Origin of the sequence: Pedobacter quisquiliarum (assembly GCF_014642175.1) — a bacterium.
Lineage (GTDB): Bacteria > Bacteroidota > Bacteroidia > Sphingobacteriales > Sphingobacteriaceae > Pedobacter > Pedobacter quisquiliarum.
Genome location: NZ_BMIL01000007.1, coordinates 173014 through 288356, shown reverse-complemented (window position 1 = coordinate 288356; position 115343 = coordinate 173014). Strand labels below are relative to the sequence as shown.

The following is a 115343-nucleotide window of genomic DNA, read 5'->3' as shown; positions in this document are numbered from 1 at the left end:
CATAAATTTTAATAAGCTATGAAATCACATGATCTTGAACGTAATACCATGACTAAGATCATGTTTGTTTCATCACTAAAACAAAATAAACAACGGATGAAAAACCTAGTAATAGCTTTTTTACTGGCACTTACCTGTGGAACTGTTTTTGGGCAGGACTTACCTGAAAAGCCGGCGAAATTGGTTAACGATTATACCGGAACCTTATCAGCATCGCAAGCGCAGCAGTTGGAAAACAAACTTGTTGCTTTTGATGATTCGACTTCTACACAGATCGCGATAGCAATTGTAAAAACAGTTGGCGATTACGACATAAATGAATATGCTTTACAACTGGGCCGCAAATGGGGTGTTGGTGGTGCCAACAAGAACAATGGGGTAATGATCGTTGTTGCCCTGGGCGACCGCAAGATCTCCATCCAGACTGGTTATGGTGTGGAAGGTGCCCTACCCGATATTTACACGAACCGCATCATTGAAACTGACATTAAACCGGCATTTAAGGCTGGAGATTATTACGCAGGGCTGGACGCCGGAACAAACTCCATTATCAAGGTTGTAAAAGGCGAATATAAGAGTGATGGTCCGCGTGCTAAAAAGCGCGATAATAGCAGTGCTGTGCCTATTCTGATCATTATTGTGGTGATCATTATACTGATCATCAAAAAAGGTGGCGGCAGAGGCGGCAGTCAGGTGATTGGCGGTCGTGGAGTAGCAGATGCACTCTTCTGGAGCATGCTTCTTGGTGGCGGCGGCGGTCGTAATAGCGGCGGTGGCTTTAGCGGTGGTGGATTTGGTGGCGGCAGCGGCGGAGGTGGCTTCGGCGGTTTCGGTGGTGGTAGTTTTGGCGGTGGCGGAAGCAGCGGCAGTTGGTAATTAGAATAATAAATGGAAATTAAGAAATGGGATAAGCTTTCCACAAGATATGTGGTTAGAGAGAAATGGGCTACGTTACGTGTCGACACCTGTAAACTACAGGACGGCGTTATCAAGGACGACTACTATGTGCTGGAATACCCGAACTGGGTGAATGCCGTAGCAATTACGAAAGAAAACAAGATGATTCTGGTGCGTCAGTACAGGCATGCGGCAGACATCATCTCCCTGGAAATACCAGGCGGCGTGATTGACGGTGATGAGGATCCGGCAGATGCCGTAAAAAGGGAACTACTGGAAGAAACCGGTTACACCTTCGACAGCATTGAATTGATTGCCACGCTGTATCCAAACCCAGCGACCTCTACAAACAAGACTTTTACCTACCTGCTGACAGGTGGCGTGAAAACACACGAACAAAGCCTGGACGAGCACGAGTTTTTAGCTGTTGAGGAGTATTCGATTGAGGAGGTTAAGCAAATGGTTTTAAACAACGAGATTGACCAGGCACTGCACACGGCAGGCATATTCTATGGCCTGGCGAAGCTGGAACAACTGAATTAGGTATGCTTATAAACAAGAAAGGCCCTGATGAACGTTCATCAGGGCCTTTCTTGTTTGAGATGCAGTTTAGCTCATCTTCAGTTTCTTCTGGATATCGTGTACATATCCTTTAAATTTCTTGTCTGTTTCTATCAGATCTTCTACCGTTTGGCAGGCATAGATTACGGTGGAGTGATCTCTTCCGCCGAAAAACGCGCCGATAGACTTCAGGGATGATTTAGTGTGGCTCTTAGACAGATACATGGAGATTTGACGGGCTTGTACGATCTCACGTTTACGTGTAGGCGACTTTACCATGTCTGCAGGTACTTCAAAGTACTCGCATACCAGTTTCTGAATGAACTCCATTGAAATCTCCTTAGAGGTGTGCTTAATGAAGTTCTTAAGCATTGTTTTAGCAAGTGCCAGGTCAATTTCCTTCTTGTTCATGGTGGATTGAGCCAGCAATGATACCATCGCACCTTCCAGCTCACGTATATTGTTATCAATGTTGTGTGCTACATACTCAATCACATCAGATGGCAGTTCAATACCATCAGCATACATCTTCTTCTTTAAGATGGCGATTCTGGTTTCCAGGTCTGGCACCTGAAGATCTGCAGAAAGGCCCCATTTGAAACGGCTTAACAAACGCTCTTCTAATCCGGATAAATCTTTAGGTGATTTATCTGAAGATAAGATAACCTGCTTGCCTGATTGATGCAGGTGATTGAAAATGTGGAAGAAGATATCCTGTGTCTTTTCCTTACCGGCAAAGTTGTGTACATCATCCATGATGATCACGTCCATGGCCTGGTAAAAGTTTACAAAGTCATTAATGGTGTTGTTCTTTAAGGAATCCACAAACTGCTGACAGAACTTCTCGCAAGAAACATAGATCACCAACTTGTCTGGCATAGTTCTCTTGATTTCGTTTCCGATAGCCTGTGCAAGGTGTGTTTTTCCAAGACCTACACCGCCATAGATCATAAGCGGGTTAAAAGAAGTACCACCTGGTTTTGCTGCAACAGCATACCCCGCAGAACGGGCTAATCTATTGCAATCTCCTTCAATGTAGTTTTCGAATGTGTAGTTAGAATTTAACTGTGGGTCAACATTCATTTTCTTCAAACCCGGTACGATAAAAGGGTTCTTGATGTCCTTGTTGATGGCTACAGGAATAGGCATCGATTGGATCTTCGCTTCGGCTCCATTACCGTTGGATGGCATGTTGGTAGTGTATGGATTACCAGTACTTGAGGACTTATCTACAACGATGTTATATTCTAGTCTTCCTTCATCCCCAAGTTGCTTTTTTACAGTCTTACGCAGTAACCCAACATAGTGCTCCTCCAGCCATTCATAGAAGAACAAACTAGGCACCTGGATGGTCAAAACTTTGCCTTCTAGCTTAAGGGCGGAGATCGGCTCGAACCAAGTCTTGAAACTTTGGGTCGGGATATTATCCTTAATGATTTGAAGACAGTTTTTCCACACTTCGGTACAAGTTTTTTCCATTGTTATTCTTAATTTGTTGGTTTACAGTGACGATAGGAGCTTAATGATCTGGCTCATTCGAGAGATCAAAAATTCAAAAAATTATCAACATAATGAACAGAAATTTCATTTAAATCGTAACTGCTTAAAACGTAGTCGCATAACTTGCTTAACTTGAACATTCAATGTGGATAACTCTAAAATCAACAAAATAATTGCGCGATTTCAGTTATTTTTAGTATTCTCCGAAAGCGTCACGTAAAACATCGGCAATCTCGCCCAAAGTGGCATATTCCTCCACTGAAGCTAGTATAAAGGGCATTAAGTTAGCATCAGTACGTGTTGCGGCCCTTAAATCATCCAGGGTTTTTTGCACATTTTCAGCATTTCGCTGCGTTTTCAACATTCTAAGCTGTTCCGTCTGGAAAGTACGTATAGACTCATCGATTTTCATCGTTTCTGTGATGGTTTCCTGCGCCTGACCGAACTTATTAACACCTACGATGATCCTGCTTCCGTTTTCCACTTCAAGCTGATGTTGATAACTTGCAGCAGCAATCTCGTTCTGGATGTAGCCATTTTCAATCGCTTCAACGGAACCACCCATTGCATCGATCTTTTCGATGTAAATCTGGGCCGCCTGCTCGATCTCATCGGTGAGTGCCTCTATAAAATAGGACCCTGCAAGGGGGTCTACGGTATCTGTTACACCGCTTTCAAAGGCAATGACCTGCTGGGTGCGCAGGGCGATCTTGGCAGCCGCTTCTGTGGGTAGTGACAGTGCTTCATCATAGCCATTGGTATGCAGCGACTGGGTGCCGCCCAGCACTGCCGCCATGGCCTGATTGGTGACCCTGATGACGTTGTTTAGGGGTTGTTGAGCGGTGAGTGTAGAGCCGCCGGTCTGGGTGTGAAAACGTAGCATCTGCGCCTTCTCGTCGGTGGCACCGAGGCCCTTCGTGATGCCCGCCCACATACGTCTTGCCGCCCTGAACTTGGCGATCTCCTCAAAGAAATTGTTGTGACAGTTAAAAAAGAAGGACAGTCGTTTTGCGAATATGTTAATATCCAAACCTTTCTCCAAAGCGGCGTTTAAGTAAGCTTTTCCGTTCGCCAAAGTGAAGGCCAATTCCTGTACTGCGGTAGAACCGGCTTCCCGGATGTGGTAGCCAGAGATGGAAATCGTGTTCCACTTCGGTACTTCCTTGCTGCAGTACTCAAAGATATCGGTGATGATGCGCATGGAGGCTTTTGGTGGATATATATAGGTGCCTCTTGCTGCATACTCTTTAAGGATGTCGTTTTGAATGGTACCTGAGATCTTCTTCAGGTCTGCCCCCTGCCGCTTCGCCAGTGCAATATACATCGCCAGCAAAATGGAAGCAGTTGCGTTGATTGTCATGGATGTGGTGATGTCTTCGAGCTTGATGCCGTCAAAGAGGATCTCCATGTCGCGCAGGGAGTCAATTGCAACACCAACCTTCCCCACTTCCCCTTCTGCCATCTCATGGTCTGAGTCGTAGCCAATCTGCGTTGGCAGATCGAACGCCACCGACAGCCCCATCGTTCCCTGGCTAAGGAGGTAATGGTAGCGCTCATTGGAGGCCTTTGCCGTAGAGAAGCCGGCGTACTGGCGCATGGTCCAGAGCCTGCCCCGGTACATGTCTTTCTGAATCCCCCGGGTAAAAGGGAATTCGCCAGGCTTTTCAGCTGTCCGTTCTACATCAGGGTATGTTTCTTTGATTTCTATACCAGAGCTGGTTACAAATTTCTTATCAGTCATGTGAATGAGGTCTATGGATACGGTATTTTGTTTAAGTACCGTAATAATTAAGGCTTTCGCTTCAACAAAAATGTACAAATTATTTATATTAATTATATTTGTTAATCCTAAATTGAAACAAGATGAGTACAGCAGTTGATACAGCATTTGCACCGGTTATTTTTACAGAAGGCGCAGTAAAAGAACTACTTAAGTTAAAAGACCAGCAGGAAATAGGTGAGAACTTTGGCTTACGTGTTGGCGTAGAAGGCGGAGGTTGTTCAGGTATGAGCTATGTTCTGGGCTTTGACCAGAAGAAAGAGGGCGACCAGGAATTTTTCATCAGCGGGATTAAGGTTTACATGCATAAAGCACACCAGATGTACCTTATGGGTATGCAGGTAGATTGGCAGGATGGTTTAAATTCAAGAGGTTTTACCTTCAGCAATCCGAACGCAGCAAGTTCATGCGGTTGCGGTACCAGCTTCTCCGTATAATAGTAGATATTCTTTGTAACATATCACAGGGTCCCGTTGTCTTAACAGCGGGACTTTTTTATGAAAGTTCCTTTTGGCTAACTACATACTTCAATGACTTATAAAGAAAACGTCCGTCTCGCGCTGCAGTCCATTAAAAGTAATCGCTTGCGAACCATGTTAACGGCATTGATCATTGCGATCGGCCTGATGGCCCTTGTAGGGATTTTAACGACCCTGGATGCAGTAAAAAAGAGCATGACAGACGCTTTCTCCAGTATGGGTGCAAACTCATTCACCATCCGTAATCGTGGCATTGGTATTCGTGTGGGCGGTTCAGGGCAGCGCCCGAAGCCTTTCCCGGTGATCCGTTATGAGGATGCCATCAAGTTCAAGGAGCAGCTGAATACCCCGGCGACGGTGGCGGTAAGCATCCGTGCTACTGGTGGCGCAACAGCGAAGTACGGCTCCGTGAAAACCAACCCCAACATCAGCGTTCAGGCACTGGACGAGAATGGCCTCGCCGCTCAAGGATTAGAGCTCGTTGAGGGCCGTAACCTGAACAAATCAGAAATCTTTACGGGGACAAACAACTGCATCATTGGAAACGAACTAAAGACGACCTTATTTAAAGATGAGTCGCCGATTGACAAGGTTATAAACGTTGGTAATTACCGCATGAAGATCATTGGCGTGCTTGATGCCAAAGGATCCAGCATGGGCAATAACAGCGACCGTACGGTGTATGTGCCACTGCTTAGGGGCAAGCAGATGATCACCAGCTCTGAGCCTTCCTACACCATAACGGTGATGGTGCCGAGCAATGATCTCATGGAAAACATTATTGGTGAAGCTACTGCCGAGTTTAGGAACATCCGAAAGTTAAAGATCAGACAGCCCAATAACTTTGAAATTACCAAGAGTGACGCGGTTGCACAGACGCTGTTCGAAAACCTGTCCTTCATTGCGATCGGTGGTGTTGCCATCGGGGCTATAACGCTTATTGGCGCTTCAATTGGCCTGATGAACATCATGCTCGTGTCGGTTACAGAGCGTACCCGCGAGATCGGCATCCGTAAAGCTATTGGTGCGAACCCGTCAACGATTAGAAAGCAGTTTCTGATTGAAGCGATTATGATTTGTTTATTCGGCGGTGCATTGGGGATACTTCTGGGTATCGGGCTCGGGAACGCAATATCCCTCGCCATGGGTGGAACGTTCATCATCCCCTGGAAATTTATATTTGGTGGCTTCGGACTCTGTGTATTCGTTGGTATCGTGTCTGGGTATTACCCGGCGAAGAAGGCCTCTAAACTGGATCCTGTAGAGGCATTACGTTACGAGTAATCGCACTTATGGTTAAAAAAAAAGGCTTGCTGATCTTTGATCAGCAAGCCTTTTTTGCTTTGTATAGTTGAACTACCTGCCCTGATACTGCGTATCGTAATAAGCCTGGTAATTTCCTGAGGTAACATCTTTCAACCACTCCTCATTCTCCAGGAACCAGTCCACAGTTTTCGCCAAACCTTCCTCGAACTGTAAGCTCGGTACCCAGTCCAGTTTCTGCTGTAGTTTAGTAGAGTCAATCGCATAACGAAGATCGTGTCCTGCGCGATCGGTTACGTAAGTGATCAGCTGCGCTGAAGTCCCTGCAGGTCTTCCAAGCTTCTCATCCATAATGCGACACAATAAGTTGATCAGATCAATGTTCTTCCATTCATTATGGCCACCGATGTTGTAGGTCTCTCCTGTTTTCGCTTTATGGAAAATCACGTCAATCGCACGTGCGTGATCCTCTACCCACAGCCAGTCGCGCACATTCTCCCCTTTTCCGTAAACCGGAACAGGCTGATTGTTCTTGATGTTGTTAATTGCTAAGGGAATCAGCTTTTCCGGGAAGTGGTGTGAACCGTAGTTGTTTGAGCAGTTCGAAATTACCACGTCCAAACCATAAGTATCGTGGTAAGAGCGTACGAAGTGATCTGAACTCGCCTTTGAAGCCGAGTACGGACTATGTGGATCATATGCCGTTGTTTCGGTAAACATGCCCGTTTCACCCAATGCACCATAAACCTCGTCGGTAGACACATGGTAGAAGCGTTTGCTGTCGTACTTGCCTTTCCAGTACGCCCTTGCAGCATTTAGAAGGTTTACCGTACCGATCACATTGGTCATCACAAATGCAGTTGGGTCTGCGATGGAACGATCCACGTGAGACTCAGCTGCCAGGTGAATCACGGCATCAAAATCCTCTGCTTCAAACAAAGCGTTCATTTCTGCGGCATCCGTAATGTCGGCTTTCACAAAGCGGTAGTTTGGCTTATCCTCTACGTCTTTGAGATTAGCAAGATTTCCAGCATAGGTTAGCTTATCCAGATTTACAATTTCGTATTCGGGATAGGTGTTCACGAATCTTCGTACAACATGTGAACCGATAAAACCGGCACCGCCGGTGATTAGGAATTTTTTCATGGGGTATTTTGTATTAAGCAGCATGCATCGCCTCAGGTTACAAACTTTCTGGTAAGCCAAGGGCTTCAGCAGTTTCTTCAAATCTGGGCGTATATGCCTTTTTGAGCAATTTATTTAGATTATCCTGCAGATCAAACTGCAAGTCTTCATGCAGCTTGAGGTATTTCTTGTATACAGAAAGTGTTGTACGTAGAAAGTACAACACCATCCGGTCATTATATTTACTTAAAGTTGCGTGCACACTTGGCGTCAAGGTTAATGGAATCTCATTCAGCAACTGCATACGGAGTTCAATTTCAGTATTCAGGTCTTTAGTAACCTTATAATGATGATTGATCCTGCCATTTAAGGTACGCAATACCGTCAGGGTGTCTTTCACATTGTACCTGTACGTTGATGTTAGTTCGTCAATCTGCGCTACGATCAGCTCTGAAAGCGCCATACGTCGGGCTTCCAGGTCTGAAGCATCCTCCAGCAACTTAAAGTGGAGGTGCTCGGTAAGGATCTTATCTTTTGCAATCAGCCGCAGCAGCAGCTTATCCTTCTCCTTAACGGGCAGGCCTGTGATCGCATATTTTAGATCCTTATGTTCGCCTAAGACCATTAAAACGGATTATCTTTCAAGTACTTCTCCCAGTTCCAGGCAGAACGCATCATTTCCTGAATGCCAAGTTCCGCTTTCCAGCCCAGTTCATTCGCCGCCTTATTTACGTCACCGTAAACTTGCTCGATATCCCCTTCCCGGCGTGGGCCGATCTGGTAGTTCAATTTCTCGCCGGTAGATTCTTCAAAAGCATTGATGATTTCCAATACCGAAGAGCCTTTCCCTGTACCCAGGTTGAACACCTCATAGTTAGTGCTTGCAGCTTTACTTTCCAGGCGTTTAATTGCAGCAACGTGTGCCTTCGCCAGATCTACCACATGGATATAATCCCTGATCGCACTGCCATCTGGCGTGTTGTAATCATTACCGTAAACCGTAATCGGGCCACGCTTACCAATCGCAGATTGCGTGATAAATGGCACCAGGTTTTGTGGTACACCAATGGGCAATTCGCCGATCAATGCAGATTCATGTGCGCCCACAGGATTGAAGTACCGCAGCGAGGTCACGAACAACTCCGGACTAACCGCACAGGCTTCAGTAAGCATTTCTTCCGCAATCTGCTTGGTATTTCCGTAAGGTGATTCTGCCTTTTTAACCGGTGCAGACTCTGTAACGGGCAGTTGATCTGGCTGACCATAAACTGTGCAGGATGAAGAAAACACGAAGTCTATCTTGCTGTTAAAAGCGTAAAGCACGTTCAGCAGTGAATAGAAGTTGTTTCTGTAATATTTTAAAGGCTGTTGAACCGACTCACCTACGGCTTTGAACGCAGCGAAATGAATCACACCGGTAATGTCTGTATTGTCAGCTACAAAAGCTTTGACTTTGGCTTCATCACAAAGATCCAGCTCAACAAACTCAGGCTTGATGCCCGTGATGGTTTCAAGCTGATTTAGGATTTTAGGGTTTGAATTGGAGAAATCATCCACGATGATGACCTCATATCCAGCATTGTATAGTTCGACTACAGTGTGCGAGCCAATAAAGCCCGTACCGCCAGTCACTAATATCTTCGCCATTCTTATTTATTATAGGTTGTAAAATCTTTATGGTCAACGTTTACCAAAGCTTCTTCAGGTAAGGACTTGAAGTACTCGTAAGTAATTTTCAACCCTTCTTCTCTGCTTACTTTTGGCTCCCAGCCCAGAATTGCTCTTGCCTTGGTAATATCCGGACGGCGTTGCTTTGGATCATCAACAGGCAGGTCTCTAAGTACCAGTTTCTGTGAAGTGCCGGTAAGTTTAATAATCTCTTCACCGAATTGTTTGATGGTAATTTCATCCGGGTTACCGATGTTCATTGGCTGCGCATAATCGCTGAACAGTAAACGGTAAATACCTTCGATCAGATCATCAACATAACAGAACGAGCGGGTTTGTGATCCATCTCCGAAAACGGTTAGATCTTCCCCTCTTAGCGCCTGACCAATAAATGCAGGCAACACACGTCCATCATTCAGTCGCATTCTAGGGCCGTAGGTATTGAAAATTCGAACGATTCTGGTTTCCACGCCGTGAAAAGTATGATATGCCATAGTCATGGCTTCCTGAAAACGCTTTGCTTCATCGTATACCCCTCTTGGGCCTACCGGGTTTACATTACCCCAGTACTCCTCTGGTTGTGGGTTTACACTTGGATCGCCATAAACCTCCGAAGTGGAAGCGATGATCATTCTTGCGCCTTTAGCTTTAGCAAGGCCAAGCAGGTTATGTGTACCTAAAGATCCTACCTTTAAGGTTTGGATCGGAATTTTCAAATAGTCAATAGGACTTGCTGGTGAGGCAAAATGGAGGATATAATCCAGTTCACCGGGCACATGTACGAACTTAGATACGTCGTGATGTGCAAACTCAAAGTTCTCTAATGGAAAAAGGTGTTCAATATTCTTTAAATCTCCGGTGATTAAATTATCCATGGCAATCACATGGAAATCTTCTTTAATAAACCTGTCGCACAAGTGCGAACCTAAGAAACCGGCGGCACCGGTGATTAATACTCTTTTGCGTTTCATTTATTTTGAGGTAAAAGTAAGGGCAGGGCTTGTACGATTGCAAAGCATACCGATGTCATTGAACTGGTTTTCTCTAAATTTGTTTCCCTTTAATATAATTCGGGTATCTTCGGCTAAGATAATAAATAAACACACAAAATGGTTTTCCTTTACAATATTGGTATTTTACTTTACGGATTGATTATCAGGCTCGTCGCGCCCTTTAACAGTAAAGCAAACCGATTTGTAAACGGCAGAAAACAGATCTTCAGGCAGATAGCAGCCCGCATAGATCCTTCAGAAAAACACATCTGGTTTCACTTTGCCTCACTCGGCGAATTTGAACAAGGCCGTCCGGTGTTGGAGAAAATAAAGGCAGAACACCCGGGTAAAAAGATCGTGGTCACCTTCTTCTCCCCTTCCGGTTATGAGATCCGCAAACATTATGCAGGTGCGGATGGCGTATTCTACCTCCCCTTAGATACCCGCCGCAATGCGGAAAGGTTCATTCAGGCCATCAATCCGGAAATTGCAATCTTCACCAAGTACGAATTCTGGCATCATTACTTCAGCGTTTTAGCGGAACATAAAACGCCCCTGTTCATCATCTCAGGAATCTTCCGACCAGAGCAAATCTTTTTCAAATTCTACGGCACCTTCAACAGGAATATTCTCAAGCATGTAACCTGGTTCTTTGTGCAGAACCAGCAGAGTGTAGATCTATTAAAGCAGCTAAAACACCATAATGCCAGCATCGCTGGAGACACCCGGTTTGACCGCGTAGCGGAAAATGCGGAGCATCCAACATTGCTTCCCCTGATCAGCAGTTTCGCAGCGCAGCATAAGGTATTCATCGCCGGAAGTACCTGGCCCGCAGATGAGCAGCTCCTTCAGGAACTCGCTACAGCAATAACAGACTGGAAATTCATCCTTGCGCCTCATGAAATTGGCGCGGAGCACATCAGGCAAATTGAACAACTATTCCCTACCGCCATACGGTATTCTGCACTAACCACAGAAAACGCGGCAGCGGCACGGATCCTCATCATTGACAACATCGGGATGTTATCTTTCTTATATCAGTATGGCCAGCTTGCCTACATTGGCGGTGGCTTTGGCGTAGGCATTCACAACACGCTGGAAGCAGCGGCCTTCGGCCTACCCGTAATTTTTGGTCCAAATTACCGCAAGTTTCAGGAAGCACATGACCTGCTGAAAATCGGCGCTGCAAAAAGTATTGAAGATGAAAAGTCGTTAGTTACTGCTTTCCAGCTGTTTAAAAACAACCAGAAAGCAGTGTCGCTTGCAAAAGAATACGTGGCAAGTCAGAAAGGGGCCACAGCAAGCATATATGAAAAAGTTAAGGCTTATCTAAATTAACCTTTAATCATCTGGACCATAGCCTGGATCCATTTCGGGTTGTCATTCAAGCTGGCCACCAACTGCACTTCCTCGCCACCAAGCTTCTTGAATTCTTCGCCATATTCTACGGTCACTTCATACAAAGTCTCCAGGCAGTCGGCCACAAAAGCAGGACAGAAAACCAGCAAGCGCTTGTTGCCTTTGGCAGCAAGATCCGTTAACACATCACTTGTATAAGGCTGCACCCAAGGTTCTTTACCCAGGCGACTCTGGAAACAAACAGAATATTTCTCTCTTGGAATGTTCAGCTCCGCAGCAATCAGTCTTGCCGTGTCATGGCTCTGTGCCGAATAACAGAATTGATTTACATCCGTCAGCTTAGAACAGCAATCCGCAGATTTCAAACAGTGTTTACCTGAATCATCACACTTGATCAACTGGCGTTCCGGCAAACCGTGAAAGCTGAATAAGACATGATCATAGGTCTCTGGCTGATATTTCTTTGCATTATCAGCAAAGGCCTCAATCATCAATTCATTATCATGGAAAGAGTTCACGAAGCTCACATTGGGGATGGTTGGCCATTTACCCACAATGCCCATCACTTTCTGAATCACAGATCCTGTACTCGCAGAAGCATACTGCGGAAATAAAGGTAATACCCGGATGCTATCCACCTGACCCGCGCGTAGCTTGGAAAGTGCCGTCTCAATAGATGGGCTCTGGTAGCGCATGGCTAGCTCTACCTGGTAATCCGGACCGAGCTGCTCGCGTACCAGCGCAAGCTGAACTTCGCTGAAGTACAATAACGGTGAGCCCTTTTCGTCCCAGATTTCTTTATAAAGTTTAGCCGTTTTCGGACTTCTAAAAGGAACAATAATACCCCGTACCAATAAATTACGATTGAAAGCCGGGATGTCAATCACACGTTCATCCATCAGAAATTCATCAAGATACTTACGTACATCCTTCACCTCCGGACTATCCGGCGTCCCTAAATTCACTAACAGTACACCCTTTTTTCCCATATTGTATTCAGGCTATATGAATGCCTGATTTGTATTGAATTAATATAATTGAATTTCTTCTTTCACTTGTTCCATCAACCACATCGGTGTTGATGTTGCGCCACAGATACCGACGCGATCATTCGGGCTGAACCAACTTTTATCCAACTCTGAAACCGCAGAAATAAAGTAGCACTGCTCATTGTGTTTCTTGCAAACATCAAAAAGCACTTTCCCATTGGATGACTTCTTTCCGGAAACAAAAATGATCTTATCATAGTCAACAACGAACTTAGCAAGATCATCATAACGGTTGGATACCTGTCTGCAGATGGTATCATTCGCTTTCACATCATAACCTTTGCTAATCAGGTGATCCTTTATCGCGTAAAACTTGTCCGTGCTTTTGGTCGTTTGGCTGTATAAGGTAAACTTCTGTGGCAAATTTAGCTGCTCCAGTTCGTTTACATCCTGAAACACCAAAGCTTCACCATTGGTTTGGCCCTGCAGGCCGATAACCTCCGCATGCCCATGTTTCCCGAAAATTACGATCTGTTCTTTTTCATCATGCGAATGCTTGATGCGATTTTGCAACTTCAGCACCACCGGGCAGGAAGCATCAATAAGGGTAAGCTTGTTTTCCAAAGCGATCTGATACGTCGCAGGTGCTTCCCCGTGTGCACGGATCAACACCTTCTCCTGATGGAGGTTTTTCAGATCTTCGTGATCAATGATACGAAGTCCCTTTTCCGTTAACCGTTTAACCTCTTCATCGTTGTGCACGATATCGCCAAGGCAGTAAAGGTATTCTTCCTGATCCAGAATATCTTCCGCCATATCAATGGCATAAACGACACCGAAGCAGAAGCCCGACGCCTTGTCAATGTTTACAGCTAAATTATAACTCATCCCAGGTTGAAAGTTTAAGCCCCAAATTTACATAAAAAGCCGCTACATTATCGCGTCTTCTGTTTACCAGAGGTCAATAATTGACTGCTTAAAGCTTTTATGTACACCACCAGGAGCATGATCATTTGCAATGGGTGTGTGATCACGGCATAAAACGGATTTTGCGCCGTCAGGAAGGCGATCATTACCCTGGATAGGAAAATAAGCCCGATGGGCAACACCAATACTTTGATATCAAAGACCAGAAATATGATCAGCGGCCCTACGACCACTAAGAAGACGTACAGAAAAGCCACGAACAGATTGCCATTAAAGTATAAACGAAGGCTATCGCCAGCTGTTGCCAGTGCTTCGGCATCGTTATTTTTCGGGCACTTGTAGATAAAGGTATTACCCAGAAGCACCTCCGCATTTTGCTGATCTAACTTAACCAACCTGAGCAGGTCGGCAGCGCCTTTAGCGGGATCCAAACGTTCCAGCCATTGATTCCGGAAACATAATTTCGCATCCAAAAGCAGGCAGTCCTTGTTTGAAGCCGATAGTACCGGCGTTTTAAACAAACGCACCAATCGTAGTGGAACCATGTTCAGCAGCATGAAGTCACTCAGCGGAAGCACCAATTGCTGACGCAGACTTTTAAGTACCGGCGTGGGCACAACACTGACAATGCCCATCTTGAAAACCCGGAGCCGGTAAATCATTGAATTGATCAACCCAGTATGTATATGTGTGTTGGAATCAAGCAACATCAGGTAATCTCCGGTCGCCTCTCGCGCTACCCAAGACAAATCCTGAAGATCCCCTTTTATCATCCGGAACCGATTATCGTAACTACAGAACTGCGCAACGGTTTCTTCGTCCTGCTTTTCCATCGCACTATAGAAAATGAACACCTGAAAGGAAGTAAAGTCCTGCGCTTTGATGGAGTCCAGCAAATTAAGCAAGTTGCTTTCTTCATTGCGAAGTGTAATCACGATGGATACCGAACTCGCAAAAGCCGGCCGGAAAGCGGATAGTTTCGGGTTGGAAAGAAAATTAAATAACGTAACGGTAAACCGAAGGATTAAAAAAACGAGTACCGTATACGTAAAGACGATCATATCAGCTCAAATAAACACCGTCTTCTTCATTGGGTACATCCATCACGACATCAACATGCTCCTTTAACACCGTTGCCATTTTCAGTCCAACGAAGTCCGTTGCAATAGGGAAAATTTTATGACTGCGGTCTACAAGCACCACTGTTCTGATCTTCTTATGTGGGGTATTCAGAAATACACCCAAACCATAAGCTAAAGTTCTGCCGCTGTTCAGCACGTCATCCACGATAATGATGACTTTGTTCTTCCATTTTGACTCATCTAAGTCGGTCGAAGCAACCAGCTTGCTGTTCTGCTTCTCCAGATCTATACGCAACAATAAAATATTAAGGCTGGATATCTCCTGAAGTTTACTTTGGAGTCTAAGCGCAACTTTGTAACCCCTGTCCCAAATCCCGGCAAGCACAATTTCTTTTTCGTTCAAGTTGTCTTCCAGTATCTGGTATGCTATCCTGTTAATCTTCTGCTGAATTTGCGTCTTGTCTAAGATAAGTAATGGAGAATCTGCCATAGAATGTATTTTACCCTGCAAAAAGAACAATTTTAATGGGTTTAATCAAATATCCTAAAATTTTTTACTTTCCCTGCAACGTTTTGACTGCAACTGCGTCTAATCCTTAAACATAGCAATCCTAAACATGAAAAAGTTTTACACCACCCCAGCGATTTTGTTCACGGCCACCCTGTTGTTTAGCAACAGTTTGTTTGCACAGGTTACCAAAAACATGACCGTAAACAACTTCAACAAAGTAAGCGTATCCAGCGGTATCGACCTGTACCTCACACAAGGGAACAGCGAGAGCGCGAAGGCGGTGGGTGACAAGGAGCTTGTGGACAGGCTTATTCTGGTAAAAGAAGGCAATAAGCTGAATATCAAATACAGAGATAACAACAGTTTGTCGGGTATGTTCAGGGGCGGTAAAAGCCTGAAAGTGTATTTAAACTTTAAAACCCTGGAGGAATTATCTGCAAGCGGCGGCAGCGATGTCTACGCGCAGCAAGCTATCAAAACAGATCGCATGGCATTGGCCACTTCAGGGGGTTCAGATGTTGAATTGAACATCATCTGCAAAGACATCACCATAAAGGCCAGCGGCGGTTCAGATGTTGATCTTAAAGGGTCTGCAACAAACATGGACATGCACATTAGCGGAGGCAGCGACGTAGACGCTGAAGCATTCAGTGTATTTTACGCCAAGGTACATGCAAGTGGCGGTTCAGATGCCGAAATCCGCGTCAACAAAGGATTAGAAGCAGATGCTTCCGGCGGAAGTGACATCAGATTCAGCGGAAACGCCTCGTATAAAAAGACATCATCTTCCAGAAGTGGAAGCGTAAAGAGAATAAATTAAGTTAGTTTGAGTTTTTAGTTAAATCCCGACTGGATGGATGTCCCGCCGGGATTTTTTATGCCCGCTTGTTTTTGTACGGGTAGTAAATAAAGTTTGCGCCTTCAGGTACAATTACAAAAACGCACATGAAGTCCTCTGTCTTTTTATAGCTCTTCAGGAAAAGCACCTTTTTTTCAGGGTTGATGATCCCTTTCTCCACAAACTCCTCCAATGTCGAAGCCTGAATGGTCCAGTTCGTATTCAACTCCTCCCGGTTCAAAATCACCTCACCAATACTTACGCTATGCTGATGCGCGATGAAAATGGGATGTGTAGAAATGCCTTCCATGATGATATCAATGGCAACCTCACGGATTGAATCCGCATATAGGTCCAGATCTTTTTCCAGGCTCACCAAGGGGCTCTCCTTCTTCTTATTTTTTTTATCGCCTTCCGGCTGCTGTGGTAATAACTCTTCTATATCCATTACGCGACTTTCAATTTAAGTAAAACAACGTTCTCCACATGTTGTGTGTGCGGAAACATATCTACTGGTTTTATGCGTACCACGTCATACTTCTCGTTCAATAACGCAATATCTCTCGCCTGTGTTGCCGCATTACAACTTACATAAACAATCTTCTCCGCTTCCATTTCCAGTAAACGTGCAACAACATCTGCATGCATCCCTGCACGTGGTGGATCTGTAATGACCACATCTGGCTTACCGTGACTTTCAATAAATGATGCGGTCAGAATGTCTTTCATATCACCTGCGTAGAAAATGGTGTTATCAATGCCATTCATTGCACTGTTGAACTTCGCATCTTCAATGGCAGTAGGCACATACTCAATACCAACAACCTGCCTTACGCTACCTGCAACAAAATTCGCAATGGTACCTGCACCGGTGTAAAGATCATAAACCAATTCATCACCTGTAAAACCTGCAAACTCCTTGGTAATCTGATACAACTCGTACGCCTGTGCAGAGTTTGTCTGATAAAACGACTTCGCACCGATCTTGAATTTCAAACCATTCATCTCTTCAAAGATGTGGTCGCGACCAGCATAGGTAATTACCTCCTGATCAAAGATGGTGTCGTTCTTCTTCTGATTGATGATGTAGAGTAAAGCGGTAATCTCCGGGAATTCGTGCTGTAGATAAGCCATCATCTCGTCAATCTGCGACTGCTCAATGTAAGCAAACACCACAACCACCATCACCTCTCCTGTTGAAGAAGTACGGATGATTAAGTTTCGCAGATTGCCGCTGTGGTTCCGAAGGTCATAAAAGGTCAATCCCATGCGCAAGGCATAACCCCTAACCTGGTTTCTCAATGTATTTGAAGGCTCAGCCTGCAGATAGCAATGCTGTATGTCTAGAATCTTATCAAAGCGCAATGGCACGTGGAAGCCCAGTGCGTTCATCTCCAGGTCCGTTGTATCGCTCATGTCGCCACGGTCCAACCAACGTTTATTCGAGAAAGTATATTCTAATTTATTGCGGTAATAGGTGTCTTCAGCAGAGCCAAGGATGGGCTCCATCATCGTGGTATCCACTTTCCCCAAGCGCTGCAAAGCGGCTTCTACACTCTTATATTTAAATTGTAGCTGTGCTTCATATTGCATGTGCTGCCATTTGCAACCACCACAAGTGCCAAAGTGCTGGCAAAAAGGATCTGTTCTTAATTCAGAACTGGTGTGTAAGGTTTCAATTACGGCTTCAGCGAAATTTTTCTTCTTTTTCAGTACGCGTACGTCAACAACATCGCCTGGAACGGCTTTCTCTACAAATACAACAAGTTCATCTGCTTTTGCAACGCCTTTACCTTCTTCGGCAATATCGATAATATGCAAGTCCTGAAGGATACTTACGGTACCGTCTTTTCTTTTTCTACTCATCAGAATGCAAATTTAGAATTTTTATGCATCAAGCAGGAAAAATTAAGGCAATACCAGCCCACGAAACGCTTGAACGTAACTTTTGGAATAAGAAATCAGGATGTCAAGCTTTTACTTGCCAAAAATACTAAGGAAAAAACCAAAGATTCCGCCGGCAAGGTTGAAGCTCATATCAAATTTCTCATCTACCAAAACTGAAAATTCTAAAACCTCTTTGCTCATGATAAACAGTGCTATGTTTTAAAGATAGCAGTTTTCATACCAAAAACCGAAACGGTCTATGTTAAGCTTTTGTAAAGTAAAAATTCGGATTTATGCCTGAAGATTATAAAGCGGCTTTAACCAGGAATGGAAGCAGATCTTTCTGGAAACTCACGAAGTTTTTGCGCACATCAGATTCACTCACAGAAGTAAAAGCAAATGAAAATACAATGCTTTTGCTTGCTTTTAGCAGAAATGCCAGGCCTTCCCGTCTGGACGGATTGTTCTTAAAATGATCCAGTTGCAGGTAAGCGGCAAGCAGTAAGGACTCCAGTTGATCGGAAAGATGTTTCAGAAACTCCTGTGAGTTCGCGTTCTCACGTACGAAATCCCAACCGATAAACTCGTTGCATACCGTGTAGGTAAGCCTGCAGGTTTTCATGACCAGCGCGGTAAGGTGCGCCTCCTCATTGCTGAACTGCGCTTTATTCCGCAAGATCTCCTTGAGGTTCATGTCCAGGTAGTCCATAAGAATGGCATCCAGAATCTGTTCCTTACTCTCAAAGTACTTATAGATTGTGGCCTTTGCGATACGCGCCTTCCTGGCAATTTCGTTTACACTGGTTTTATGATAGCCATATTTGCGAAATAAGTCCTTTGCGGCCCTAATTATGCTTTCTTTGATCTTTTCTGGTTCCATTTAATTAGTGACGCGTATTTGTTGACTGCCCTGAATACGGACGGTATAAGATTTTAAATAATGAACAGCAGGGGCTTTCTGCGGACTTCCATCCAGCAGTAGCCATTTGGCACCGGTACAGGGATCAGTAGCGGTTATGCCTCCGGCATCTGGTACAATTTTACACAAATTCTCCGGATTTACAGGACTACAGCGATCATAAGCTTTATAACCCGTTCCGGTTGAAACGATCAGCAGTCCTGCAACACCCACATCGGGCACTTCCAGGATGCCGTTCTTGGCGTTGTAGTTGAACAACTGAATTGTGGTTGTATAATTTACAGGAAGCTCCGGCACATATCCCTCCCCTTTCGAGCAGCTGAGCAGTACCAGGAGCATGAACCATATGTATTTAGGCTTCCACAAATTACTATATTAATGCACTTTTAAATTGCGACAGGAAGCGCGTGTCGTTTTCAGAGAACAAACGCAGATCCTTGATTTCGTATTTAAGGTTGGCAATACGCTCAATCCCCATTCCGAAGGCGAAACCACTATATTTCTTGCTGTCGATACCACAGTTCTCCAGCACATTCGGATCTACCATTCCGCAGCCCAGGATTTCCACCCAGCCGCTGTACTTACAAAGCTGGCAGCCGTCACCTTTACAGATGGTACAGCTGATGTCCATTTCTGCAGATGGCTCAGTGAACGGGAAATAAGATGGTCTGAAACGTACCTTGGTGCCTTCACCATACAATTCCTGTACAAAATAGAACAAGGTCTGCTTCAAGTCGGCAAATGAAACTTTCTCATCCACATACAAACCCTCGATCTGGTGGAAAAAGCAATGTGCACGTGCGGAAATGGCTTCATTACGATAAACACGGCCTGGCATCAGCGCGCGGAAGGGTGGTTTGCCATGCTCCATCATTCTTACCTGTACGGAAGAAGTATGTGTACGCAGCGCGATATCACCCTTTTCACCACCTTTTTTAATAAAAAAAGTATCCTGCATATCTCTAGCCGGATGTTCTTCCGGGAAGTTCAACGCAGAGAAGTTGTGCCAGTCGTCCTCAATCTCCGGACCCTCTGCCACAATGAAACCCAGCTTATTAAAGATTTCTACAATCTCCCGGCGTACCAGTGCAAGTGGATGCCGAGCACCCACTTCAAAACCTTCACCCGGCAGAGTCAGATCCATACCGGCATCCTTGCCACCTTGCGCTTGTCCGCCCTCTTCTTTTAAGCTTTGGTATTTTGCTTCCGCAAGTTGCTTGAATTCATTCAGCACCTTTCCCAGGGTTCTTTTCTCCTCTGGTGAAACGGCCTTAAACTCATCAAATATATCTTTGATAATACCCTTGGTGCCAAGGAATTTTATTCTGAATTGCTCCAGCTCATCTGCTTTCGTGGTGCTGAAAGCGTTGATTTCTGCTGTGTATTGTGTTATCTTCTCTTGTAACATGCCGCAAATATACTGCTTAAAATAGAATTAAATTACGCCAAGGCTTTTACCAACCTTTGTGAAAGCCTCAATCGCCTTGTCCAGATGGTGCTGCTCATGCGCAGCAGATAACTGTACACGAATCCTTGCTTTGCCTTGTGGTACCACCGGATAGTAGAACCCAATCACGTAGATACCTTCATCCAGCATCTTGGCCGCAAATTCCTGCGCCAGTTTAGCGTCGTATAACATCACCGGTACAATCGGGTGAATTCCTTCTTTAATGTCGAAGCCGGCTTCAGTCATTTTCTTACGGAAATACATGGTGTTGTACTCCAGCTTGTCGCGCAAAGCAGTTGTCTCATTCAACATATCCAATACGGCAACAGAAGCACCTGCAATACCTGGCGCTAAGGTGTTGGAGAAAAGATATGGTCTTGAGCGTTGACGCAGCATGTCAATAATTTCCTTACGACCAGCAGTAAAACCGCCTGAAGCACCACCTAATGCCTTACCCAAGGTTCCGGTAATGATGTCAATACGATCCATCACGTTGAAATGTTCGTGGGTACCACGACCGTTTTTACCCATAAAACCTGAGCAGTGCGACTCATCAATCATCACCAATGCCTGGTATTTATCTGCAAGATCACAGATCTTATCCAACTGCGCAATCGTACCATCCATAGAAAAGGCACCATCGGTAACAATGATGCGGTGTCTGCAACCTTCCGCCTGCTGAAGCTGGGTTTCCAGATCAGCCATATCGTTATGCTTGTAGCGGAAACGCTTTGCTTTACACAAGCGTACCCCATCAATAATAGAAGCATGGTTTAGTTCATCAGAGATGATGGCATCCTGATCATTAAACAGCGGTTCGAAAACCCCACCATTTGCATCAAAGGCAGCAGCATACAGAATGGTATCTTCTGCGCCAAGAAAGCTGGAAAGCTTTGCCTCAAGTTCTTTATGTACATCCTGCGTACCGCAAATAAACCTTACGGAAGACATGCCATAACCATATTTATCAAGCGCTTTTTTAGAAGCTTCAATAACCCTTGCGTCAGATGACAAACCAAGATAGTTGTTCGCACAGAAGTTGATCACTTCCTGGCCGGTACTCACCTTGATATCAGCACCCTGAGGACTGGTGATGATTCTTTCACGTTTGTATAATCCGTCTTTCTCTATTTGTTCTAGTTCTTGTTGAAGAACTGGTTGCAGTGTTTTGTACATAAATATCTATATTGATGTACCAAAGTTAGGTAATTCTCACCTTTGCTGCTAACCTTAATCATGATCACTTGTCAAACTTTCATAGGTAAGATGTTGTTAACGCATATCTTTACGGCATCAAACTGCGTCTCAAAACTTCTATGAACAAAATCTTTCTCGTCTTAATGTTAGGACTGCTATACGCTCAGCAGCTTACCGCACAACAAATCAAAATCAGCGGCACCATTAAAGATAATCAGGGCACACCTGTCTCCTTCGCCTCCGTTTACGTCAAAGAGACTAGTAAAGGCACATCCGCAAATATCGACGGCAATTACGTCATCATGGTTGATCCAGGGCAGCATACCCTGCTCTACAAGGCCATTGGCTTTAAGCCAACAGAGCGCCGGATTGATCCCGTGGCCGGACTGCGGCAAGATGTGGTGATGGAAACCGAGTCCTATACGCTGGAAGGGGTTACGATTACCGCGGATGCAGAAGACCCGGCATACGAAATCATCCGGCAGGCCATCAAACGTAGAAAAATACACCTGGAAGAAGTGGATGCCTACAGCTGCGATGTTTACATCAAAGGACTGCAGAAACTGGTTGGTGCCCCTAAGAAGTTCTTTGGCAGGGACATTCAGAAAACACTGGATCTGGATACCAACCGTAAAGGTATTTTGTACCTATCAGAATCACAGTCGACCTACAATTACCAGCAGCCGGACAAGATCCACGAAGAAATGATTTCCTCTAAGATCGCCGGCCGTAACAATGCGTTCAGTTTCAACAAAGCATCAGATCTGAACATCAACTTCTACAACAACATGTTGCTGGAAAACGTACTGAGCTCCAGAGGCTTCGTTTCGCCCCTGGCGGATAATGCACTGTTCTACTACAACTACAAATTCCTGGGCATGTCTAACAGCAACGGCGAAACCATCAACAAGATACAGGTTATCCCACGCCGGGAGCACGACCCGGTTTTCCGGGGCATCATGTATATCACCGATGATAGCTGGCGACTCTTGGGGGCTGAACTTTACCTGACTAAAAACACCGGCGTGAACCTGATCGATACGCTCAACATCAAACAGCAGTACATTAAGGTCGACAATGCCTATATGCCTTCAAACGTCAATTTTCAGTTCAACGGAAACGTGATGGGCTTTAAATTTGAAGGATACTACCTGGGCGTTTACACAAACTACAACCTGGAACCAAACTTTCCGAAGGGCTTTTTCACCGGAGAACTCCTGAAAGTACCCGCCACGGTCAACAAAAAAGATTCTACTTACTGGGCGAATAACCGGCCGATACCACTAACGCCTGAGGAGCGTGCAGACTACATCCGAAAAGATCGCATAGAACAGCTTAAAGTCTCCAAGCGCTATCTGGATTCCCTGGAGCGCAGTGTAAATAAGTTTTCCTTAAGCCGGCTGCTCCTTGCCGGACACAGCATTAATAACCGCTACGATAAGCGCTACCTGAAACTTGATCCGGTGCTGAAATCCATGTTCTACAACACGGTTGAAGGCTTCGGGATTAACTATGGCCTTACGTACCTGCAGGAACTCCAGGGCTACCGCTCCTACACCATCAGACCGGAGCTGCGATATGGCTTAGCCTCTAAAACTTTAACCGCGAACCTGAATGGTACTTACATATACAACCCTGCGAAAAAAGCAAGCATCAACTTTGGTGTGGGCTCAGGGGTGTACGACCTGAACCGCTATGGTACCATGACCATGCTCTCGAACTCACTGAACAACCTGCTGTTTGAAAGGAACTTCATGAAGCTTTACCGCAAGTCCTTTTTAAATGCCGGAACCTCAAAGGAACTCTTCACCGGATTACAGGGAAACATAAACCTTGAATATTCCGAAAACAGATTCCTGCAAAACAACACCCGTTTCCGCTTCTTTGAATACAGCGACCGTTCCTTTACCTCAAACAATCCTTTCAGCCCTGAGGTAGAAACACCCCTTTTCCCCGACTATAAAGCCCTAACGGCACAAGCCACGCTGACCTACAACATCGGCAGAAGGTTCATCACCCGCCCGGAAGGCAAGTTCTACCAGGAATCCAAGTATCCGGAAGTACAGCTTAGCTACAGAAGAGGGATAAAGAATGTCTTCGGCAGCGATGCGGATTACGACCTGCTGAACCTGGAGATCTCTCAGGAAAGGATCGGAGAAGGCCTATGGGGCTTTTCATCTTTCATGATCAGTGCCGGTAAATTCCTGAATGATAAAACCGTGTACTACCCGGACCGTAAACACTTCCGCGGAAATAACTCTTTAACCACCCTGCCAAACCTACGTAAGTTCCAGTTTTTGGATTTCTACGAGTACAGCACTGATCAGCAATACCTTGAAGCACACTTTGAACAGAACTTCGCCGGATTGATCATGAATAAACTGCCGGTCATCAGAAAGCTGAAGCTTGAAGAACTTGTGGGCGTAAACTTCCTCACCCAACCGGACAAGAAGAACTACAAGGAATATTACTTCGGCTTGCAGCGCTTAATTTTCCGTGCCACCTATGGTTTCGCATACGATGGCAACAAGAAGGTTCAACATGGCTTCCGCATTTCTTACGGCTTCTAAAAAGCCTTTAAATGCCTGAAGGTGGATTCGTTTTTGCCTGTGGTGCCTGCTGTCTGAGTACACCCGGTACCACAGGCAAGCTTTCATTTCCAGCTTCGCTTAAGGACTGCAGGGCAAAGAAGTAGTTATCCTTTGAGTACGGCAATTTGATGTTGGTATCTGCGGTAAAGAACTTTTTCTGCCATACCGCGCTTGATGTTTCACGCATCAAAACATAATAGCCCTTTACCTTGCCTGTTGCTGGTGCTTTCCAGGTTAAGGTGGTCGAATTTCCTAAACCAGCCATCACCATGTTCACTTCCTGCGGTACGCCAGGAGCCTTCGCCAGGTTGGCCAGATTACTCAGGTTCATGGCGGTATTCTTTCTTAGGTATTCAAAATCCATATACGCCACCAGATCCCCATAGGCAATGCCGTTCTCGGTACGAACATCCTGGTGCTGGTGGTAGAAATTCTCATTCATTTCCGTAATTCTTACCGCAGCATAACCCTGCTGCTGATACGGAGTTTGATCGCCACCGCGAAGAAAGCGATCCGGACGATAGATCATCATCACCTGGAGGTTATCTACATAGCGTTCGCCGGTTTCTTTCACATAGCGGGCTAGTTGTCTCGACGGACTTTCGTTCTCCAGCCCCATGGACCTGATGGATGCAGCCTTCTTCGCATCAAGTTCATACGCAGGAAGTCCTTCGCTGAAAACGCGCACCTGGGTATTGTTAATGATATTCGTTTCATTACTGTTATTGCTGCCCATGATGTCGTTATTCAACACCGCGGCAATTTCCCAGTTATCGCGCTTCGCGTTTCTGGCCATAAAGCCAGAACCCAGCAAGCCTTGCTCCTCGCCACATACGGCAACAAAAATGATGGTTGCCGGAAAGCCATGTTTACTCATGATTCGCGCACATTCAATTACCGCAGCGGTACCACTACCATCATCATTGGCGCCTGGCGCATCTCCAGTACGGTCCATCACACTCGTCCGCATGTTATCCATGTGCCCGCTGATGACGAAAATCCGCTTGTCGTTTGGATCCGTGCCTTTCAAAGTTGCGACCACGTTGGTCAACACCACAGGAACGTCGATTCGCCGGCCGTCAGGTTGGTAAGTCGACGTATCCAGCTTTGCCGTCATACGCCCGGAAGAGGTTTTTGCATAGGCATTAAACCGCGACAAGACCCACCTCCCGGCAGCACCTATGCCCCTTTTTTTATCGGTTAGTGAACTTAGCGTATTTCGCGTTCCAAAACTGACCAGCTTTTCGACATGTGCCTTCAGCGAGTCGGCAGAGACTTCAGTCACCATGCCGGCAATTTCAGGGTCCTTATTGATGATTACAGGTGATTGTGCAGCGGCAGATACGGCAATGCCGCAGCCGATGAAGAGGGTCAAGATCTTTTTCATAGGAATACTTTGCCTAAACTTAAAAATAAAATACCACCCTGAGGGTGGCATTTTAAATTAATCTATAAGAGGTGGTTGAGGTTGACAATGGTGTAATTTTTACACTAACTAAGATAGTGTATTCAGAACCAGAATGTCAAACTTTTTTCAGATTTAATTGAAAACTGTTATAAACACCTACAACGAAGGTTCACAGCAGCACAAGAAAGCGCCTGAAGCGGCGCGAAAGAGGGCGGGCATACAAGGCCTCCACAGGGTCCCCACAGGGGGCATACAGGGGGTTAACAGGGCCAACGTCTAGTGAACCCCCTGGAGCCCCCTTGCCGGAACCCAGCCCACTGCTTGTGATTCCGCTGATTGCAAGGCTACCATCGTCGGGTTCTTGGCTATAAATGCGCCACGGAATTGACATTGGTCAGCTATTTTATTACTTTTGCAACATTTTAACGCCGTTTGCAGCGGTATCAATTGACTATGACACAGTATCAAACCCTACTTTACTACTGCTATTCTCCAATAGCTGAGGCGGAGCAATTTGCCACCGACCATCTTGCATTTTGCAAATCACTTAACCTTACCGGAAGAATTATCGTCGCAGACGAAGGCCTGAACGGAACCGTTTCAGGTACAAAGGAATCCTGTGAGGCGTATATGGCTGCCATTCATGCAGATCCACGGTTTGCTAAAACGGAGTTTAAGATCGATGAAGTTGAAGAGCCATCATTTATGAAGATGCACTGCCGTTACAAGGCGGAGATTGTGCACTCCGGCTTGCGTGATAAAACCATTATCGACCCCAACAAGCAAACCGGAAAACACCTGGAGCCTGAAGACTTCAAAAAAATGATTCAGGAAGAAGATGTGGTGATCCTCGATGTGCGTTCCAACTACGAACACAACCTTGGACGTTTTAAAAATGCGATAACACTGGACATTGAGAATTTCAGGGATTTCCCAGAGAAAATCAATGAACTGGCACAGTACAAGGACAAGAAGGTCCTGACCTACTGTACCGGCGGCATCAAATGTGAAAAAGCCAGTGCATTGCTTTTACACCATGGCTTCAACGATGTTTATCAACTCCATGGCGGCATTATCAAATATGGTAAGGAAGCCAATGGTGAAGACTTTGAAGGTAAATGTTATGTGTTCGACAACCGTATTGCTGTTGATGTGAACACGGTTAATCCAACGGTCGTTTCAAAATGTTTCAATTGCGGAACGGTTACGCCAAAGATGATCAACTGTGCAAATCCGGAATGCAACGAACACATCACGCAGTGTGATGCCTGCGGCGAAAAGATGATGGGCTGCTGCAGTGAACCCTGCATGAGCAATCCACGCCGCCGCCAATACGATGGTACGGGTTATTATGTAAAAGTACCACAGCCTGTTAAAGTTCCCGTGAAATAATTACCTTCGTTACTGAAAATCTACAGTATGAAACGAAGTAACTTGTATACATTTCTGTTAACCCTCTTGGTTTGCTTTGCAGTACAGCTACAGGCTACCGCGCAGCAGGCCAAGCCTTTCTGGTCCGAAATCCAGGCTTTTCAAAAGCAGGACAGCATCGCCATGCCGCCCAGGAACGGCATTGTGTTCGTCGGCAGCTCCTCTGTGCGAATGTGGAAGGATGCAGAAGAAATCTTTAAAAAATACCAGGTCATTAATCGTGGTTTCGGTGGTTCCACTTTAGCGGACGCCATCCTGTACCAGGACGAACTTATATTACGCTATGAACCGCGGCAAGTCGTGATCTACACCGGCGAAAACGATGTAGCCTCGGGTGTTAGTTCCACGGAAACTTTCGAGCGTTTCAAAACATTGGTGACAAACATCAGGACGAAAATGCCTGAGGTTCCCTTAGTGTTCATGTCGATGAAGGAATCACCTTCACGCGTGCAATTTAGAGATACCCTGCTGAAGGCAAATGCAATGATCAAAGATTACATCTCGACCATGCCCAAAGCGGTATACCTGGATGTAAATGCGAAAATGCTGGACAAAGATGGCAATACACGTCCGGAACTATTCCGCGAAGATATGTTGCACATGAAGCAAGCAGGCTATGACATTTGGGAAAAGGCTCTACGCCCCCACCTCCTTAAGAAGTAATGTAACTAAAATACGTCTCTCCTGATTTATGAAAAGAGTTCCTTTCCTCTTACTGGCTTTAATTGCATGGACAATTACATCCAAAGCACAGGATCTTAAACAATATGCAAAAGGCATTTATGTCGACAAACAGGATACGATCGCTTACCGTGTGTTATTCCCGGAACAATTTGATCCTGCCAAGCGGTATCCGGTTGTATTCTTTTTACATGGCGGCGGTGAAAGAGGCAGCGACAATGAGGCGCAGCTTACCCATGGAGCAAAGCTGTTCCTGGAGCCTGGCATCAGAAAGGAATTCCCTGCCATCGTGATCTTCCCGCAATGCTCAAGAGACTCTTACTGGTCCAACACTATCGCTTCAACGGATTCCCTCGGTAAACGTCACTTTGTCTTTCAAAAAGGCGGCAAGCCGACCAAAGCCATGCGCGCGTTATTGGGTATGGTGGACAACTTTCTGGATAAACCCTATGCTGATAAAAAACAGGTATATATCGGCGGCCTTTCAATGGGTGGTATGGGCACCTATGAATTGCTACGCCGGAAGCCGCGGACCTTTGCAGCCGCATTTGCGATCTGCGGTGGCGACAACCTGGAGAATGTAAATAAGTACAAAAAAATACCTCTTTGGATATTCCATGGCGGTAAGGACGATGTGGTTAATCCTAAATTTTCCAAAGAAATTGCTGATCAGTTGAAGATCATTGGCCGGGAAGTGAAGTATTCACACTACCCTGAAGCCAACCATAACAGCTGGGATACGGCATTTGCAGAACCAACCCTTTTACCCTGGTTGTTCTCACACCGGAAATAAGGGGGCAGCGCATTGACATTGACACAAATCTTCCGCCGTAGATGCTTCCTAAGTTTTCTTGTGCTGGCTTCCCTCCTGTTCAGTAAGGTACATGGGGAAGACATCAAGCGAATTGGCGTTCCATATATACAGAACTATTCCAAGATCACCTATGCTTCAGGAAACCAGAACTGGTCTATCGCCCGGGATCCTTCCGGGGTGATGTACTTTGGAAACGGTGAAGGGCTGCTGAGCTACGATGGCAAATACTGGAAGCAGTACCAGATGCCCAACCGGCAGATTGTAAGGGCTGTTGCGGCGGACAATCGAGGTCGGATTTACGTGGGCAGCTATGCTGAATTTGGCTTTTGGAGCATCAAGGATAACAGGATGCAGTACACGTCACTCAAGGGTTTGCTACCAGGCAAGAACGCGCTAAACAGCGAGATCTGGAAGATTTACACTGCGGGTGATAAAACGATATTCCAGTCCTTTTCCGCCATATACATATATCAAAACAATAAGATTTCTGTTGTTCAAGCGCCAGGTTCTTTTTTGTTTCTTCATCAGGTTGGTGAGCGATATATTGCGGAGGTGCTTGGAAAAGGGCTGTTTGAGCTTAAAGGCAACCGCCTTGTTGCGCTGGCAGCTGATGGTGGCCAACCACCTTCGGACGTGCTCTCCATACTGCCTTTCAAGAACAATCAATTGTTAATCGGCACGCGCCGGGCTGGGCTCTATCTTTATGACGGGAACACTTACAAAGCATTCCAGACCCAAGCGGATGACTTCTTAAAAGCCTATCAACTTAACAACGGTACCAGAATCCTGAACAAGTACTTTGCTTACGGTACCATTTTGAATGGCCTGGTCATCATTGATGAAAACGGTGCTGTAATTCAGAAGATCAGCAAATCGAGTGGCTTGCAGAACAATACCGTACTCAGCATATTCACCGATCAGGAACAGAACCTCTGGGCCGGTTTGGATAACGGCATCGACCGCATTGAACTGAACTCACCGCTGAATTTCTATTTCGACAAAGCCGGACAGTTTGGAACGGTGTATTCAAGTCTCATCTATGAAGGTAATATCTATCTGGGTACAAACCAGGGTTTATTCTACAGTCGCTGGAAACCTGAAGGTGGCAATGCCTTCGATTTCAAGCTTATCCCAAACTCACAAGGTCAGGTCTGGTCGCTAAAGGTGATTGATGGGCAGTTGTTCTGCGGGCATAATGATGGAACCTTTCGGGTTACGAACGGGGAGCTAGCGCGTATTTCCGCGGCAAGTGGCGGCTGGACCATCACTTTATTAAAAAGCAATCCCGATTACCTGATTCAGGGTACATACAACGGATTGGTACTTTTCAAGAAAGATGCCGGAGGGATCTGGCGCTTTCACCATAAGATTGAAGGCTTCACAGAACCCTCCCGGTATGTGGAGCAGGACGCCAAAGGCGATATCTGGGTGAGTCACCCTTACAAAGGTTTATACCGGTTGACCTTGAGCGGCGACCTGCGGACGGTTAAAACCAGCACTGCATATGACGAGCGCAATGGCCTCCCAAACAACGTAAACATCAATGTTTTCCCATTTGAAAACAAACTGATATTCTCTTCGGATAAAGGCTTCTATCTTTATGACGAGGTGAGTAACCGCTTCAACCCGTACACTGCACTCAATAAAGAACTTGGCGCCTTCGCGGGGTCGAATAAGATCATTCCTGCAGGCAGACACCGATACTGGTTTATCAACCATGGGAAAACCGGCCTGGCAGACTTCAGCGTACCCGGACGATCAAAGATTGAATCGGACCGTTTCAGTGTGCTCGATGGACGCATGGTGCAGTACTATGAAAACATCAGTTCCATTAGCGAGGGCATTTACCTGATCAGCGTGGATGACGGCTTTGTGGTCTACAATGAGGCAAGCCTGTCGACCCGAAAAGAACTCAAGCAACTTCCAGCGGTATTGATTCGCGGGATTTATGACCTGACAGATACCTACAAGGTCATTGCAGAACATGGACATGCGGATCCGGACATTTCAATTGCCTACAGCAGGAACAACATCCGGATTTCTTATGCCCTGCCCTACTTTCGCGAGGCAAATGTGCGTTACCAGTACATGTTAGAAGGCTATTCCAAAGACTGGTCTGACTGGAGCACGGCACCGCAGAAAGATTTTACCAATCTGAGCTGGGGCAAATATCGCTTTCTGGTTCGTGCGGCTGTAGACGCCGACTCCAAAACGAAGGTGACGGTATTTGAATTTGAAGTCTCACCGCCTATCTATGCAACGAAGCTCGCCTACTTCATCTACTTAGTGCTGTTGATTGGACTAGCGTTTCTGTTTAAGCGCCTTTATGAACGGAAGCTCTTGAAAGATAAAGCACGCATCACAGCAAAGCTACAGGAGGAGAAGGATGCCTTTCTGAAAAAAGAAGCGGAGCACACGGAAAAGCAAATCATTAAACTGGAGCGTGAAAAGTTGCAGGCCGAGCTTGCAAGTAAGAACCGGGAGCTTGCGAATTCGGCCATGAGTCTGGTTTACAAGAATGAACTTCTGCAGAAGCTGAGCCAGGAGATTGCCAAGATGAAAGATGGGGCCGGCGCAGCGATCTCGGAAGACCAGCAGCGTAAAATTCAAAACATCATTACCGAGGGTATGAATGATGAGCGCGACTGGGTTTTATTTGAAAACAGCTTTAATGATGCGCATGACAGTTTCTTCAAAAAGCTTAAAGCGAAACATCCGGAACTTGTGCCAAATGACCTTAAGTTATGTGCCTTCTTGCACATGAACATGAGCAGTAAAGAGATGGCCTCACTGCTCAACATTTCATTACGTGGTGTGGAAATTCGTCGTTACAGGTTGCGCAAAAAGCTCAATATCCCACACGATATGAACCTCACCGAGTTCCTGATGAGCATTTAATACTACATCAACACTACATCAGGACCACACAAGCACTACACACAGACCCCCAGATTACTGCTTCACATTTCTTTTCACAATTCCCGCTAACACCATAACTTTCAGCAAGTTCAAGTGTTATAGAAGGAGTCAGCGCTCCCGCAAATTGCACATCCGCATCGTGATGTATTCATGTATAGGCGAATATTTTGGGATACTTCAAATTGTACCTGAGATTTAGCCTTCAATATTTCAAATATAAACGAGTATGAAAAGAATGTTTACAAGAATCTCTGTTCTGACTTTTCTTGGTTTACTTTTTATCAGCAATGCTTTTGCCCAGAATATAACAATTACGGGCGTTGTTACGGATGCAGCAGATCGCTCTGCAATTCCGGCAGTAAGCATACAGGTTAAAGGCACAACCTCAGGAACACAAACAGACGCAAGTGGAAGATATTCCATCAATGCACCAAGCAACAGCACCCTGCTATTTACCTACATCGGTTATACCACCAGAGAGGTGCCAGTCAATAATCAAACTTCCGTTAACATCGCACTACAATCCGACGTACAGAATCTGGAACAGGTGGTTGTGGTCGGATACGGTACACAACGGAAAATCGATGTAACCGGATCAGTAAGTACCGTAAAAGGTGAAGACATCACCAAGCAGGCTTCTGTAAACCCGGTTAGTTCTTTACAGGGCCGTGTGGCTGGTGTAAACATCACCAACAACGGTGCACCAGGTTCTTCTCCGCAAATCACCATTCGTGGTACCGGTACAATCTATGGTAATACCGGCGTATTGTATGTCGTAGACGGTGTGTGGTATGACGATATCAACTTCCTGAATCCTGCAGACATTGCAAACATCAGTATTCTGAAAGATGCATCCAGTCAGTCGATTTACGGTATCCGTGCAGCAAACGGTGTGGTTCTGGTAACCACGAACCGTGGTAAGCGTGGTGATGCTACGGTTAACTATAATGGTTATGTGGGTATACAAAGCGTAACCAATGCGGTGGATATGACCAATGCAACAGAATATGCGACTGCGGTTAATGAGCTTTATGGCTTACTGAACCAGGAGCCATTGTTCGCAAACACCAACCTTGGTGAGGGCACAAACTGGCGCGATGTTATCCTTAGAGATGCAATGGTGACCAATCACCAGATCTCTGTAAATGGTGGTGGTGAAAAATCAACTTACAATTTATCTCTGGGCTATCTGAACCAGGATGGTAACGTAGAGAACAACAACTACAAACGCTATACAGCAAGGTTATCAAGCGACTTCCAGATCTTCGAACCTTTGAAAGTTGGTTATAATGTAACCGGAAGCTCAAGTGCTTCAAAGGATGCACCTGGTTCTATTTTCCGTGGTTTGTATGCTGCATCTCCGGTAGTACCGGTTTTCAACGCTGATGGCTCTTATGGTGATCCCAACAGCTTCAATCTGGGTAATGGAAGTAACATGAACCCGCAAGCGACTTTAGACTTCTACAATCAAAGAACTGCCAGATATAAAGTTACCGGTAATGTGTTCGCTGAATTGAAGTTTCTAAAAGACTTTACGTTTAAAACGAGCTTCGGTGGCGACTTTGGCCAGGATGAAGTGCGTTCTTATACACCGAAATACTTCGCAACGACTGCACAGAACGCGACGATCAGCGTGTTGGGTGTAAATCGTGTGGAAACGCGTAACTGGATCATAGAAAACACCTTGTCTTACGATAAGAAAATTGAAGATCACAACTTCACCGTTTTACTTGGTCAGACTGCTCAACGCTTCAAGAGCTATTCTCTGAATGCATCTGCACAAAACGTACCTTTTAACAGCGATGCCGATTTATATTTAAGCCTTGGCGATGCGGCGAGCCGTGTAATCAATGATAGTGGCTCCCTGAATACGGCTGCTTCTTACTTCGGACGTGTTAACTATTCCTTCGCTAACAAATACCTGTTAAATGCTTCACTTAGAGCAGATGGTGCATCTCAATTCTTTGGCGGCGAAGATGTTTGGGGCTACTTCCCTTCAGTTGGCGCAGGCTGGGTAATCACCAACGAGGAATTCATGAAAGATCAGAAGATCTTTACCAATTTGAAACTTCGTGGTAGCTGGGGTAAAGTAGGTAACGCAGGTGTACCTATCAACCCGACAACACAACTTGTTTCTCAGGGTGCAGGATTAATTGCTTTCTTTGGTGGACTGCCTTATACAGGTGCCGGCATTACCACATTGGTACCGCCAGCAATTTTCTGGGAACGCAGTGCAGGAACAGACATTGGTTTGGAAATGGGCTTCATGAAAAACCGTCTGAATGTAGAATTGGATTACTACAACAAAACAACCGAGCAGGCCATTTTTGATATTCCAATTTTTGGATCATTGGGTACCTCAAACAGCAGATTGATCGGTAACCAGGCAGATTTCCGCAACCGTGGATTTGAATTCAGTGCAACCTGGTCTGATAAGACTGCTGGCGACCTGACCTATTCGATCAGTGCCAATCTTGGTATTAACAACAACAAAGTACTTAATGTAACAACAGGTAATAACCCGATCTATGCGGGTGGAACCGGACTGGTAAGTGGTGCTTTAGCGACCAGAACTGTTGCCGGAAGACCTATCGGTGAATTCTTTGGCTATCAGGTAGCGGGTATTTTCCAGTCTAATGAAGAAGCAGCAGCTTCTCCTCAGGCGGGAACAACTGCTGGTGACTTCAAATATGTAGATCAAAATGGTGACGGCTTAATTGATGGCAGAGACCGTATTGCTTTGGGTAATCCAAATCCTAAATACAACTATGGTGTAAACACCAATTTTGCTTACAGAAACTTCGATCTAACCATTGATGTTCAGGGTGTGGCTGGTGTAGACATCTATAATGCGAATCTGGGCTACCGTTTTGGTAACGAGAACTTCACTAAGGAGTTCTTTGATAACCGTTGGACCGGACCAGGTTCCACCAATACTTACCCTTCTGCGAAAATAGGTGGTGCAACCAACTATTTACCTAACGATTTCTATGTAGAAAGTGGCGCATACGTAAGGTTGAGAAATGTTCAACTGGGTTATTCCTTACCTACCGAATTGGTTAATAAGTGGAAGATGAGAAAGTTCAGGGTATTTGCAAATGCGCAGAATGCTTTAAACTTCTTCGGGTACCGCGGCTTCAGTCCTGAAGTTGGTGGATCACCAACCAATGCAGGTATTGATGCGAATGTTTATCCATTATTCGCGACCTACAATGTTGGTGTAAATGTTACATTTTAATTGATCAAACCATGAAAACCTTAAATAATACATTTCTTTTAAAAAGCCTGAGTGTGGCACTTTTATCTACCGCACTACTGGCTAGCTCTTGCAAAAAGAGTTTCCTGGATGTTGATCCTCAGGGGCAGCAGCCATCAGCGGAATTCTGGAAGTCGGCCGACGATGCCACCAAAGCTGTTAATGCGATTTATGCGAACCTACGCAAGTGGGAGAACGTGGCCTTTCCAGCATTAGTTATTGAAAGCGTTGGCTCAGATGAAGCAGATAAAGGTTCTACGCCTAATGATGCGACATTCTGGAATCTGTACGATACGTACACCGTAACTTCAACAGAAGGTTCTTTACAAAGCTTCTGGACAGGTCAATACCAAAACATCAATCTCGCGAATCAGGTGCTTACCAATATTCCGGCCATTGAGATGGATGAAAACCTTAAAGCAAGGTATCTGTCAGAAGCGAAATTCGTTCGTGCCTTATCATACTTCAGACTGGTACGTGCTTATGGCGACGTGCCTTTGAGGTTAACTATCCCTAAAGATGCTTCGGAGTACAATCTTCCACGTACACCTAAAGATCAGGTTTATGCGCAAATTGAGAAGGATCTTACAGAGGCTGCAACCGTATTGCCGCAAAATTATCCGGCTACGGATCTTGGTCGCGCTACCAAAGGTGCAGCAATGGGCTTGCATGCAAAGGTTGCCATGTATCAGAAAAAATGGAGCGATGTGCTTAGCCTGACCAATCAGGTGATGGGCCTTGGCTATTCGTTGTTCCCAGATTTTGAAAAAACGTTCCGTACGGAGAATGAAAACAACAGTGAGTCTGTATTTGAAATTCAGGCAGAATTGCTACCTGGAAACGCAGGTGCATCTAACTCGCAATACAGTCAGGTACAAGGTGTAGCTGGTGTACCCGGTGGTGGCTGGGGCTTTAACGTTCCTTCTGCTGCACTTGCCGCCGCATTCGAGCCAAATGATCCAAGAAGAGATGCAACAATCATCTTCAGAGGAGAAACTACCCCTCAGGGTGATGTAATTCCAACGACAACGCCAAACCCGATGTACAACCAGAAGTCGTACGTGCCATTCAATTTACGTGTATCAGGCTTTGGCGAAGGTGCACAGCAGAACATTCGCATATTACGCTATGCTGATATCCTGTTGATGAACGCGGAAGCGGCAAACGAACTCGGAGATGCTGGTCGCGCGCTGACTTCATTGAACCTTGTACGTGCAAGGGCCAGAGGAAACAACCCGGTAACTGTTTTAGCGCCGGTGACCACAACGGACCAGACTGCACTTCGTAACGCAATTTACAAAGAGCGTCAGGTTGAGCTTGCGATGGAAAGTGACCGCTATTTCGATGTTATCCGACAGGGCCGTGGACTTGAAGTATTTGGCCCTAAAGGCTGGAAAGCTGGTAAAAATGAGGTTTGGCCAGTACCCCAACCAGAGATTGATCTGAGTGGTGGACTATTGACACAGAACCCTGGATATTAATACACACAAATACCCTTATCTATATTTTAACTTAAAGGTTGCCGCATCAACGGCAACCTTTTTAAAATCAAGCCTATGTTAAAGATAAATCAAAAGCAACTGTTCATGATTGGCCTGGCCACATTGCTCTCGCTCGGTAGCATTGTCGCCTCCGCACAAAAGAAAACAGCAAACTACATAAAACCGGACCTGAAGATTAAGAGAGGATTAAGTGATGATCAGTTGCTTGATCTTGTACAGAAGCAAACTTTCCGTTATTTCTGGGACTTTGCACATCCGAAAAGTAGTATGGCCAGGGAACGTAGCAACCGCTCCTTTGATTATGGTGATGAGGTGGTAACCACCGGCGGTACCGGATTTGGTGTGATGGCGACCATTGTGGCTTCGGAACGTAAATTCATTACCCGCGAGCAGGCGGCTGCACACACCAAGAAGATTGTCGATTTTCTTTGGAAAGCCGATATGTTTCATGGTGCATTTCCGCACTGGCTGAATGGTGAAACCGGAAAAGTGATTCGCTTCAGTCCTAAAGATGATGGAGCGGATATCGTGGAAACGGCATTTCTATTTCAGGGGTTACTTACCGCTAAACAATACTATACGGCAGACAATGCAGTAGAACGTGATATTAGAAATAAGATCACCTGGATGTGGGAAGGCATTGAATGGGATTGGTTTACCCAAAATCAGAATGTGCTTTACTGGCACTGGAGTCCGAATAATGGCTGGAGCATGAACCACCAGATTAAAGGTTGGAATGAGTGCCTTATGACTTATGTACTTGCCGCAGCTTCACCAAAGAACAGCATCAGCCGCAGGGTATATGATGATGGCTTTACCAATAACAACACCTTCTACAACGGCAAGAAGTACTTTGATACCACCCTGCCATTGGGGTTTGAATATGGTGGACCATTGTTTTTCGCTCATTACTCTTTTCTTGGGCTGGATCCCCGAGGTTTGAACGATGGCAAAGCAGATTACTTTGAACAGAATAAAGCGCACACCTTGATCAACCGTGCTTATTGTATTGAAAATCCGAAGGGCTACAAAGGCTACTCCGCGAACAGCTGGGGCTTAACAGCAAGTGATAGCTGGCAAGGTTATGCAGCGCATTCCCCTACAGAAGATCTTGGCGTGATCACACCAACAGCTGCCCTATCTTCCTTCCCATATACCCCGGAATATTCCATGCAGGCCTTGAGACACTTTTACGAAAATAAAGGCGATCAGATCTGGACGGAATATGGCTTTGCAGATGCGTTCAGCGAACAGCACAACTGGGTGGCGAAGTCGCACCTGGCCATTGATCAGGGTCCGATCATCGTGATGATTGAAAATTACCGCAGCGGCTTGTTATGGAAATTGTTTATGAGCAACCCGGATGTAAAAGCAGGTTTAACGAAGCTAGGGTTCAAAAGCCCGGCCATAAATAAATAATATGTTAAAACGCGCAGCAATTCTGGCAACTTTGGTCCTGCTGACCGTACAACTGTTTGCGCAGCAGCAGCTGGCCTATTGCAACCTAATTAATCTGGATCAAGGTTATACGCCCATTTGGTCCAAGGGTATGGATAAGGAAAAGCCGTACTACTTCCGCATTGAAGCCTTGAATGAAAATGGTCAGTCGAAATTGTCGGACCTAATTAAAGCAGAATAAGCATTAAAGAATATGAATATGAAGAAATCAACTTACCTGATGATAGCTGGACTGCTGATCAGTAGCAGCAGCGGGTTTTCGCAGCAGCAGCCTGGGGCCGCTGCAAACCAGAAGATGAATACCTATATATCGACACTCATGTCTAAAATGACCGTTGAGGAAAAAATCGGGCAGCTGAATCTGGTAACTGGCGGTGAGGCCACGACCGGCTCCGCGGTAAGCTCCGATGTAGAAGGCAAAATACAACGTGGACAGGTGGGTGGCATTTTTAGCATGACCACCCCACAGCGGATTCGGAAGGCACAGGAGATTGCCGTAACCAAGAGCAGGTTAAAAATTCCATTGATCTTTGGTCAGGATGTGATCCATGGCTATAAGACCACCTTCCCTATCCCATTGGGCCTTGCTGCAACATGGGATCTGCCGTTAATACAGAAAACTGCACGAATTGCGGCGACAGAGGCAAGTGCGGATGGTTTGAACTGGACCTTTTCCCCGATGGTAGACATCTCCCGGGATCCACGTTGGGGGAGAATTTCCGAAGGTAGCGGTGAAGACACCTATCTGAGTTCGGAGATTGCAAAAGCCATGGTTAAGGGCTACCAGGGTGATGACCTGACGAAGTATAACACCATTATGGCTTGTGTAAAACACTTTGCCTTGTATGGTGCTGCAGAGTCTGGTCGTGATTACAACACAACCGACATGAGTTTACATCGCATGTACAATGAATATTTGCCACCTTATAAAGCGGCGATTGATGCAGGTGCAGGAAGTGTAATGACTTCTTTTAACGACATCAATGGTGTACCGGCTACTGCGAATAAATGGCTTATGACGGATTTGCTTCGTAAGCAATGGGGATTTAATGGCTTTGTGGTAACTGATTATACAGCTGTGTCTGAACTTATTGACCATGGCCTCGGTGACTTGCAACAAGTGTCTGCCTTATCTCTGAAAGCAGGAGTTGAGATGGATATGGTGAGTGAAGGTTTTCTGAATACGCTTGGAAAGTCTTTGAAAGAAGGTAAAGTTACCGAGGAGCAGATTAACAATGCCTGTAAGCTGGTCCTTGAAGCAAAATACAAACTTGGTCTTTTTGATGATCCATATCGCTACTGTAATGATGCACGTGCAAAAAAGGAGATTCTTACTCCTGCAAATCTGCAAGCGGCACGTGAAGTGGCTGGTCAAAGTTTTGTGTTGTTGAAAAATCAGAACAACTTGCTACCACTGAAGAAGTCGGGCACCATTGCTTTGGTTGGGCCACTAGCAAACACCAGAAGCAACATGCCAGGTACCTGGAGTGTAAATGCAGAATTAAACAACACACCTTCCCTTTTAGAGGGGTTAAAGACGGTTGTTGGGAATAATGTTAAGATCCTGCATAGTCTGGGTTCGAACCTATTGGAAGATCCGGCATATCAGGAAAGAGCAACCATGTTCGGTCGTGAAATTCCAAGGGATAACCGCAGCGAAGAAGTCATCATTCAGGAAGCTGTAGCCAATGCCATGAAAGCAGATGTGGTTGTTGCCGCGTTGGGAGAAAGTTCTGAAATGAGTGGAGAAAGTTCCAGTCGCACAGACCTGGAGATTCCGGACGTACAGCAACGCCTTTTAGCGGCCTTGTTAAAAACCGGAAAACCGGTTGTACTCGTGCTGTTTACCGGCCGCCCCTTAGCGTTGAAATGGGAGAGTGAAAATGTCCCTGCTATCCTGAACGTATGGTTTGGTGGTACGCAGGCCGCTGCTGCAACTGGTGATGTCTTGTTTGGTAACGTTAATCCTTCTGGAAAACTTACCGCAACATTCCCGCAAAATGTGGGTCAGGTTCCAATTTATTACAGTCATAAAAACACTGGTCGACCTTTGGAAGAAGGTAAATGGTTCTCGAAGTTCCGTTCCAACTATCTGGATGTGACCAATGAGCCACTTTATCCATTTGGATATGGCTTGAGCTATACGACTTTCAGCTATGGCGATATCAAGTTATCGGCACCTTCTTTTAAAGCAGGAGAATCCATTAGAGCGACGGTTACGGTAACAAACAACGGTAAGTATGAAGGCAAGGAAGTTGTTCAGCTTTATACACGCGACATGGTGGGAAGTATCACGCGTCCGGTGAAAGAGCTTAAGTCTTTTCAGAAGATTAGTTTGAAGCCGGGTGAAAGTCGCGAAGTAACCTTTACGATTAGTGCTGAAGACCTGAAATTCTACAATGCGGAGCTGCAATATGTAGCTGAGCCAGGTGACTTCAAGTTGTTTATCGGAACAAACTCCAGAGATTTAAAGTCAGCTGATTTCAAGCTGTTGTAACGCTAAGCAAAAAAAAAGCCGGCTTCCTTAGCGGAAGCCGGCTTTTTTATTGCTGGTATTTTAGTCAGCCATGTTGTGATAAACGGCTTGAACGTCATCATCTTCTTCAAGCTTATCAATTAACTTGAATACGTCCACTGTCTGCTCTTCCGAGATTGGCGTAGTGGAAAGTGCGATACGTTCTAATTTCGCGCTTTTCATTTCCACACCAAGGTCTTCAAGTGATTTTTGCATCTTTCCGAAGTCCTCAAATGCCGTTTGAACAACAGCGATATCATTTCCTTCTTCATCAGACTCCAGGTAAAGTTCCTCAAGACCTGAATCAATCAATTCAAATTCCAGTTCTTCCAGGTCGCGTTCGCCAGGTACGAATCTAAAGATCGACTTCCTGTTGAAGATAAAATCCAGGGAACCTGTTTTACCAAGTGTACCGCCAGTTTTATTGAAATAGCTGCGCACGTTTGCAACGGTTCTGTTGGTATTGTCTGTAGCCGTCTCAATCAGGATGGCTACACCATGCTGTGCATACCCCTCATAAACATGCTCCTCGTAACCGTTCTCGTCCTTGTTTGATGCACGTTTGATTGCGGCATCAACACGGTCTTTAGGCATGTTAACGGCCTTTGCGTTCTGGATGGCTGTACGTAAGCGGGAGTTGGTATCGGGACTTGGGCCGCCATCTTTGACAGCCATCACGATCTCTTTACCTATACGTGTAAACTGGACAGCCATTTTCGCCCAGCGTTTAAATTTTCTTTCTTTTCTGAATTCAAATGCTCTTCCCATTATATTTTGTTTAAGGCTTTACCTTATTTGTTTTTTAAGTTATCCAACATGTCTGTGGTCATTTTTGCAAGGTCGAACTGTGGCTTCCATGCCCAGTCTTTGGTTGCGAAAGCATCATCAATTGAGCTCGGCCAGCTGTTTGCAATAAGTTGTCTCGGATCGTTAGCGGTGTAGCTGAGTTGAAAATCCGGAATGTGCTTCTTGATTTCTGCTGCGAGGACTTCAGGTGTAAAACTAACACCTCCAAAGTTGTAGCTTGATCTTATGCTGATGTATTCTGAAGGCGCGTCCATCAATTCGATGGTACCCCGTATGGCATCATCCATATACATCATTGGCAGTTCTGTATCTGCATCCAGGAAAGATGCATAGCTGCTCTTCTTTAGCGCATCATGGAAAATGTGAATGGCATAGTCGGTGGTACCTCCTCCCGGCGCAGCTTTCCAGCTGATCAGTCCAGGATAGCGAATGCTTCTTACGTCGAGACCATATTTCTGATTGTAGTATTCGCACCATCTTTCGCCGGCAAGCTTACTAATACCATAGACGGTGTTTGGATCCATGACGCAGTACTGCGGGGTATTAACTTTGGGCGAGTTCGGGCCGAATACAGCGATGGAACTTGGCCAGTAAACTTTTGCCGTTTTGTAAACGAGTGCAAGTTCAAGCACATTCAGCAGGCCATTCATGTTCAGGTCCCAGGCCAGCTTCGGATTTTGTTCTCCGGTTGCCGACAGCAATGCTGCAAGGAGATAAACTTGAGTAGGCTTATACTTCTGAAATATGGTGTTGAGTGTTTCTCGTTCCAGTACATTTACGAACTCGAATGGACCTGAATTTTTGATGTCATAATCAGGGCGGCGGATGTCGCAAGCGACTACATAATCTTCGCCGTAAATTTTTCTAAGAGCGGTAACAAGTTCAGTACCTATCTGCCCGTTGGAGCCTAAAACAAGTATTTTCTCACGCATTAAATTAAAGTTTTGGCAAAGGTAAAAAAAGCAGGCATTTATACTAAATGAAAAGGCCGGGCATTTTATTATGCCCGGCCTTATTATTAAGAAGTTCTACTAGTAACCTGGATTTTGCACCAGATTGGTATTGGTTACCTGGTTGTTCGGAATTGGGAACAACAGGTATTTAGGATCGTCAACTTTCTTTTCTTGTGTAGGTGTTAAGAATTGGCCAAAGCGAATTAAGTCCTGGCGTCTCATACCTTCCCAGTAAAACTCACGTCCACGTTCATCTAGTAGGTTTGCTAAAGTTAAGCTCGCAAGTGGTGTAGCACCACGAACCGTACGAAGTCCGTTAACCAGGGTAAGTGCCGGTCCATTCTGGGATGTTCTTAACAGCGCTTCTGCTTTCATTAGAAGTACATCGGCATAGCGGAAATACACCCAGTCGTTTTCAGCAATACCGGTAGCCAGGTTGGTATAATCTACAGGATACTTGATTACGCGAATACCTGCAACTTCCAAGTGGTTTGGATCTCTTTCAATGATGCTCACTTCAGGTGTAAAGATCAGGTTATTGCCCCTACGATCTTTTAATATCGCACCCGTCTGATCGGTCTGCTGACCTACAAGGAATCCGGCCCTAACACCTGCCTGATTGGTTACGCCTGGATAAGCGACGCCACGGCGCTGATCATTTGCTTCAAACTTGTTGTAGAAGTCTGACAAGGTTGCGAAACCATTGTTGCCCCCTGGTCTTTGATTATAGTGCAGACCGGCAATCCAGGTACTGTTTACACCTCCGGCATCAGAACCGCCAAGGTTTTGAGCAGTAAAGATGTTTTCTTTTGAAAGGGCATCATTGTTCGGCGCAAAGTTGTCGAAGTAGTTGGCAGATAAGGTATACTTACCCGTGTTGATGATCTGATCAGCAAGGGTAATTACCTGGTTCATATCTGCAGCGTCGAAGGTTGGCGTTTGACGATTTAGAAAAGCACCTTTATTTAAGTAGCATTTCATCAGCAAGACGCGTGCGGCATCTTTGTTCGCCTGGTAATTCGGGCCGTTAGGTAGATCGGGTAAGATCGCGTTAAGCTCCGCAATGATGTAATCCAGCGCTTCTGGTGCCTGTCTTACTTTTGAAGGCTGTGTTACGTCTTCCCCAGGTTCGCGGTAGGGAACCTGGTTCCAGCCGTCTAAGATGGAGAATTGTGCCATGGCGCGCAGAAAACGTGCTTCTGCAGCCTGAACTGGTGTAGGGTTGAACTGGAAAAGGTTGGTGGTTACAAAACTCACACTGTTGAGGTCTCTGAATACGTTAGAGATCCTCGGGTGATCGGTAGCCCAACGGTGAAGGTGCAATGCTCTCCAGGCACCATTATCATCCCAGTCACCAGCCCTGGTTGGTGCAATGGCTTCATCTGTCGGGAACTCCTGCAGCGCCCACCAGCCGTATGTGCCCTGATATGGGCTTCGCATGGCGGTGTAACTTGCGTTTAGTAGTGCGGCAACGTTTCCGGAGGACACGCCGGTGTTACCGATCTGGCCATTTAGGTTTTCATCAAGCTTGGTACAACCTGTTGCAAATAGCGCTAATGCAACAAAAGCTGTTATATATTTCGTTCTCATATGCTGTTAAAATTATATTATAGTGAAAAGTTCAGTCCGAAGTTGAAGGTTCTTGCAGTTGGATAAGAAATGTACTCGATACCAGCTGAAGGTACGCCGTTTACACTTTTATCCACATTCACTTCCGGATCAAAGCCCTTGAATTTAGTGATTACAAAAAGGTTCTGTCCGTTAACAAATACGTTCAGCCCTTTGATGGATTTACCAATATTTCCGATTGTGTAGTTGATGGTTGCATTTGCAAGTTTCAGGTAATCACCTTTCTCAATGTAACGTGATGATGCCGCAATCGGGTTGGCAAGCGATTCCTGAATTGACGAATTCAGCAGATCACTGGCCACATTTTTACCAGTACCAAGGTTGGAGATTGGCAATACAGAGTTTGCAGTATTGTTGTAGATATCCTGACCCAGGGAACCGTTAAAGTTTGCAGTTAAAGAAACGTTTTTGTATCTGAAATTAGTGGTTAAGCCCAGGATTACTTTCGGGTTTGGATTACCTACGTAATAATAGGTAAAACCTTCATCTGTATAAGTTGAAAACCCATTCGCATCAAGACCATTGAATTGTCTGGTTAGCATTGCAAAAAGTGGCAGGCCGCTTTGAACAACTTCAACCGTTACATCACTTAGTCCTTGACCGCTTAATGCACCGGTGTTAATTCTACCGGTGATGTTGTCAACCTGATTTTTCAGGAAGGTTGCATTTCCACCTAGAGACCAGGAGATGTCTTCTCTTTCAATGATTGCACCGTTTAAAGCAAGTTCCACACCTTTGTTGGTGATTTCACCCGGTAAGTTCTGCCATGTGATGGCTACACCAGGGTTTGCTGGTACAAATGGGATTTGAGGGAAAAGTAGATCCGTGGTTACTTTCTTGAAGTAATCTACCGAACCCGATAGCTTATTGTTGAACAAGGTAAAGTCAGCACCAACGTTGATCTGCTTGTCAGATTGCCATTTTAGCTTTTTATTCTCGTTGTTAACACCAGTGAAAGATGGTGCACCATTGGCGAAGTTGATGTTGTAACGTTGTTGTGCAGAACCTGAAGGAAACTCCTGGTTACCGGTTAAGCCGTAACCTGCACGTACTTTCAATTGATTGATCCAGGCAACGTCAGTCAGGAAGCTTTCGTTCTTGATGTTCCATGCTGCAGAGAAAGATGGGAAGTAACCATAGCGGTTATCAGAGCCAAACTTGGTTGAACCATCCGCACGGAATGTTGCGGTTAACAGGTATTTATCTGCGTAGTTGAAAATCGCCCTTGCAAAATAAGATTGCAACTGGGTGGTTGGATCGTTAAATGAGCTAAGGGTTCTGTTCGCGGGAGCTGTCGCTTGCATGATGTCGGTATAATCTACATCGATGGCGCCAAAACCTCTGGCTGTGCTGGTGATACCTTTATTAATATAGTTGGTGTATTCATAACCTAAAACCGCGTTCAGGTTTAGTTTGCTTGCGATCTCCTTGTTAAAGTTTAAGGTATTTGTAAACTGCTGCGTAACGAGTTCGGAGTTTGCATAGCTACCGTATCCACCAAGGAAAGCACCATTGGCTTCAATGCCAGGTAGGTTTAAATAGCTACGTGTTGAAGCTCTTCTGATACCTGTACTATAGTTGATACTTGCAAGCATGCGGTATTCTAACCAGTCCGTAATTTTGTAGTAAGGTGATACACTACCCAGGATGGTCGAAACTTTAGATTTATCGCTTGATGCTTCAGACATTGCAAGTGGATTCACAATTGAAGAAAGCGGCTCAATGAATAATGATCCATCGGGATTGCGGAATGGTCTGGTTGGGTTCCAGGAAAGTGCCTGGCTGATTAAACTTCCACGGAAACCTGCATCTGTTGTAATCGGCGCAATGTTCTCCAGATATTGACTGGTGATTAAGCCGACATCTAGTCCAAGCTTTTTACTCTCCAGGAATTTGAAGTTACCGTTGAAGGAACCACTGTATTTGGTGAAGTCGGTTTTGCGGATGATACCTTGCTGATCCTGGTAGCCGAAGGATGCACGGTAGGTGTTATCCTGACTACCGCCGCTTAGGCCAATAGAATAATTCTGGTTGTAAGCGGTTCTGGTAATTTCGTCTATGGCATCAACGCTGCCACCGAAATCAAATTGCTCCACATCATAACGGGCAAGTGCCTGGCGATACTGATCACCATCAAGCACATCAATTTTGCGCGCCATGTTGCTTACACCAGCAGAAGCCGACACATCAATTTTAGTTGCGCCACTTTGACCGCGTTTTGTGGTGATGAGTACAACACCATAAGCAGCCCGGGATCCGTAGATTGCTGTAGCAGATGCATCTTTTAGCACTTCCATGCTCGCGATGTCGGCAGGGTTGATAAAGTTCAGCGGGTTACCACCTGGAGCATTACCAACACCCCCACTCGCCGAAGGACGGGCAGACCGGTTGTCTAATGCAACACCATCTACCACGTACAATGGCTGACCGGAACCGGTCATAGCGGTATTACCACGGATACGCACGGTAGTCGATCCACCAGGCTGACCGCTGTTGTTGATCATTTGCACACCGGCAACTTTACCCTGGATCAGTTGATCAGGTGCATTTAGTGGACCCTTGTTGAAGTCCTTAGCGCCTACAGTAGTTGCGGCACCGGTCAGGTCGCTCTTTCGAACCGAACCATACCCTACAACCGTAACCACGTCGAGATCTGTTGATCCGGCAAGTGCGACATTGATACTGGTTCTGCTGTTGATGGGTACCGTTTGTGTTTCAAGACCCACATAACTAAAGGCAAGTTGGGTGACTGTTGTGGGTACGGTAATGGCGAATCGGCCTTCAGCATCTGTGAGGACCTTTACGTTTGCGCCTACCGCTGATACCGTAGCGCCGGCGAGGGTGTTGTTTTCGTTATCTTTTACAGTACCGCGGATGAGCGTTTGGGCGAAGGCGGCTGCGTTGATAAAGACTAACAAAAAGCAGCAAAGGATAAGTTTGTTAAACTTAGAGAAACAAAAGGCATCATAGAAGATGCCTCCGTTTCCAGGAGGTAGAGCTCTGTTCATAGTTGTTATATTTGGTTGTTTAATAAAATTGCAAATGGTTGAATATTCATCACATAAGAGCAAAAGATGCTTAGAATTTTCAATTAACTTTATTGCAAGCAATATAGGGTTTAAAAGATATTTACAATATATTTTTGGCGGAATGACGAGGTATTTTCACATTAGTTTCTCGTATTTACACAGATTGTAAAAATATTGCTAGAATGTCTTGGAAAATTGATGCATTATTCCTTAGTTTTAAATAATGTTTAAGTAACAGATAATTGAATTTCTAACCCTTAATTTTTAGCATATGTAAAGAAGCCCTTTTCTAACCAAATTAATTCACCAACTAACCAAATATTGTATGTTTAAAAATTTACTAAGTTCTAAAAGAAAGATCTTTCTTTTACTTACCTGCATGCTCCTGTCTTTAGGGTTGCATGCACAAGTCAGAATCACCGGTAGAGTTACCAGCAGTGATGACCAGTCACCGATACCCGGTGCTTCCATTAAAATTAAAAATTCCGCACAAGGCACCATGACCGACGGGAATGGTGCTTTCGCTATTTCAGCAAGTCCTAGCGACGTCCTTGTAATTTCCTTTGTTGGTTATCAATCTACAGAAGTAACGGTAGGCTCGCGGACAACCGTTAACATTGCCCTGAAACAAGAGGACAATAACTTAAATGAAATTGTTGTAACTGGTTATACTAGTCAGCGTAAGAAGGATTTAACTGGCGCGGTTGCGGTAGTAGACGTAGCACAGCTAAAGTCTCAACCAGCAGCAAGTGCGGTTGAAGCTTTGCAGGGTAAGGCCCCAGGTGTTCAGATCGTTGTAGACGGTGCGCCAGGTTCTACACCTCAAATTCGTGTTCGTGGTGTAACTACAATTAACAACAACGATCCACTTTACGTAGTTGATGGTGTTCCTTATGAAGGTAAACTAAGCTGGTTGAACCAGAACGACATTGAAAGTATGCAGATTTTGAAAGATGCATCTGCGGCGTCAATCTACGGTTCACGTGCAAACAACGGGGTTGTGATCATCACTACCAGAAAAGGTATCCAAGGGCCGCCTAAAGTTACTTTAGACGCTTACTATGGTACGCAGACACCTCGGAAAAACACTTTCCCTGAGTTCCTGAGTCCGATTCAGTATGCACAGGCTTTCCCTAATGCAACCAACTACGGCACTGGTGCTACACCAGTGCTTCCGGAATATTTGCGTGCAGGTAATATCTTTGGCTTAAATGTTACGCCAGCAGATGCAGATCCTTCTAAGTATTTATATTCTAACGACCCGAACAGCTTCTATCAAATTACAAGAGCTAACCAACAGGGTACAAACTGGTTTGAAGAAATCACTGAAAATGCACCAACTCAAAATTATCAGGTGTCGGCTTCAGGTGGTGGCGAAAATTCAACATACAGCTTTTCAGCTGGATATCTTGACCAGAAAGGTATTATTAAATATACTGGCTTCAAGAGATACAACACCCGTGCCAACACAAGCGTTTCGGCACTTGACAAAAAGTTACGTTTTGGTGAAAACCTTTCTTATAGCTACTCTGAAGGATTCGGTTTCGGTGTAAATCCGAACGTTTCCGGAGATTACCAGGATGAAGGTAGTGCGATTGGATGGGCATACCGTATGCCGACCATCGTTCCGGTATATGACATCCAAGGCAATTTCGCAGGTAGTAAAGGTAGCGGTTTAGGTAATGCTGAAAACCCACTTGCTTTCTTATACCGTGGAAAAGACAACCTTAACAAAAGCAACTTCTTCTTTGGTAATGCCTTTGCAGAACTAGACATTGTTAAAGGTTTGACCTTGAGAACTAACTTTGGTTTACGCTATGAGAACTACAACAACATTAGCATGCGTTATCCAAACCCTGAATTCTCTGAAGGTAACAGCTCAAACAACTTGAGCGAAACGCAAGGATTCAATAGCGAGTGGACCTGGACAAACACCTTGACTTACAGAACTACATTTGCTGAGAAACACAATTTGACTTTATTAGCAGGTACTGAGGCAATCCAGAATAAAAGCCGCTCATTAACTGGTGGTCGTAACGACTTCTTCGTTCTAGGTGACATGGATTACTATTACCTGAATGTAGGTACAGCGAACATCAGCAACGGAAGTTCTGGTAGTGCAGGTTCCCTGTTCTCGCTATTCGCAAGAGCAGATTACTCGTTCAACGACCGTTACTTGGCAAGTGTTACCATTCGTAGAGATGGTTCATCCAACTTTGGTCCGGATAACAAATATGGTGCTTTCCCAGCTGGTAGTATCGCATGGAGGGTTTCAGAAGAAGACTTCCTAAAGAACAAAGTGAGCTGGTTAAATGACTTGAAATTCCGCGCAGGTTACGGTGGTACTGGTAACCAGAGAATTCCGGTTAACCAATACCTGAGCCGCTACCAACAAGGTCTGTTAACATCTGCTTACCCACTTCTTGGTGGAAACGGTGTTGTTACCGGTGTATGGCAGAATGCTTATGCTAACCCTGAAATCAAATGGGAATCTGTAACGTCATTAAACGTTGGTTTAGACTTTACCTTATTTTCTTCAGCAATTGATGGATCGGTTGACTGGTATAACAGAAAAACTAAAGACATGTTATTCCCGGTTCAGTTGCCTTCAACAGCAGTTGGTTTGGGTAACTCACCTTACCGAAATGTGGGTGATATGAGCAACAAAGGTGTGGAGGTTAACTTGAACTACCACTATGGTAGAAACAATGATAGTCCTTTCACTTTTGACCTTGGTGTAAACTTCTCTAAAAACGTAAACAAACTGGAAGAAATCGCACCTGGTGTTGATCAACTACAGTACGGTGCTTTCAGAAGCTTGCGTACCAGTATCCTGAAGAAAGGCGCACCATTCGGCTCTTTCTATGGTTATGAGCAAAGTGGTATTTTCCAAAGTGATGCAGATATCGCAGGAAGCCCTTCTTATCCTAATGCACGTGTTGGTGGTATGAAATTCAGAGACATCAATGGAGACGGTGCAATTACGCCTGAAGACAGAAAAATCATTGGTAACCCAAATCCAGATTTCTACTACTCGCTTAATCTAAATGCTTCATATAAGAACTTCGACGTATCAATGTTCTTCAACGGTGTACAAGGAAATGATCTTTATGATACCAATCGCTACTTTACTGACTTCCCTACTTTCCAGGGTGCAAAAAGTACACGTTTGTTAAACGCATGGACACCAACGAACACTGCAAGCAACATTCCATCTGTAACAGGTACTGCAGCTGAGATCGAATATGAATCTTCAAGCTACTACGTACAAGACGGAAGCTTCTTCCGCCTGAAAAACCTTCAGATCGGATATACCATTCCAGCAGAAAAAGTGTTTGGTTCTAAGTGGGGTATCAGCAAATTCAGAGTTTATGCTAGCACAACAAACGTATTTACAATCACAAACTACACTGGACTAGATCCGGAAGTTAGTGCTGAATCTGAGACTTACTCAGCGCTTGGTGTTGACCGCGGTATCTATCCAAACCCTCGTCAGTTTCTACTAGGTGTAAGTGTTGGCTTTTAACGATTTAATAAGACATTATGAAAAAGATTAATCATATTATATTTGGGATGATGCTTCTTTCAGCTGTAGGCTGTAAAAAGGATTTTCTCGAAAAACGTCCCCAAGGGGAACTTAGTCAAGAGCAATTGACAAATCAGAAAGGTGTAGAAGCAACGTTAACCGGCGCTTATGCATTGTTAAACGGAAATCTAAGTGGTACCTGGGGTAACTATGCTTCGGGACCAAGCCAATGGCTCTTAGGTGAAGTGACTTCGGACAATGCGCATAAAGGTAGTGATGCTGGTGATCAGCCAAACATGAACGCTTTGGAGCGCCACTCACCTACAAGCACTAACGACAACTTGTCTACTCTATGGACGCGCTGCTTCGAAGGTATTCAAAGATGTAACAGCACATTGCGTATTTTAGCAGCTTTACAAGCAAGCTCTGGAGAGAAATTTGCAGATAAACGTGCTGCGGAAATTCAGGCAGAAGCAAGGTTCCTACGTGGACACTACTACTTCTTTTTGGCAAGAGCATTTAAGAATGTTCCTTTAATTCTTGAAAACACAACTGATCCTGCTGTAGACAACACCGCAGATATCTACCCTGCAATTGTTGAAGATTTCACTTATGCGGTAGCGAATCTTAGTACAACTAAGCCGCTTGATCAAGTTGGTCGTGCAGATAAAATTGCTGCACAGGCATACTTAGGAAAGGTGTTGCTTTACCAGAAGAAATATGCTGAAGCATTAACGAACTTCACAGCGGTAATGGCAGCAAGACCTGCTATCACTACCCTGGATTACAAAGCGAATTTCGATATCACTCGTGAAAATGGTCCAGAGAGCATTTTTGCTGTACAACATGCCGTAGGAACAGATGGTAGCGGTGGTGATAACGGAAATGTTGGAGACATGCTTAACTATCCTTATGGTGGTAGCTCAAAAACCAGCTGCTGCGGATTCTTCCAGCCTTCGATTGACCTGGCAAATGCTTTCCGCGTAACTGCGACTGGTCTGCCGATGATTGATGGTAGCTACAGAACCAATCCATTTAAATCTGACTTCGGTTTGACTACTGCACAGAAAGCTGCTTACCAGGTAGAGCGTTCTCTATTGGTGGATCCAAGGATGGACTACACTCTAGGGAGAAGAGGCGTACCTTATCGCGATTGGGGTGTAATGCAAGGAGATCCATGGATCAGAGAGGTAACTACAGGTGGACCATTTGTGCCATATAAGAACTCTATCGAGTTTGCAGAGTTTACAAACGGTACTGCTCCAGGTTCAACGAATGTTAACGGCTTAAACGTAAATGTTATCCGTTTAGCTGACGTATACCTGATGGCTGCAGAATGCCAGGTTGAGCTGGGTAACTTACCAGAAGCACTTCGCTTGGTGAATGCCGTTCGTGCAAGAGCTGCTCAACTTCCAGTAGCGACTGATAAGGCTGTAGGTGGTGCACCAGCAGCAACTTACAGAGTAAACCCATATCCTGCTTTCCCAAGCCAGACTTACGCAAGAGATGCCGTACGTTTTGAGCGTAGATTAGAGCTTGCGATGGAAGGTCACCGTTTCTATGACCTTGTACGTTGGGGCATCTTGAAACCTACATTGGAGAGTTACTCTGCTTTTGAGGGTCAATTCTTAGCAACTTCAAGAGGTATTACAATCGGTGATGAGGATAACTACTTCCCGATTCCACAAGAACAGTTGGATAGAAGTAACGGGGTACTTAAACAAAACCCAGGTTACTAGTATAACATCATTCTTTAACAAAAAAGCCCTGCATAGTTTCTATGTGGGGCTTTTTTGTTCAGGTGAGTAGTATTGCACATACGCGTAACAAATGCATTATATTCGAAAATTTAATGTGTTGGAATTACACTTTCCAAATAAATTTTTCTCTATTTTAGATTTTGTAAGAAACAGAATCCTTTAACAACTAAATATAAACCACATGAATAGAAGAGACGCAGTTAAAAGTGTCGCCTTTTTAATGGGAGGCGCATTATCTGCTACAACTATTGGCGTATTCCTTGAAGGATGCCAGCCTTCAAAAAATTCTTCAGAAAATTTGTTTTCAGCAGACCAGGAGAAAATGCTCGCTGAGCTAGCTGACACCATCATCCCGACAACAAAGACGCCTGGTGCGAAGGCAGCCGGTGTGGGCCCTTTTATCTCTTTAATGATGAAGGATTGCTATCCTGAAGAGGCACAAAAGGTATTTGTTAAAGGCCTTGAAGACCTTGAAAAAAATTCAAAAGATAAATTCAAGAACTCTTTTGTTAGCTTAACACCTGCTCAACGCACGGAATTATTAGGAAAGTTCAGAGAAGAAACTATCGCTGCACAGAAAAATGATAAGGACGAAGCTGCGAAATTGCAGGAAAAAGAAGCGGCAGAACTTGAAAAGAAACCAGAAAAAGAAAGAGCTGGAAATCCAATGGCCGCTAAAAAGCCGGTAGCTAAACATTACTTCTTCGCTATTGCTCGTGATCTGACAATGCTCGGATATTTCACTTCTGAAATTGGAGCCACTCAGGCTTACGAATACATTGACATTCCAGGCAGATATGATGGTTGTGTTGATATGAAACCAGGTCAAAGAGTTTACGCATAATATTTATTAAAGAAATGAACTTAAATACAAAAGCTACAGCACAAAACACCTACGATGCCATCGTTATTGGATCAGGTATTAGCGGGGGTTGGGCAGCCAAAGAACTAACCGAAAAAGGTCTTAAAGTACTTTTGCTGGAACGCGGCAGAAACATAGAGCATATTAAAGATTATACCACTGCAATGAAAAAGCCATGGGAGTTTGAACACCGTGGCCGATTAACAGAGGAACAAAAAAGAACGCACCCGGTACAGATGCGTGACTACCCTTACCAGGAGTTTAACGAGAGTTTCTGGGTGAATGACTTAGACTGTCCGTATACAGAGGTAAAACGTTTTGATTGGTACAGAGGCTTCCATGTTGGTGGAAAATCACTAATGTGGGGTCGTCAAAGTTACCGCTTCAGTGACATCAACTTTGAAGACAATTTAAAGGATGGTCATGGTAATGATTGGCCGATTCGTTATAAAGATCTTGAAAAATGGTATGACTATACCGAGCGTTTTGCGGGTATTAGTGGTCAGAATGAAAACTGGCCAGCGCTTCCTGATGGGCAATTCCTGCCTCCGATGGAAATGAACTGCGTGGAGAAATCCGTTAAAAAACGCATTGAGGATCACTACAAAAGAGAGCGTATCCTGACCATCGGTCGTACAGCTAACTTAACTGTTCCCCATAAAGGTCGTGGAAAGTGCCAGTACAGAAATCTGTGCAGCAGAGGATGTCCTTTCGGCGCCTATTTCAGCACGCAATCTTCTACCCTTCCTGCTGCAGTAGCAACCGGAAACCTTACACTACGTCCGTACTCCTTGGTGAGTCACATCATCCACGATAAGGAAAGCAAAAAAGCCAAAGGTGTGATGGTGATTGATTCGGAGACCAATGAAAACATGGAATTCTATGCAAAGATTGTTTTCGTTAACGGCTCTACATTGGGTACAACGCAGATCTTGCTTAACTCTACTTCAGACGAGCATCCTAATGGTTTAGGTAATGCAAGTGGTGAACTAGGTCACAACTTAATGGATCACCACTTCCGCTGTGGCGCAAGTGGCCAGGCAGAAGGCTTTGATGATAAATATACCTACGGTAGAAGAGCAAACGGTATCTATGTACCTCGCTACCAGAATATGGGCAACGATAAGCGCAACTATCTGCGTGGTTTCGGTTACCAAGGTGGTGCAAGCCGTACAGGATGGCACCAGGATGTAGCTGAACTTGCCTTCGGAGGTGATTTCAAAGATCAAATGACTGTTCCAGGTGTTTGGCAGATGGGCCTTGGTGGTTTTGGTGAGGCACTTCCTTACCATGACAACAAAGTTACCCTTGATAAAACCAAGAAAGATAAATGGGGACTTCCGGTATTGGCCATCGACTGTAGCTTCAGAGACAACGAAACGAAGATGCGTGAAGCGATGAAAAATGATGCTGCGGAAATGCTTGAAGCTGCGGGTATGAAGAACATTGTGACTTACGACAATGGCTCAACTCCAGGTATGGCGATTCACGAGCAGGGTACTGCCAGAATGGGTAACGATCCAAAAACTTCGGTACTTAACAAATGGAACCAAATGCATGAGGTAAGCAACGTATTCGTAACCGATGGTGCTTGTATGCCTTCTATTGGATGTCAGAATCCTTCATTAACCTTCATGGCACTTACTGCAAGAGCAGCTGATTACGCTGTTGCTGAACTTAAAAAAGGAAATATCTAATGGCAGAAAAGAAAATAAGAATGGGTATGGTTGGCGGTGGTAAAGATGCCTTTATCGGCGCTGTACACCGCATTGCTGCTAATATGGATGGCTTGGTTGAATTGTGCTGCGGCGCGTTCAGCTCAGATCCAGAAAAAGCAAAAGCATCTGGTCGTGCCCTTTTTATTGCGGATGATAGAAACTATGGAAGCTATGCTGAAATGTTCGAAGCGGAAAGTCAACTTCCTGCAGATCAGCGGATGCAATTTGTAAGCATCGTTACCCCGAATTTTGCCCATTTTGAACCAGCAATGCTGGCGTTAAGTGCCGGATTTCATGTGCTGATTGATAAACCTATGACGCTGACGCTTGAAGAAGCTAAAAAACTTTATGCCAAAGCACAAGAAACCGGATTGATGGTGTGCTTAACGCACACCTACTCTGGCTACCCGATGGTGAAACAGGCAAGACAGATGGTGAAAGCCGGTGAACTTGGTCGCATCAGAAAGGTTTGTGTGGAGTATCCACAAGGCTGGCTTAGCCTTCCTTCAGAGAATGAAGGTAACAAGCAAGCCTCCTGGCGCACCGATCCCTCTAAGAGCGGCATCAGCGGCTGTATGGGTGATATCGGCACGCATGCTGCACAATTGGCTGAATACATTTCGAATGTCAAGATCTCACACATGTGTGCAGATCTTAACATCGTTGTAGAAGGCCGGTCGTTGGATGATGACGGAAATATCCTGTTGAAGTTCGATAATGGTGCAAATGGTATTTTGATGGCTTCTCAGATCGCTGCAGGCGAAGAAAATGCTTTGACAATAAAGGTTTATGGTGAAAAAGGTGGCTTAGAATGGCACCAGGAAGAACCTAACACCTTAAAATTAAAGTGGCTTGATGCACCTGCGCAGATATATAGAACAGGACACAATTACCTGAGTTCATTCGCAGCAAATAATACCAGAACCCCTGCAGGGCACCCTGAAGGCTATCTGGAAGCTTTCGCAAACATTTACCGCAACTTCGTAACCACGATAGACAAGGTTAGTAATGGCGAAAAACCTTCGGATGAAATGCTGGATTTTCCAACTTCAGAAGATGGTGTGCGCGGAATGGCATTTATTGAAAACGTCGTAGCTTCAGGCAAATCAGACCAGAAGTGGTATGAATTTAAAATTTAAAGATGACTACAATTAAAGGACCCGCTATATTTTTAGCTCAGTTTATTCAGGAAGAAGCACCCTTCAACTCGCTTGAAGGTATTTGTAAATGGGCAGCTGAGCTTGGATTTGTCGGCATTCAGATGCCGACATTAGATGATCGCTTTATAGACCTTAAGCTCGCTGCGGAAAGCAAGACTTACGCGGATGAATTGAAAGGCAAAATCAACAGCTATGGTCTGGAGATCACGGAGCTATCGACACACCTGCAAGGACAGTTGGTTGCCGTAAATCCTGCATATGATCTTGCCTTTGACGCTTTTGCGCCAAAAGAACTGCATAACAACCCTAAAGGTAGAACGGAATGGGCGGTGCAGCAATTGAAATATGCTGCTAAAGCTTCGCAGAACCTGGGGTTAAACGCACATGCCACCTTTAGCGGTTCGCTACTTTGGCATATGTTCCACCCCTGGCCGCAACGCCCGGAGGGCTTGGTAGATGCCGGCTTTACTGAACTTGCTAAAAGATGGATGCCCATCTTGAATGAATTTGATAATTGTGGCGTAGACGTTTGTTACGAAATACACCCTGGAGAGGATTTATTCGATGGTATTACCTACGAAATGTTCCTGAAGAAAGTAAATAATCACCCTCGTGCATGCTTGCTTTATGATCCATCACACTTCGTACTGCAGCAACTGGATTACATTCAGTACATCGACTTCTACCATGAGCGTATTAAAGCATTCCACGTAAAAGATTCTGAATTTAACCCAACGGGTAAGCAAGGAACTTTTGGAGGGTACCAAAGCTGGGCGAACCGCGCAGGAAGATACCGTTCACCAGGCGACGGACAGGTAGATTTCAAAACCATTTTCAGCAAGCTGACGCAGTATGACTTCAAAGGCTGGGCGGTTATGGAATGGGAATGCAGCCTGAAAGACTCCAACGTTGGCGCTAAAGAAGGTGCAGAATTCATTAAAAAACACATTATTCCTGTTACGAACAGGGCTTTTGACGACTTCGCTGCTACTGGAGCAGATGAAGCATTCAACAATAAAATTTTAGGACTATAACCCGGAACCGGGCACATCAACAATACACTATGAAAAAAATAACATATCTACTTGGATGCCTAACATTTGTCTTGGCATCTTGCGGAGGAGGCGATTCAGCGAAGACGGAGTCGGCTGCTACGACAACAGAAACTACCGCTTCAGCAGGCGAATCAGGCGGTGCAGTGCATAAAGGAAAGCAACTTATTGATAAATCAGACTGTCTGGGTTGTCATAACGAAACCACCAAAGTTGTAGGACCCTCTTACGTAGAGGTTGCTGAAAAATATCCAATGAGTGAGCTTAACGTAGATGAGCTTGCTGACAAAATCATTCGCGGAGGCTCAGGTGTTTGGGGCGAAGTTCCAATGACACCACACCCGAATTTATCTAAAGAAGACGCTAAAGAGATGGTTAACTACATCTTGTCTTTAAAAAAATAATCATTCTTTAAAACCGAATATAAGCAATGGAAAACAAAACTAATGATCAGAACGCCACAACCAGACGTTCGTTTCTAAAGACTGGTGCGATTGCGGCAGCTGCCTTCACAATTGTGCCTCGTCACGTACTTGGTGGAAATGGGTTCTTAGCACCAAGTGATAGATTAATTATTGCCGGAATAGGTGTTGGCGGTAAAGGCCAATCCGATATTGCCATGTTCCACAAGAGCGGTAAAGCAGATATCGGGTTCCTTTGTGATGTAGACACTCGTCGTGCGGCAGGTTCAGTAAAAGCATTTCCAAAAGCGAAATTCTATAAAGACTGGCGCGAAATGTTAGATAAAGAACATAAGAACTTCGATGCCGTATCTGTTTCTACCCCAGACCACAACCATGCTGTTCAAGCAATGGCTGCAATGCAATTAGGCAAACACGTTTATGTGCAAAAGCCTTTAACCCACGATATCTATGAAGCTCGTGCTTTAACAGCTGCAGCTAAGAAATATAAAGTTGTCACCCAAATGGGTAACCAGGGTGCCTCAAACGATGGTCCACGCCAAATGAAAGAATGGTATGATGCAGGCCTTATCGGTGATGTACATACGGTTTACGCCTGGACCGACAGACCAGTTTGGCCACAAGGCATTCCATGGTCGACTAACAAGAGCGAAGTTCCAAAAGAACTTGACTGGGATCTTTGGTTAGGCACTGCACCTTACAAAGAATACGTAGATAAGCTTGTTCCATTTAACTGGAGAGGCTGGTGGGATTACGGAACCGGTGCACTGGGCGACATGGGATGTCACCTATTAGAGGCTCCATTTAGCGTACTGAATCTGAAATATGCAAGCGAAGTACAGGCAAGTGTTGGTTCTGTATACGTAGACGAGTTTAAACGCGGATACTTCCCTGACAGCTGCCCTCCATCTAGCCACGTTACCTTGAAATTCCCGAAAACGGAAAAAACAAAAGGTGATGTTACGGTTCACTGGATGGATGGTGGTATTCAGCCGGAAAGACCAGAAGAATTAGAAGCAAACGAGGTATTTGGTGATGGTGGCAATGGAACATTGTTCATCGGTACTAAAGGTAAAATGATGGCGAGCACCTACTCTGCCGATCCAAGATTACTACCACTAAGCAGAAATAAGAGCATCAAAGTTCCAGAGCGTTTCGCCAGAGTTCAAGGTGGAGCAAACGGTCACTACGCGCAATGGGTAGAGGCTTGTATTGCAGGTCATGGTAAGAAAGAGGTAAGTTCACCTTTCGAAATCGCAGGTCCACTAACAGAAGCACTACTTATGGCAAACCTTGCAATCCGCGGGGTTGATGTTCAAGCCAAAGATGCTCAAGGAAAAATTAGCTACCCAGGCCGTAACATCAAGTTGCTTTGGGATAACAACAACATGAAAGTAACCAACTTTGATGCGGTTAACCAGTACGTAAAAAGAGAATACCGCAAGGGCTGGACGCTCGGCGCATAATAAATCTTTAATCTTTCTTACAGCGCCCAACTAAACCAGTTGGGCGCTTACTTAAATCTAAAAACATGAAAAAATATATCTTTTCTGCGTTGGTGCTTACCGCATTATTCAACATGGATGCAAATGCACAAGAAACCAAGAAAATAGCTGGATGGCATCCATATGGTGCTGAAAATGCTGCCCACGGATGGACAATGGAAAAAGGTGTAATCCACCTGGATCCAAAACTTCGTGAAGGTCACGGTGTAGACTTAGTAACGGACAAAGAATACGAGAATTTCGAAATGAACCTGGAGTGGAAAATCGCACCTAAAGGAAATAGTGGCGTAATGCTTTATGTTCATGAAGATCCAAAATACAAGCAGACTTATGCTACAGGTCTTGAAATGCAGGTGCTTGACAATGAAGGACACCCTGATGGTAAAATTACTAAACACCGCGCTGGCGACTTGTACGACCTAGTAAAAAGCAGCTCAGAGCCTGTGAAACCTGTTGGTGAATGGAATAAAGTTAAAGTTGTGAGCAAAAACGGAAAGCTTGAGTTCACCTTGAACGGTGTTAAAGTTGTTTCAACAACCCTATGGGATGATAATTTTAAAGCACTTGTAGCTGGAAGTAAATTTAAAGGATGGGAAGGCTTTGCAGCTTACAAGAAAGGCAGAATAGCTTTACAGGACCATGGTGATGAGGTATGGTACAGAAACATCTCTATTAAAGAACTTAAATCTAATTAATCTCCGAATACAAAATGAACTTAACGAACCGTATTAAACTATCAAGCATGATGTTCCTGGAATTTTTCATCTGGGGCTCATGGTTTGTTACACTGGGCACTTTTATAGGAAATAACCTGCAGGCAACAGGCTCACAAAGCGCCGCAGTATTTTCAACCCAATCCTGGGGAGCAATCATTGCCCCATTTATCATCGGGCTAATTGCTGACCGGTTTTTTAATGCGGAAAGAATATTAGGGGTTCTACACCTTGTGGGCGCAGTGTTAATGTACCAAATGTACCAGGCACCGGATATTTCATCATTTTATCCATATGTGCTCTCGTACATGATTCTCTTCATGCCAACCCTGGCATTAGTCAACTCCGTATCATTCAATCAAATGAAAGATCCTGAAAAGGAGTTTTCTACAATTCGTGTTTGGGGAACCATCGGTTGGATCGTTGCAGGCTTGTTAATCAGCTTCGTTTACCATTGGGATTCTCCGGAAGGCATCTCTGCAGGCTTCTTGAAGTATACCTTCCTGATGGCTGGTATTGGATCACTTGTACTTGGCTTATTCAGTTTCACCCTTCCAGCTACCCCTCCAAAGGTATCTACAGGTGAAAAAGTGAGCGTGTCTCAGATTATGGGATTAGACGCCTTGAAGCTTTTGAAGGACAGAAACTTCGCAATCTTCTTCATCTCCTCTATCCTGATCTGTATTCCATTGGCTTTCTACTACCAGAATGCAAACCCTTTCCTATCCAACATTGGGCTTGATAATCCAACCGGGAAAATGACCATTGGTCAGATGTCCGAAGTATTATTCCTACTCCTGCTACCGGTTTTCTTTACCCGCTTCGGATTTAAGAAAACGATCTTAGTGGGTATGCTGGCATGGGCAGTGCGTTATGCGCTTTTCGCGTATGGAAATGCAGGAGATCTAAGTTTCATGCTCATTATTGGTATTGCACTACACGGTATCTGTTATGACTTCTTCTTTGTATCCGGACAGATTTATACCAACTCAAAGGCAGGTGCACAGTTTAAAAGCGCTGCTCAGGGACTGATCACACTTGCAACTTATGGTATAGGTATGCTGATTGGTTTTGAGGTTGCCGGTATGATAACCGATACATACAAACAAGCGGATGGCAGCTTCGATTGGCAAATGATCTGGATCATTCCAGCAGGCATTGCCGCAGTAGTCTTCATTCTTTTCGCATTGTTCTTCAACGACAAGGAAAAGGTTAAAGTGGAGAGCATTTAACATTCAAAATGGAAGAAAAAAATAGTAGAAGAGACACCTTGAAGCGTCTGGCCATTGCCGGGGTTGCCCTGGGTACGCCCATGACGCTTCAAAGTTTCACCTTTAAATCCGACAAGAATTTGGCACTAAAAGGCAATGTAAATCATGCCGTTTGCAGGTGGTGCTTCGACAGCATCGATCTGGAAACCCTTTGTATTGAGTCTAAAAAGATGGGCATCACCGGCATAGACCTGGTGGGACCAAAAGATTGGCCAGTACTCAAAAAGCATGGTCTTACGTCCTCCATGTGTAATGGTGCTGAAATCAACCTGGTTGATGGTTGGAATGATCCTAAGTTCCATGAAACATTGATCAAGAACTACACGGAGATGATTCCCCTGGTCTCAAAAGCCGGTTACAAAAACCTGATCTGTTTCAGTGGTAATAAACGTGGTAAGGATGATGAAACGGGATGGAACAACTGCGTAGCAGGTCTTAAACAAATCATTGGCATTGCTGAAAAGCACAACGTGGTACTTGTGATGGAACTGTTAAATAGTAAAAAAGACCACAAGGACTATCAGTGCGACAGAACTTCCTGGGGTGCAGAATTATGTAAACGACTTGGATCAGAAAATTTCAAGTTGCTATATGACATCTACCACATGCAAATTGATGAAGGTGATGTGATTCAAAACATTAAAGATTACCACCAGTACATCGGCCATTACCACACTGCAGGAGTTCCCGGCAGAGCTGAAATCGACGAAACACAGGAACTCTATTATCCGGCAATCGTGAAAGCCATTCTGGCCACCGGATTCAAGGGATTTCTTGCACAAGAGTTTATTCCACGCGCAAAGGATAAACTTGGCTCGCTAAAAGCAGCCATCACCATATGCGACCAATAAAATTATTATGAACTGCAGAAGAACATTCATCAAACAAGCCGGTATTGCAGCAGCAGCCGGCTTAGTGCTTCCTTCCTTTGCCTGTGTAAAATCATCCAAAGCTGTAGGATTACAACTATACTCGCTTCGCGACTTCCTTCCAAAGGATCCCAGAGGCGTAATCGCCAAAGTTGCCGCAGCCGGATATAAAGAAGTAGAAACCTACGGGTATTCTGCCAAAGACGGCTTCTGGGGCTTAGACCCTAAATCATTCAAGAACCTGCTTATTGAAAATGGCCTTACTGCACCAAGCGGTCACTATGGTATCGACAGGTATATCCAGGATGGTAATGAAGAAGAACTAAAGGCATTCATCGCAGCGGCAAGTGCAATCGGCAGTGAGTATGTAACCGTTCCTTACCTGGGCGATAACCTTCGCCAGAATGCAGATGACTACAAGAAAGTTGCTGCAAAACTAAACACGGCAGGTGCTTTATGTAATGCATCAGGACTAAAGATTGCCTACCACAATCATGATTTCGAGTTGAAGCCATGGGGCGATACAACTGGTCTGGAAATCATGCTTAAGGAAACGGATCCCAAGCTAGTGGATTTCGAAATGGACATCTACTGGATACTAAGATCAGGTAAAGATCCTGTGCAGTTATTTAATGCATACCCGGGTCGCTTTACCATGTGGCACGTAAAGGATATGGACAAGGCAAACAACGAGAAGAACATCGAAGTTGGTAGCGGCGGCATTGATTTTAAAACCATATTCAAGAACGCCAAAAAAGCAGGTCTAAAACATGCAATTATGGAGCAGGAAAACTTTGATATGGAGCCATATGCGAGCATAAAACAAAGCCAGGAGTACATTAAAACTGAATTGCTTTAAACTATTGTAAAGTTTAAGCATATTTGTTGAAAAGTACGCCGCAATTCCGTGGCGTTAAACAAAATAGAAAGATATAGATGAAAGTCGCAGTTGTAGGTGCCACTGGTTTAGTGGGCACTGTAATGTTGAAAGTATTAGAAGAGCGTAACTTCCCGTTAACCGAGTTAATTCCTGTAGCATCTGAAAAGAGCGTTGGTAAGGAAATCAGCTACAAGGGTAAGAAGTACGCTGTCGTAAACATTGATACTGCAATTGCGATGAAACCAGCTATTGCACTTTTCTCTGCCGGTGGCGATACTTCACTTGAACATGCTCCACGTTTCGCAGAAGCAGGAACAATCGTAATCGACAATTCCTCCGCATGGAGAATGGATCCTACGAAAAAACTGATTGTGCCGGAAGTAAACGCACATGTGCTAAACATCGATGATACCATTATTGCAAACCCAAACTGTTCAACCATCCAGATGGTCGTAGCATTGAAACCCCTGCATGCAAAGTACAAGATCAAGCGTGTAGTGGTATCTACCTACCAATCGGTAACGGGTACAGGCGTAAAAGCAGTAACGCAGATGATGAATGAACGTCAAGGCATCACCGACGGACCAATGGCTTACGCCTACCCGATCGACCTTAACGTAATTCCTCAAATAGATGTTTTCCAGGATAACGGTTACACCAAAGAGGAAATGAAAATGATCCTGGAAACCAAAAAGATCCTGGATGATGAGCACATCGGCATCACTGCAACGACCGTCCGCATTCCAGTAATGGGTGGGCACTCTGAGTCAGTAAACATCGAGTTTGAACAGGATTTTGACGTTGCTGAAGTGCGTTCCATTCTGGAGCATGCTAAAGGCATAACGGTTGTAGATGATATCGCTAACCTGAAATACCCAATGCCAAAAGATGCACATGAAAAAGATGATGTTTTTGTTGGCCGCATCAGAAGAGATGAGTCGCAAGCAAACACCCTGAACATGTGGATCGTTGCCGATAACCTGCGCAAAGGTGCTGCAACAAACGCAGTGCAGATTGCAGAACTACTTCTACAAAAAGAGTTAATATAATTCAGATACCTTTAGATGTGATGATGAAATTGCCTGCAGTTTCATCATCACATTTTTTTATGCCCATTACTTTCACCATGCACAAGAACACCATCAAACAGCTGCTTTGCTATTGTCTCCTTCTAATTTGTTTTACAGCAAATGCGCAAGTGTCCACGCAACTTGAACAAGCATTCAACCGGCTTGCAGCAGATCCTCAGGCAAAATATGCAACAACAACGTTGGTAGTGCTCGATGCAGCGACTGGAAAACAAATCTTTGGACGCAATGAAAACCTGGGCGTGGCGACTGCTTCCACCCTCAAAGTCATAACCGCGGCCACCGCTTTCAGTTTGTTAGGTGAAGATTTTACCTATCAAACCACCCTTGCTTACAGCGGAAAGCTTGATGCGGATGGTGTATTGAATGGCGATCTGATTATCATTGGTGGTGGAGACCCCACGCTGGGATCCTGGAGATATGCAAATACCAAGGAAAACCAGATCCTGAACACCTGGGTGCAAGCCATCCGCAATGCGGGAATCAAATCCATCAAAGGGAAAGTAATTGGTGATGATGCACTCTGGGGCAGCAGTACCCTGCCAGAAGGTTGGATATGGCAGGATATCGGGAACTACTACGGCGCTTATCCTTCTTCATTATCCTGGCGGGAAAACCAGTTCGATATCCAGCTAAGACCTGGTAGCAGCACCGGCAGCCCGGTAAACATGTTACGTACCGTACCAGAAATGCCATACCTGAACGTCATCAACGAACTCCGGACTGGCGCCGCAGGTTCGGGTGATCATGCCTACGCCTTCCTGCCACCACTCGCTGACATTGCCTACCTACGCGGAACATGGGGCGTTGGCATCAACAAAAAAGGCATCTCCGCTGCACTGCCAGATCCAGCATTCGATGCTGCATACAGACTACAAGACACCCTAAAACGCATCGGCATCACCAGCACAGAAGCACCAACAACCACAAGGCGCCTCAGTGCAGAAAAAAAGATCAAGCCAGCCATCACCGCAAAACTCAGCAGCGTAAGCTCCCCTGCCCTCGCCGATATCATCTACTGGTTCAACAAGAAAAGCATAAACCTCTATGGAGAGCACCTCATACGTACCTTGGCCTGGAAAGCTGGTAAAGAAACCACCACCAGAAACGGCGTTCAAGAAGAATTGAGCTATTGGGCCGCCAAAGGCATAGATAAAAATGCATTAAACATTGTTGATGGCAGCGGACTGTCGCCAGGCACGCGCGTCACTGCAGCAGCAATGGCAAATATCCTGTTTCAGGCGCAAAAAGAAACCTGGTACCCAGCCTTCCTGAAGTCGCTCCCAATTAACAACGGCATGCAGCTGAAAAGCGGATCCATCAGTGATGTGCAGGCCTACGCAGGCTATTACACCGCAGCGAACGGTAAAAAATACATCATCGTCATCAACATCAATAACTACTCCGGATCGAAAGTCTCCAGTAAACTCTTCCGGGTACTGGATGTCCTTAAATGAATAGACTAAACTAAAAATCCTACTCGAAAAGCTATAAAAATAACAAGACTCCACGCTACATCATGAACAACCTGCAACCGACCAATTAATCGTCTATACCCAAAGCAGAAACACCAGATTTTCAGGGTAACATAATAGCGGCAAAGCCATTTTTTAGCCGACTTCCTCATAAATTCTTTAAATTGCAACAAATCACATATAAAGAACCTTGATGAAGAAAGTATTTCAATTACTGTGTTTGCTGTGTGTTGCCGGGCAGGCATACAGCCAGGAACAAACACAACTGATCAGCAATGTCGAAACGGAAAGTGCCGCGGCCATAAGCAGACCCATTGCCATTATCCCTGAACCTGTATCGCTGGTGAAAAACGCCGGCGTTTTTGTACTCCCAAAGAAAGTCATCATACAGGCAGAGAAATCCTCTACCATAAAGCCAGCGCTAGACTACCTTCAGCTGCATTTATCCATTCCCACCGGAAGTTTCGTAAGCACGCAGAGCGATGCGACTTCAGAAACCATCCGCTTTGTACTCAATCCACAGCCTAATCCTACCCTGGGTAAAGAAGGCTACCAGTTATCGGTAACACCGAAACTAATAACCATAAAAGCCAACACCGGCGCCGGCTTATTCTACGGCGTACAATCACTGCTCCAACTCTTCCCTGCAGAGATCGCATCGAAAGAACAGGTTGAAGGCGTAAAATGGACCATCCCCTGTGTAGAAGTTACAGATTACCCGAAACTTGCCTGGAGAGGATTAATGTTCGATGTTGCACGTCACTTCTTCACCAAGAATGAAGTGAAACAATACATCGATGCTATGGTGAAATACAAGTACAACCTGCTTCACCTCCACCTTACAGATGATGAAGGCTGGCGCCTTGAAATTAAAGGCTTGCCAAAACTGACGCAAGTTGGCGCATGGCGCGTGAAAAAAGAAGGTAACTTCGGCGATTTCGTGCCACCAACCCCAACTGAACCAAGAGACTACGGCGGTTTCTATACCCAGGATGACATCAAAGAAATCATTCAGTATGCTAAAGACCGTTACGTAGACATTATGCCGGAAATTGATGTTCCGGGTCATAGTCTTGCTGCTATTGCTTCTTACCCTGAACTTTCCTGCACGCCTGGTGCCGAAAAATACCAGGTACGTTCTGGCGAGAAAATCATGGACTGGTCGCGCGGTGCCCCGCCGATTGCGCTTGTCGACAATACGCTTTGCCCTGCAAACGAGAAAGTATATGCCTTCCTGGATACCGTTCTAACCCAGGTTGCAGCACTATTCCCATTTGAATACATCCACCTGGGTGGCGATGAAGCGCCAATTAACTTCTGGCAAAAGAACGATGCCATCAAAGCCTTGATGCAACGTGAAGGCATGAAAAAGATTGAAGAGGTACAAGGCTACTTTGAACGCCGTGTAAAAACCATCGTAGAGTCTAAAGGCAAAAAGTTCATCGGCTGGGATGAAATCCTGGAAAATCCGATGCCAGCAAATACAACCGTAATGAGCTGGAGAGGCATGAAATACGGCATTGAGGCTGCCCATAAAGGCCACGAAGTGGTGATGAGCCCGACAACGTACGCCTATATCGATTACATGCAAGGCGACGCCATCACCGAGCCGAAGGTCTATGCATCCTTAAGGTTAAACACCAGCTACGAGTTTGAACCCATTCCAAAAGGTGTAGATGCGAAGCTGATTAAAGGCGGACAGGCAAATCTATGGACAGAGCAGGTTTACAACATCCGCCAGGCAGAGTATATGACCTGGCCGAGAGGTATGGCCATTGCAGAATCTGTATGGTCACCTTCTTCAAAAAAGAACTGGAACACTTTCTTCAGCAAGGTGGAAGACCATTTCCAAAGAATGGATTACGCGGAAACCAAGTATTCTCCTAGCGCTTACGACCCCATCTTCAAGGCGTCAAGAGCTACAGACCGTTCTTTGCTGATCGATTTGACTACCGAAGTACAAGGCCTGGATATCTATTACAGCTTTGACAATTCTGAACCGGACCGTTTTTATCCAAAGTACACCGGCAAGATTACGCCGCCAAAAGATGCAACCATGTTCAAGGTGGTAACTTATAAAGGCAAGAAACAAGTTGGTCGCATCATCAGCATGCCGATCGATGAGTTGAATAAACGTGCAGGAAAAAGATAGCGCTTGAGGTATTTCGTTCATATTGGCTATAACGGCCTACACTATGGCGGCTGGCAGAAACAACCAGGCGTTGCAAACGTACAAGGCGTGCTGGAAAAGTTCCTCAGTCAGGCGCTTAAAACACCGATCGCCATCAATGGCTGCGGCCGAACAGATGCGCACGTACATGCAAGCCAGTTTTTCTTCCATATGGATGTTGAGCAGGAATGGGACTTCGATCTCCTGTTCCGGCTCAACAAACTGCTGCCGCATAACATCGCGGTGTTCGACATCATTCCTGTGGAAGCACAGCGCCACGCGCGTTTTGATGCCGTGAAAAGGTCCTACGATTACTTCCTGCATACCTACAAGAATCCCTTTTTACACGGACTAAGCTCTTATTACCTGCTGCCGGATCTGAATTTCACGGAGATGAAGCGTGCGGTGGATCTTTTACCCAAATACAAAGATTACCGCTGCTTTTGTACCAGCCCGGACAAGTACGAACATACCATCTGTAATGTAATGTCCGCTGATCTTTTCACAGATCAAAGGGGTGAAAAGCTTCGCTTTCAGATCTCTTCAAACCGGTTTCTGAGTAAAATGATCCGCATTATTATGGGCCAGCTGCTTAAAGTGGGAAAAGGGCAGCTAAGTGTAGATGGCTTTGAACATTACCTCATTTCGAGGGAAACGCCAGCACTGATCACACCGGCACACCCGCAGGGGCTGTATCTTTCAAAAGTGACCTACCCCTACCTGAATCTGCCGCCAAGAGAAGAGTTCTCCGCATTTCAGCAGAACCAGTCGGCCGACATCTGGGTACCTATTTAGCCGGCGCGTTCCGCACAGCGGCCTGTAGCAATTCCGTATTGAGATTCACACCATTGATGATCACCTGCGCTTTGTTATAATAAGGAAGACGCTCATCCAGTTTCTCCGTAATAAACTTTACCATCCCATCCACATCAAGGTCCTTCAACAAGGGCCTTTTATGTTTACCGGGCTCCAGCCTTTTCGCAAGCGCCATTGCTGGCATATCTATAAAAACGGTTAACCCGTTGGCATTCATCCATTCCATATTATCGAAATAACAAGGCGTCCCACCTCCTGTGGAAATCACGCAATCTACCGGATAGGCAAAATGCTGTAAAACCTGCTGCTCCAGACTTCTGAAAGCCGGCTCTCCATGTTCAGCGAAATACGCGGGAATAGACATGCCTGTCTCTGCGGTAATCTGATGGTCGAGATCAAAAAAGGGAACCTTCAACGCACTGGCAAGTCGCTTTCCAGAAGTGGTCTTGCCACTACCCATAAAACCAATTAGAAAAATCTTCATCTATTTATTTTGAAAATGCCATAATCAACCATTCAGCTAAACCTATATCAACGCTACAACAGCCTTAAGCTACGCCAACTTTACCCGGGGATCCACAAATGCATATAATACATCCACCAGAATATTGATGACCACAAACACAAATGCGATAAACAATATGGAACCCATCACAACCGGAAAATCAGACATCTCCAGTGCAAAAACCGTCGCCCGTCCCAGTCCGTTGTATCCAAATATGTATTCAACAAAAAAGGATCCTGCCAGTAAGGAAGCAAACCAGCCGGAGATCGCAGTAATCACCGGATTCATTGCGTTTTTCAGGGCATGTTTGTATATGATCGCGTTCCGACCCAAGCCTTTTGCACGTGCCGTGCGAATGTAGTCCTGCGCGAGTACATCAAGCATCGCACTGCGGGTAAGCTGTACAATAATCGCCAGCGGCCGCAAGCCAAGGGTAATCATGGGTAACCAAAGGTTTTTCCAGGTCATGATCTCCCCTTCAAAAGGGTCGTAGCTATATAAACTGCCGGACATGTTTAAGCCGGTATAATCACTGAGTACAAATCCAAAGAGCCAGGCAATGATAATCCCGGCAAAGAAAGAGGGCGCCGAAATACCCAGTATCGCGAAGGAATTGGCCGCATGATCAATCCAGGTATCGCGGTTCACCGCAGATACAACGCCCAGGAACACGCCAATTATCGTGGCAAAGATCATCGCCGTTGCGGCAAGGATGAAAGTGTTGGGCACGGTTTCCGCCAATATTGTCGTCACATCCCTTTTGGTCTGATAAGAACGGCGCAGATAAGGTACCTTTAAAGCAATAACATCTTCACCTGCACCAATCAGTTTAACGTAGTTGTATTTCTCCTGTTGATCTTTGCCGTGCAGCCCTATGGGCGAGAGATCATTCAAATACAAAAAGAACTGCATGGGTTTAGATCTGTCCAGTCCGAATTCCTTCCTCACCGCTTCAAGGGATTGCACATCGGCACGTTGCCCCATGGTCATCCTTGCCGGATCACCGGGAAGCACATTAAATAAGAGGAAAACAACCGTAATCACACCCGCCATCACCGCCAATCCGTAGAGAAACTTTTTAAATATGTACTGCAGCATGTTACCTGGAGAGATATTTTTCGTTTAAGGTCTCGAAATCCGGCAAGAAAGCCGCACTCCATTTATCCACCACAACGCCATTTTTAAACAACAGCAGCCCCGGACTGGAGCGTACCATGCTCTTCAACGGTACAGCATCAGCATAGAAGATTTCAATGAACAGCTTGTTCCGCTCCGAGAAGCTTTGCGCATCCTGCGCAGCATTAGAAGTCAACATCACCGTACGTACATTGAACGCTTCCGCAGCCTTTAAGGCCAGAGCATTGATGCGGCCAAAAGCAGCCGTATCGGTTTTCCGAAGATCGTAAGCCACAACAACAAGGTTGTAGTATGGATTCTCGATAAGCTCTTTCGTATAGTCTGTTCCGGAAGCATCCGAAATGTTCAGATCCTTGATCTTGATGTCATAACCTTTCTTCACCAGGCGGCGTTCCGGATCGCCTACAATCTCCCAGTTATCATCCTCCCAGATGCCCGATTTCAGATATAGCTTGTCATTCATGGACTTCGTTTCACCGGTTGATTTATGCTTCAACTGGTACAGAATCTCATACTCGTCGCCTTTCTGCCCTGCAGGAAGCTTCATCAGCGCAGGCACATTGTTTCCTACTTTGTACGGCAGGAAGTCTACAATCGGCAGTGCATAATAAGTATAAAGTGTAAATCCCAGCGAAAGCACGGTAACGCAAACCAAGATTGCAGTGCGCAGCGCAGCGGAACTAGTCAAGGCGCTGATCCGGTCCCGTTGCAGATACAGGTACACGATCATCAACAGCAGTACCACATCTTTTCCGAAGGACTGCCATGGGGTAAGTGGAATAGCATCGCCAAAGCAACCACAAGAAGTGACCACTTTAAAGAAAGCGGAAACGAATGTCAGGAAGGTAAAGAAGATGATGGTCACCAGCAGTGCCATGGTCACCTTTTTCGGCCAGAAGCCACAAAGCAACAAGGCACCAAGCACAATCTCCACGATACAAAGCAACATGGCGATTCCTGTCGCAAAGTCGCCCAGAAAGGCTATGTGAAAAACATCGAAATACTCCTGCAGCTTATAACCAAATCCCATCGGATCATTGGCTTTAATCAAGCCAGAGGCGATAAAAAGCAGACCTACAAATACCCTGCAGAAGTTTAATGCTATGTTTTTCATCTTAAAATTTCATTTATTTAGCGCCTAAGGCTGTACCTGCAACTACTTTACGCCAAGTTTAATCAGCGCAAAAACGGCATAGTTTATCATGTCCTGATAATTAGCAGCAATGCCTTCAGACACGACAGTCTGCCCCGCGTTATCTTCAATCTGCTTTACGCGTAAGATCTTCATTAAGATCAGATCGGTTAATGAACTGATCCGCATGTCACGCCACGCTTCACCATAATCATGGTTTTTGGCGAACATCAATTCTTTGGTTGTATTTACATGCTGTTCAAACAGCGTATTAACAAGCTCCAGCTCCAATTCATATGGATCCTCCGTACGAAGTTCCATTTGCATCAAAGCAATCACACAGTAATTCACGATCCCGATATACTCGGAGGTAATGTCTTCCCCTACCTTGTTCACTTTGGTCTCTTCAAGGGTGCGAATTCTTTGCGCCTTGATGAAGATTTGATCGGTTATTGACGACAGCCGAAGGATGCGCCAGGCCGTGCCATAATCTTTGGTTTTCTTAAGAAAAAGCGATTTACAAACCGCGATAACTTCGTCGTATTCTAATGAGGTACCTTTTGCCAAAACAATGAGAAATTTAGTCTAAAGCTGTCCTAATACTGTATTTTTGCATTAAAACATGGCTAAAGATACATTTTTAAACCGAAAGACGACACTGAACATCGGCGGGGGACTCTTAGATCTGCGCACGCCACATGTGATGGCGATCCTGAACATAACCCCTGATTCTTTCTACGCAGCAAGCCGTACTGCATCCATTGAGGAAGCGATGAAAAAGACCGCAGCTTTCCTTGAAGCTGGTGCAACGATCATCGACATCGGCGCATATTCATCCCGCCCTGGTGCAGCAGACATCACCGAACAGGAAGAGCTGGACAGAATTGTTCCCGTAGTTGAAGCATTGGTGAAAGCTTTTCCGGAGGCTGTGCTTTCCATAGATACTTTCCGTCCGCCGGTAGCAAAAGCCACTGTCGAAGCCGGGGCCCACATCATCAATGATATTTCCGGGGGTACCCTGGATGACCGTATGTTCGAAACTGTTGCCGCGCTGAATGTGCCTTACATCCTGATGCACATGAAAGGCAGCCCACAAACCATGCATATTGAGCCCCACTATGATGATGTGGTGCTTGAAGTGGTGGATTACTTCTCAAAGAAGGTTGCTGCACTTCGCCGGCTTGGCGTGAAAGATATTATCCTGGATCCGGGTTTCGGGTTTGCAAAAAACCGCGATCACAGCTACGAACTGCTCAACCACCTGGAAGATCTGAAGATCTTTGGACTGAGCTTGCTGGTTGGTTTTTCACGGAAGTCCATGATATCCAAATTCCTTAAAGTGGAACCTGCAGATGCGCTGAATGGCACCACGGTGTTAAACACCATAGCCTTACAAAAGGGTGCGAGTATCCTGCGTGTGCACGATGTCCGCGCCGCTTTAGAATGCATCAAGTTGGTTGAACGCACACAACGCCGCTGATATATTTTTCTTAAATTGCCAAAATGAAAGGTTTTGATTTTGATTTCGATTTCATAAAGATCACCGCAACAGATGTCGTAGACATCTTCCTGGTTGCCATGCTGATCTATTATGTTTACAGTCTGATCAAAAATACCCTTGCCGTAAACCTGCTGCTGGGCATGTTTATGATCTTGATCTTCTGGTTTATGGTAGACAAGCTGAATATGAACATGCTGTCTACAATCATCAAAAAGTTTATGGACGTCGGCATCATCGCCCTCATCATCATCTTCCAACCGGAAATACGACGTTTTCTACTACTTATTGGTAAAAACACTTTCCTGCAGAAAAACAAGGCCTGGTGGGGTTATCTTTTTGGAACCAAAAACATTGAAGTAAATAACCTGATACGCATCCGTCCCATTATAGAAGCTTGTAAAAGCATGAAAAAGAGTCGTACAGGCGCCCTTATCGTGTTTGTAAAATACTACGACGACCAGCTCTTTGCAAATAGCTGCGAGACGATCGACTCCAGAATATCTAAAAGACTCCTGGAAAGCATTTTCCAGAAAAACAGTCCGCTTCACGATGGTGCAGTGGTAATCTCTGAGAACAAGATCAAAAGCGCCAGCTGCATATTGCCTTTAACAGATAACGACACACTGCCCCCTCAATTTGGACTACGTCACCGTGCCGGCATCGGTATTTCGGAGAATACAGACGCTGTAGCCGTTATTGTGTCTGAAGAAACCGGCGAGATCGCCTACGCGAAACAAGGTCGCGTAAGAATGAATGTGTCCTTCGGAGAACTTGAAAAACTCCTGAACAAGGATTTTTAACAGTCAACATAAATCATAGTTTAAATTCCAAGCTAAGCTGTACAGATTAGCAGGGTAAACGCGTGCCAAAAGCTTCAGAGATAACAAGGTCCCGACAGGGCCTTCACAGGGGGTCCACAGGGGGTTAACAGAGCCCCAGCCTAGTTATCCCCCTGCCGACCCTTTATGGCGGACTTGTCCACCGCTTGTCATCCCAGATTTTGGCTTAAACAAAAAGAGACCGCCTTAGGCAGTCTCTTCAAGTATGATTTTCATGAAAATTAGCAGTATTGCTCGAAAGCGCCAACCAGGCTATCCGCAATCATTTGCGCCGGGCGACCTTCAATCTGATGACGTTCAATCATATGAACCAATTTACCATCCTTGAACAAGGCCATAGCTGGCGATGAAGGTGGGAAAGGCATCATATAAGCTCTTGCTTTATCTACCGCATCTTTTTCCATACCTGCAAAAACGGTAACCAGTTTATCAGGATGTTTTTCATTAGATGCCGCCATTTTAGCTGCAGGGCGCGCATTCGCTGCTGCGCAACCGCAAACAGAGTTTACAACAACAAATACAGTTCCTTCGCTGTTGATTGCAGAATCTACTTCCTCAGCAGTCTTCAATTCCTGAAAACCTACATTCGTTAACTCTGCACGCATTGGTTCTACCAAATATTCTGGATACATATCTTAAATTTTAATTTTTTAAATTCTACACTTCAAAGATAACGCACCGCAACGTGGCATCAAAGCTAATCCGCAAGGCGCCAAGTGTTTTTACCTTTATATTACGATGGTCAATTAACCAAACGGTCTACTGCAACTACATGTGCTTTGAAATCCATGCACTTATTTAATATCACATTCGCATTATAGTCAACAATGCAAATGATCTTGCAGCCATGTTTTTTCAGATGCATGTGCTGGTCTGCAATGACATCGTAATTGTCTGAGTCGAACTTTCGATAGCCAGTCTGACTGTTGTAATAGATAATCCTGTACATATCGCAAAACTTATCTGGTTACAACGATAAACCGGCTCATGTAGTTCATAAAAAATAATCTTTTTTCCAGAGAGACGTCATTGGTTGGGTAGTGCCTAGAGATGGGACCGGCATTTGCAACATAGCATGTAGAAAGCACACTGAAACGCGACATGCGGCTGTAACCCAGATAATTCATGCTAATTCTCGTAAATTATCGTGAAAATGTGGGTAATAAAGCAACACATTGCGGAGACATTGTACAACAACAAACGCTAATTATTGTTCAAAATTTAAAATTTAGTAAAAATGTCACTACATCACGGAAACACAATCGAGAAAGTTATTAGAAGAGAAGGACACTCTTTAACTGATGTAGCAAGATTGGCCCGGGTAAACAGAAGATCAGTTTATAACTGGTTTATGAAGCCTAAACTGAAACCAGATATCATACACCGTATCGGTCGCGTGATTGACCACGATTTCTCCGTGGAATTTCCGGATCTTTTTACGGCAGAGGATTTCAAAGCCAAGCAAAAAGCAGAGCCTGCAGTGGCGCCGGTTGTAGAAGAATTTGACATTTGGAAAGAGAAATATTTAGATCTATTAGAGCGCTATAACCAACTTTTGGAATACGAGGAGCGTAAACTTAATCATGCAGCTCATGTTTAAACTTGTCTTTATAAACACCAGCAACAAGCTTTACAACCTGGAGTTAAAGCAAACGCCGAGCGACTACTTCATAGAGAAGTGTAAAGACGCCGGCTATCGCGTATTGTGCGTGATAGAGGATGAAGTCGTGAAGATTAAAAATCCGAACATCACCGAACGGTTCCTACAGGAATTCAGCTACGAGCAGAACTAATTCATAAAGAATCACGCTCGTTCCATTTATCAATAAAGCGATTGAACGGTCCTATTGCCAAAACTGCCAGACCGGCGACTGATACTAGAAATAGTAAATCCATGTGCTTAAGGTTTAAGTGTGTGTTAATTCCTTGTTAATAAATTTAATAAATGGAATTTTCGTTCCTCTTCACAACTTTAAGCACAACAGTATACATTTTTCTTATTTCAGTGTGATATCTTAAGTTGATTAAACTTTTTAGTGTCTGATTTAATTCTTTGACCCGAATGGTTTTATGCTCAGCGACAGCGCGACGCCCCTTGACCGCAGATTGTAGTCGTAATATCCTATGCCGGTAAGCGGGAATTTTATAAATGGCTGAATGCCAACACTCACTTTATCTGAAACCTTACGTTCTATACTTACAGAGATGTTGGCGATGCCTAAGAGGTGCTTGTTTTGATTATTAAGCTCCAGCATACTCTGCTGCGTTACCCCTGCCGCATTGGTACTGCTGAATTTGTACTTTTCTTTCAGCATGAAATAGCTTGAAACCCCGGAGTTCAGCGCTATCGAATAATTCTTTTTACTTAATATCTGATAGTTCACATTCACAGGGACATCTATCACGTAACAATCGGCATTTAGGGACCATGGTAAGTTGGCCTGCCCTACTGTGGCCACATTCCCACCGTAGTCGTACAGCTTGCGTGCGTAAATGGCACCTGTAGATATGCTCATTTTCTTTGAAAGCGGATAGGTTAGCAATAAACCAACGTTTGAGCTGATCTTCGTGCCGACACTGGTTTTCGAGTCAGTGATGTCCGGCGCCGCCAAAAACGTGAAAGTTAACTTACCGCGGTTGCCGACTGGTTCAAGCACAGCTGATTTAGTCTGGCTTTCCGGCCTGCTTGCTTCTGTCGTTGTTCCCATGCTTGTGGTATTGGGTTTACGCAGCACTAAGGCAATCTGTTGTTCCTGATCATGCTTTTGAGTGTTAAACAGCGTAGGCATGAAACCTTTCAGCATCGGCTGTGCTGCGCCAAGCGGAGACGCACCTACCTTAAGGGACATTGAATCCAGGCCTGTGGCCAAAGGCTGTTTCAAAGAAGGTTCTTGCTTCGCCAATGCTTCCGGTTTATGCGCTACCTTCTCTAAGGCCGGAGCGATTTTGTCTATAGCAGGTTGTACGGCATCCTTTCCTGGTTTGGGTTTGGTTTTAACAATTGTATGTTGCCGCTTTTGTATCGGTTGATTCTGGTCCGCCAAAAATATAAACAGCACGAGCAGCAATGCCGCAGCGACCCCTGCTCCGGCGTAAATCCATAGCGGAGTTGTTCTTCTGGCTTCGCTGGCGGCTAACTTTTGCGCCATCTTCTGCCAGTCCAGCTCATTAAAGGGAATATCCGGATCTTCCATCCCCTTTTTGAATAATTGATCTATGTTGTGCTCCTTTTTCATTCCTGTTTATTTATTTGCTGCAAGGGAACCGAGGCTGGTTGCCCGGAAGTCCGTTCATGCGCCATTAATCTTTCTTGCAATCTTTGCCGCGCCTTAAAGAGATTGGATTTTGAGGTGCCTACTGAAATATTCAGCAATGCTGCAATCTCTTCATGGGTGTACCCGTCGATTGCATAAAGATTAAAAACAACCCGGTATGCGGGAGATAGCCCTTGGATCAGGTGCAGCAACTCTTTATATGCGAGATCAGCATGAATTGGCGCTTCCTGCCCTAGGTGCTCATGACCGCTGATGTCGTCGTGATTGCTGAACTTCAGGTTCAGCCGGTATTTATCAATAGCGGTGTTGGTGATGATTTTCGCGAACCACGTTTTGAAAGGTTTTGATGTTTCATACTTGTCGATGTGGGTAAATACCTTTAAAAAGCCATCGTTCAGCACATCCCCGGCATCAGATTCATTTAGCGCATACCTCCGGCAAATGCCCATACCATAGGCATAAAATTCCTTATAGAGCAGGTACTGACTGGACCTGTCTTTCCGAATACATCCGTTGATGATTTCCTGCACGCGATAACGATACTTAAATGTGCTATTCTGAGGGTGTTTACGGTTGGGGCTGGGAAAAGGTTGCCTGATCAACAAAAAATATATTTCTGCAAGTACTGGCAACCTTTAGAAAGCGCATGGCGTAACCTCAGCAACTAACCTAACCAATCATCTTCAAGTTAATCAACATGTTAAGTACTTACAAACAAAAACAGCGGGTTGTACACATTTGTATTTACCTGGCGATTACGATCATTTACCTGCTGCTGGCCAGTTGCAGTAAAAAGCAGGCAGACGAGATCGCACCTGAACCTCCGCCACAAGAGAAAGTTACCTACAACAACTTCGCGCAAGCACTATTTCAAAGCAGGTGCAGTGGCTGCCATGCCGCTGGCGGACCCGGTTCCGGCGCCTTTACTTTCAGCGGCTATGCTTCGGTAGTTGCCAACGCGGAACGCATTCGGCAGGCGGTGATCGTTACTAAACGCATGCCGCCCAACGGTAGTCTTTCCGCAGCAGAGCTGGAATCGCTAAGCAAGTGGTTTGAAGATGGAATGACTCAACAATAAATCCCGACCAACATGAAACTCATCCCGATAATTATTATCCTACTTGTGATGTGCCATGATCCCCTTTCTGCACAGAACATCCTGATCAGTAACAAAGCAGCGGTATCTTTCTTTTCCAGCACAATCGTGGAAGACATTGAAGGTAAAAGCGTGATGGGCAGCTCAGCCATTGATGCGAAAACCGGCGACATTGTCTTCAAGGTGCCCAATACCTCTTTTCAGTTCAAGAAGAAACTGATGCAGGAACATTTCAACGAGAACTACATGGAATCCGAAAAGTACCCAACTTCCGAGTTTAAAGGAAAGCTGGACCGGCCCATCGATCTGAATGCAAACGGAAGTTATAAGGTAAACGTTATCGGTAAACTTACCGTTCACGGCGTTAGCAAGGACTATAGAACCACTGCCGACATCAGCGTCAACAACGGTGCGGTGACCGCGAAGTCCGTCTTCAAAGTAAGGGTAGCCGATCATAACATTAAGATTCCGACACTAGTGTTTAAGAACATCGCGGAGCTCGTAGAAGTGCGCATCCAGGCGCTATATCAACCAAAAAAGTAGAACCCACATGAAGAAGATATTTACACTGGCACTGCTGCTATGTGCTCATTTCGGCTATGGTCAGACCGAATTAGAGAAAGAACTGACGACGAACACCGGCGCATCGGAAAAAGTGAGCGCTACGTTTAAGTCCACCCGGCTTATCAACGGGCACACGAATGAAACCATTCACAAGAACGAGCTCGACTTTAAGGTAGACCACCGGTTCGGCGACATCGCCGGCAGCAATGGTGGGCTGAGGCAGTTTTTTGGTTTGGATAATTCGACGGACATCCGCATTGGCTTTGAATATGGTCTTTCAGACAAGCTGACCGTGGGGCTTGCACGTGCTAAAGGCGCAACAACCGTCCAGCAGCTTTACGAAGGCAGCTTGAAGTACAAACTTCTGGAACAGACGGTGGACGGGCGTGTTCCTCTAGCAGTCACGCTCTTCGGCAGCAACACCGTGTCGGCGGTGCGAGCCAACCGGGAAGACCCTACTTCCGCAACTGCTTACGAAAACTTCGGTGACCGCATGAACTACGTCGCACAGCTGATCCTGGCAAGAAAGTTTAACAGCAACTTTTCTTTCATCATCAGTCCGACCTATGTGCATCGGAACTTTACGGTTTTCAGGGATCAGAATGATCTGTTCGCCATTGGCGCAGGTGGAAGGGCAAAAATCAGCAAGCGTATGGCACTGGTTATCGACTACTTCCTCCCCTTCCGCAATTCGGAAGATCAAGCCTATCTGGAGCGCGTTGGCAACCGCAAGTTCTACAATCCCTTGGGTGTTGGACTGGAAATCGAAACAGGGGGACACGTGTTCCATTTAAATTTCACCAATGCCACTGCGATACAGGAAGTTCAGTTCATTCCAGAAACAACGAGTAGCTGGACTAAAGGTCAGTATCGCTGGGGCTTTGGCATTTCCAGACGTTTTACACTAGGAAAGGAATAGGAACTGCTTTACTTTACGTTTTTAACAAATGGCAAAGCTGATCCCGACCATGTAGAAGGCAATTTACCATCCCATTTTTCAATGGCCTGCTGCTGCAGCAACTCTGGGGTAATACCTGAGGAGATGATTTTATTTTCAAGTGCCTTTAATTCTGCCAGCTGATTACGTTTCCGCTGTTCAATGATTTGCTGATCCAATACCGACACGTTGGTGTTTACCTCGTTTCGGTTATCGATCTTCTTGGTTACTTTATCACTGAATTCAAGCTGACTGGAGAATTTCGTTAAGTTTAAACCGCGGTTGTTAAACTCTTTTTCAACAAGATTTTGCACCCGCTCTTCGAAACGAAGGGAGCCGCCGTTTGCCATCAGGCTGTCTGTGGTAAATTTCCGGCTTTCTTCTTTCATGATGTCGTAAATCTTGGCTTCGAGGATATTGTCTTCAAGTGCACGCATGAAATCTTCACCAGAACCAAGTTGTTTGTTTTGAAATACGACATCTACTGCGCGATTTTCGATAACGGCATAGCTGTACGTTGGGTTGGATTGGAAAGCCGTATTATCGGCTGCTTTAAGATTTACCGGAATGTCAAACTTGGCGCGCTGTTCAAATAGCGGAACCTGAAAGAGTTCTGTGCCCGGGTACAGGGTGTTCACGCGACCTTTGGTTGTACTGAAATCGGCTTTGCCGGCTTTACCATAGTTTTCCATGAGCACACCAACGTAGTTTGGCGCTACACGCTCGCAAGAAGAGATCATCAGGACTAAGGCGGCAATAACCACCACGACAGCTATACTAATATTTTTTACCATTTTGTTTTATTAAATAGATGATTGAGATTACGACAGTTGTGACGGCGAGCAAGATGCCCGCATAGGGATTGTAGTGGTTGAAAATCCAGGCCGACAGCCAAAGCAGTACAATGGCGATCCCGGCAAGGAACACGAATTTGTATGAAGTCATAAGATGTTTCGGAAGGGTGAGACCTTAAGATGAGCAATGTTTCTTGGGCGTTAATATTCTAAAGCCTTGAAGATAATAAAATTATTTGATGGCCAAGGGGTCGGAGCGTATTTGCGATATGCATAAGGATGTATAGTTTTACAGTTTCTGTTATACAAAATGAAAGCGCCTACGCCAAAAACACCCAAAGACATCGGGATCTATTTCCTAATGGTCTTCATAATTACTTTCATGTTAGCACTCGTGAAATTCGCAATTGATTGCTTTTTCTCTTACGAGGGTATCTTTCAATTTAAAGTTCCGTGGGGAGGCCTGCAAGGCTACTTTGCATTATTTGTGCTCTTTAGGCTGATCATCGTAATGCCAGTCACATGGTGGTTTGTGGAAACTTTTAATGGCAAGTATAAAAACGCCCTATACTTGAAGCTACTATTTATCATCATTACCTCCCTTATAATTGCAGTAATTTTTCCTTCTGAAACTAACCCGAACTATGGTGTAGAGGGCCTAAAAAGGATTTTTTTCTATCCGATAGCAGGTGTATTATCCTATCTCGTTTATACAACATGTTTCTACAGGAAGGGTCTTTAAAATTAGTTGGGCCTCCAGCAAGAATATAGAGGAGCGCAAGTCTTTGATGTACCGATAAATGGACCTTTAATTTAGAAAAGGATTTGTGGATGATCGGATTTCCTGTTTTCGGCACATCTGCTATATGTCAAATTAAAATCCTTATCACACAGCTGTTTACTGCTTCTTTGAATTTCCTTAAACTTATAGCTACTTTTGTAAATAATTAGCGGGTCTTTTCATCCAGATGAATAACACCTGGATAAACATGACGAGCATCTGCTAACTACCTATAAACAAGAACTTAAAACAATTCAATATGTCATCAGTAGAGACAACTTACGTTCCTTATAAAGTTAAGGACATTTCACTGGCAGAATGGGGCCGCAAAGAAATCGGATTAGCTGAAGCAGAAATGCCAGGTTTAATGTCTTTGCGTGAAGAATTCGGTCCTTCGCAGCCACTTAAAGGTGCGCGCATTGCAGGCTGCCTTCACATGACCATCCAAACTGCAGTTCTAATTGAAACTTTGGTTGCTTTAGGTGCTGAAGTTACCTGGTCTTCATGTAACATCTTCTCCACTCAGGATCATGCTGCTGCAGCAATCGCTGCTGCTGGTATTCAGGTTTATGCCTGGAAAGGCCTTAATGAAGAGGAATTTGATTGGTGCATTGAGCAGACCTTACACTTCGGTCCGGAGCAAAAACCATTAAATATGATCCTTGATGATGGTGGCGATTTAACCAACATGGTTTTCGACAGGTTCCCTGAGCTTATCGCTGAAATCAAAGGCCTATCTGAAGAGACGACTACCGGTGTTCACCGCTTATATGAGCGCATGAAAAACGGAACTTTGCACTTACCTGCAATTAACGTAAACGACTCTGTTACCAAATCTAAATTCGATAACAAATACGGTTGTCGTGAGTCACTAGTAGATGCGATCCGTCGTGCTACTGACGTGATGATGGCTGGTAAAGTTGCCGTTGTTTGTGGATATGGTGATGTTGGTAAAGGTTCTGCAGAATCGCTAAGCTCACAAGGTGTACGTGTTATCGTAACTGAAATTGACCCAATCTGTGCGCTTCAAGCTGCTATGGAAGGTTATGAAGTTAAGAAACTGATGACTGCAGTTAAAGAGGCAGACATCATTGTTACCACTACTGGTAACTGCGACATCGTTCGTCCTGAGCACTTCAAGTTGATGAAAGACAAAGCAATCGTTTGTAACATTGGTCACTTCGACAATGAAATTGATGTTGCCTGGTTAAACGAAAACTATGGTGATACTAAAGTAGAGATCAAACCTCAGGTTGATAAATATACCATTGATGGTAAAGACATCATCCTATTGGCTGAAGGTCGTTTGGTAAACCTAGGTTGCGCAACTGGTCACCCAAGTTTCGTAATGTCTAACTCTTTCACCAACCAGACACTAGCGCAATTAGAGCTATGGATGAACCCTGGTAAATACGAGAATAAAGTTTATACCCTACCTAAACACCTTGATGAGAAAGTTGCACGTTTGCACCTTGCGAAGATCGGTGTAGAGCTGGATGTACTTGATCAGCATCAGGCAGAATACATTGGTGTTCCGGTTGAAGGTCCATTTAAACCAGAAACTTACAGATACTAATTCGATTACATATCTTTTGAAAGGGGAAACTTCGGTTTCCCTTTTTTTATGCCTCATTTTCTGTATGCCGAATCACGCTGGTTCCGCACAGTAGCATCGACTTGCGTTAAGTGGTTTTACCCGCATGAACAAAATGCTTTGAGGCATTGCGCGAATACCTTTATATTTGAGCATGGCAAAACTATCTGTAAACATCAACAAAATAGCGACACTTCGAAACAGCCGGGGCGGCAACAATCCGGATCTGGTTAAGGTTGCATTAGATTGTGAGCGCTTTGGCGCAGAAGGCATCACGGTTCACCCGAGACCCGATGAGCGTCATATCCGTTACCAGGATGTTTTCGATCTGAAAAGTGTGATCCACACAGAGTTTAACATCGAAGGAAACTGTTCCGAGCAGAAGTTTGTGGACCTGGTGCTTGCAAATAAGCCGGCGCAGGTGACCCTTGTGCCTGATGCACTGGGCCAGATTACCTCCAATCACGGCTGGGATACCATCAAACATAAATCGTATTTACAGGATATGGTGGCAATGTTTAAAGCCGCTGGCATCCGGGTTTCCATATTTGTTGATCCGGTGATAGAGATGGTGGAAGCTGCAGCACTTACTGGAACCGACCGGATTGAGTTGTACACAGAAGCCTATGCACAGGAATATGCGGCGAATAAGGAACAAGCCATTAAGCCTTATGTTGCAGCAGCGGAAGCGGCAAATGCGCTGGGTCTTGGCCTGAATGCCGGGCATGATCTGGACCTACAGAACCTGAAGTATTTCGCTACCCGGATTCCGAACTTACTTGAAGTTAGTATCGGCCATGCCCTCGTCAGCGATGCATTGTATTTGGGCCTTGAAAACACCATACAGATGTACTTACGGCAATTGTCAAACTAAGCTTACAATCAATAATTACGTTGCGTATGGGTTTGGAAATAGCTACCTTTGCGCCAACTTATTATTGCTATCATGAGCTTAAATATTAATTATACAGAAGACTTTAAAGACCGTCATATTGCGCCCAATTCAGCGGATACTGATGCCATGTTATCCACAATTGGTGTTGGTTCTCTTAATGAGCTCATTGAACAGACTGTACCACAGCAAATCAGGTTGAAGCAACCGCTGAATCTGCCTGCTGCGAAATCAGAAAAAGCGTATTTAGAAAGTCTTAAACAAACTGCTTCTCTTAATAAGGTATTTAAATCTTATATCGGGCAAGGTTATTACGACACCATTACACCTGCAGTAATCCTGCGTAATGTAATGGAAAACCCAGGATGGTACACGCAGTACACCCCTTACCAGGCGGAAATTGCACAAGGCCGCTTACAAGCCCTGCTTAACTTCCAGACCATGGTGATTGACCTTACCGGAATGGAAATCGCCAATGCCTCTTTGCTTGATGAAGGAACTGCTGCTGCAGAAGCCATGTTCATGCAATACAGCTTGCGTAAAAATCAGGCTGCAAAGAAGTTTTTTGTTTCTGAACTGGTATTTCCACAAACCATCGACATCCTAAAAACCCGTGCAAATCCTTTCGGAATTGAGCTTGTCATTGGAGACCATGCAAATGTAGATCTTACAGATGGTTTCTTTGGTGCAATTGTTCAATACCCGGCCGGAAACGGTGAAGTGTTTGACTACACTGCATTTGCAGAACTTGCACACCAAAACAATGTAAAACTTACCGTTGTAGCAGACCTTTTAAGCCTAACACTTTTAACGCCTCCAGGAGAATGGGGAGCGGATATCGTGGTTGGCACAAGTCAGCGCTTAGGCGTACCTATGGGCTTTGGTGGTCCACATGCCGCTTACTTCGCAACGAAAGAAGAATATAAAAGATCTATCCCAGGCCGTATCATCGGTGTAACGATAGACAGCAATAACGATTACGCTTTGCGTATGGCGCTTCAAACCAGGGAGCAACACATCCGTAGAGATAAAGCGACTTCAAACATCTGTACTGCACAGGCTTTGTTGGCCATTATGGCGAGCTTTTATGCCGTTTATCACGGTCCTAAAGGCTTGAAGCTTATTGCAGAACGTACACATGGTCTGACTGTGTCACTTGCTGCATCACTGGAGCAAATCGGCTACAAACAATTAAACAAAGTATATTTCGATACCATTCAACTGGACTTGGGTGATCTTAAAGATTCCATTCACCGCGAATGTATCGATCATGAAATTAACCTGAACTTTAAAGGAACGACAGTGACCATCTCCTTAGATGAGACCACTTCGCTTGAAGATGTTAAAGTATTAACTAAAATCTTCTCTAAAGTCCAAGGTATCGGTGCAGACCGCGTGGAGGTTGTAACCGAAAACATCAACACTGTTATCCCGGAAACGTTACAACGTACCTCCGCATACCTGAGCCATCCGGTATTTAACAGTCACCATTCTGAGCATGAAATGCTTAGATATATCAAATCGTTGGAAAGCAAAGATCTTTCTCTAACGCATTCCATGATTCCACTGGGTTCATGTACCATGAAGTTAAATGCAACTTCGGAGATGATTCCAATTACCTGGGCGGAGTTCGGAAGGTTACACCCTTTCGCGCCAGCTGATCAGGTTGGTGGATACTACACTGTTTTCAATGAATTGAACAACTGGTTGAGCGAAATCACTGGCTTTGCGGCCATGAGCCTTCAGCCAAACGCTGGTGCACAAGGTGAGTATGCCGGACTTATGGTTATTCGTGCTTACCACCAGGATCGTGGCGATCACCACCGTAATGTTGCTTTGATTCCTTCCTCTGCACATGGAACCAACCCAGCTTCAGCTGCCATGGCGGGTATGAAAATCGTGGTTGTAAAATCACTTGAAAATGGAAACATTGACGTAGAAGATCTGAAAGCTAAAGCAGCGCAGTACAAAGACGTATTGTCTTGCCTAATGGTTACTTATCCATCTACCCACGGTGTTTTTGAAGAGAGCATTATCGAAATCTGTAATGTGATTCATGAACATGGCGGACAGGTTTATATGGATGGTGCAAACATGAATGCACAGGTTGGCTTAACTTCACCAGCGAACATCGGTGCTGACGTTTGTCACCTGAACTTACACAAGACATTCTGTATTCCGCACGGCGGCGGCGGTCCTGGTATGGGTCCAATTGGTGTTGCAAAACACCTGGTGAAATACCTTCCTGGCCATGCCGTTGTTGACATCAATAACGAAAAATCGATCAACGCTGTTTCCGCAGCACCTTGGGGCTCCGCTTCCATCCTGATCATATCACATGCCTACATCGCCATGATGGGCAGCGAAGGTTTAACGGATGCAACTAAATATGCCATCCTGAATGCCAACTACATGAAAGCTCGTTTGGAGCAACACTATCCAGTGCTTTATTCTGGTAGTCAGGGTCGTTGTGCACACGAGATGATTCTGGACTGCAGAGCATTCAAAGCTTTTGGAATTGAAGTGGTTGACATTGCTAAACGTTTAATGGACTATGGTTTCCATGCGCCAACAGTTTCTTTCCCGGTTGCGGGAACACTGATGGTGGAGCCTACAGAAAGTGAACCTAAACATGAGCTTGACAGATTCTGTGAAGCGATGATCAGCATCAGAAAAGAGATTTCAGAAGTTGAAAGTGGCACCCTGTATAAAATTGATAACCCGTTGAAAAACGCGCCACACACAGCAGTGACTGTGACTGGTGATGTTTGGGAACATCCATACAGCAGAAAAGTTGCAGCATTCCCATTGCCATATGTTGCAGAACATAAATTCTGGCCGGCAGTAGGACGCGTGAATGATTCTTATGGCGACAGGTCACTGGTTTGTGCTTGTCCACCTATTGAAAGTTACGCAGAAGAACTTGCTTAATCGAAAAAGGCCCATTTAGGAATAGATGGGCCTTTTTTTAACTATGTTAATCAATTACGCTTGTAATTTATATCTTTAAACATTATACCTATACCTGTTTTCAATGTCAATGATGGATTCAAAAATAGACTTGCTCGTAATTGATGATGATGATATCAACATCTTCATTATTAAGAAGATTGTAGAAAAGACAGGCTATAACATCAATATGGTTGCAAAAACAAATGGGCAACTTGCGATAGAATATCTTAGTTCGCTTTCTGAAAACGGCGAACGCTTTCCTCAACTGGTATTGATCGACATTAATATGCCTGTGCTCAATGGCTGGGAATTCCTCGAAGCTTATGACACCCTTGGCGTACAGGACCGCGTAGATATGTACATGCTATCCAGTTCTGTTTACGAGAATGATATTGAAAAAGCAAAAACCTATGCTACAGTAAAGGGATTTATTTCTAAACCCCTCTCCATCAATAAACTTATTGAATTATTTGACAGCCTTTCTCAATAGCTAGACGATTGTAAAATGGCCTTCATCATGGCGGATGTAACCAGTGGTTTTCGTCTTTGCATGATAAAATAAGCAGTTCCAGTTTTCTGCCGCCGCTTTATGGCCGTACATTTCCCTTAGTTCCATTGCCTTCCGGCCATCGAAGTCGTACTTGGCAATGAATTTACGCTGCAGCTCTTCGGGCTCCGGCAGCACGTCACCTCCAAAGAACACCTTCTCTTCACCTTCTGTAATCAGGAATGCCTGATGATACGGCGTATGTGCCCCGGTAAGTTCAAAATGAATGTTATCATTGAAACTTCCACTATCATCCAGGAATTGCAATTGTGCATTGCGCTGTAAGAATTCGAAGATCTCCGGTTTGTAGGAGGAAGATGGGTTTGTGAATGCACCCTCCCACTCTCCACGTTGGATCAGGTAGGTTGCATGCGGAAAGCTCAGGTTCATTTCTGCGCCCACGCGGTGGATCATACCGCCGGCATGATCAAAATGGAGGTGCGACATCAATACGAATTCTATGTCATCAGGCTCGAAGCCGGCTTTGCGGATGTTGTTGTGTAAAACCAGCTGCCCTTGTTCGTCGCTGTATCCCAATCCGGTGTCGAGCAGTAACAAAGTATTGTTCAACTGCACCAGAAAGGGTTGTACGTGTATAAATAAGGAACCCTTGCGGTCTTTCGGGTTATCGATGTCCGGATTAAAGGGGACGAATTTTTTAGAAGCATCTACAGAATAGGACCCTTCGTTTAAAGTGAAAACTTTCAATGGATGTAGATATTTAGTAACAAGAATAATTAATGATATCTTTACGAATCAGGCTGCAAAGATAGAAAACCTCATTAGCTTAGCGAAAATGCGAGGATTTATATGCGGTATTCGCGTCATCCTGACCTGGCATAAACAATTGATTATAAATGAAAAAAAGATGGGTGCAAGCCGAAGCAGGCGAAAAGGAAACAACAGATTTGCTTGCACAACAATTAACCATAGATCCCAGCCTTGCTGCGGTTTTGGTTCAGCGGGGCATAAAAACCTTTGATGAAGCGCGGTATTTCTTCCGTCCTTCCCTGAAAGATCTTCATGATCCATACCTGATGAAGGACATGGACAAAGCCATCACTCGGATTGACGAGGCGCTATCTTCCGGAGAGCGCGTGCTGATTTACGGTGATTACGACGTAGACGGTACCACTGCCGTGACACTTGCCTACAGCTTCTTCAAACAGTTTACCTCGGAAATCGAATATTACATACCAGACCGCCACAAGGAAGGTTACGGTATTTCCAGGCAGGGCATTGATTATGCCGCGGAAAATCAGTTTACGCTGATTATTGCTCTGGATTGCGGAATCAAGTCCGTTGAAATGATAGATTATGCCAACTCACTAGGTGTAGATTTTATCATTTGCGACCACCACCTACCAGGCAATACCTTGCCCGCTGCAGTAGCCGTTTTGGACCCCAAGCGTGCAGACTGCCCCTACCCCTTCAAAGAGCTCGCTGGTTGTGGCATCGGCTTTAAGCTAGCACAGGCATACTGCATTAAACACGGACTTCCGACTGTAAAGTACGAGAAGTATATGGACCTGGTGATGGTGAGCATTGCGGCAGACATAGTGCCTGTTGTGGATGAGAACAGGATTTTAGCACATCATGGCCTGATCTTGTTGAATACCAATCCATGTACGGGTTTGAAAGCCTTAATGGAGACTACGGGACGTAAAAAAATCTTCACGCTTACAGACGTCGTTTTTACGCTGGCACCAAGAATCAATGCCGCAGGGCGGATGGATCACGCGCGCGAAGCCGTGAAGATGATGCTGTGTGAAGAAAAAGAAAGTGCTGATGTGCAGAGCCTGTTGATAAACCTGCAGAACACGGAGCGGAAAACTTCCGACCAGAACATTACTGCGGAAGCTTTAAAACTCATCGGGGATTGCGAGATTTTAATGAACAAAAAGACTACTGTGGTTTACAATGAAGCCTGGAATAAGGGTGTAATTGGCATTGTGGCGTCCAGACTCACAGAAACGTATTTCAGACCAACGATTGTACTTACACATTCTAACGGCTACTTAACCGGATCTGCGAGGTCTGTTCCCGGCTTTGACCTGTACGAAGCACTGTTGAGCTGTTCAGATCTGCTTGTGCAGTTCGGCGGCCACAAATTCGCCGCAGGCTTGTCTATGTTGCCGGAACACCTTGAAATCTTCTCGGAACGCTTTGAACAGGCGGTAGCTTCGACGATAACAGAAGACATGTTGCGCCCGGAGATTGCCATTGATACCCAGATTGAACTTCAACAAATCACCGGTAAATTCCACCGCATCATCTCCCAGATGGCACCTTTTGGACCGGAAAATATGGCACCGGTATTTGTAAGTCACGGTCTAGAACTCATGGGCAGAGCGTCCATTGTGGGCGACAATCACATCAAATTGAGTGTAAAACAACAAAATTCGCCTATTTTTGATTGTATTGGCTTCGGTCTTGCTGAATACGAACGTATATTGATGCCCGGAAAGCCTTTCTCCATGTGTTATACCATTGAAGAAAATGTCTGGAAGGATCAACCTCGCATACAGCTGAACATAAAAGGAATCCATACTGATTATTAAGATAAATGATATTAAGAGCTGAGCATCTAATAAAGAAATATAAACAGCGGACCGTCGTAAACGATGTGTCATTCAGTGTTAGTCAGGGGGAGATTGTTGGTTTGCTCGGCCCAAATGGTGCGGGAAAAACGACATCCTTTTATATGATTGTGGGCCTGATTAAGCCAAATGAGGGCCGTATATTTCTGGAGGATGAAGACATCACCAAAGATGCCATGTACCGCAGGGCGCAGAAAGGTATCGGTTACCTCGCCCAGGAAGCTTCTGTGTTCAGGAAGTTATCTGTTGAAGACAACATCATGGCCATTCTGGAGATGACGGCACTGAACAAAGAAGAGCGCCATGAAAAACTGGAGGAGCTCATCAATGAATTCAGCTTGCATAAAGTACGTAAAAACCGCGGTGACCTGCTCTCCGGCGGTGAAAGACGACGTACCGAAATTGCCAGGGCTTTAGCTGCGAACCCAAACTTCATTCTTTTGGACGAACCTTTTGCAGGTGTAGACCCCATTGCGGTTGAGGAAATCCAAACCATTGTGGCAAGATTAAAAGAAAAAAATATCGGTATATTGATCACGGATCACAACGTTCAGGAGACGCTTTCCATTACAGACCGTGCGTATTTACTTTTTGAGGGCAAGATCCTGGAATCAGGCACCCCGGAAGTATTGGCCGCGAATGAAATGGTGAAGAAGGTGTACCTGGGATCCAACTTTGTTCTACGAAAAAAAACGTTGTAAACTAACCAAATATAAAAAATGGCGATAGTCAACTCTCTTTTTACCTGGTACATGAAGAAGCGCGTCCACCAGATTGAGCTTTTCATGAAATATCCGCTGGATGTCCAGGAAGAATGGTTTCATGAGTTAATTACCACGGCCTCCGATACAGAATGGGGCCGACTATACGATTACAATTCCATAGACAACCCGGATCAGTTCAAAGAACGGGTACCCATACAATCTTATGATACCTTAAAACCTTACATTGAGCGCATGCTCAAAGGGGAGCAAAACATCCTCTGGCCAACAGAGATTAAATGGTTTGCGAAATCCTCTGGGACAACAAGCGACAGAAGTAAGTTCATACCCGTATCGGAAGAATCACTACAGGAATGCCACTTCAAGGGTGGCAAAGATCTACTGTCTATATTTTGCAACAACAGACCTAATAACCAGATATTAACTGGAAAAGGACTGGTACTTGGAGGTAGCCACCAGATCAATCAGCTGAATGAAAATTCATTCTATGGTGATCTATCAGCCGTACTGATCAAGAACCTGCCCATGTGGGCCGAATACTACCGTACCCCTGCCATCTCCATCGCCTTAATGGATAACTACGAGCAAAAGATGGAGAAAATGGCGGAGGCGACCATTAAAGAGAACGTCACCAACATTTCTGGTGTGCCAACCTGGACTTTGGTGCTTGCCAAGAAGGTCTTGGAGATGACAGGGAAGAAAAACCTCCTGGAAGTATGGCCAAACCTGGAGCTCTACTTCCACGGTGCGGTGAACTTCGCGCCCTATCGCGACCAGTTCCGCGAGCTTATTCCTTGCGACTATATGTACTACCTGGAAACCTACAATGCCTCGGAGGGATTTTTCGGCATCCAGGATCAGGTAAACTCAGATGAAATGCTGCTTATGCTGGATTACGGTATATACTACGAGTTTCTGCCGCTGGAGCACATTGAAGATGAGAATCCAAAAACGCTTAGCCTGGATGAAGTCGCATTGTACAAGAACTACGCAATCATCATCTCCACAAATGGGGGCTTATGGCGCTATATGATTGGTGATACTGTTCAATTTACTTCTGTTTACCCCTTCCGAATTAAAATTACAGGGAGAACCAAGCACTTTATTAATGCTTTTGGAGAAGAAGTAATTATCGACAATGCCGAGCGGGCAATCAGTCAAGCCTGTAAAAGTACGGGGGCAAAGTTCAAGGACTACACCGCTTGCCCCATTTATTTTAAGGGCTGCGATGTTGGTGGGCATGAATGGATCATTGAATTTGATAAACAGCCTGATGATTTCGAATCCTTCGTAGATATTCTTGACAATACCCTGCGTGAAGTGAATTCAGACTACGATGCCAAGCGTTTTAAGGACATGGCCCTGCGCCGCCCGCAAGTACATAACGCAGCTCCGGGTACTTTCTATAACTGGCTGAAAGCTAAGGGAAAGCTTGGTGGTCAACATAAAGTTCCACGACTTGCAAACGACAGAAAGTACGTCGAAGAGATTTTAAACGTCATAAACTTGCAATAACTAAGGTTTTCCGCAAATGGCTATAGTATAAATCGCAAAAAGGTTTCTAAAAAATAGGATATTCCGCAACTAATAAATAGCTTTGCAGTGTAAACTACTTGAAGTCATTATTGAACCAGACTTTAAGGTTTAAAAACACACAAGGTATTAATATCCAAACTGAACCTAAGATGGTAATTGAGAATCAACCAGAAGTACAAACAATCACATTAAACGGCGTAAGCTATGCGCTAAACATTAGAGAGATTGAAACTTTCATGCAACAGTGTGACCTGTTCATGGATGCTAACCAGAACGACTTTGACACGATGACGCAAGTGATTGCCGATCAATTGATTGACAACGCAAATGCGAACACATCCGTTCCTGAACTTAGAGCACAGTTGAAGTTTCTTCGTGAAGTTTCTTTCTTATTAAGGTGTATGATGGCACCTGCTACCCCTTCAAGTAACTACTAGTCTTTGCTTGACATAAAGTCAAGCAAAAGCTGATTATACTTTTCCAGTAGGTCGATGTACTTGTCTTTCCAGTATGTCGTCGTACTTTGGTCATTATCATCATTCATAAAATGATAATGCTTATTCAACTCATCCTTTGGGTAAAGACTAGGAAACTCTGTAGAGAAGTCATGATTGATGACGTTTCCTATTCTGAATATAATCTCAGACTTCAGATGTTTTTGATTAAACCAGTTGTATACAGATCTCCTGTTTACATTAGTTAAGCGGGCAAGTTCACTGATGCTGTAACCTTTACGGCGAATGATACGTTCAACTACTTGGCCATAATGCAAATCCATATATTATAAAATCAGGTATTTTGTGTATATTATTTTTATATCTGGTGCTAATAGATGTTCAGTTCGCCTAAAAGAAAAACGTTTTCAAGCTTTCTGATTAGAATATTATTTAATTCTGAACGAATTTATTTCAAACTATCTAAATAATAGTATAAGGGAATGCATTGTGTAGGTTATCGTAAAAGAGTGTGTAAAAATTCGTGTGTATTCTAAAGAAATCTTGCTCTACACCTTCAAAATCGCAGATAATCGCCTTTTTCCTGTCTGGAAAATCTAAATTCCTCAAAATCATACAACCTTTTTCAAGCAGACCTTCAGGCCTGTGAAGCACGACCTCACAACCTGCACAATGTTTCCCGGAAACTTTCTCGAAGGCATACACAATAGCACGACCATCCCCAGGTAAGTACTTTTGTGGCTTCAATTTTATTCATACCTGAGTGTTGTCGAGCAATCGATATATCACATTGAATGAATCCTTTGTCAGTCATGCAGAACCGCTACAATTATATTTTCCGACTAACCATTGCCTTGAGTGACTTAGCCATTGTGAATTTCGCATTGGTGGTAGCCCTATTTTTCAATACCCCGGCCAACTACAACTTCAATTATGTAGACTTTAGCCTACTACTTACCCTCGGTTGGTTCCTGTTGAGCAAAGTACTGGATCTATACAACCGCAGGACCATACAGAACAAAGCACTATTCGTCACCACACTCAAGTGCATCTGCTTACATCTGATGTTCTTCCTCATGTACAATATGCTGAAGGCATTTGCTTTTGACTGGAAGTTCAGCGTTGCATATTATACTGCCCTTGGTGCGTTGTTGCTGCTAAACCGATATTTTGCGGCACTGATCTTCCCCATTCTCTCCAGAAGCCTGAAGATGACCGCGCCTGTTGCGCTGCTCGGGGTGAACCCCACCAGCATCCGTCTGGCAGACTATTTTCAAAAACACGCCAGAGAGTACAGCTTCGCTGGATTTTTAAGCAAAAACCCAACCTCGCTTAATACGGCAGAGCTCGTAGAAGGTTTTAAGGCGGAGATTAAAAGCGCAGTGCTTGCCGGCATCAATGAGATTTACATCTCCCTTGCACCAGATAAGATTCACGATATCGACAGCCTGGTTACGGAAGCCAGAAATCAGTGTATCCGGTTGAAGTTTGTGCCAGATTATAGCCAGATCCTCAACAAGAGTGCAGCACTCGACAGCCTGAATGACTTCCAGGTTATCAATCTAACTGGGTCCTGCGTTCAGGACAACATGGACGACCGCGTTGTGAAGCGTCTATTTGACATTGCCTTTAGCCTTTTTGTAATCGTATTCATATTTAGCTGGCTCTACCCCATCCTGGCGCTATTGATTAAACTAGAAAGTCCCGGACCAGTAATCTTCAAGCAGGAAAGAAGTGGAAGAAACAACGTGCAGTTCTACTGCTACAAATTCCGCAGCATGCGTGTTAATGATGAATGCCATCTAAAACAAGCCAGCAAAAATGATTGCCGGATCACCAGGATCGGTAGAATCTTGCGTAAAACCAGCCTTGATGAATTACCACAGTTCTTTAACGTTTTACTTGGAAACATGAGCGTGGTTGGCCCCCGTCCACACATGCTTAAACACACCGAACATTACCGCGAAGTAGTAGATCAATATATGGTACGCCATTACATGAAGCCAGGGATAACCGGTTGGGCACAGGTTAACGGCTATCGTGGCGAAACCATCGAGCTGGGCTTAATGGAGAAACGTGTGGAGCACGACATCTGGTATATGGAAAACTGGTCAGCCTTGTTAGACATCAAAATTGTAATGCTTACTGTTCTGAATGTTATAAAAGGCGAAAAGAACGCGTACTAACAATGACGGTACTTTCAATAAAAAAGGGATGGTACGCTTACGAACCATCCCCATATATATATAATTGAAAAATTGGGCTTATTTATTTGCCGAGTCCGGCATTCAGGAAGCCATAGAAAGCTTCTTTTGGTTGATAGTTACGATCAAACAATAAGGGATAGTCGTGATCTGAATTTGGATACCCCTTGTTAAAGTAAGAGGTCTTGTCAGACACACCCCAGGTCGTGATACCCCATTGTTGGCTTTTTGGAACGACTTTCATGTAGCCACTCACAATCTCTTTGTATTTCTCGCCCTGTGCCTTGTTCATTGCATCCGACAGTTGGAACGTTGCAGGCATACCATATTTTACTGAAATATCGAATTCTGAGATGTGTATCAATAGTCCTTTATCTGCGGCTAATTTGAGGTTTGTCATGATGGGTTTAGCCTCCATCCTCAACACCGTATGTAATTGAAAGCCCATACCATGAATCTTTACGCCTTGTTTTTTAGCTTCGTCAACGATGTTAAGGAGCTCTTTCATCTTTTTGCCACCATACTCCTGGCCGTAATCGTTCAGGAATAACTTGGCCTGCGGATCTGCCTCTTGTGCAAATTTGAAAGCTTTGATGATATAGTCTTTTCCGAGTTTACGATACCAGATGCTGTTCGTATACACACCACCTTCTTTGATCGGCTCATTAACCACGTCCCACGATTGTACTTTTCCTTTGAAGTGTTTTACAACAGTGTAGATGTGATCTTTCATCAACTGCTCCCAAGCGGCTGCGTCGCCCTGGAATTCTTTAACCCACTTTGGCTCATTACCGTCATGCGCCCAAAGTAAAGTATGCGCATGCACTTTCATGTTATGCTTTTGTGCGAAAGCGACAACGGCATCGGCCTTCGCAAAAGTGTATTTATCTTTCGAAGGATGCACACTACCCCATTTGAAATCGCTTTCAGAACCTATTCTCGAGAAATGCTTACTTACCGTATTCGCATATTCTGGTTTTTCAAGTAATTCTTTTACGACTGCGGCACCAACAGGGAAGTCAAAAGCACTTTTCAATGGCACTACTGTTGCCGGTTTCGGCTGCGCTGGAAGAGCTGGTGTCGCTGGTGTTCCAGGTGTAGTTACAGGCGCTCCAGGCGTAGTAGCGGGTGCTCCCGGTGTAGTTGCTGGTGTTCCCGGTTTGGTTGGTGCAGGATCGCTTGCAGGTTCTTTACCGTCTTCAGCGCCGTCCTTAGAACCACTGCCACCTTCGCCAGAGCCTGCAGCTCCTTCTCCAGATCCTGCGGCGCCTTCACCAGAACTTCCTTCACCTTCGCCAGATTGGCCTGATGTTCCTTGACCAGCATCACTGCCAGATCCCTTTGCTGGATCTTTGACATCAACGGAACTATTTTCCTTTGGCTTAGTGGGTGCTAATTCTTCTTCTAACGATGAAGAGCAACTGCTTAAGCTGCTCGCGAAGATGAATGTTACAAGCGCAACTAATCTGAAGCTGCGTTGGGTTAGGTAAGTCGGGCCGGTAAACCTCATTTTAATAATTATAGGGATGGATGTTCTTGTTGTTTGACACTGCAATATTACGCAACTATCTGCGATAAATACCAAACAATTAAATATTTATACGGTACAAAGCGTATTTAGGCGCAATGTTTGCATGGAAGCTGAACTCAAAAATACACTAAGCAGAATTGAAGCGGTAATAGACAAGCCAAAACCACATATTTGCTTCCTTGCAAAAAGGGGCTTTTACAAGCCATATAAAGGCTATTAATGCCGCAACCTGCTGTACAGCAGCACAAATAGCGCTAAGAGATCATAATATACTTACCAAAGGAGATTTACCGCAATTACACTTTGTTCCTGCAAGATATTTTTAGCATAATTGCAAGCTCAAAGCCTAAAACCAGGAGAAAACTGGTAGTTCTTGTCAATTTTAATGAGCAACATTGAGGAAATCACACCACAATATTCCCAAAGACCCGTTTCAACAATCCCAAGATTTAGGAAATATACGGATGAAGAAGGATATTACGCATCCATCCTACAAGACATCATTGCCCGATGCAAGTACTAACAATAAACATCAAATTTCGAGAACCATGCGTAGGTAGAACACTCCGGCGATTCAAACGCCCTAAGAAAATCTGGGCAATAAAAAAAGGCAAGTCATGATTACTCATGCTTGCCTTTCTATGCTCCCGAAGCTGGGCTCGAACCAGCGACCCTCTGATTAACAGTCAGATGCTCTAACCAGCTGAGCTATTCGGGAAGCTGGTCGTCCAAAACCTTTCGCCTCTTGTAAACAATAAGCTTCTTCGTTTTGGGTCCGCAATATTATGACTTTTAAATCAACTATGCAAAAAGATATTTCAGAAAAATCGAGCTTTATCATCAAGTCACTGCTATATAACAGCATACATAACTTCATCCTGTCAAGATACAACTAAAGACCCACCCTCAGCTCAGAATCAAAGCATCAAAGAAACACACCATGAGCCTGGCAAGATATAACCAAACACCAACCCTCAACCCAAAATCCCGCGCATAAAAAAAGCCCTACATTTCTGTAGGGCTCTTGCTCCCGAAGCTGGGCTCGAACCAGCGACCCTCTGATTAACAGTCAGATGCTCTAACCAGCTGAGCTATTCGGGAAGCTGGTCATCCAAAGAAACACCGCTTTTGCTAACAAAAGCCTTGTTCGTTTTGGGAATGCAATATTAGGGCTTTTAAATTATTTATGCAATCTTTGCGCAGAAAAAAATGCAAATATTTTAACAAAATTTATATGAGCCTGATAATCATAGGTACTGTAGCTTTCGATGCAATTGAAACGCCTTTCGGAAAAACAGATAAAATCGTAGGTGGTGCCGCTACTTACGCAAGTTTAGCCGCTTCCTACTTCTATAATAAAGTGAAAATTGTTGGTGTGGTTGGAGACGACTTCCTGCAAAAAGATATCGACACCTTCAATAACCATGGCATCGATACAGAAGGTCTTCAGATCAAAGCTGGTGAAAAATCATTCTTCTGGTCCGGAAAATACCATAACGACATGAACAGTCGCGACACGCTCGCAACAGAGTTGAACGTACTTGCGGATTTTGATCCAATCATTCCAGCGGGCTACCAGGACTGCGAATACCTGATGCTGGGTAACCTAACGCCTCAAGTTCAACAAACCGTCATTAAACGTCTGCAAAAGCGTCCTAAGCTAATTGTACTTGATACCATGAACTTCTGGATGGATGTTGCTATGGACGATCTACTGGAAACCATCAGCATGGTCGACGTACTCACCATCAACGACGCGGAAGCCCGTCAACTTTCCGGAGAATATTCACTGGTAAAGGCAGCGAAGAAAATCCTGACCATGGGCCCAAAATACCTGATCATTAAAAAAGGGGAGCACGGCGCCTTATTGTTCCATGAAGACATGATCTTCTCGGCTCCCGCATTACCGTTGGCTGAAGTATTTGATCCAACCGGCGCAGGCGATACCTTCGCAGGTGGTTTCATCGGTTACCTTGCAAAAGTAGGCACCATCAACTTCAACAACATGAAAAATGCAATCATTTACGGATCGGCACTGGCATCTTTCTGCGTTGAGCAGTTTGGAACAGAGCGCATCTTAAACCTTACCGAGAAAGAAGTTGCAGATCGTATCCAGGAATTTGTAAAGCTAAGCGCTTTCACAATCGAAAAATAAAACCATACAACATCCCTGAAGGCAAAAGCTTTCAGGGATTCAATACACCGATGACTTCAAATTTCTCAAATACGGAATGGGTATGCGGTGCATCCTTCAGCTCATCGGTAAGGTCCTGCCCTGCCCAATGCTCATAATGTTTGCCATTGCGCCATAAGCGACTCCGGCCAACATCATAGATCTTCCCTTCAAAGGCAACCCAAATTTCCGGTTTATCCTGTCCATTACGCAGCGCAAGCTGCTGCCGGGTATACGTATTCATCAGATCTTATTTATTTTCTGCAATAAAGGGCTTTTCGCCCGATGTTGTTACGACCTCAGTCTTGCCGTAACGCTTCTTGAACACTTCAAAAAGCAGAATGCTAATCAAGGTAATGCTAAACAACAGGAAGAAGCTCTCAAAAGGCACATAGAACAGCCTGAACTTAATCGTATGTTGCTCATGGAACCCAATGTACCCTCTATAGTGATACTGCAGCACAACGGCTAAATAGGCGACCAGCACCACTAGATATGTTCTGTAAAACCGATACATAAAACGGATCTTGCTTTTATACTCCACCACAAATAGTGTCAACATCATCAAGCCGAAGGCCCAAACCGGATACCATTTGGTATACGCAAAGAAGATCATCGCAATACACAAACCCATCAGGATATTACTTACAGCCAGACTATACTTCTCGTAAGTCTGCGCAGGGAACTTTGCATTCAAAAAATTGTAGATGGAAATACCAGCGAAAGGGAACACAAAGGCACCAAAAATCACCTCATAAGGAATACCCAGGTTATCTGCACCTGAAAAATGTTGTAAATCATAGGTCAAGACCCCTTTACCTTTCAGAATTAGCATCAGAACCATAAAGATCACACCTGTACCGAATACTGCCGGTAAGGTAGCCTTCCATAAAGACAAGGGAGACGATTTGAGGTAAAGGAAAAAAGATACAACCAGCAATACGGTCAACAGAAGTAAGTAACTATTCATCAAGCAACATGAGATTAGCTCCAAAAATAGGATTTAATCCGTTAACCTGCTGTCGCGATGAACAAACTGGCCTTAAAGCAAAAAAGGCTGTTCAAAAAATTGAACAGCCTCTCCTTATAAGCCAGAAATTAAACTAAACTACTTCGGCACCCAAAAGGTCTTTAGAATAGGTTTTAAGATATTTTTTCAGTATTTGACGGGCAACGTGAATCCTTGTTTTTACCGTTCCAATCGGAATGTTCAGGATTTCTGCGATTTCATGATACTTGTACCCTTCGAAATACTTGATGAATGGCACATAGTACTCTGGCTGCAGCGTTGCTAATGCTTTGTTGATGTCACCAATAATAAACTTACTGTCGCTGGTGTTTTTTGTTGCACTGTAGTGCAGATTTGACGAAGAAATCTCTTCTGATTGGGTGATTAGTGAGTTCGTCTTGACCAAACGTCTGTAGTTGTTGATAAAGGTGTTTTTCATTATGGTAAATAACCAACCTTTAAGATTTGTACCTTCTTTAAATTTACTGTAATAGGTTACTGCTTTTAACATGGTGTCTTGAACCAGGTCATTTGCATCCTCCACGTCCTTAGTAAAATTTAAAGCGAATGACTGTAGGGAACCGGCGTGGTTGTTAAGCTGAAGATTAAATTCATTTTTTGTCATAATGATTTAAGTTTTAAAGGTTTAATGCAAAAAACAAACGAGGATTGGATTATTGTGGCTCGCCAAGTTTGTTTAATCTTGCACACTTAAATGTTATACAACATATGTACCAATTGAATTTATGTTTACCGATTCAGGTAGTTACCCGAAGGATATCGAAACAAATACCCGGATTTAAAGTACATTAACCTCTCTTTCAAGGCTAATTCCGAATTTCGCTGACACCGCAGCAATGATTTTTTCTGAAAATTCATACACCGCTGTCCCCGTTGCACCACCATGATTCACCAGCACCAGCGCCTGATTTTTCCAGGTGCCCGTACGGCCTTCAATCACACCTTTAAAGCCACACTGCTCAATTAGCCAGCCCGCAGCCAGCTTAACGCGACCTTCTGGTGTTGGATAATTGACAACATCGGAAAATGCAGCATGTACCCTTTCAAATTCTTCAACCGAAATCACTGGATTTTTGAAGAAACTGCCAGCATTTCCGATCGTTGCCGGATCCGGCAATTTACTTACCCTAATCTCCGAAACCACCTTTGCCACATCGGCAATACCCGGATGCGTAATCCCTCTATGTTGCAGCTCCTGCTGGATGGCGCCATAGTGGATGTTGATTTCAGCTGATTTGCTTAGGTGGTAACTTACAGAAGTAATGATGTATTGGTTTTTTAAGGCCGACTTAAATACACTCTCCCGGTACCCAAAAGCACAATCTTCATACGTAAATACCCTTCGCTCGCCAGTGGCGATTTCAACAGCCGTACAGTTATAGAAAATATCTTTCAGCTCCACGCCATAAGCGCCAATGTTCTGCACCGGAGAAGCGCCCACCGTACCCGGAATCAAACTCAGGTTCTCAATACCCCCAAGTCCATTCGCTACACAGTACTCCACCAAAGCCTTCCAGGATACACCAGCACCAGCACGCACAAGCACTTCGTCTGCAGCCCCGGAATTCGCAGCCTCAAGTACTTCAATACCTGGAATACTGATTTTTAACACTAAGCCCTCGTAATCCTTCGTGAACAACATATTACTGCCACCACCAAGGACAAGCACCTGTTTAGATCTTATAAATTTAGACTGCAGGATGTCTACCAGCTCCGCTTCCGAAGTGATCTCCGCAAACCACCTTGCAGAAACATCTATGCGAAATGTATTATAATTGACTAATGATACGTTTTCTTGAATAACCGGGCCCATTTACGATATTTTGTGACGGTTGCAAAAGTAATTCTTAAGAACAGTATTAAATATCATTTACTAAATAATAAATTTACCCATAGTTTACGCTCATCTTATAGGACAGGAATACTTAATGGAAAATCAGGATAAAAAAAGAACGCTCATTATCAATGCTGCTTTATTGCGGTTTGCACACTATGGCCTTGCAAAAACGACAATGACCGACATTGCTAAAGATATATCTTTTTCCAAAGCACTGCTTTACTACTATTTTCCAGATAAGCTAAGTCTTTATGTCAGCGTAATCGAACACCTGATGCACACCATCAGCAAAGACATCCTCAAATCTGTCGAAAAAACCAACACCTGCACCGAGGGCGTACTCATGGTGCTCCAAAAAAGACAAGGCTACATCCAGAAGTACTACAACCTCATGGAGTTCAACAAGCTGATTGGCCCCGATCTCCCGGACGATCTATATGAAAAGTTCTCCAGAGCACGTGCCTTTGAAATTAAAATCATCTCCTCCCTCCTGCGCCGCGGCGTAGAAAAAGGCGAATTCCAGGTCGAAAACATCAACCTTACCACCGAAGTACTGGTGGAAGCACTTAGCGGCGTGCACTTCAATATCCTCAGTCGCCACAAGAACATCTGTCCAAGTCAGGACCAGTTCAAACAAATCTTCATCAAAGAAAAATTCCTCGCAAAGATCTTTCTATCAGGACTATCGTCCAATTAGCGTCATAGAATTGCAATAAAGCACTGTAGCCACCTGCCGGTTTGGCATATCCTGTTTTATGGTCGTACTTTTGACTACAATATCTGAATAGTCAGAAAGTTTAAAGGTAGAATGGTAGAGACAGATAAAAAAAGAGAACAGATTATTGAAGGTGCTATCAAGCGATTCATCCATTTCGGGATTAACAAAACCACGATGAATGAAATTGCAGAAGACCTATCCGTATCCAAGCCTTCCTTGTATTACTATTTCCCTGACAAGACCAGCCTGATCCTTGGCGTTGTGGAGAAGATTTTCAATGATTTCTTCGAAGCTGTTTACAAAGAGAAAAAGGACAATGTGCCCCTTGATGTAAGCATCCCAAGACTCATAGAGGTTAAGCACCGCTTTTTCCAGAAGTATTACATGCTCCATTTAAGTGGTGGTGCGCCAGACGCCTTGATAAATTCTGTAGAGCTGCGAAACTTTATAGAGCAAATGCGCTCTAAGGTACTCAGCTTCTATGCAGATCTTTTTGAGGCTGCGATAAAGCGCGGTGAAATAGAACAGCAGGATAGCAGCAAAATTGCAGATCTGTATATGACCAGTCAGGACGGACTTACGTCATTATGCATCATGCAGGGCAACAAAGAACTGATGCCCGGAAAGAAAGAATTAAAGAACATGCTGGAAAGACAGCTTGCCCTTTCACAAGTATTTGTAAAGGGTTTAAAAAACAATAAACAGAAATAATAAACGATGAAGATTAAACTGAAACAGATAAAAGTCATCCCGCTGCTATTGCTTGGGCTGCTCTTATCAAATTATGTAACGGCACAGCAACGGCTCACCCTGCGTGATGCGGTAAACTACGCCGTCGAGAACAGCAGTAACGTGCGCCGGTCCAAACTCGAGATTCAGGGTGGTAAATTCAAAACCCAGGAAGTTAGAGCACAGGCCCTACCTCAGATTACCGGTAACGGTGGACTTACCTACAACCCGATCATCGGACAATTGGTTGTGGGCGATCAGAGCTTCCAGCTTGGTCGTAAGTGGAATGCTAACGGTGGTGTGCAGTTAAATCAGCAACTATTCAACCAACAGGTATTTACCGGCCTCAAAGCTGCAAAAACTAGCGAACAGTATTATTTACTAAATGAAAACCTTACAGAGGAACAAATCATTGAGCAAGTGGCCAACACCTACTATCAGGTTCTGGTAAATCGCCAGCAACGGAACGTGATTGATACCAACATCAAAAACGTACGTGTTGTAGAGCGCATCATCCTGAACCAATATGAAAATGGATTGGCAAAAAAGATTGATGTGGATCGCATTAAAGTAAACTTAACCAATCTGGAAAATCAACGCGACCAGGTGATCAATGCCGTAACGCAACTTGAAAACCAGCTGAAGTTTTACATGGGCATGCCTGTAGAAACTGCGATTGAGTTGCCAACAACCGAACTTACGGATGTTAAAACTTTACCTGCATTTGCAGATACGGTAGACATCAGCGGCAGAACTGAAATCAGGTTGCTGGACGTACAACGTGAATTATTGGGCTTGCAAAAGAAAGCTTACATCTCGGAAAATTACCCAACCCTTGCTTTAACAGCTAACTACTCTTCCACCGGGCAGAGTGATAAGTTCGATCTGTTTAAACGCAAAAGCAACAGCACCGCATTCTGGTATGATGCATCTGCCATCGGATTAACCTTGAGGGTGCCGATATTTGATGGTTTTGCCACCAGATCAAGAGTAAGACAAGCAAACGTAGAGATCCTGAAGGCTGAAGAAGACCGCAGAGAAACGACCAACGCTTTAAATCTAGCTTACGAGAACGCTAAAATTGCATTGCGCAACAGCATCAACACGATCAACTCCCAACGTCAAAACGTGACGCTTGCAGAAGAGATCTATCAAAGCACACAGAACAACTACAATAACGGACTTGCAGCATTAACAGACCTGTTGGATACTGAAAATGCACTTACAGAAGCTCAAAACAGCTACACACAGGCACTGCTTAACTATAAGATTGCCGAAATACAACTCATCAAATCAAACGGAAATATAAAATCACTATTAAAATGAAAAGAGGAATTATTATAACCTTAGTTGTTGTCGCTACGCTTGTAGGCATATGGCTGGTTCTAAATAACAACAAGAAAAACAATGATGCCAAAACTGCAATCGTATCCGAAGGTAGTGGTGCGGTGAGTGTTCGTGTTGCTTCAGTGGAAAAGAAAGCCGTTGATTTAGACTTTAGTGCAAACGGTACCTTTATTCCTGGTACAGAAATCAACTTCTTATCAGAAAATGCCGGCCGTGTAACCAGAATTATGGTTGATGAAGGTGACCGCGTAAGAAAAGGTCAGGTGCTTGCCATCATTGATGCAGAGATCCTGAATACCGATCGCGAAACCGCAGAAGCAGCATTGCAGAACGCAATCCGCGATGAAGCAAGATACAGCAGCTCTTTTTCAACTGGCGGGGTAACCCAACAACAATTGGATCAGGCACGTCTTGCGGTTAAAAATGCAAGACTTAGATTACAAAGTGCTTCACGTCGTGTTAGCGATGCAAACATCAAAGCGCCAATCAATGGTATCGTAAACAAGCGTTTTATTGAAGTCGGTGCCTTTGTAACCGCGCAGGGTACACAGTTATTTGAACTGGTAGATGTTTCTAAGCTGAAACTAAAGGTGAATGTAAATGAAAATCAGGTTGCAAACCTGAATGTAGGTGACGCAGTTCAAATTAAAAGCAACGTGTTTCCGGCAGACAGCTTTACCGGAAAGATCACGTTCATCGCAGCAAAAGCGGATAACACTTTGAACTTCCCGATTGAAATTGAAGTAGCCAACAGCCAGTCCAACAAGCTAAAAGCAGGTATGTACGGTACAGCAATTTTCAAATTCCCTAACCAGGCACCAACCATTACCATCCCACGTGGATCATTCATCAACAGTGTAAGCAGCAACCAGATCTTCGTATTGGAGAATGGCAATAAAGCAGCGGTACGCAAGGTGGTAACCGGCAGAATCATCGGCGATCAGGTTGAAGTCCTGGATGGCGTAAAAGAAGGTGAAACCGTCATTGTCAGCGGCCAGATCAACCTGGTTAATGGCAGCCCGGTAACTGTGATCAAATAATTTGAAAGCCCAGCTTTCATAAACATTAAAAAAGATTCTGATGAAAATAACAGAAATATCAATTAAACGACCTTCACTGGTAATTGTGGTCTTCACCGCATTATCCTTGCTGGGACTGCTAAGCTACTTCTCTTTGAGTTACGAGCTTTTGCCTAAGTTCAGCAATAATGTGGTTTCCATCTCCACCATTTACCCAGGTGCATCACCAAGTGAGGTTGAGAATAGTGTCACCAAGAAAATTGAAGACGCCATCTCCTCCATGGAGAACATTAAGAAACTGAATGCGGTTTCTTACGAGAGTTTATCCGTAGTAACCATCACCCTAACCGATAAGGCAAATGTCGATCTGTCGCTTAATGATGCGCAAAGAAAGGTAAACTCCATTCTTGCAGATTTACCGGATGATGTTGAACAACCATCATTGAGTAAGTTCTCGCTGGATGACCTTCCGGTAATCACCATGTCTGCATCTGCGAATATGGATGATGCCACTTTCTATGACCTGATCGATAACCGTATCGCACCAATCGTGTCCCGTGTAAACGGTGTGGCACAGGTGAACCTGATCGGTGGTCAGGAACGTGAAATTCAGGTGGGCCTTATGGCAGATAAACTTCAGGGTTACAACCTGTCGGTGCCACAGGTACAACAAGCCATCCTGACTTCAAACCTCGATTTCCCTACTGGTAGTGTTAAAACCAACGAACAAGACATTCTGATCCGTCTTTCTGGTAAATATCAGAACATCGACGAACTGCGTAACCTGGTTGTTGCAACCAGTCCAGATGGTGCTCAAATCCGCCTGTCTGATGTTGCCGATGTTCAGGACAGACAGAAAGAAGTAGATAAACTTGCACGTATCGACCGACGTGGTGCAATTGCGATTCAGATCATTAAACAATCTGATGCGAATGCGGTAGAAGTGAGTGAAGGTGTACATGCGACCATCGCAAAGCTGATGGCTGATTACAAAACCAATGACCTTAAGATCAACATCGTAAACGATAGCTCCATCTACACCCTGGAATCTGCAGATGCGGTAATCCACGATTTAGTACTTGCAGTTATCCTTGTGGCATTTGTAATGCTTTTCTTCCTCCACAGTTTAAGGAATGCCCTTATTGTAATGGTTTCCATTCCAGCATCCTTAATTGCGACCTTCATTGGTATCCAGATGTTCGACTTTACGCTGAACCTGATGTCGCTACTGGGACTTTCCCTGGTGGTAGGTATCCTTGTCGATGATGCGATTGTGGTATTGGAAAACATCTACCGTCACATGGAGATGGGTAAAAACAAGGTACGTGCCGCATACGATGCAACAAGCGAAATCGGCTTTACCGTAGTATCCATTACCCTGGTAATTGTGGTGGTGTTCTTCCCGATCGCGGTCAGTACCGGTCTGGTATCAAACATCCTGAGACAATTCTGTGTGGTGGTAATTATCGCGACCTTGTTATCCTTGGTTGCATCCTTCACCATCGTTCCCCTACTTTCTTCTCGTTTCGGTAAACTGGAGCGTATTGAAGGTAAAAATGCCTTTGGAAAATTCATCCTTTGGTTTGAAAAGCAATTACACAAGTTCACCAACTGGATCACTGGTATCCTGAAATGGTCACTTGCAAACAGAGGCAAAACCATTGGTCTGGTATTCCTGATGCTGGTTGCTTCATGTGGATTGATTCCTGCCGGCTATATCGGTACCGAGTTTTTCCCGAAAAGTGATAAAGGCGAGTTCCTGGTACAATTAGAGATGCCGAAAGATGCTTCTATTGAACAAACCAACCTTGCCACTCAGCAGGCAGAAGCCTTCCTGACTAAAAAACCAGAGATTACACAGCTGATTACAACAGTAGGTCAAGCGAGTGGTGACTTCGGTGGTACACAGGCAACGGCGTATAAGTCGGAAATCAACGTGCGATTGGTAGAGCGTAAAGACCGTGCAGATGATGCAAGTATTTACGCTACCAAGGTGAGTCGTGAGCTTGCCAAAAACCTTCCGGGTGTTAAAGTGAAAACCGTTCCGATCAGTATTTTAGGTATTGCGGAAAACGCACCTATTGAATTGGTGGTGATGGGTTCAGATCTTGACAGTGCCATGCGTTATGCAAAAGGTGCACAGGAAGTATTGCGTAAGATCAAAGGTTCTGCAGAGATCAAACTTTCCGTTGAAGAAGGTAGCCCGGAAATCAACGTTCAGGTAGATCGCGACAAGATGGCCTCCCTTGGTCTTTCCCTGCAAACCGTAGGTTTAACCATGCAAACGGCCTTCAGTGGTAACACGGATGGTAAGTTCAGAAAAGGTGAATACGAGTACGACATCAACATCCAGTATCAGTCTTTCAACAGACAAGACATCAACGACGTAAGTAACCTTATTTTCGTGAACGGTGCCGGACAGCAGATTAAGCTTTCTCAGTTTGCAACCATTACACAAGGATCCGGACCAAGTCAGCTGGAAAGACGTGATAAGAGTACTTCCGTATCCGTGAAGGCACAGGCTATTGGCCGTCCGACCGGTACTGTTGTTGCTGAATTCGAAGCAGAACTGGAAAGACTTGAAAATACCGGCGAGTTGAAGAAACCACTTGGCGTGAGTTATCTATGGGCCGGTGATGCGGAAAACCAGGGAGAAGGTTTCGGTACATTGGGTATCGCTTTACTTTCATCCATCCTATTGGTTTACCTGATCATGGTAACCTTATATGATAGTTTCGTGTATCCATTTGTGGTGATGTTCTCGATTCCGCTTTCGGTAATCGGCGCCTTACTGGCCTTAGCGTTGACGAACAATGCCTTGAACATCTTCACCATTTTGGGTCTGATCATGTTGATCGGTTTGGTTGCGAAGAACGCAATTATCCTTGTCGATTTTACCAACCAGATGAAAGCTGAAGGAAAGAGCACCTATGATGCGCTGATCCTTGCCAACCATGCCCGTTTAAGACCAATTCTAATGACCACCATTGCGATGGTTATTGGTATGCTTCCAATTGCATTAGCAGGTGGTGCAGGTGCAGAATGGAAAAACGGTTTGGCCTGGGTAATCATCGGTGGATTGCTAAGTTCATTATTCCTGACGCTGATCATTGTGCCGGTTATGTACATGATCTTCGACAGAATCCTGGATAGAATGGGCTATAATAAAAAAGGTGTGACCATTGAAGAATTGATGGTAGAGCCTTATGACCATAAAGAAGTTAAAGAATACGAAATGGAACATACCCACTAAGTAATCTTCTCTTCCCGAAAAGCCCATATCTCTAAAAGGATATGGGCTTTTTTGGTTTTATAAAGTTTGGGAATGCCGAGGTGATGGCCAGGGGTCAACCGCAGACCAAACGCACAGGAAACGCACACCAAACGCACACTTCACCCACGTAATTGTGCGTTTGCTCTGTGTTTGGTCTGTGTCTGCTATGCGCCTCTCGCTAACCTATTGCCATTCACCCGTTAAACATCGCCGTTCACGAATCTTCCTTTACAAAATGCCTGGTCCTGATTATTTTTGTCGAAGATCATCTTTAAGTCATAAGCAAATCGAAGGTGTATAAAGTACACGATTAAATTCTACTTTTGTAACCGAATGAACGTTCAATTAGAAGATATTTGTGGTAAACGCGAGACTGTTTTAAACAGTACCCTCGCCCTTATACGTCAGTATGGCTTTCACGGCACACCGATGAGCATGATTGCGAAACATGCCGGAGTAGCTGCTGGAACCATCTATCACTACTTTGAATCGAAAGATGCACTGATCAATGCGCTGTATGAGCATGAGAGCAGTAGGCTGGCCGCGTCCCTATTGGTTGGTGATGATGAAGGTCTGCACTACAAAGAAAGATTCTTCCGCTGCATGCTTAACCATTATCATTTTTACATCGGCAATCCGGATACTTTGTATTTCCTGGAGCAGTACTCCAACTCTCCATACGCAAAGACCCAGGTCGAAAATCACGAGAAGCGCTTCGAGCACATCATCAGATTTTTTGATTATGGTATTCAGCAAAAGTATTTCAAGAACATTGATGCGAAGCTGCTCATGCCGATTATTAAGGGAACACTGGTGGCTGCGGCCAATTTCCACTTGCGCCAGCACATGGTTTTCTCAGATGATGATATTAGAGCGGTAATCAGCATGATCTGGGACGGCATAAAAAAGCAAGAAAAAGATTAAACAATTTAAACTCAATACCTTTTAATACATATATGAAATCACGTAATTTATTAGTTACCATGCTTTTATGGATACCTCTCCTACTCCCCGGATCGGTGTTCGCGCAGTCCATCGTAAAAGCAGAACAGCCACTTACCAATGCAACCTTACAGCAGTGCATTGATTACGCATTAAGCAACAGGCCTGAAGTAAAACAATCCGTATTGGACGAGGAAATCGCAGATCGTGATATCAAGTCGGCCTTATCAGGATGGTTACCACAGGTGAGTGCTTCTGGTAGCTTTAACCACAACTTCAAGCAGCAATCGCAGGTGCTTACCACGAACGGGGTTTCTTCGTTGTTGACCTTCGGTGCAAAAAACACCTCTTCATTGGTATTGCAGGCAGATCAGCAGTTTCTAAACGCTGGTTTAATCCAGGCATCTAAATCTGCAAAGTATTTCAGACAGCAATACAGACAGAATACTGAAGCGAACAGAATCAACACGGTGGTTGAAGTCAGTAAAGCTTACTACGACATTTTAACCAGCAATGAGCAGTTGAACATCATCAACGAGAACATCGCGCGTTTGCAGAAGCAGCTTAAAGATGCCAGTGCACAGTATGAAGCAGGTCTGGTAGACAAAACTGACTTTCAACGTGCGCAGATCAGCTTAAGCAACTCGCTTGCAGATAAGAAACGTACAGAAGAACTTGTGAAATACAAGTACGCTTACCTGAAAGAGCTGATCGGCTACCAGGGTAAAGAAAACTTTACGCTGTCCTTTACGGCAGCGGATATGGAAAAAGATGTTTTGATCGACACTGCACAGGTGTTGGATTACCAGAATCGTGTGGAGTTCCGCTTATTGGAAACCCAGCGTGAACTGCAAAGCATCAACACCAGCTACAACAAATGGAGCTACTTGCCGACGCTATCTGGATTTTACAACTACGGTTTCAACTACCAGAATCAGGAATTGAGCAACCTATATGATAAGAACTATCCAAGTTCCATCTTAGGATTACGTTTAACCCTTCCGATTTTTGCTGGTGGTAAACGTACACATGAGATCAAGAAAGCCCAGTTACAGGAGCAAAGAGTTGATTTAGACATCGAGAATGTTAAAAATCAAATCAATACGCAGTATGAAGCGGCAATCGCAACATACAAGGCGAACCTGAATGATCTTAGAACAAACCGGGATAATGTGGAGATCTCCAGATCGGTTTACAACACCATTAAACTGCAGTACGATGAAGGTATTAAAACCTACCTGGATCTGATGACCTCAGAGACAGACCTGCGTACCGCACAGCTAAACTATTTGAATTCACTTTATAGTTTATTAGCATCAAAATTAGACGTAAAACAAGCATTAGGAACAATAACCGTAAATCAATAACCCTTACAATGAATAATTTTAATAGAATAAAGCTAGGTGTCCTGGTCTTGGGCTCAGTTACATTTGCCTCCTGTGGTGGCGGTCAGCAAAACGCACAGCAAGGCCCGCCTCCTGCTACGCCGGTAACAACTTATACGGTAGATGAACAACCGGTAACGACGGTAGATTCTTACCCTGGTGTTGTTGTTGCACTTAATGAGGTGGAATTACGTCCTCAGGTTGGCGGATACATTACGGGGATTTACGTTCAGGACGGTCAGCGTGTAACCAAAGGCCAGAAGTTGTATGAGATTGACCGTACGAAATATCAAGCCGCTTACAATTCCGCAAAAGCAAATCTTGCTGTTGCTAAATCTAACCGCGACAGAACGAAGAAAGATGCAGAACGCTACACCAAATTGGCGGAGCAGGATGCTGTGGCCAGACAACGTGTAGATTACGCATTGACTGACCTTGCAAATGCAGAATCACAAGTAGCTGCTGCACAAGCACAACTAAGTGCTGCATCATCAGATTTACAGCGTGCAGTGATTGTATCGCCGCTTACGGGTACCATTGGTATCTCGCAAGTTAAGCTGGGTGCATTCGCAACGCCAGGTACAACGATCCTGAACACGGTATCTACCAACAATCCGATTGCAGTTGACATTGCGGTGAACCAAAGGGAAATCCCACGTTTCGTTGCTTTGCAGAACAGCAATTCAGTTATTGCAGACTCCGTATTTACAATCCAGGGTCAGGACGGCAGCACTTACCGTGCACAAGGCAAAATCGTTGCAATTGACCGTGCGGTAGATCCGCAGACTGGTACCATCAAGGTTAGAATCAGTTACCCGAATAAAGAAGGCAGATTGTTCGCCGGAATGAACGTAAGCCTGAATGCCTTAAATAAAGGCAAGAAAGAAGAACTGGTTATTCCATACAAAGCCGTTACCGAGCAATTGGGTGAGTTCAACGTGTTTGTTGTTGGCGACAGCAGCAAAGCGGAAGCACGCTTGATAAAGCTTGGCAGACAGTTCCAGACCAACGTTGTGGTAAGTGAAGGTTTGAAAAAGGGTGAAGTGATTGTGGTTGAAGGTGTTCAGAATGTTAGAAATGGTGCAGTTGTTTCTGCAACAGCTCCAGGTGCAGCAAACGGACAACAACCTGCTCCAGCAGCAAAATAATTAAATAGAATCTCAGCTATATGATATCAGAAGTATTTATAAGGCGACCGGTCACGGCCATCGTCATCTCCATATTGATTGTTCTGGTTGGTACGATTGTAATCACAACCCTACCGATCAGTCAATATCCCAACATTGCACCACCAACGGTAAACGTTTCCGGAACTTATACCGGTGCGGATGCGCAGACGGTAGAGCAAACCGTAACAACCCCAATTGAAAGTCAGATAAACGGTACGCCGGGGATGAAATATCTTTCCTCGAACAGTACCGCCGATGGTCGTTCTGCAGTAACCGTAACGTTTGACGTTGGTACTGACATTGACATTGCGACGCTGGACGTGCAAAACCGTGTAGGTATTGCGGAGCCCGCATTGCCTGAGGCCGTAAGACGTTTGGGTGTTACCACAAGAAAAGCAAACAACGATATTTTGATGGTTGTGGGCCTTGTTTCTCCTAAGGGCACTTACGATCAGAAATTTCTTTCCAACTATGTCAACCTTTACGTTAGAGATGCGATTTTACGTATCAAAGGTGTGGGTGATGTGCAGTCTTTCGGTCAGCCATTTAGTATGCGTGTCTGGCTGGATGCCGGTAAACTGGCGAACTTAGGCCTTACACCATCGGATGTAACCTCGGCCATTGCCGAGCAGAACAGCCGTATGCCGGGTGGTACCGTGGGTGGCCGTCCGCAAAATGACAATCAGACTTTCGAGTTTTCTGTTGTGCTTGATGCCGACCTAAACTCCGTAGAGCAATTTGAAAACATTATTATTAAAAGCGGGCCGAATGGATCACCAGTTTACCTGCGCGACGTTGCACGGGTAGAATTGGGTGAATTCGCTTATTCTACAAATGCAAAAGTAAACGGTCAGGTTGCCTCCATGATGGCAATTAACCAGACGCCGGGTGGTAACGCGGTGGAAACTGCTGAAGGTATTCAGAAAGCATTAGACGAGTTGAAGGCATCTTTCCCGAAAGATATGGATTACGTAATCAGTTACGAGACCGTATCAATCGTTAAAGTGTCTATCAGCGAGGTAATTCACACGCTTGTTGAAGCCTTGATTCTGGTAACAATTGTGGTATTCTTCTTCCTGCAAAGCTGGAGAGCTACCCTGATTCCAGTATTGGCGATTCCGGTATCCATTATCGGTACCTTCATTTTGTTCACGCTGCTGGGTTTCTCCATCAACGTACTAACGATGTTTGGTTTCGTACTGGCGATTGGTATTGTGGTGGATGATGCGATTGTGGTGGTAGAGGCGGTGCAGCATTATATGGACCACGAAGGCCTCTCTGCACCTGATGCAACCCGTAAAGCGATGAAGGACATTACCGCACCGGTAATTGCGATTGCCTTGATCCTTGCCGCGGTATTTATTCCGGTAGGTTTCATACCTGGTATGGTTGGACAGCTGTATCAACAGTTTGCGATTACCATTGCCGTATCCGTATTGATCTCTGCATTTGTGGCGCTATCACTTACACCAGCGCTGTGTTCGTTGTTATTGACCCCAATGAATCTAAGGGAAGACTCCAAAGGCTTGAACAAGTTCTTCTACAAGTTTAACTTATGGTTTGCAAGGGTTACGCAGAACTATTCAAATGGTGTAAAATGGGCTTTGAAAAAAGCACCTTTAGTAATGGTTATCCTGGCTTGTATCTATGTAGGTACAGTTGGCTTATTCGTAACTAAACCTTCCGGATTTATTCCAAATGAGGATGCCGGTGTGTTCCTGATGGGGGTTACACTTCCAGAGGGTTCATCAGCAGCGCGTACGGATGCCTTTATTGAAAAAATTACAACAACCATTCAGAAGAAATATCCGGAAGTATTAAACATCACTTCTATTGGTGGTATTAACATTCTGAACAGATCGTTTAAGTCTAACGCGGCGACCTTCTTCGTGCAGTTGAAGAACTGGGATGATCGTGAAGGTGATGCTGCAGGAACGATTGCGAAGGTTTCGCAGGAGTTTGCCGGTGCAAAAGAAGGAAGTGTGTTAGCGGTAGCGCCACCTCCGATTCCGGGTCTTGGTATCAGTGGTGGTTTCGCATTACAGATCCAGGAGAAACAAACCGGCGATATCAAGCAGTTTGAAGCGAATGTGGGTAAATTCCTTGGCGCAGCAAACCAGCGTCCGGAAATTGCAATGGCTTATACCCTATTTAATGCAAGAACACCAAACTACAAGTTAGAAGTGAATCGTGAGCAGGCTAAAAAGATGGGCGTTTCTGTTGGTGCCATTTACAGCACCATCTCAACGTATCTTGGTAGTAGCTACGTGAATGACTTCACCAAGTACGGCCGTAACTTCAGGGTTGTGGCACAAGCCGATACAAATTACAGAAGCAGTATCGACGATTTAAGCAAATTGTATGTGAAGAATGCAAGTGGCACGCCAGTTCCGCTAAGCACATTGGTATCACACAAATTGGTTGAAACCGCGTCGATTATTAACCACTTTAACTTGTTCCGTTCAATCGAAGTTAGTGGTGCCGCGGCACCGGGTTATAGCTCTGGTGATGCCTTGAACGCACTTGAAGAAGTGGCCGCACAGACCTTACCAGCAAACTATGACTATAACTTCTCTGGTTTGAGTTTGGAGGAACGTGAAGCTGGTAGCAGTACCACACTCATCTTCGCGCTGATCATTGTCTTCGTATTCCTGTTGCTTGCAGCATTATATGAAAGCTGGTCGGTACCATTCTCGATCCTTTTAGCAGTACCACTTGGGCTATTCGGCGCGATCCTGGCCTTAATGTTCCTACCTAAATTAGATAACAACATCTATGCACAGGTTGGTTTGATTACGCTGATCGGTCTTTCTGCGAAGAACGCGATTTTGATTGTGGAATTTGCGAAAGAACGTGTGGATTGGGGTATGGGATTAATCCCGGCAACGATGGAAGCAGTGAAACTTAGGTTACGTCCGATTGTGATGACCTCACTGGCCTTTATCTTAGGGGTTATTCCTTTGATCATTTCCCATGGTGCAGGTGCGGTTTCCAGGATGACCATTGGCTGGACCGTGGCAGCTGGTATGCTTTCGGCAACCATTCTTGCCATCTTTATTGTACCGGTACTGTTTGTGTTAATTACCAAATTAGCTTACGGTAAGAAAAAGCTTGCTGAACTGGAAGCGAATTACAAACCGGAAGAACATGCAGATGTGCTTCATGCAGATTAATAAATAAGACGATTCATCGTCTGGATTAACATAAAAAAAAGAGGTTGCTCGAATGAGCAACCTCTTTTTTTTATGTAGTACTTTCTATTGGAGGCTGAAGTTGTATTAAATGTGGATCGCTCTGTTTTCAGTTGCGGCCATTGCAGCTTCTTTAAGCGCTTCGGTATAAGTTGGGTGTGCGTGGCAGATTCTTGCGATATCTTCTGCAGAAGCACGGAACTCCATGGCAACAACAGCTTCAGCAATCATGTCTGCAGCACGTGGGCCAATTATGTGTACACCTAAGATTTCATCTGTAGTTGCGTCTGCAAGCACTTTCACGAAACCATCAGTATCCATGCTCGCTTTTGCACGACCACTCGCTTTGAATGGGAATGAACCGGCTTTGTATTTGGTACCGCTTGCTTTCAACTGCTCTTCGGTATAACCTACTGAAGCAACTTCTGGCCACGTGTAAACCACACCAGGGATCAGGTTGTAATTGATGTGTGGTTTCTGACCAACGATATGCTCTGCAACGTACACACCCTCGTCTTCCGCCTTATGCGCAAGCATAGCACCTTTGATCACGTCACCAATCGCGTAAACGCCAGCTACGCTGGTTTCTAAGTGTTCATTTACCGGGATCTTGTTGCCTCTGTCTTCGGTTTTGATGCCGATGTTCTCCAGGCCTAGTCCTTCAGTGTACGCGGTACGGCCTACGGCCACGATGCAGTAATCTGCTTCAAACTTCACCTGCTCCCCTTTTGCATTATCTGCAGTAACGGTAACGACATCACCTTCAACACTTGCACCGGTAACTTTATGGTTCATGAAGAACTCCATGCCTAAAGATTTCTTCAGCACACGTTGTAATTCTTTACCTAAACCAGCATCCATCGTTCCGATGATGCTTGGCATAAATTCAACAACAGAAACTTTGGTGCCTAAACGAGCATATACAGAACCAAGCTCCAATCCGATTACGCCGCCGCCAATAACAACCATGTGTTTTGGAACTTCCGTGATGTTCAGGGCTTCAGTTGAGGTAATGATTCTCTTTTTGTCAACAGGCAGGAAAGGCAGGCTTGTTGGTTTTGAACCAGTCGCAATGATCACGTTTTTAGCCGTAACCTGCTCTTCTGTGCCATCCGTTTTCTTGATTTTGATGGTATTCTTATCTACGAAGGAACCTAAACCTTCAAAGGTGTCTATTTTATTTTTCTTGAATAAATACGTTATACCCGCAGTATTCTGGGCAACTACGTCATTT

General features: G+C 44.7%; 99 protein-coding genes and 2 tRNA genes (2 of these 101 only partly in view). 59 read left to right on the top strand and 42 right to left on the bottom strand.

Annotated features, from left to right (window positions below):
• The 3 genes from IEW69_RS12215 to IEW69_RS12205 all read left to right on the top strand — a co-directional run.
• A protein-coding gene (locus tag IEW69_RS12215; RefSeq protein ID WP_188627135.1) for a TPM domain-containing protein crosses the window boundary here: on the top strand, positions 1 to 12 show its 3' portion. 429 nt of this gene lie to the left of the window's left edge; the window shows 12 of its 441 coding nt (coding positions 430–441); its start codon lies beyond the left edge, outside the window; its stop codon occupies positions 10 to 12.
• A gap of 84 nt (positions 13 to 96) precedes the next feature.
• Positions 97 to 876: a TPM domain-containing protein gene (locus IEW69_RS12210; protein WP_188627134.1), complete on the top strand. Its 780-nt coding sequence runs from the start codon at positions 97 to 99 to the stop codon at positions 874 to 876.
• A gap of 12 nt (positions 877 to 888) precedes the next feature.
• On the top strand, positions 889 to 1440 hold the full coding sequence (locus IEW69_RS12205; RefSeq protein ID WP_188627133.1) for an NUDIX hydrolase: 552 nt from the start codon (positions 889 to 891) through the stop codon (positions 1438 to 1440).
• 66 nt (positions 1441 to 1506) lie between these two features.
• Here the strand turns inward: IEW69_RS12205 and dnaA are convergent, their stop codons facing one another.
• Together dnaA and IEW69_RS12195 are read right to left on the bottom strand one after the other, a co-directional pair.
• Positions 1507 to 2937, bottom strand: coding sequence for a chromosomal replication initiator protein DnaA (gene dnaA / locus IEW69_RS12200; protein WP_188627132.1), 1431 nt, complete (start codon positions 2935 to 2937; stop codon positions 1507 to 1509).
• 214 nt (positions 2938 to 3151) lie between these two features.
• Entirely contained in the window at positions 3152 to 4777 is a 1626-nt protein-coding gene (locus IEW69_RS12195) for an acyl-CoA mutase large subunit family protein (RefSeq protein WP_229663610.1), read from the bottom strand.
• A gap of 44 nt (positions 4778 to 4821) precedes the next feature.
• On the opposite strand from IEW69_RS12195, the gene IEW69_RS12190 reads away from it, so the two are divergent.
• Together IEW69_RS12190 and IEW69_RS12185 are read left to right on the top strand one after the other, a co-directional pair.
• Positions 4822 to 5175, top strand: a complete 354-nt coding sequence (locus IEW69_RS12190; protein WP_188627131.1) for a HesB/IscA family protein — start codon at positions 4822 to 4824, stop codon at positions 5173 to 5175.
• Positions 5176 to 5268: 93 nt separating this feature from the next.
• A complete protein-coding gene (locus IEW69_RS12185; RefSeq protein WP_188627130.1) occupies positions 5269 to 6501 on the top strand; it encodes an ABC transporter permease in 1233 nt (410 codons plus the stop codon).
• 72 nt (positions 6502 to 6573) lie between these two features.
• Here IEW69_RS12185 and rfbB read toward each other — a convergent pair whose 3' ends face one another.
• Genes rfbB through IEW69_RS12165 form a run of 4 tightly spaced genes read right to left on the bottom strand, consistent with a single transcriptional unit; the run spans position 6574 to position 10244 of the window.
• The gene (gene rfbB / locus IEW69_RS12180) at positions 6574 to 7626 is read right to left on the bottom strand and encodes a dTDP-glucose 4,6-dehydratase (protein ID WP_188627129.1); all 1053 of its coding nucleotides are present in this window, start codon (positions 7624 to 7626) and stop codon (positions 6574 to 6576) included.
• A gap of 37 nt (positions 7627 to 7663) precedes the next feature.
• A complete protein-coding gene (locus IEW69_RS12175; protein ID WP_188627128.1) occupies positions 7664 to 8230 on the bottom strand; it encodes a hypothetical protein in 567 nt (188 codons plus the stop codon).
• Positions 8230 to 9252, bottom strand: coding sequence for a UDP-glucose 4-epimerase GalE (galE, locus tag IEW69_RS12170; RefSeq protein WP_188627127.1), 1023 nt, complete (start codon positions 9250 to 9252; stop codon positions 8230 to 8232). The genes IEW69_RS12175 and galE overlap by 1 nt, the downstream gene beginning before the upstream one ends.
• A gap of 2 nt (positions 9253 to 9254) precedes the next feature.
• Positions 9255 to 10244 carry a UDP-glucuronic acid decarboxylase family protein gene (locus IEW69_RS12165; protein ID WP_188627126.1) on the bottom strand — a complete coding sequence of 330 codons (990 nt, stop codon included), beginning with the start codon at positions 10242 to 10244 and terminating at the stop codon, positions 9255 to 9257.
• 138 nt (positions 10245 to 10382) lie between these two features.
• Between IEW69_RS12165 and IEW69_RS12160 the strand changes: the two genes are divergently transcribed.
• Positions 10383 to 11603, top strand: a complete 1221-nt coding sequence (locus tag IEW69_RS12160) for a 3-deoxy-D-manno-octulosonic acid transferase (RefSeq protein WP_188627125.1) — start codon at positions 10383 to 10385, stop codon at positions 11601 to 11603.
• Here the strand turns inward: IEW69_RS12160 and hemH are convergent.
• Genes hemH through IEW69_RS12140 form a run of 4 tightly spaced genes read right to left on the bottom strand, consistent with a single transcriptional unit; the run spans position 11600 to position 15112 of the window.
• Positions 11600 to 12613, bottom strand: a complete 1014-nt coding sequence (gene hemH, locus IEW69_RS12155; RefSeq protein ID WP_188627124.1) for a ferrochelatase — start codon at positions 12611 to 12613, stop codon at positions 11600 to 11602. The genes IEW69_RS12160 and hemH overlap by 4 nt on opposite strands.
• Positions 12614 to 12652: 39 nt before the next feature.
• Entirely contained in the window at positions 12653 to 13501 is an 849-nt protein-coding gene (locus tag IEW69_RS12150; protein ID WP_188627123.1) for a 4-hydroxy-3-methylbut-2-enyl diphosphate reductase, read from the bottom strand.
• Between the two features lie 47 nt (positions 13502 to 13548).
• A complete protein-coding gene (locus IEW69_RS12145) occupies positions 13549 to 14601 on the bottom strand; it encodes a glycosyltransferase family 2 protein (RefSeq protein ID WP_188627122.1) in 1053 nt (350 codons plus the stop codon).
• Position 14602: 1 nt separating this feature from the next.
• Positions 14603 to 15112 carry a phosphoribosyltransferase family protein gene (locus IEW69_RS12140; protein ID WP_188627121.1) on the bottom strand — a complete coding sequence of 170 codons (510 nt, stop codon included), beginning with the start codon at positions 15110 to 15112 and terminating at the stop codon, positions 14603 to 14605.
• A gap of 127 nt (positions 15113 to 15239) precedes the next feature.
• Between IEW69_RS12140 and IEW69_RS12135 the strand changes: the two genes are divergently transcribed.
• Positions 15240 to 15953: a head GIN domain-containing protein gene (locus tag IEW69_RS12135; RefSeq protein ID WP_188627120.1), complete on the top strand. Its 714-nt coding sequence runs from the start codon at positions 15240 to 15242 to the stop codon at positions 15951 to 15953.
• Positions 15954 to 16008: 55 nt separating this feature from the next.
• Here IEW69_RS12135 and IEW69_RS12130 read toward each other — a convergent pair whose 3' ends face one another.
• The 7 genes from IEW69_RS12130 to kbl all read right to left on the bottom strand — a co-directional run bounded on the left by IEW69_RS12130 (position 16009) and on the right by kbl (position 21400).
• Complete coding sequence (locus IEW69_RS12130) at positions 16009 to 16419, bottom strand: hypothetical protein (protein WP_188627119.1); 411 nt, start codon at positions 16417 to 16419, stop codon at positions 16009 to 16011.
• Positions 16419 to 17837 carry a 23S rRNA (uracil(1939)-C(5))-methyltransferase RlmD gene (gene rlmD / locus IEW69_RS12125; RefSeq protein ID WP_188627118.1) on the bottom strand — a complete coding sequence of 473 codons (1419 nt, stop codon included), beginning with the start codon at positions 17835 to 17837 and terminating at the stop codon, positions 16419 to 16421. Before rlmD ends, IEW69_RS12130 begins: the two co-directional genes overlap by 1 nt.
• Positions 17838 to 17948: 111 nt before the next feature.
• On the bottom strand, positions 17949 to 18059 hold the full coding sequence (locus IEW69_RS12120; RefSeq protein ID WP_188627117.1) for a phenylalanyl-tRNA synthetase subunit alpha: 111 nt from the start codon (positions 18057 to 18059) through the stop codon (positions 17949 to 17951).
• Between the two features lie 103 nt (positions 18060 to 18162).
• Positions 18163 to 18738: a TetR/AcrR family transcriptional regulator gene (locus IEW69_RS12115; RefSeq protein WP_188627116.1), complete on the bottom strand. Its 576-nt coding sequence runs from the start codon at positions 18736 to 18738 to the stop codon at positions 18163 to 18165.
• Positions 18739 to 19116, bottom strand: a complete 378-nt coding sequence (locus IEW69_RS12110; RefSeq protein WP_188627115.1) for a Rieske (2Fe-2S) protein — start codon at positions 19114 to 19116, stop codon at positions 18739 to 18741.
• Between the two features lie 31 nt (positions 19117 to 19147).
• Positions 19148 to 20185, bottom strand: a complete 1038-nt coding sequence (gene pheS / locus IEW69_RS12105) for a phenylalanine--tRNA ligase subunit alpha (protein ID WP_188627114.1) — start codon at positions 20183 to 20185, stop codon at positions 19148 to 19150.
• Between the two features lie 27 nt (positions 20186 to 20212).
• The gene (gene kbl / locus IEW69_RS12100; protein WP_188627113.1) at positions 20213 to 21400 is read right to left on the bottom strand and encodes a glycine C-acetyltransferase; all 1188 of its coding nucleotides are present in this window, start codon (positions 21398 to 21400) and stop codon (positions 20213 to 20215) included.
• Between the two features lie 140 nt (positions 21401 to 21540).
• Here kbl and IEW69_RS12095 point away from each other — a divergent pair, with 140 nt between their 5' ends.
• On the top strand, positions 21541 to 23991 hold the full coding sequence (locus tag IEW69_RS12095) for a DUF5686 and carboxypeptidase regulatory-like domain-containing protein (protein WP_188627112.1): 2451 nt from the start codon (positions 21541 to 21543) through the stop codon (positions 23989 to 23991).
• A gap of 7 nt (positions 23992 to 23998) precedes the next feature.
• On the opposite strand, the gene IEW69_RS12090 is transcribed toward IEW69_RS12095, so the two are convergent.
• The gene (locus IEW69_RS12090) at positions 23999 to 25399 is read right to left on the bottom strand and encodes a M20/M25/M40 family metallo-hydrolase (RefSeq protein WP_188627111.1); all 1401 of its coding nucleotides are present in this window, start codon (positions 25397 to 25399) and stop codon (positions 23999 to 24001) included.
• A gap of 474 nt (positions 25400 to 25873) precedes the next feature.
• Between IEW69_RS12090 and trhO the strand changes: the two genes are divergently transcribed.
• From trhO to bglX, 9 genes are all read left to right on the top strand, one after another.
• A complete protein-coding gene (gene trhO, locus IEW69_RS12085) occupies positions 25874 to 26812 on the top strand; it encodes an oxygen-dependent tRNA uridine(34) hydroxylase TrhO (RefSeq protein ID WP_188627110.1) in 939 nt (312 codons plus the stop codon).
• A gap of 27 nt (positions 26813 to 26839) precedes the next feature.
• A complete protein-coding gene (locus IEW69_RS12080) occupies positions 26840 to 27514 on the top strand; it encodes a GDSL-type esterase/lipase family protein (protein WP_188627109.1) in 675 nt (224 codons plus the stop codon).
• A gap of 28 nt (positions 27515 to 27542) precedes the next feature.
• Entirely contained in the window at positions 27543 to 28325 is a 783-nt protein-coding gene (locus IEW69_RS12075; RefSeq protein WP_188627108.1) for a carboxylesterase family protein, read from the top strand.
• A 12-nt stretch (positions 28326 to 28337) separates the two neighbouring features.
• Complete coding sequence (locus IEW69_RS12070; protein WP_229663609.1) at positions 28338 to 31244, top strand: ligand-binding sensor domain-containing protein; 2907 nt, start codon at positions 28338 to 28340, stop codon at positions 31242 to 31244.
• A 247-nt stretch (positions 31245 to 31491) separates the two neighbouring features.
• Positions 31492 to 34503, top strand: coding sequence for a SusC/RagA family TonB-linked outer membrane protein (locus IEW69_RS12065; RefSeq protein ID WP_188627107.1), 3012 nt, complete (start codon positions 31492 to 31494; stop codon positions 34501 to 34503).
• Positions 34504 to 34514: 11 nt separating this feature from the next.
• Positions 34515 to 36002, top strand: a complete 1488-nt coding sequence (locus IEW69_RS12060; RefSeq protein ID WP_188627106.1) for a RagB/SusD family nutrient uptake outer membrane protein — start codon at positions 34515 to 34517, stop codon at positions 36000 to 36002.
• 75 nt (positions 36003 to 36077) lie between these two features.
• Positions 36078 to 37442 (top strand): glucoamylase family protein, encoded by a 1365-nt coding sequence (locus IEW69_RS12055; protein ID WP_229663608.1) that lies wholly within the window; start codon positions 36078 to 36080, stop codon positions 37440 to 37442.
• Between the two features lies 1 nt (position 37443).
• Positions 37444 to 37662 (top strand): hypothetical protein, encoded by a 219-nt coding sequence (locus IEW69_RS12050; RefSeq protein ID WP_188627105.1) that lies wholly within the window; start codon positions 37444 to 37446, stop codon positions 37660 to 37662.
• A gap of 18 nt (positions 37663 to 37680) precedes the next feature.
• A complete protein-coding gene (gene bglX / locus IEW69_RS12045) occupies positions 37681 to 39978 on the top strand; it encodes a beta-glucosidase BglX (protein ID WP_188627104.1) in 2298 nt (765 codons plus the stop codon).
• A gap of 60 nt (positions 39979 to 40038) precedes the next feature.
• On the opposite strand, the gene IEW69_RS12040 is transcribed toward bglX, so the two are convergent.
• The 4 genes from IEW69_RS12040 to IEW69_RS12025 form a co-directional block, all read right to left on the bottom strand.
• Entirely contained in the window at positions 40039 to 40764 is a 726-nt protein-coding gene (locus IEW69_RS12040) for a YebC/PmpR family DNA-binding transcriptional regulator (protein ID WP_188627103.1), read from the bottom strand.
• A 23-nt stretch (positions 40765 to 40787) separates the two neighbouring features.
• A complete protein-coding gene (locus IEW69_RS12035) occupies positions 40788 to 41735 on the bottom strand; it encodes an NAD-dependent epimerase/dehydratase family protein (protein ID WP_188627102.1) in 948 nt (315 codons plus the stop codon).
• 99 nt (positions 41736 to 41834) lie between these two features.
• A complete protein-coding gene (locus IEW69_RS12030; protein WP_188627101.1) occupies positions 41835 to 43346 on the bottom strand; it encodes a RagB/SusD family nutrient uptake outer membrane protein in 1512 nt (503 codons plus the stop codon).
• Positions 43347 to 43363: 17 nt separating this feature from the next.
• Entirely contained in the window at positions 43364 to 46393 is a 3030-nt protein-coding gene (locus IEW69_RS12025; RefSeq protein WP_188627100.1) for a SusC/RagA family TonB-linked outer membrane protein, read from the bottom strand.
• Between the two features lie 346 nt (positions 46394 to 46739).
• Here IEW69_RS12025 and IEW69_RS12020 point away from each other — a divergent pair, with 346 nt between their 5' ends.
• From IEW69_RS12020 to IEW69_RS11945, 16 genes are all read left to right on the top strand, one after another.
• A complete protein-coding gene (locus tag IEW69_RS12020) occupies positions 46740 to 49940 on the top strand; it encodes a SusC/RagA family TonB-linked outer membrane protein (RefSeq protein WP_188627099.1) in 3201 nt (1066 codons plus the stop codon).
• 17 nt (positions 49941 to 49957) lie between these two features.
• Positions 49958 to 51679 carry a RagB/SusD family nutrient uptake outer membrane protein gene (locus IEW69_RS12015; RefSeq protein WP_188627098.1) on the top strand — a complete coding sequence of 574 codons (1722 nt, stop codon included), beginning with the start codon at positions 49958 to 49960 and terminating at the stop codon, positions 51677 to 51679.
• 202 nt (positions 51680 to 51881) lie between these two features.
• Positions 51882 to 52544, top strand: a complete 663-nt coding sequence (locus IEW69_RS12010) for a gluconate 2-dehydrogenase subunit 3 family protein (RefSeq protein ID WP_188627097.1) — start codon at positions 51882 to 51884, stop codon at positions 52542 to 52544.
• 14 nt (positions 52545 to 52558) lie between these two features.
• Positions 52559 to 54259 carry a GMC oxidoreductase gene (locus IEW69_RS12005; protein WP_188627096.1) on the top strand — a complete coding sequence of 567 codons (1701 nt, stop codon included), beginning with the start codon at positions 52559 to 52561 and terminating at the stop codon, positions 54257 to 54259.
• Positions 54259 to 55419, top strand: coding sequence for a Gfo/Idh/MocA family protein (locus tag IEW69_RS12000; RefSeq protein ID WP_188627095.1), 1161 nt, complete (start codon positions 54259 to 54261; stop codon positions 55417 to 55419). Before IEW69_RS12005 ends, IEW69_RS12000 begins: the two co-directional genes overlap by 1 nt.
• A 2-nt stretch (positions 55420 to 55421) precedes the next feature.
• The gene (locus IEW69_RS11995; RefSeq protein ID WP_188627094.1) at positions 55422 to 56474 is read left to right on the top strand and encodes a sugar phosphate isomerase/epimerase family protein; all 1053 of its coding nucleotides are present in this window, start codon (positions 55422 to 55424) and stop codon (positions 56472 to 56474) included.
• A 29-nt stretch (positions 56475 to 56503) separates the two neighbouring features.
• Positions 56504 to 56896 carry a c-type cytochrome gene (locus IEW69_RS11990; protein WP_188627093.1) on the top strand — a complete coding sequence of 131 codons (393 nt, stop codon included), beginning with the start codon at positions 56504 to 56506 and terminating at the stop codon, positions 56894 to 56896.
• 26 nt (positions 56897 to 56922) lie between these two features.
• Positions 56923 to 58380 (top strand): Gfo/Idh/MocA family protein, encoded by a 1458-nt coding sequence (locus IEW69_RS11985; protein ID WP_188627092.1) that lies wholly within the window; start codon positions 56923 to 56925, stop codon positions 58378 to 58380.
• Positions 58381 to 58445: 65 nt separating this feature from the next.
• On the top strand, positions 58446 to 59114 hold the full coding sequence (locus tag IEW69_RS11980; RefSeq protein ID WP_188627091.1) for a 3-keto-disaccharide hydrolase: 669 nt from the start codon (positions 58446 to 58448) through the stop codon (positions 59112 to 59114).
• A gap of 14 nt (positions 59115 to 59128) precedes the next feature.
• Positions 59129 to 60364 (top strand): nucleoside permease, encoded by a 1236-nt coding sequence (locus IEW69_RS11975; RefSeq protein ID WP_188627090.1) that lies wholly within the window; start codon positions 59129 to 59131, stop codon positions 60362 to 60364.
• 8 nt (positions 60365 to 60372) lie between these two features.
• The gene (locus tag IEW69_RS11970; RefSeq protein WP_188627089.1) at positions 60373 to 61254 is read left to right on the top strand and encodes a hydroxypyruvate isomerase family protein; all 882 of its coding nucleotides are present in this window, start codon (positions 60373 to 60375) and stop codon (positions 61252 to 61254) included.
• A 7-nt stretch (positions 61255 to 61261) separates the two neighbouring features.
• Positions 61262 to 62131, top strand: a complete 870-nt coding sequence (locus IEW69_RS11965) for a sugar phosphate isomerase/epimerase family protein (RefSeq protein WP_188627088.1) — start codon at positions 61262 to 61264, stop codon at positions 62129 to 62131.
• Between the two features lie 77 nt (positions 62132 to 62208).
• Positions 62209 to 63201, top strand: a complete 993-nt coding sequence (locus tag IEW69_RS11960; protein WP_188627087.1) for an aspartate-semialdehyde dehydrogenase — start codon at positions 62209 to 62211, stop codon at positions 63199 to 63201.
• A gap of 149 nt (positions 63202 to 63350) precedes the next feature.
• Positions 63351 to 64697, top strand: coding sequence for a D-alanyl-D-alanine carboxypeptidase/D-alanyl-D-alanine endopeptidase (dacB, locus tag IEW69_RS11955; protein ID WP_229663607.1), 1347 nt, complete (start codon positions 63351 to 63353; stop codon positions 64695 to 64697).
• Positions 64698 to 64908: 211 nt separating this feature from the next.
• Positions 64909 to 66867, top strand: coding sequence for a beta-N-acetylhexosaminidase (locus IEW69_RS11950; RefSeq protein ID WP_188627086.1), 1959 nt, complete (start codon positions 64909 to 64911; stop codon positions 66865 to 66867).
• 3 nt (positions 66868 to 66870) lie between these two features.
• Positions 66871 to 67680 (top strand): tRNA pseudouridine synthase A, encoded by an 810-nt coding sequence (locus tag IEW69_RS11945; RefSeq protein ID WP_188627085.1) that lies wholly within the window; start codon positions 66871 to 66873, stop codon positions 67678 to 67680.
• Here the strand turns inward: IEW69_RS11945 and IEW69_RS11940 are convergent.
• The 4 genes from IEW69_RS11940 to IEW69_RS11925 all read right to left on the bottom strand — a co-directional run bounded on the left by IEW69_RS11940 (position 67673) and on the right by IEW69_RS11925 (position 71042).
• Positions 67673 to 68185: a shikimate kinase gene (locus IEW69_RS11940; protein WP_188627084.1), complete on the bottom strand. Its 513-nt coding sequence runs from the start codon at positions 68183 to 68185 to the stop codon at positions 67673 to 67675. The genes IEW69_RS11945 and IEW69_RS11940 overlap by 8 nt on opposite strands.
• Positions 68186 to 68254: 69 nt before the next feature.
• Positions 68255 to 69304 (bottom strand): ABC transporter permease, encoded by a 1050-nt coding sequence (locus tag IEW69_RS11935; RefSeq protein ID WP_188627083.1) that lies wholly within the window; start codon positions 69302 to 69304, stop codon positions 68255 to 68257.
• Between the two features lies 1 nt (position 69305).
• Positions 69306 to 70457: a BT_3928 family protein gene (locus tag IEW69_RS11930; protein WP_188627082.1), complete on the bottom strand. Its 1152-nt coding sequence runs from the start codon at positions 70455 to 70457 to the stop codon at positions 69306 to 69308.
• A gap of 42 nt (positions 70458 to 70499) precedes the next feature.
• Positions 70500 to 71042: a DUF1599 domain-containing protein gene (locus IEW69_RS11925; protein ID WP_188627081.1), complete on the bottom strand. Its 543-nt coding sequence runs from the start codon at positions 71040 to 71042 to the stop codon at positions 70500 to 70502.
• Between the two features lie 55 nt (positions 71043 to 71097).
• Here IEW69_RS11925 and folP point away from each other — a divergent pair, with 55 nt between their 5' ends.
• A complete protein-coding gene (gene folP, locus IEW69_RS11920) occupies positions 71098 to 71955 on the top strand; it encodes a dihydropteroate synthase (RefSeq protein ID WP_188627080.1) in 858 nt (285 codons plus the stop codon).
• Between the two features lie 23 nt (positions 71956 to 71978).
• Positions 71979 to 72776 (top strand): diadenylate cyclase CdaA, encoded by a 798-nt coding sequence (cdaA, locus tag IEW69_RS11915; protein WP_188627079.1) that lies wholly within the window; start codon positions 71979 to 71981, stop codon positions 72774 to 72776.
• Positions 72777 to 73036: 260 nt separating this feature from the next.
• On the opposite strand, the gene IEW69_RS11910 is transcribed toward cdaA, so the two are convergent.
• A complete protein-coding gene (locus IEW69_RS11910) occupies positions 73037 to 73447 on the bottom strand; it encodes a BrxA/BrxB family bacilliredoxin (protein WP_188627078.1) in 411 nt (136 codons plus the stop codon).
• Between the two features lie 110 nt (positions 73448 to 73557).
• Positions 73558 to 73764 (bottom strand): hypothetical protein, encoded by a 207-nt coding sequence (locus IEW69_RS11905; protein WP_188627077.1) that lies wholly within the window; start codon positions 73762 to 73764, stop codon positions 73558 to 73560.
• 288 nt (positions 73765 to 74052) lie between these two features.
• On the opposite strand from IEW69_RS11905, the gene IEW69_RS11900 reads away from it, so the two are divergent.
• Together IEW69_RS11900 and IEW69_RS11895 are read left to right on the top strand one after the other, a co-directional pair.
• Positions 74053 to 74415, top strand: a complete 363-nt coding sequence (locus tag IEW69_RS11900) for a hypothetical protein (RefSeq protein ID WP_188627076.1) — start codon at positions 74053 to 74055, stop codon at positions 74413 to 74415.
• Positions 74408 to 74608 carry a hypothetical protein gene (locus IEW69_RS11895; protein WP_188627075.1) on the top strand — a complete coding sequence of 67 codons (201 nt, stop codon included), beginning with the start codon at positions 74408 to 74410 and terminating at the stop codon, positions 74606 to 74608. Before IEW69_RS11900 ends, IEW69_RS11895 begins: the two co-directional genes overlap by 8 nt.
• 252 nt (positions 74609 to 74860) lie before the next feature.
• On the opposite strand, the gene IEW69_RS11890 is transcribed toward IEW69_RS11895, so the two are convergent.
• Complete coding sequence (locus IEW69_RS11890; protein ID WP_188627074.1) at positions 74861 to 76051, bottom strand: porin family protein; 1191 nt, start codon at positions 76049 to 76051, stop codon at positions 74861 to 74863.
• Positions 76048 to 76620 (bottom strand): RNA polymerase sigma factor, encoded by a 573-nt coding sequence (locus IEW69_RS11885; protein ID WP_229663606.1) that lies wholly within the window; start codon positions 76618 to 76620, stop codon positions 76048 to 76050. The genes IEW69_RS11890 and IEW69_RS11885 overlap by 4 nt, the downstream gene beginning before the upstream one ends.
• Positions 76621 to 76787: 167 nt before the next feature.
• Between IEW69_RS11885 and IEW69_RS11880 the strand changes: the two genes are divergently transcribed.
• Genes IEW69_RS11880 through IEW69_RS11870 form a run of 3 tightly spaced genes read left to right on the top strand, consistent with a single transcriptional unit; the run spans position 76788 to position 78669 of the window.
• Positions 76788 to 77168, top strand: coding sequence for a c-type cytochrome (locus IEW69_RS11880; protein WP_188627073.1), 381 nt, complete (start codon positions 76788 to 76790; stop codon positions 77166 to 77168).
• 12 nt (positions 77169 to 77180) lie between these two features.
• Entirely contained in the window at positions 77181 to 77729 is a 549-nt protein-coding gene (locus tag IEW69_RS11875) for a YceI family protein (protein WP_188627072.1), read from the top strand.
• Between the two features lie 7 nt (positions 77730 to 77736).
• Positions 77737 to 78669 carry a DUF5777 family beta-barrel protein gene (locus tag IEW69_RS11870; RefSeq protein WP_188627071.1) on the top strand — a complete coding sequence of 311 codons (933 nt, stop codon included), beginning with the start codon at positions 77737 to 77739 and terminating at the stop codon, positions 78667 to 78669.
• Positions 78670 to 78677: 8 nt separating this feature from the next.
• Here IEW69_RS11870 and IEW69_RS11865 read toward each other — a convergent pair whose 3' ends face one another.
• Both IEW69_RS11865 and IEW69_RS11860 read right to left on the bottom strand, forming a co-directional pair.
• Complete coding sequence (locus tag IEW69_RS11865; RefSeq protein WP_188627070.1) at positions 78678 to 79481, bottom strand: hypothetical protein; 804 nt, start codon at positions 79479 to 79481, stop codon at positions 78678 to 78680.
• Positions 79465 to 79632 carry a hypothetical protein gene (locus tag IEW69_RS11860; protein WP_188627069.1) on the bottom strand — a complete coding sequence of 56 codons (168 nt, stop codon included), beginning with the start codon at positions 79630 to 79632 and terminating at the stop codon, positions 79465 to 79467. The genes IEW69_RS11865 and IEW69_RS11860 overlap by 17 nt, the downstream gene beginning before the upstream one ends.
• Before the next feature lie 889 nt (positions 79633 to 80521).
• Here IEW69_RS11860 and ahcY point away from each other — a divergent pair.
• The 4 genes from ahcY to IEW69_RS11840 all read left to right on the top strand — a co-directional run bounded on the left by ahcY (position 80522) and on the right by IEW69_RS11840 (position 86190).
• Positions 80522 to 81838: an adenosylhomocysteinase gene (ahcY, locus tag IEW69_RS11855; protein WP_188627068.1), complete on the top strand. Its 1317-nt coding sequence runs from the start codon at positions 80522 to 80524 to the stop codon at positions 81836 to 81838.
• 172 nt (positions 81839 to 82010) lie between these two features.
• Positions 82011 to 82730, top strand: coding sequence for a pyridoxine 5'-phosphate synthase (locus tag IEW69_RS11850; RefSeq protein ID WP_188627067.1), 720 nt, complete (start codon positions 82011 to 82013; stop codon positions 82728 to 82730).
• A gap of 72 nt (positions 82731 to 82802) precedes the next feature.
• Positions 82803 to 85679 (top strand): aminomethyl-transferring glycine dehydrogenase, encoded by a 2877-nt coding sequence (gcvP, locus tag IEW69_RS11845; protein WP_188627066.1) that lies wholly within the window; start codon positions 82803 to 82805, stop codon positions 85677 to 85679.
• Between the two features lie 109 nt (positions 85680 to 85788).
• A complete protein-coding gene (locus IEW69_RS11840) occupies positions 85789 to 86190 on the top strand; it encodes a response regulator (RefSeq protein ID WP_188627065.1) in 402 nt (133 codons plus the stop codon).
• Here IEW69_RS11840 and IEW69_RS11835 read toward each other — a convergent pair whose 3' ends face one another.
• The gene (locus tag IEW69_RS11835) at positions 86191 to 86955 is read right to left on the bottom strand and encodes an MBL fold metallo-hydrolase (RefSeq protein ID WP_188627064.1); all 765 of its coding nucleotides are present in this window, start codon (positions 86953 to 86955) and stop codon (positions 86191 to 86193) included.
• 149 nt (positions 86956 to 87104) lie between these two features.
• Here IEW69_RS11835 and recJ point away from each other — a divergent pair, with 149 nt between their 5' ends.
• The 4 genes from recJ (at position 87105) to IEW69_RS11815 (ending at position 91542) form a co-directional block, all read left to right on the top strand.
• Positions 87105 to 88808: a single-stranded-DNA-specific exonuclease RecJ gene (gene recJ / locus IEW69_RS11830; RefSeq protein ID WP_188627063.1), complete on the top strand. Its 1704-nt coding sequence runs from the start codon at positions 87105 to 87107 to the stop codon at positions 88806 to 88808.
• 5 nt (positions 88809 to 88813) lie between these two features.
• Complete coding sequence (gene lptB, locus IEW69_RS11825; RefSeq protein WP_188627062.1) at positions 88814 to 89548, top strand: LPS export ABC transporter ATP-binding protein; 735 nt, start codon at positions 88814 to 88816, stop codon at positions 89546 to 89548.
• Between the two features lie 18 nt (positions 89549 to 89566).
• Positions 89567 to 91084 (top strand): GH3 auxin-responsive promoter family protein, encoded by a 1518-nt coding sequence (locus tag IEW69_RS11820; RefSeq protein WP_188627061.1) that lies wholly within the window; start codon positions 89567 to 89569, stop codon positions 91082 to 91084.
• Between the two features lie 170 nt (positions 91085 to 91254).
• The gene (locus IEW69_RS11815; protein ID WP_188627060.1) at positions 91255 to 91542 is read left to right on the top strand and encodes a hypothetical protein; all 288 of its coding nucleotides are present in this window, start codon (positions 91255 to 91257) and stop codon (positions 91540 to 91542) included.
• Here IEW69_RS11815 and IEW69_RS11810 read toward each other — a convergent pair.
• Positions 91539 to 91883 (bottom strand): helix-turn-helix domain-containing protein, encoded by a 345-nt coding sequence (locus IEW69_RS11810; RefSeq protein ID WP_188627059.1) that lies wholly within the window; start codon positions 91881 to 91883, stop codon positions 91539 to 91541. The two genes, IEW69_RS11815 and IEW69_RS11810, sit on opposite strands and share 4 nt — an antisense overlap.
• A gap of 471 nt (positions 91884 to 92354) precedes the next feature.
• On the opposite strand from IEW69_RS11810, the gene IEW69_RS11805 reads away from it, so the two are divergent.
• On the top strand, positions 92355 to 93746 hold the full coding sequence (locus IEW69_RS11805; RefSeq protein ID WP_188627058.1) for an undecaprenyl-phosphate glucose phosphotransferase: 1392 nt from the start codon (positions 92355 to 92357) through the stop codon (positions 93744 to 93746).
• 82 nt (positions 93747 to 93828) lie between these two features.
• Here IEW69_RS11805 and IEW69_RS11800 read toward each other — a convergent pair whose 3' ends face one another.
• From IEW69_RS11800 to IEW69_RS11790, 3 genes are all read right to left on the bottom strand, one after another.
• Positions 93829 to 95274 (bottom strand): endo-1,4-beta-xylanase, encoded by a 1446-nt coding sequence (locus tag IEW69_RS11800; RefSeq protein WP_188627057.1) that lies wholly within the window; start codon positions 95272 to 95274, stop codon positions 93829 to 93831.
• 665 nt (positions 95275 to 95939) lie between these two features.
• A tRNA-Asn gene (locus tag IEW69_RS11795) sits at positions 95940 to 96013 on the bottom strand.
• 309 nt (positions 96014 to 96322) lie between these two features.
• Positions 96323 to 96396: transfer RNA gene (locus tag IEW69_RS11790), tRNA-Asn, on the bottom strand.
• 133 nt (positions 96397 to 96529) lie between these two features.
• Between IEW69_RS11790 and IEW69_RS11785 the strand changes: the two genes are divergently transcribed.
• Complete coding sequence (locus IEW69_RS11785; RefSeq protein ID WP_188627056.1) at positions 96530 to 97450, top strand: PfkB family carbohydrate kinase; 921 nt, start codon at positions 96530 to 96532, stop codon at positions 97448 to 97450.
• 31 nt (positions 97451 to 97481) lie between these two features.
• On the opposite strand, the gene IEW69_RS11780 is transcribed toward IEW69_RS11785, so the two are convergent.
• The 4 genes from IEW69_RS11780 to murB all read right to left on the bottom strand — a co-directional run bounded on the left by IEW69_RS11780 (position 97482) and on the right by murB (position 100311).
• Positions 97482 to 97712 carry a cytochrome b5 domain-containing protein gene (locus tag IEW69_RS11780; RefSeq protein ID WP_188627055.1) on the bottom strand — a complete coding sequence of 77 codons (231 nt, stop codon included), beginning with the start codon at positions 97710 to 97712 and terminating at the stop codon, positions 97482 to 97484.
• Between the two features lie 6 nt (positions 97713 to 97718).
• Positions 97719 to 98438: a lycopene cyclase domain-containing protein gene (locus IEW69_RS11775; protein WP_188627054.1), complete on the bottom strand. Its 720-nt coding sequence runs from the start codon at positions 98436 to 98438 to the stop codon at positions 97719 to 97721.
• A 133-nt stretch (positions 98439 to 98571) separates the two neighbouring features.
• Positions 98572 to 99102, bottom strand: a complete 531-nt coding sequence (locus tag IEW69_RS11770; RefSeq protein WP_188627053.1) for an RNA polymerase sigma factor — start codon at positions 99100 to 99102, stop codon at positions 98572 to 98574.
• Positions 99103 to 99276: 174 nt separating this feature from the next.
• The gene (murB, locus tag IEW69_RS11765; RefSeq protein WP_188627052.1) at positions 99277 to 100311 is read right to left on the bottom strand and encodes a UDP-N-acetylmuramate dehydrogenase; all 1035 of its coding nucleotides are present in this window, start codon (positions 100309 to 100311) and stop codon (positions 99277 to 99279) included.
• A gap of 115 nt (positions 100312 to 100426) precedes the next feature.
• Here murB and IEW69_RS11760 point away from each other — a divergent pair, with 115 nt between their 5' ends.
• From IEW69_RS11760 to IEW69_RS11720, 9 genes are all read left to right on the top strand, one after another.
• A complete protein-coding gene (locus tag IEW69_RS11760; protein ID WP_188627051.1) occupies positions 100427 to 101032 on the top strand; it encodes a TetR/AcrR family transcriptional regulator in 606 nt (201 codons plus the stop codon).
• A gap of 111 nt (positions 101033 to 101143) precedes the next feature.
• Positions 101144 to 101764 carry a TetR/AcrR family transcriptional regulator gene (locus tag IEW69_RS11755; RefSeq protein ID WP_188627050.1) on the top strand — a complete coding sequence of 207 codons (621 nt, stop codon included), beginning with the start codon at positions 101144 to 101146 and terminating at the stop codon, positions 101762 to 101764.
• A gap of 6 nt (positions 101765 to 101770) precedes the next feature.
• A complete protein-coding gene (locus IEW69_RS11750; protein ID WP_188627049.1) occupies positions 101771 to 103108 on the top strand; it encodes a TolC family protein in 1338 nt (445 codons plus the stop codon).
• Positions 103105 to 104169 carry an efflux RND transporter periplasmic adaptor subunit gene (locus IEW69_RS11745; protein WP_188627048.1) on the top strand — a complete coding sequence of 355 codons (1065 nt, stop codon included), beginning with the start codon at positions 103105 to 103107 and terminating at the stop codon, positions 104167 to 104169. Before IEW69_RS11750 ends, IEW69_RS11745 begins: the two co-directional genes overlap by 4 nt.
• Before the next feature lie 40 nt (positions 104170 to 104209).
• Positions 104210 to 107401, top strand: coding sequence for an efflux RND transporter permease subunit (locus tag IEW69_RS11740; protein WP_188627047.1), 3192 nt, complete (start codon positions 104210 to 104212; stop codon positions 107399 to 107401).
• A 354-nt stretch (positions 107402 to 107755) separates the two neighbouring features.
• Entirely contained in the window at positions 107756 to 108346 is a 591-nt protein-coding gene (locus IEW69_RS11735; protein ID WP_188627046.1) for a TetR/AcrR family transcriptional regulator, read from the top strand.
• Between the two features lie 32 nt (positions 108347 to 108378).
• Positions 108379 to 109731 carry a TolC family protein gene (locus IEW69_RS11730; RefSeq protein ID WP_188627045.1) on the top strand — a complete coding sequence of 451 codons (1353 nt, stop codon included), beginning with the start codon at positions 108379 to 108381 and terminating at the stop codon, positions 109729 to 109731.
• An 8-nt stretch (positions 109732 to 109739) separates the two neighbouring features.
• Complete coding sequence (locus IEW69_RS11725) at positions 109740 to 110897, top strand: efflux RND transporter periplasmic adaptor subunit (protein ID WP_188627044.1); 1158 nt, start codon at positions 109740 to 109742, stop codon at positions 110895 to 110897.
• A 20-nt stretch (positions 110898 to 110917) separates the two neighbouring features.
• Positions 110918 to 114091 carry an efflux RND transporter permease subunit gene (locus IEW69_RS11720; protein WP_188627043.1) on the top strand — a complete coding sequence of 1058 codons (3174 nt, stop codon included), beginning with the start codon at positions 110918 to 110920 and terminating at the stop codon, positions 114089 to 114091.
• A 105-nt stretch (positions 114092 to 114196) separates the two neighbouring features.
• Here the strand turns inward: IEW69_RS11720 and lpdA are convergent, their stop codons facing one another.
• Positions 114197 to 115343, bottom strand: the 3' portion of a protein-coding gene (gene lpdA / locus IEW69_RS11715; RefSeq protein ID WP_188627042.1) for a dihydrolipoyl dehydrogenase. 260 nt of this gene lie beyond the right edge of the window; 1147 of the gene's 1407 nt are visible here — the last part of the coding sequence; its start codon lies off the right edge, out of view; its stop codon occupies positions 114197 to 114199.

Coding starts and splice junctions, on each gene's coding strand:
- IEW69_RS12210 (WP_188627134.1), top strand. CDS start 97: ATGAAAAACCTAGTAATAGCTTTTTTACTGGCACTTACCTGTGGAACT.
- IEW69_RS12205 (WP_188627133.1), top strand. CDS start 889: ATGGAAATTAAGAAATGGGATAAGCTTTCCACAAGATATGTGGTTAGA.
- dnaA (WP_188627132.1), bottom strand. CDS start 2,937: ATGGAAAAAACTTGTACCGAAGTGTGGAAAAACTGTCTTCAAATCATT.
- IEW69_RS12190 (WP_188627131.1), top strand. CDS start 4,822: ATGAGTACAGCAGTTGATACAGCATTTGCACCGGTTATTTTTACAGAA.
- IEW69_RS12185 (WP_188627130.1), top strand. CDS start 5,269: ATGACTTATAAAGAAAACGTCCGTCTCGCGCTGCAGTCCATTAAAAGT.
- rfbB (WP_188627129.1), bottom strand. CDS start 7,626: ATGAAAAAATTCCTAATCACCGGCGGTGCCGGTTTTATCGGTTCACAT.
- IEW69_RS12175 (WP_188627128.1), bottom strand. CDS start 8,230: ATGGTCTTAGGCGAACATAAGGATCTAAAATATGCGATCACAGGCCTG.
- galE (WP_188627127.1), bottom strand. CDS start 9,252: ATGGCGAAGATATTAGTGACTGGCGGTACGGGCTTTATTGGCTCGCAC.
- IEW69_RS12165 (WP_188627126.1), bottom strand. CDS start 10,244: ATGAAACGCAAAAGAGTATTAATCACCGGTGCCGCCGGTTTCTTAGGT.
- IEW69_RS12160 (WP_188627125.1), top strand. CDS start 10,383: ATGGTTTTCCTTTACAATATTGGTATTTTACTTTACGGATTGATTATC.
- hemH (WP_188627124.1), bottom strand. CDS start 12,613: ATGGGAAAAAAGGGTGTACTGTTAGTGAATTTAGGGACGCCGGATAGT.
- IEW69_RS12150 (WP_188627123.1), bottom strand. CDS start 13,501: ATGAGTTATAATTTAGCTGTAAACATTGACAAGGCGTCGGGCTTCTGC.
- IEW69_RS12145 (WP_188627122.1), bottom strand. CDS start 14,601: ATGATCGTCTTTACGTATACGGTACTCGTTTTTTTAATCCTTCGGTTT.
- IEW69_RS12140 (WP_188627121.1), bottom strand. CDS start 15,112: ATGGCAGATTCTCCATTACTTATCTTAGACAAGACGCAAATTCAGCAG.
- IEW69_RS12135 (WP_188627120.1), top strand. CDS start 15,240: ATGAAAAAGTTTTACACCACCCCAGCGATTTTGTTCACGGCCACCCTG.
- IEW69_RS12130 (WP_188627119.1), bottom strand. CDS start 16,419: ATGGATATAGAAGAGTTATTACCACAGCAGCCGGAAGGCGATAAAAAA.
- rlmD (WP_188627118.1), bottom strand. CDS start 17,837: ATGAGTAGAAAAAGAAAAGACGGTACCGTAAGTATCCTTCAGGACTTG.
- IEW69_RS12120 (WP_188627117.1), bottom strand. CDS start 18,059: ATGAGCAAAGAGGTTTTAGAATTTTCAGTTTTGGTAGATGAGAAATTT.
- IEW69_RS12115 (WP_188627116.1), bottom strand. CDS start 18,738: ATGGAACCAGAAAAGATCAAAGAAAGCATAATTAGGGCCGCAAAGGAC.
- IEW69_RS12110 (WP_188627115.1), bottom strand. CDS start 19,116: ATGCTCCTGGTACTGCTCAGCTGCTCGAAAGGGGAGGGATATGTGCCG.
- pheS (WP_188627114.1), bottom strand. CDS start 20,185: ATGTTACAAGAGAAGATAACACAATACACAGCAGAAATCAACGCTTTC.
- kbl (WP_188627113.1), bottom strand. CDS start 21,400: ATGTACAAAACACTGCAACCAGTTCTTCAACAAGAACTAGAACAAATA.
- IEW69_RS12095 (WP_188627112.1), top strand. CDS start 21,541: ATGAACAAAATCTTTCTCGTCTTAATGTTAGGACTGCTATACGCTCAG.
- IEW69_RS12090 (WP_188627111.1), bottom strand. CDS start 25,399: ATGAAAAAGATCTTGACCCTCTTCATCGGCTGCGGCATTGCCGTATCT.
- trhO (WP_188627110.1), top strand. CDS start 25,874: ATGACACAGTATCAAACCCTACTTTACTACTGCTATTCTCCAATAGCT.
- IEW69_RS12080 (WP_188627109.1), top strand. CDS start 26,840: ATGAAACGAAGTAACTTGTATACATTTCTGTTAACCCTCTTGGTTTGC.
- IEW69_RS12075 (WP_188627108.1), top strand. CDS start 27,543: ATGAAAAGAGTTCCTTTCCTCTTACTGGCTTTAATTGCATGGACAATT.
- IEW69_RS12065 (WP_188627107.1), top strand. CDS start 31,492: ATGAAAAGAATGTTTACAAGAATCTCTGTTCTGACTTTTCTTGGTTTA.
- IEW69_RS12060 (WP_188627106.1), top strand. CDS start 34,515: ATGAAAACCTTAAATAATACATTTCTTTTAAAAAGCCTGAGTGTGGCA.
- IEW69_RS12055 (WP_229663608.1), top strand. CDS start 36,078: ATGTTAAAGATAAATCAAAAGCAACTGTTCATGATTGGCCTGGCCACA.
- IEW69_RS12050 (WP_188627105.1), top strand. CDS start 37,444: ATGTTAAAACGCGCAGCAATTCTGGCAACTTTGGTCCTGCTGACCGTA.
- bglX (WP_188627104.1), top strand. CDS start 37,681: ATGAAGAAATCAACTTACCTGATGATAGCTGGACTGCTGATCAGTAGC.
- IEW69_RS12040 (WP_188627103.1), bottom strand. CDS start 40,764: ATGGGAAGAGCATTTGAATTCAGAAAAGAAAGAAAATTTAAACGCTGG.
- IEW69_RS12035 (WP_188627102.1), bottom strand. CDS start 41,735: ATGCGTGAGAAAATACTTGTTTTAGGCTCCAACGGGCAGATAGGTACT.
- IEW69_RS12030 (WP_188627101.1), bottom strand. CDS start 43,346: ATGAGAACGAAATATATAACAGCTTTTGTTGCATTAGCGCTATTTGCA.
- IEW69_RS12025 (WP_188627100.1), bottom strand. CDS start 46,393: ATGAACAGAGCTCTACCTCCTGGAAACGGAGGCATCTTCTATGATGCC.
- IEW69_RS12020 (WP_188627099.1), top strand. CDS start 46,740: ATGTTTAAAAATTTACTAAGTTCTAAAAGAAAGATCTTTCTTTTACTT.
- IEW69_RS12015 (WP_188627098.1), top strand. CDS start 49,958: ATGAAAAAGATTAATCATATTATATTTGGGATGATGCTTCTTTCAGCT.
- IEW69_RS12010 (WP_188627097.1), top strand. CDS start 51,882: ATGAATAGAAGAGACGCAGTTAAAAGTGTCGCCTTTTTAATGGGAGGC.
- IEW69_RS12005 (WP_188627096.1), top strand. CDS start 52,559: ATGAACTTAAATACAAAAGCTACAGCACAAAACACCTACGATGCCATC.
- IEW69_RS12000 (WP_188627095.1), top strand. CDS start 54,259: ATGGCAGAAAAGAAAATAAGAATGGGTATGGTTGGCGGTGGTAAAGAT.
- IEW69_RS11995 (WP_188627094.1), top strand. CDS start 55,422: ATGACTACAATTAAAGGACCCGCTATATTTTTAGCTCAGTTTATTCAG.
- IEW69_RS11990 (WP_188627093.1), top strand. CDS start 56,504: ATGAAAAAAATAACATATCTACTTGGATGCCTAACATTTGTCTTGGCA.
- IEW69_RS11985 (WP_188627092.1), top strand. CDS start 56,923: ATGGAAAACAAAACTAATGATCAGAACGCCACAACCAGACGTTCGTTT.
- IEW69_RS11980 (WP_188627091.1), top strand. CDS start 58,446: ATGAAAAAATATATCTTTTCTGCGTTGGTGCTTACCGCATTATTCAAC.
- IEW69_RS11975 (WP_188627090.1), top strand. CDS start 59,129: ATGAACTTAACGAACCGTATTAAACTATCAAGCATGATGTTCCTGGAA.
- IEW69_RS11970 (WP_188627089.1), top strand. CDS start 60,373: ATGGAAGAAAAAAATAGTAGAAGAGACACCTTGAAGCGTCTGGCCATT.
- IEW69_RS11965 (WP_188627088.1), top strand. CDS start 61,262: ATGAACTGCAGAAGAACATTCATCAAACAAGCCGGTATTGCAGCAGCA.
- IEW69_RS11960 (WP_188627087.1), top strand. CDS start 62,209: ATGAAAGTCGCAGTTGTAGGTGCCACTGGTTTAGTGGGCACTGTAATG.
- IEW69_RS11950 (WP_188627086.1), top strand. CDS start 64,909: ATGAAGAAAGTATTTCAATTACTGTGTTTGCTGTGTGTTGCCGGGCAG.
- IEW69_RS11940 (WP_188627084.1), bottom strand. CDS start 68,185: ATGAAGATTTTTCTAATTGGTTTTATGGGTAGTGGCAAGACCACTTCT.
- IEW69_RS11935 (WP_188627083.1), bottom strand. CDS start 69,304: ATGCTGCAGTACATATTTAAAAAGTTTCTCTACGGATTGGCGGTGATG.
- IEW69_RS11930 (WP_188627082.1), bottom strand. CDS start 70,457: ATGAAAAACATAGCATTAAACTTCTGCAGGGTATTTGTAGGTCTGCTT.
- folP (WP_188627080.1), top strand. CDS start 71,098: ATGGCTAAAGATACATTTTTAAACCGAAAGACGACACTGAACATCGGC.
- cdaA (WP_188627079.1), top strand. CDS start 71,979: ATGAAAGGTTTTGATTTTGATTTCGATTTCATAAAGATCACCGCAACA.
- IEW69_RS11910 (WP_188627078.1), bottom strand. CDS start 73,447: ATGTATCCAGAATATTTGGTAGAACCAATGCGTGCAGAGTTAACGAAT.
- IEW69_RS11905 (WP_188627077.1), bottom strand. CDS start 73,764: ATGTACAGGATTATCTATTACAACAGTCAGACTGGCTATCGAAAGTTC.
- IEW69_RS11900 (WP_188627076.1), top strand. CDS start 74,053: ATGTCACTACATCACGGAAACACAATCGAGAAAGTTATTAGAAGAGAA.
- IEW69_RS11895 (WP_188627075.1), top strand. CDS start 74,408: ATGTTTAAACTTGTCTTTATAAACACCAGCAACAAGCTTTACAACCTG.
- IEW69_RS11890 (WP_188627074.1), bottom strand. CDS start 76,051: ATGAAAAAGGAGCACAACATAGATCAATTATTCAAAAAGGGGATGGAA.
- IEW69_RS11880 (WP_188627073.1), top strand. CDS start 76,788: ATGTTAAGTACTTACAAACAAAAACAGCGGGTTGTACACATTTGTATT.
- IEW69_RS11875 (WP_188627072.1), top strand. CDS start 77,181: ATGAAACTCATCCCGATAATTATTATCCTACTTGTGATGTGCCATGAT.
- IEW69_RS11870 (WP_188627071.1), top strand. CDS start 77,737: ATGAAGAAGATATTTACACTGGCACTGCTGCTATGTGCTCATTTCGGC.
- IEW69_RS11865 (WP_188627070.1), bottom strand. CDS start 79,481: ATGGTAAAAAATATTAGTATAGCTGTCGTGGTGGTTATTGCCGCCTTA.
- IEW69_RS11860 (WP_188627069.1), bottom strand. CDS start 79,632: ATGACTTCATACAAATTCGTGTTCCTTGCCGGGATCGCCATTGTACTG.
- ahcY (WP_188627068.1), top strand. CDS start 80,522: ATGTCATCAGTAGAGACAACTTACGTTCCTTATAAAGTTAAGGACATT.
- IEW69_RS11850 (WP_188627067.1), top strand. CDS start 82,011: ATGGCAAAACTATCTGTAAACATCAACAAAATAGCGACACTTCGAAAC.
- gcvP (WP_188627066.1), top strand. CDS start 82,803: ATGAGCTTAAATATTAATTATACAGAAGACTTTAAAGACCGTCATATT.
- IEW69_RS11840 (WP_188627065.1), top strand. CDS start 85,789: ATGATGGATTCAAAAATAGACTTGCTCGTAATTGATGATGATGATATC.
- recJ (WP_188627063.1), top strand. CDS start 87,105: ATGAAAAAAAGATGGGTGCAAGCCGAAGCAGGCGAAAAGGAAACAACA.
- lptB (WP_188627062.1), top strand. CDS start 88,814: ATGATATTAAGAGCTGAGCATCTAATAAAGAAATATAAACAGCGGACC.
- IEW69_RS11820 (WP_188627061.1), top strand. CDS start 89,567: ATGGCGATAGTCAACTCTCTTTTTACCTGGTACATGAAGAAGCGCGTC.
- IEW69_RS11815 (WP_188627060.1), top strand. CDS start 91,255: ATGGTAATTGAGAATCAACCAGAAGTACAAACAATCACATTAAACGGC.
- IEW69_RS11810 (WP_188627059.1), bottom strand. CDS start 91,883: ATGGATTTGCATTATGGCCAAGTAGTTGAACGTATCATTCGCCGTAAA.
- IEW69_RS11805 (WP_188627058.1), top strand. CDS start 92,355: ATGAATCCTTTGTCAGTCATGCAGAACCGCTACAATTATATTTTCCGA.
- IEW69_RS11800 (WP_188627057.1), bottom strand. CDS start 95,274: ATGAGGTTTACCGGCCCGACTTACCTAACCCAACGCAGCTTCAGATTA.
- IEW69_RS11785 (WP_188627056.1), top strand. CDS start 96,530: ATGAGCCTGATAATCATAGGTACTGTAGCTTTCGATGCAATTGAAACG.
- IEW69_RS11780 (WP_188627055.1), bottom strand. CDS start 97,712: ATGAATACGTATACCCGGCAGCAGCTTGCGCTGCGTAATGGACAGGAT.
- IEW69_RS11775 (WP_188627054.1), bottom strand. CDS start 98,438: ATGAATAGTTACTTACTTCTGTTGACCGTATTGCTGGTTGTATCTTTT.
- IEW69_RS11770 (WP_188627053.1), bottom strand. CDS start 99,102: ATGACAAAAAATGAATTTAATCTTCAGCTTAACAACCACGCCGGTTCC.
- murB (WP_188627052.1), bottom strand. CDS start 100,311: ATGGGCCCGGTTATTCAAGAAAACGTATCATTAGTCAATTATAATACA.
- IEW69_RS11760 (WP_188627051.1), top strand. CDS start 100,427: ATGGAAAATCAGGATAAAAAAAGAACGCTCATTATCAATGCTGCTTTA.
- IEW69_RS11755 (WP_188627050.1), top strand. CDS start 101,144: ATGGTAGAGACAGATAAAAAAAGAGAACAGATTATTGAAGGTGCTATC.
- IEW69_RS11750 (WP_188627049.1), top strand. CDS start 101,771: ATGAAGATTAAACTGAAACAGATAAAAGTCATCCCGCTGCTATTGCTT.
- IEW69_RS11745 (WP_188627048.1), top strand. CDS start 103,105: ATGAAAAGAGGAATTATTATAACCTTAGTTGTTGTCGCTACGCTTGTA.
- IEW69_RS11740 (WP_188627047.1), top strand. CDS start 104,210: ATGAAAATAACAGAAATATCAATTAAACGACCTTCACTGGTAATTGTG.
- IEW69_RS11735 (WP_188627046.1), top strand. CDS start 107,756: ATGAACGTTCAATTAGAAGATATTTGTGGTAAACGCGAGACTGTTTTA.
- IEW69_RS11730 (WP_188627045.1), top strand. CDS start 108,379: ATGAAATCACGTAATTTATTAGTTACCATGCTTTTATGGATACCTCTC.
- IEW69_RS11725 (WP_188627044.1), top strand. CDS start 109,740: ATGAATAATTTTAATAGAATAAAGCTAGGTGTCCTGGTCTTGGGCTCA.
- IEW69_RS11720 (WP_188627043.1), top strand. CDS start 110,918: ATGATATCAGAAGTATTTATAAGGCGACCGGTCACGGCCATCGTCATC.